At 46.5% G+C, this 115,343-nt stretch carries 111 protein-coding genes, 13 tRNA genes, 7 rRNA genes and 1 other annotated feature (1 of these 132 running past the window's edge); of the genes, 15 read left to right on the forward strand and 116 right to left on the reverse strand.

The features are described 5' to 3' along the window. Positions 1-96: 96 nt before the first annotated feature. From ACDJ58_RS26090 to ACDJ58_RS26105, 4 genes are all read left to right on the forward strand, one after another. Positions 97-801 (forward strand): response regulator transcription factor, encoded by a 705-nt coding sequence (locus ACDJ58_RS26090; RefSeq protein WP_413030589.1) that lies wholly within the window; start codon positions 97-99, stop codon positions 799-801. 21 nt (positions 802-822) lie between these two features. After that, positions 823-2,265, forward strand: a complete 1,443-nt coding sequence (locus ACDJ58_RS26095) for an ATP-binding protein (protein ID WP_413373736.1) — start codon at positions 823-825, stop codon at positions 2,263-2,265. A gap of 121 nt (positions 2,266-2,386) precedes the next feature. Beyond that, entirely contained in the window at positions 2,387-3,145 is a 759-nt protein-coding gene (locus ACDJ58_RS26100) for an ABC transporter ATP-binding protein (protein WP_413030592.1), read from the forward strand. 3 nt (positions 3,146-3,148) lie between these two features. Continuing rightward, positions 3,149-5,551 carry an FtsX-like permease family protein gene (locus ACDJ58_RS26105; RefSeq protein WP_413030594.1) on the forward strand — a complete coding sequence of 801 codons (2,403 nt, stop codon included), beginning with the start codon at positions 3,149-3,151 and terminating at the stop codon, positions 5,549-5,551. A 56-nt stretch (positions 5,552-5,607) separates the two neighbouring features. Here ACDJ58_RS26105 and ACDJ58_RS26110 read toward each other — a convergent pair whose 3' ends face one another. From ACDJ58_RS26110 to ACDJ58_RS26130, 5 genes are all read right to left on the reverse strand, one after another. Further along, positions 5,608-6,810, reverse strand: a complete 1,203-nt coding sequence (locus ACDJ58_RS26110; protein ID WP_413030596.1) for a Ger(x)C family spore germination protein — start codon at positions 6,808-6,810, stop codon at positions 5,608-5,610. After that, complete coding sequence (locus tag ACDJ58_RS26115) at positions 6,807-7,904, reverse strand: spore germination protein (RefSeq protein WP_413373739.1); 1,098 nt, start codon at positions 7,902-7,904, stop codon at positions 6,807-6,809. The genes ACDJ58_RS26110 and ACDJ58_RS26115 overlap by 4 nt, the downstream gene beginning before the upstream one ends. Before the next feature lie 26 nt (positions 7,905-7,930). Then, on the reverse strand, positions 7,931-9,625 hold the full coding sequence (locus tag ACDJ58_RS26120) for a spore germination protein (protein ID WP_413373741.1): 1,695 nt from the start codon (positions 9,623-9,625) through the stop codon (positions 7,931-7,933). Positions 9,626-9,773: 148 nt separating this feature from the next. After that, positions 9,774-10,724 carry a methyl-accepting chemotaxis protein gene (locus tag ACDJ58_RS26125; RefSeq protein WP_413373743.1) on the reverse strand — a complete coding sequence of 317 codons (951 nt, stop codon included), beginning with the start codon at positions 10,722-10,724 and terminating at the stop codon, positions 9,774-9,776. A 300-nt stretch (positions 10,725-11,024) separates the two neighbouring features. Then, positions 11,025-11,858, reverse strand: coding sequence for a MurR/RpiR family transcriptional regulator (locus ACDJ58_RS26130; protein ID WP_413030600.1), 834 nt, complete (start codon positions 11,856-11,858; stop codon positions 11,025-11,027). Between the two features lie 398 nt (positions 11,859-12,256). Here ACDJ58_RS26130 and ACDJ58_RS26135 point away from each other — a divergent pair, with 398 nt between their 5' ends. The 4 genes from ACDJ58_RS26135 to ACDJ58_RS26150 are packed head-to-tail and all read left to right on the forward strand — an operon-like array spanning position 12,257 to position 16,646. Beyond that, entirely contained in the window at positions 12,257-13,144 is an 888-nt protein-coding gene (locus ACDJ58_RS26135; RefSeq protein WP_413030602.1) for a cell division protein FtsQ, read from the forward strand. Next, positions 13,137-15,023, forward strand: coding sequence for an ABC transporter ATP-binding protein (locus ACDJ58_RS26140; protein WP_413373746.1), 1,887 nt, complete (start codon positions 13,137-13,139; stop codon positions 15,021-15,023). The genes ACDJ58_RS26135 and ACDJ58_RS26140 overlap by 8 nt, the downstream gene beginning before the upstream one ends. Beyond that, entirely contained in the window at positions 14,998-15,825 is an 828-nt protein-coding gene (locus tag ACDJ58_RS26145; RefSeq protein ID WP_072735608.1) for an energy-coupling factor transporter transmembrane component T family protein, read from the forward strand. The genes ACDJ58_RS26140 and ACDJ58_RS26145 overlap by 26 nt, the downstream gene beginning before the upstream one ends. A gap of 41 nt (positions 15,826-15,866) precedes the next feature. After that, the gene (locus ACDJ58_RS26150) at positions 15,867-16,646 is read left to right on the forward strand and encodes a PHP domain-containing protein (protein ID WP_413373748.1); all 780 of its coding nucleotides are present in this window, start codon (positions 15,867-15,869) and stop codon (positions 16,644-16,646) included. An 84-nt stretch (positions 16,647-16,730) separates the two neighbouring features. Here the strand turns inward: ACDJ58_RS26150 and ACDJ58_RS26155 are convergent, their stop codons facing one another. After that, positions 16,731-17,174 carry a VOC family protein gene (locus tag ACDJ58_RS26155; protein ID WP_413373750.1) on the reverse strand — a complete coding sequence of 148 codons (444 nt, stop codon included), beginning with the start codon at positions 17,172-17,174 and terminating at the stop codon, positions 16,731-16,733. An 89-nt stretch (positions 17,175-17,263) separates the two neighbouring features. On the opposite strand from ACDJ58_RS26155, the gene ACDJ58_RS26160 reads away from it, so the two are divergent. Further along, positions 17,264-18,250, forward strand: a complete 987-nt coding sequence (locus ACDJ58_RS26160; RefSeq protein ID WP_413373751.1) for a helix-turn-helix transcriptional regulator — start codon at positions 17,264-17,266, stop codon at positions 18,248-18,250. A gap of 66 nt (positions 18,251-18,316) precedes the next feature. Here the strand turns inward: ACDJ58_RS26160 and ACDJ58_RS26165 are convergent, their stop codons facing one another. Next, complete coding sequence (locus tag ACDJ58_RS26165; protein ID WP_413373753.1) at positions 18,317-19,510, reverse strand: CynX/NimT family MFS transporter; 1,194 nt, start codon at positions 19,508-19,510, stop codon at positions 18,317-18,319. Positions 19,511-19,671: 161 nt separating this feature from the next. Between ACDJ58_RS26165 and ACDJ58_RS26170 the strand changes: the two genes are divergently transcribed. Beyond that, positions 19,672-20,553: a LysR family transcriptional regulator gene (locus tag ACDJ58_RS26170; RefSeq protein ID WP_413373755.1), complete on the forward strand. Its 882-nt coding sequence runs from the start codon at positions 19,672-19,674 to the stop codon at positions 20,551-20,553. A 22-nt stretch (positions 20,554-20,575) separates the two neighbouring features. Then, complete coding sequence (locus ACDJ58_RS26175; protein WP_413373757.1) at positions 20,576-21,250, forward strand: VOC family protein; 675 nt, start codon at positions 20,576-20,578, stop codon at positions 21,248-21,250. A 299-nt stretch (positions 21,251-21,549) separates the two neighbouring features. Here ACDJ58_RS26175 and ACDJ58_RS26180 read toward each other — a convergent pair whose 3' ends face one another. The 32 genes from ACDJ58_RS26180 to ACDJ58_RS26335 all read right to left on the reverse strand — a co-directional run bounded on the left by ACDJ58_RS26180 (position 21,550) and on the right by ACDJ58_RS26335 (position 45,659). Next, a complete protein-coding gene (locus ACDJ58_RS26180) occupies positions 21,550-22,725 on the reverse strand; it encodes an MFS transporter (protein WP_413373759.1) in 1,176 nt (391 codons plus the stop codon). A 48-nt stretch (positions 22,726-22,773) separates the two neighbouring features. Further along, complete coding sequence (locus ACDJ58_RS26185; RefSeq protein WP_413373761.1) at positions 22,774-23,415, reverse strand: dienelactone hydrolase family protein; 642 nt, start codon at positions 23,413-23,415, stop codon at positions 22,774-22,776. Positions 23,416-23,432: 17 nt separating this feature from the next. Next, entirely contained in the window at positions 23,433-23,570 is a 138-nt protein-coding gene (locus tag ACDJ58_RS26190; RefSeq protein WP_413373762.1) for a hypothetical protein, read from the reverse strand. A gap of 31 nt (positions 23,571-23,601) precedes the next feature. Next, a complete protein-coding gene (locus ACDJ58_RS26195; protein ID WP_413379841.1) occupies positions 23,602-24,375 on the reverse strand; it encodes an aldo/keto reductase in 774 nt (257 codons plus the stop codon). Beyond that, complete coding sequence (locus ACDJ58_RS26200; protein ID WP_413373764.1) at positions 24,303-24,467, reverse strand: hypothetical protein; 165 nt, start codon at positions 24,465-24,467, stop codon at positions 24,303-24,305. Before ACDJ58_RS26200 ends, ACDJ58_RS26195 begins: the two co-directional genes overlap by 73 nt. Positions 24,468-24,835: 368 nt before the next feature. After that, positions 24,836-25,123 carry an ArsR/SmtB family transcription factor gene (locus ACDJ58_RS26205; protein ID WP_413373765.1) on the reverse strand — a complete coding sequence of 96 codons (288 nt, stop codon included), beginning with the start codon at positions 25,121-25,123 and terminating at the stop codon, positions 24,836-24,838. A 768-nt stretch (positions 25,124-25,891) separates the two neighbouring features. Then, positions 25,892-27,724, reverse strand: coding sequence for a glutamine--fructose-6-phosphate transaminase (isomerizing) (gene glmS, locus ACDJ58_RS26210; RefSeq protein WP_076291158.1), 1,833 nt, complete (start codon positions 27,722-27,724; stop codon positions 25,892-25,894). A gap of 742 nt (positions 27,725-28,466) precedes the next feature. Continuing rightward, positions 28,467-29,807, reverse strand: coding sequence for a phosphoglucosamine mutase (glmM, locus tag ACDJ58_RS26215; protein WP_413373767.1), 1,341 nt, complete (start codon positions 29,805-29,807; stop codon positions 28,467-28,469). A 74-nt stretch (positions 29,808-29,881) separates the two neighbouring features. After that, complete coding sequence (locus ACDJ58_RS26220) at positions 29,882-31,363, reverse strand: YbbR-like domain-containing protein (RefSeq protein WP_413373769.1); 1,482 nt, start codon at positions 31,361-31,363, stop codon at positions 29,882-29,884. Continuing rightward, entirely contained in the window at positions 31,356-32,195 is an 840-nt protein-coding gene (cdaA, locus tag ACDJ58_RS26225; RefSeq protein ID WP_063567044.1) for a diadenylate cyclase CdaA, read from the reverse strand. The genes ACDJ58_RS26220 and cdaA overlap by 8 nt, the downstream gene beginning before the upstream one ends. Positions 32,196-32,620: 425 nt before the next feature. After that, positions 32,621-33,235: a zf-HC2 domain-containing protein gene (locus tag ACDJ58_RS26230; protein WP_062329949.1), complete on the reverse strand. Its 615-nt coding sequence runs from the start codon at positions 33,233-33,235 to the stop codon at positions 32,621-32,623. 135 nt (positions 33,236-33,370) lie between these two features. Further along, on the reverse strand, positions 33,371-33,937 hold the full coding sequence (gene sigW, locus ACDJ58_RS26235; RefSeq protein ID WP_036614044.1) for an RNA polymerase sigma factor SigW: 567 nt from the start codon (positions 33,935-33,937) through the stop codon (positions 33,371-33,373). Positions 33,938-34,192: 255 nt separating this feature from the next. Continuing rightward, positions 34,193-36,985, reverse strand: coding sequence for a phosphoenolpyruvate carboxylase (gene ppc, locus ACDJ58_RS26240; RefSeq protein ID WP_413373771.1), 2,793 nt, complete (start codon positions 36,983-36,985; stop codon positions 34,193-34,195). A 576-nt stretch (positions 36,986-37,561) separates the two neighbouring features. Next, a tRNA-Gly gene (locus ACDJ58_RS26245) sits at positions 37,562-37,632 on the reverse strand. Between the two features lie 9 nt (positions 37,633-37,641). Next, positions 37,642-37,715 (reverse strand) — tRNA-Pro (locus ACDJ58_RS26250). Between the two features lie 16 nt (positions 37,716-37,731). After that, positions 37,732-37,808, reverse strand: a tRNA-Arg gene (locus ACDJ58_RS26255). A gap of 7 nt (positions 37,809-37,815) precedes the next feature. Then, positions 37,816-37,890 (reverse strand) — tRNA-Gly (locus ACDJ58_RS26260). Between the two features lie 8 nt (positions 37,891-37,898). Further along, a tRNA-Leu gene (locus tag ACDJ58_RS26265) sits at positions 37,899-37,980 on the reverse strand. A gap of 6 nt (positions 37,981-37,986) precedes the next feature. Then, positions 37,987-38,062, reverse strand: a tRNA-Lys gene (locus ACDJ58_RS26270). A 16-nt stretch (positions 38,063-38,078) separates the two neighbouring features. Then, positions 38,079-38,153, reverse strand: a tRNA-Gln gene (locus tag ACDJ58_RS26275). A 10-nt stretch (positions 38,154-38,163) separates the two neighbouring features. Beyond that, positions 38,164-38,239 (reverse strand) — tRNA-Val (locus ACDJ58_RS26280). A gap of 123 nt (positions 38,240-38,362) precedes the next feature. Further along, a tRNA-Glu gene (locus ACDJ58_RS26285) sits at positions 38,363-38,434 on the reverse strand. 10 nt (positions 38,435-38,444) lie between these two features. Further along, positions 38,445-38,517 (reverse strand) — tRNA-Thr (locus ACDJ58_RS26290). 3 nt (positions 38,518-38,520) lie between these two features. Continuing rightward, positions 38,521-38,596 (reverse strand) — tRNA-Asn (locus ACDJ58_RS26295). Positions 38,597-38,680: 84 nt separating this feature from the next. Further along, positions 38,681-38,797: ribosomal RNA gene (gene rrf, locus ACDJ58_RS26300) — 5S ribosomal RNA — on the reverse strand. 144 nt (positions 38,798-38,941) lie between these two features. Then, positions 38,942-41,867, reverse strand: a 23S ribosomal RNA gene (locus ACDJ58_RS26305). A 249-nt stretch (positions 41,868-42,116) separates the two neighbouring features. Further along, positions 42,117-42,192: transfer RNA gene (locus ACDJ58_RS26310), tRNA-Ala, on the reverse strand. A 22-nt stretch (positions 42,193-42,214) separates the two neighbouring features. Further along, a tRNA-Ile gene (locus ACDJ58_RS26315) sits at positions 42,215-42,291 on the reverse strand. A gap of 37 nt (positions 42,292-42,328) precedes the next feature. Continuing rightward, positions 42,329-42,445, reverse strand: a 5S ribosomal RNA gene (gene rrf / locus ACDJ58_RS26320). A 102-nt stretch (positions 42,446-42,547) separates the two neighbouring features. Beyond that, positions 42,548-44,099 (reverse strand): 16S ribosomal RNA (locus ACDJ58_RS26325). The 16S, 23S and 5S rRNA genes sit together here with 13 tRNA genes alongside, the layout of an rRNA operon. 501 nt (positions 44,100-44,600) lie before the next feature. Then, positions 44,601-44,831, reverse strand: coding sequence for a hypothetical protein (locus ACDJ58_RS26330; RefSeq protein WP_017692114.1), 231 nt, complete (start codon positions 44,829-44,831; stop codon positions 44,601-44,603). A 210-nt stretch (positions 44,832-45,041) separates the two neighbouring features. Further along, positions 45,042-45,659, reverse strand: coding sequence for a stage II sporulation protein M (locus ACDJ58_RS26335; RefSeq protein WP_413373773.1), 618 nt, complete (start codon positions 45,657-45,659; stop codon positions 45,042-45,044). A gap of 121 nt (positions 45,660-45,780) precedes the next feature. Here ACDJ58_RS26335 and pdaB point away from each other — a divergent pair, with 121 nt between their 5' ends. Then, entirely contained in the window at positions 45,781-46,557 is a 777-nt protein-coding gene (gene pdaB, locus ACDJ58_RS26340) for a polysaccharide deacetylase family sporulation protein PdaB (RefSeq protein ID WP_413373774.1), read from the forward strand. Between the two features lie 137 nt (positions 46,558-46,694). Here pdaB and ACDJ58_RS26345 read toward each other — a convergent pair whose 3' ends face one another. Then, positions 46,695-47,327, reverse strand: coding sequence for a KinB-signaling pathway activation protein (locus tag ACDJ58_RS26345; RefSeq protein WP_413373776.1), 633 nt, complete (start codon positions 47,325-47,327; stop codon positions 46,695-46,697). A gap of 125 nt (positions 47,328-47,452) precedes the next feature. Here ACDJ58_RS26345 and gerD point away from each other — a divergent pair, with 125 nt between their 5' ends. Beyond that, complete coding sequence (gene gerD / locus ACDJ58_RS26350; RefSeq protein ID WP_413373778.1) at positions 47,453-48,214, forward strand: spore germination lipoprotein GerD; 762 nt, start codon at positions 47,453-47,455, stop codon at positions 48,212-48,214. 96 nt (positions 48,215-48,310) lie between these two features. On the opposite strand, the gene ACDJ58_RS26355 is transcribed toward gerD, so the two are convergent. The 63 genes from ACDJ58_RS26355 to ACDJ58_RS26665 all read right to left on the reverse strand — a co-directional run bounded on the left by ACDJ58_RS26355 (position 48,311) and on the right by ACDJ58_RS26665 (position 96,987). Beyond that, a complete protein-coding gene (locus ACDJ58_RS26355) occupies positions 48,311-49,411 on the reverse strand; it encodes a P-loop NTPase (RefSeq protein ID WP_413373779.1) in 1,101 nt (366 codons plus the stop codon). Between the two features lie 79 nt (positions 49,412-49,490). Next, positions 49,491-50,246 carry an N-acetylmuramoyl-L-alanine amidase CwlD gene (gene cwlD / locus ACDJ58_RS26360; RefSeq protein ID WP_091001954.1) on the reverse strand — a complete coding sequence of 252 codons (756 nt, stop codon included), beginning with the start codon at positions 50,244-50,246 and terminating at the stop codon, positions 49,491-49,493. Positions 50,247-50,314: 68 nt separating this feature from the next. Next, a complete protein-coding gene (gene sat / locus ACDJ58_RS26365; RefSeq protein ID WP_413373781.1) occupies positions 50,315-51,484 on the reverse strand; it encodes a sulfate adenylyltransferase in 1,170 nt (389 codons plus the stop codon). Between the two features lie 91 nt (positions 51,485-51,575). Then, entirely contained in the window at positions 51,576-52,268 is a 693-nt protein-coding gene (locus tag ACDJ58_RS26370; protein ID WP_413373783.1) for a phosphoadenylyl-sulfate reductase, read from the reverse strand. A 669-nt stretch (positions 52,269-52,937) separates the two neighbouring features. Further along, complete coding sequence (gene rpsI / locus ACDJ58_RS26375) at positions 52,938-53,330, reverse strand: 30S ribosomal protein S9 (protein WP_024633563.1); 393 nt, start codon at positions 53,328-53,330, stop codon at positions 52,938-52,940. Positions 53,331-53,349: 19 nt separating this feature from the next. After that, positions 53,350-53,787 carry a 50S ribosomal protein L13 gene (gene rplM, locus ACDJ58_RS26380; RefSeq protein WP_024633564.1) on the reverse strand — a complete coding sequence of 146 codons (438 nt, stop codon included), beginning with the start codon at positions 53,785-53,787 and terminating at the stop codon, positions 53,350-53,352. A gap of 205 nt (positions 53,788-53,992) precedes the next feature. Then, entirely contained in the window at positions 53,993-54,766 is a 774-nt protein-coding gene (gene truA / locus ACDJ58_RS26385) for a tRNA pseudouridine(38-40) synthase TruA (RefSeq protein ID WP_413373785.1), read from the reverse strand. 159 nt (positions 54,767-54,925) lie between these two features. Beyond that, the gene (rplQ, locus tag ACDJ58_RS26390; RefSeq protein ID WP_017692102.1) at positions 54,926-55,291 is read right to left on the reverse strand and encodes a 50S ribosomal protein L17; all 366 of its coding nucleotides are present in this window, start codon (positions 55,289-55,291) and stop codon (positions 54,926-54,928) included. 34 nt (positions 55,292-55,325) lie between these two features. After that, positions 55,326-56,270 carry a DNA-directed RNA polymerase subunit alpha gene (locus ACDJ58_RS26395; protein WP_017692101.1) on the reverse strand — a complete coding sequence of 315 codons (945 nt, stop codon included), beginning with the start codon at positions 56,268-56,270 and terminating at the stop codon, positions 55,326-55,328. A 136-nt stretch (positions 56,271-56,406) separates the two neighbouring features. Next, positions 56,407-56,802, reverse strand: coding sequence for a 30S ribosomal protein S11 (rpsK, locus tag ACDJ58_RS26400; protein ID WP_017692100.1), 396 nt, complete (start codon positions 56,800-56,802; stop codon positions 56,407-56,409). Between the two features lie 19 nt (positions 56,803-56,821). Then, the gene (rpsM, locus tag ACDJ58_RS26405; RefSeq protein WP_053779200.1) at positions 56,822-57,190 is read right to left on the reverse strand and encodes a 30S ribosomal protein S13; all 369 of its coding nucleotides are present in this window, start codon (positions 57,188-57,190) and stop codon (positions 56,822-56,824) included. Positions 57,191-57,210: 20 nt separating this feature from the next. Further along, positions 57,211-57,324 (reverse strand): 50S ribosomal protein L36, encoded by a 114-nt coding sequence (gene rpmJ / locus ACDJ58_RS26410; protein ID WP_003333770.1) that lies wholly within the window; start codon positions 57,322-57,324, stop codon positions 57,211-57,213. A 152-nt stretch (positions 57,325-57,476) separates the two neighbouring features. Beyond that, on the reverse strand, positions 57,477-57,692 hold the full coding sequence (gene infA / locus ACDJ58_RS26415; protein WP_017692098.1) for a translation initiation factor IF-1: 216 nt from the start codon (positions 57,690-57,692) through the stop codon (positions 57,477-57,479). 3 nt (positions 57,693-57,695) lie between these two features. Further along, the gene (locus ACDJ58_RS26420; protein WP_413373788.1) at positions 57,696-58,004 is read right to left on the reverse strand and encodes a hypothetical protein; all 309 of its coding nucleotides are present in this window, start codon (positions 58,002-58,004) and stop codon (positions 57,696-57,698) included. A 10-nt stretch (positions 58,005-58,014) separates the two neighbouring features. Beyond that, positions 58,015-58,767, reverse strand: a complete 753-nt coding sequence (map, locus tag ACDJ58_RS26425) for a type I methionyl aminopeptidase (RefSeq protein ID WP_053779202.1) — start codon at positions 58,765-58,767, stop codon at positions 58,015-58,017. 4 nt (positions 58,768-58,771) lie between these two features. Then, positions 58,772-59,416, reverse strand: a complete 645-nt coding sequence (locus ACDJ58_RS26430; protein ID WP_024633570.1) for an adenylate kinase — start codon at positions 59,414-59,416, stop codon at positions 58,772-58,774. Between the two features lie 90 nt (positions 59,417-59,506). Continuing rightward, complete coding sequence (gene secY, locus ACDJ58_RS26435; RefSeq protein WP_285080657.1) at positions 59,507-60,805, reverse strand: preprotein translocase subunit SecY; 1,299 nt, start codon at positions 60,803-60,805, stop codon at positions 59,507-59,509. Further along, positions 60,805-61,245: a 50S ribosomal protein L15 gene (gene rplO / locus ACDJ58_RS26440; RefSeq protein ID WP_413373789.1), complete on the reverse strand. Its 441-nt coding sequence runs from the start codon at positions 61,243-61,245 to the stop codon at positions 60,805-60,807. Before rplO ends, secY begins: the two co-directional genes overlap by 1 nt. A gap of 43 nt (positions 61,246-61,288) precedes the next feature. Next, complete coding sequence (rpmD, locus tag ACDJ58_RS26445) at positions 61,289-61,474, reverse strand: 50S ribosomal protein L30 (RefSeq protein WP_017692092.1); 186 nt, start codon at positions 61,472-61,474, stop codon at positions 61,289-61,291. Positions 61,475-61,486: 12 nt separating this feature from the next. Next, positions 61,487-61,984, reverse strand: coding sequence for a 30S ribosomal protein S5 (rpsE, locus tag ACDJ58_RS26450; protein WP_017692091.1), 498 nt, complete (start codon positions 61,982-61,984; stop codon positions 61,487-61,489). Between the two features lie 27 nt (positions 61,985-62,011). Then, positions 62,012-62,380 (reverse strand): 50S ribosomal protein L18, encoded by a 369-nt coding sequence (rplR, locus tag ACDJ58_RS26455; RefSeq protein WP_379449595.1) that lies wholly within the window; start codon positions 62,378-62,380, stop codon positions 62,012-62,014. Positions 62,381-62,497: 117 nt separating this feature from the next. Next, positions 62,498-63,040 carry a 50S ribosomal protein L6 gene (gene rplF, locus ACDJ58_RS26460; protein WP_024633576.1) on the reverse strand — a complete coding sequence of 181 codons (543 nt, stop codon included), beginning with the start codon at positions 63,038-63,040 and terminating at the stop codon, positions 62,498-62,500. A gap of 30 nt (positions 63,041-63,070) precedes the next feature. Beyond that, entirely contained in the window at positions 63,071-63,469 is a 399-nt protein-coding gene (gene rpsH, locus ACDJ58_RS26465) for a 30S ribosomal protein S8 (RefSeq protein WP_017692088.1), read from the reverse strand. Between the two features lie 32 nt (positions 63,470-63,501). Then, complete coding sequence (locus ACDJ58_RS26470) at positions 63,502-63,687, reverse strand: type Z 30S ribosomal protein S14 (protein WP_013312154.1); 186 nt, start codon at positions 63,685-63,687, stop codon at positions 63,502-63,504. A 73-nt stretch (positions 63,688-63,760) separates the two neighbouring features. Beyond that, positions 63,761-64,303 (reverse strand): 50S ribosomal protein L5, encoded by a 543-nt coding sequence (rplE, locus tag ACDJ58_RS26475; protein ID WP_024633577.1) that lies wholly within the window; start codon positions 64,301-64,303, stop codon positions 63,761-63,763. A gap of 32 nt (positions 64,304-64,335) precedes the next feature. Next, positions 64,336-64,689: a 50S ribosomal protein L24 gene (gene rplX, locus ACDJ58_RS26480; protein ID WP_024633578.1), complete on the reverse strand. Its 354-nt coding sequence runs from the start codon at positions 64,687-64,689 to the stop codon at positions 64,336-64,338. Positions 64,690-64,728: 39 nt separating this feature from the next. Continuing rightward, positions 64,729-65,097 (reverse strand): 50S ribosomal protein L14, encoded by a 369-nt coding sequence (gene rplN / locus ACDJ58_RS26485; protein ID WP_024633579.1) that lies wholly within the window; start codon positions 65,095-65,097, stop codon positions 64,729-64,731. Between the two features lie 35 nt (positions 65,098-65,132). After that, positions 65,133-65,399, reverse strand: a complete 267-nt coding sequence (rpsQ, locus tag ACDJ58_RS26490; protein WP_017692084.1) for a 30S ribosomal protein S17 — start codon at positions 65,397-65,399, stop codon at positions 65,133-65,135. A 48-nt stretch (positions 65,400-65,447) separates the two neighbouring features. Next, the gene (rpmC, locus tag ACDJ58_RS26495) at positions 65,448-65,645 is read right to left on the reverse strand and encodes a 50S ribosomal protein L29 (RefSeq protein WP_017692083.1); all 198 of its coding nucleotides are present in this window, start codon (positions 65,643-65,645) and stop codon (positions 65,448-65,450) included. After that, positions 65,635-66,069, reverse strand: a complete 435-nt coding sequence (rplP, locus tag ACDJ58_RS26500) for a 50S ribosomal protein L16 (protein ID WP_024633581.1) — start codon at positions 66,067-66,069, stop codon at positions 65,635-65,637. Before rplP ends, rpmC begins: the two co-directional genes overlap by 11 nt. 2 nt (positions 66,070-66,071) lie before the next feature. Next, a complete protein-coding gene (gene rpsC / locus ACDJ58_RS26505) occupies positions 66,072-66,737 on the reverse strand; it encodes a 30S ribosomal protein S3 (RefSeq protein WP_024633582.1) in 666 nt (221 codons plus the stop codon). Positions 66,738-66,752: 15 nt separating this feature from the next. Further along, a complete protein-coding gene (rplV, locus tag ACDJ58_RS26510; protein ID WP_024633583.1) occupies positions 66,753-67,085 on the reverse strand; it encodes a 50S ribosomal protein L22 in 333 nt (110 codons plus the stop codon). Positions 67,086-67,120: 35 nt separating this feature from the next. Continuing rightward, on the reverse strand, positions 67,121-67,399 hold the full coding sequence (rpsS, locus tag ACDJ58_RS26515) for a 30S ribosomal protein S19 (protein WP_053779207.1): 279 nt from the start codon (positions 67,397-67,399) through the stop codon (positions 67,121-67,123). 71 nt (positions 67,400-67,470) lie between these two features. Then, a complete protein-coding gene (gene rplB / locus ACDJ58_RS26520) occupies positions 67,471-68,301 on the reverse strand; it encodes a 50S ribosomal protein L2 (protein ID WP_024633585.1) in 831 nt (276 codons plus the stop codon). 30 nt (positions 68,302-68,331) lie between these two features. Then, positions 68,332-68,622, reverse strand: a complete 291-nt coding sequence (gene rplW / locus ACDJ58_RS26525) for a 50S ribosomal protein L23 (protein WP_024633586.1) — start codon at positions 68,620-68,622, stop codon at positions 68,332-68,334. After that, entirely contained in the window at positions 68,622-69,245 is a 624-nt protein-coding gene (gene rplD, locus ACDJ58_RS26530) for a 50S ribosomal protein L4 (RefSeq protein WP_063567425.1), read from the reverse strand. Before rplD ends, rplW begins: the two co-directional genes overlap by 1 nt. Positions 69,246-69,270: 25 nt before the next feature. Continuing rightward, entirely contained in the window at positions 69,271-69,894 is a 624-nt protein-coding gene (gene rplC / locus ACDJ58_RS26535; protein ID WP_024633587.1) for a 50S ribosomal protein L3, read from the reverse strand. Positions 69,895-69,940: 46 nt separating this feature from the next. After that, entirely contained in the window at positions 69,941-70,249 is a 309-nt protein-coding gene (rpsJ, locus tag ACDJ58_RS26540) for a 30S ribosomal protein S10 (protein ID WP_017692074.1), read from the reverse strand. A 436-nt stretch (positions 70,250-70,685) separates the two neighbouring features. Continuing rightward, complete coding sequence (gene tuf, locus ACDJ58_RS26545) at positions 70,686-71,876, reverse strand: elongation factor Tu (RefSeq protein WP_024633588.1); 1,191 nt, start codon at positions 71,874-71,876, stop codon at positions 70,686-70,688. 97 nt (positions 71,877-71,973) lie between these two features. Next, positions 71,974-74,052, reverse strand: a complete 2,079-nt coding sequence (gene fusA / locus ACDJ58_RS26550) for an elongation factor G (protein WP_413373792.1) — start codon at positions 74,050-74,052, stop codon at positions 71,974-71,976. 47 nt (positions 74,053-74,099) lie between these two features. Continuing rightward, positions 74,100-74,570: a 30S ribosomal protein S7 gene (rpsG, locus tag ACDJ58_RS26555; protein ID WP_024633590.1), complete on the reverse strand. Its 471-nt coding sequence runs from the start codon at positions 74,568-74,570 to the stop codon at positions 74,100-74,102. 87 nt (positions 74,571-74,657) lie between these two features. Continuing rightward, positions 74,658-75,080 carry a 30S ribosomal protein S12 gene (rpsL, locus tag ACDJ58_RS26560; protein WP_056697677.1) on the reverse strand — a complete coding sequence of 141 codons (423 nt, stop codon included), beginning with the start codon at positions 75,078-75,080 and terminating at the stop codon, positions 74,658-74,660. A 152-nt stretch (positions 75,081-75,232) separates the two neighbouring features. After that, the gene (locus ACDJ58_RS26565) at positions 75,233-75,481 is read right to left on the reverse strand and encodes a ribosomal L7Ae/L30e/S12e/Gadd45 family protein (RefSeq protein WP_024633591.1); all 249 of its coding nucleotides are present in this window, start codon (positions 75,479-75,481) and stop codon (positions 75,233-75,235) included. Positions 75,482-75,695: 214 nt separating this feature from the next. Then, positions 75,696-79,310, reverse strand: a complete 3,615-nt coding sequence (gene rpoC / locus ACDJ58_RS26570) for a DNA-directed RNA polymerase subunit beta' (RefSeq protein WP_413373795.1) — start codon at positions 79,308-79,310, stop codon at positions 75,696-75,698. A gap of 112 nt (positions 79,311-79,422) precedes the next feature. After that, the gene (gene rpoB / locus ACDJ58_RS26575) at positions 79,423-82,968 is read right to left on the reverse strand and encodes a DNA-directed RNA polymerase subunit beta (RefSeq protein WP_076292163.1); all 3,546 of its coding nucleotides are present in this window, start codon (positions 82,966-82,968) and stop codon (positions 79,423-79,425) included. Between the two features lie 392 nt (positions 82,969-83,360). Beyond that, positions 83,361-83,978, reverse strand: coding sequence for a class I SAM-dependent methyltransferase (locus ACDJ58_RS26580; RefSeq protein WP_413373796.1), 618 nt, complete (start codon positions 83,976-83,978; stop codon positions 83,361-83,363). A 96-nt stretch (positions 83,979-84,074) separates the two neighbouring features. Beyond that, the gene (gene rplL / locus ACDJ58_RS26585) at positions 84,075-84,437 is read right to left on the reverse strand and encodes a 50S ribosomal protein L7/L12 (RefSeq protein ID WP_024633595.1); all 363 of its coding nucleotides are present in this window, start codon (positions 84,435-84,437) and stop codon (positions 84,075-84,077) included. Between the two features lie 72 nt (positions 84,438-84,509). Then, positions 84,510-85,013: a 50S ribosomal protein L10 gene (rplJ, locus tag ACDJ58_RS26590; RefSeq protein ID WP_413373797.1), complete on the reverse strand. Its 504-nt coding sequence runs from the start codon at positions 85,011-85,013 to the stop codon at positions 84,510-84,512. A gap of 23 nt (positions 85,014-85,036) precedes the next feature. Then, positions 85,037-85,185 (reverse strand) — a sequence feature (ribosomal protein L10 leader region). Between the two features lie 67 nt (positions 85,186-85,252). Beyond that, positions 85,253-85,945 (reverse strand): 50S ribosomal protein L1, encoded by a 693-nt coding sequence (gene rplA / locus ACDJ58_RS26595; protein ID WP_063567418.1) that lies wholly within the window; start codon positions 85,943-85,945, stop codon positions 85,253-85,255. A 95-nt stretch (positions 85,946-86,040) separates the two neighbouring features. Next, positions 86,041-86,466: a 50S ribosomal protein L11 gene (rplK, locus tag ACDJ58_RS26600; protein ID WP_024633598.1), complete on the reverse strand. Its 426-nt coding sequence runs from the start codon at positions 86,464-86,466 to the stop codon at positions 86,041-86,043. 68 nt (positions 86,467-86,534) lie between these two features. After that, complete coding sequence (gene nusG, locus ACDJ58_RS26605) at positions 86,535-87,068, reverse strand: transcription termination/antitermination protein NusG (protein ID WP_024633599.1); 534 nt, start codon at positions 87,066-87,068, stop codon at positions 86,535-86,537. A 22-nt stretch (positions 87,069-87,090) separates the two neighbouring features. After that, complete coding sequence (gene secE, locus ACDJ58_RS26610) at positions 87,091-87,282, reverse strand: preprotein translocase subunit SecE (RefSeq protein ID WP_053779219.1); 192 nt, start codon at positions 87,280-87,282, stop codon at positions 87,091-87,093. A 21-nt stretch (positions 87,283-87,303) separates the two neighbouring features. After that, entirely contained in the window at positions 87,304-87,453 is a 150-nt protein-coding gene (rpmG, locus tag ACDJ58_RS26615; RefSeq protein ID WP_072735843.1) for a 50S ribosomal protein L33, read from the reverse strand. Between the two features lie 304 nt (positions 87,454-87,757). Continuing rightward, positions 87,758-88,402 (reverse strand): RNA polymerase sporulation sigma factor SigH, encoded by a 645-nt coding sequence (sigH, locus tag ACDJ58_RS26620; RefSeq protein ID WP_024633601.1) that lies wholly within the window; start codon positions 88,400-88,402, stop codon positions 87,758-87,760. Between the two features lie 171 nt (positions 88,403-88,573). Continuing rightward, on the reverse strand, positions 88,574-89,095 hold the full coding sequence (locus ACDJ58_RS26625) for an NYN domain-containing protein (protein ID WP_063567417.1): 522 nt from the start codon (positions 89,093-89,095) through the stop codon (positions 88,574-88,576). 5 nt (positions 89,096-89,100) lie between these two features. Beyond that, positions 89,101-89,847, reverse strand: coding sequence for a 23S rRNA (guanosine(2251)-2'-O)-methyltransferase RlmB (gene rlmB / locus ACDJ58_RS26630; protein ID WP_062329492.1), 747 nt, complete (start codon positions 89,845-89,847; stop codon positions 89,101-89,103). A gap of 88 nt (positions 89,848-89,935) precedes the next feature. Beyond that, positions 89,936-90,460: a Mini-ribonuclease 3 gene (locus tag ACDJ58_RS26635; protein WP_413373799.1), complete on the reverse strand. Its 525-nt coding sequence runs from the start codon at positions 90,458-90,460 to the stop codon at positions 89,936-89,938. Then, on the reverse strand, positions 90,457-91,857 hold the full coding sequence (cysS, locus tag ACDJ58_RS26640; RefSeq protein ID WP_413373800.1) for a cysteine--tRNA ligase: 1,401 nt from the start codon (positions 91,855-91,857) through the stop codon (positions 90,457-90,459). Before cysS ends, ACDJ58_RS26635 begins: the two co-directional genes overlap by 4 nt. 29 nt (positions 91,858-91,886) lie before the next feature. Then, positions 91,887-92,552: a serine O-acetyltransferase gene (gene cysE, locus ACDJ58_RS26645; protein WP_053779223.1), complete on the reverse strand. Its 666-nt coding sequence runs from the start codon at positions 92,550-92,552 to the stop codon at positions 91,887-91,889. A 593-nt stretch (positions 92,553-93,145) separates the two neighbouring features. Beyond that, positions 93,146-94,609: a glutamate--tRNA ligase gene (gltX, locus tag ACDJ58_RS26650; protein WP_413373802.1), complete on the reverse strand. Its 1,464-nt coding sequence runs from the start codon at positions 94,607-94,609 to the stop codon at positions 93,146-93,148. A 33-nt stretch (positions 94,610-94,642) separates the two neighbouring features. Further along, the gene (gene ispF / locus ACDJ58_RS26655) at positions 94,643-95,119 is read right to left on the reverse strand and encodes a 2-C-methyl-D-erythritol 2,4-cyclodiphosphate synthase (RefSeq protein WP_053779226.1); all 477 of its coding nucleotides are present in this window, start codon (positions 95,117-95,119) and stop codon (positions 94,643-94,645) included. After that, entirely contained in the window at positions 95,116-95,808 is a 693-nt protein-coding gene (gene ispD, locus ACDJ58_RS26660; protein ID WP_413373803.1) for a 2-C-methyl-D-erythritol 4-phosphate cytidylyltransferase, read from the reverse strand. Before ispD ends, ispF begins: the two co-directional genes overlap by 4 nt. Before the next feature lie 93 nt (positions 95,809-95,901). Further along, positions 95,902-96,987: a PIN/TRAM domain-containing protein gene (locus ACDJ58_RS26665; protein ID WP_413373805.1), complete on the reverse strand. Its 1,086-nt coding sequence runs from the start codon at positions 96,985-96,987 to the stop codon at positions 95,902-95,904. Positions 96,988-97,161: 174 nt separating this feature from the next. Here ACDJ58_RS26665 and ACDJ58_RS26670 point away from each other — a divergent pair, with 174 nt between their 5' ends. Then, a complete protein-coding gene (locus tag ACDJ58_RS26670; RefSeq protein WP_024633611.1) occupies positions 97,162-97,557 on the forward strand; it encodes a hypothetical protein in 396 nt (131 codons plus the stop codon). 125 nt (positions 97,558-97,682) lie between these two features. On the opposite strand, the gene pssA is transcribed toward ACDJ58_RS26670, so the two are convergent. The 12 genes from pssA to ACDJ58_RS26730 all read right to left on the reverse strand — a co-directional run bounded on the left by pssA (position 97,683) and on the right by ACDJ58_RS26730 (position 113,887). Then, positions 97,683-98,414 (reverse strand): CDP-diacylglycerol--serine O-phosphatidyltransferase, encoded by a 732-nt coding sequence (pssA, locus tag ACDJ58_RS26675; RefSeq protein ID WP_413373806.1) that lies wholly within the window; start codon positions 98,412-98,414, stop codon positions 97,683-97,685. Positions 98,415-98,457: 43 nt separating this feature from the next. Further along, a complete protein-coding gene (gene disA / locus ACDJ58_RS26680; RefSeq protein ID WP_076292150.1) occupies positions 98,458-99,534 on the reverse strand; it encodes a DNA integrity scanning diadenylate cyclase DisA in 1,077 nt (358 codons plus the stop codon). Between the two features lie 13 nt (positions 99,535-99,547). Next, positions 99,548-100,915, reverse strand: coding sequence for a DNA repair protein RadA (gene radA, locus ACDJ58_RS26685; protein ID WP_413373809.1), 1,368 nt, complete (start codon positions 100,913-100,915; stop codon positions 99,548-99,550). A gap of 287 nt (positions 100,916-101,202) precedes the next feature. Next, positions 101,203-103,665, reverse strand: coding sequence for an ATP-dependent protease ATP-binding subunit ClpC (gene clpC, locus ACDJ58_RS26690; protein ID WP_413373811.1), 2,463 nt, complete (start codon positions 103,663-103,665; stop codon positions 101,203-101,205). A 183-nt stretch (positions 103,666-103,848) separates the two neighbouring features. Continuing rightward, positions 103,849-104,919: a protein arginine kinase gene (locus ACDJ58_RS26695; RefSeq protein ID WP_413373812.1), complete on the reverse strand. Its 1,071-nt coding sequence runs from the start codon at positions 104,917-104,919 to the stop codon at positions 103,849-103,851. 28 nt (positions 104,920-104,947) lie between these two features. Further along, positions 104,948-105,472 carry a UvrB/UvrC motif-containing protein gene (locus tag ACDJ58_RS26700; RefSeq protein ID WP_413373814.1) on the reverse strand — a complete coding sequence of 175 codons (525 nt, stop codon included), beginning with the start codon at positions 105,470-105,472 and terminating at the stop codon, positions 104,948-104,950. Positions 105,473-105,502: 30 nt separating this feature from the next. Further along, positions 105,503-105,964 (reverse strand): CtsR family transcriptional regulator, encoded by a 462-nt coding sequence (locus ACDJ58_RS26705; protein ID WP_063567405.1) that lies wholly within the window; start codon positions 105,962-105,964, stop codon positions 105,503-105,505. A gap of 472 nt (positions 105,965-106,436) precedes the next feature. Continuing rightward, on the reverse strand, positions 106,437-107,612 hold the full coding sequence (eis, locus tag ACDJ58_RS26710) for an enhanced intracellular survival protein Eis (protein WP_413373815.1): 1,176 nt from the start codon (positions 107,610-107,612) through the stop codon (positions 106,437-106,439). 231 nt (positions 107,613-107,843) lie between these two features. Next, a 5S ribosomal RNA gene (gene rrf / locus ACDJ58_RS26715) occupies positions 107,844-107,960 on the reverse strand. A gap of 78 nt (positions 107,961-108,038) precedes the next feature. Then, a 23S ribosomal RNA gene (locus tag ACDJ58_RS26720) occupies positions 108,039-110,964 on the reverse strand. Positions 110,965-111,272: 308 nt separating this feature from the next. Next, positions 111,273-112,824, reverse strand: a 16S ribosomal RNA gene (locus tag ACDJ58_RS26725). 505 nt (positions 112,825-113,329) lie between these two features. Beyond that, positions 113,330-113,887 (reverse strand): hypothetical protein, encoded by a 558-nt coding sequence (locus ACDJ58_RS26730; RefSeq protein WP_413373816.1) that lies wholly within the window; start codon positions 113,885-113,887, stop codon positions 113,330-113,332. A gap of 77 nt (positions 113,888-113,964) precedes the next feature. Between ACDJ58_RS26730 and ACDJ58_RS26735 the strand changes: the two genes are divergently transcribed. Continuing rightward, positions 113,965-114,564, forward strand: a complete 600-nt coding sequence (locus tag ACDJ58_RS26735; protein WP_413373817.1) for a TetR/AcrR family transcriptional regulator — start codon at positions 113,965-113,967, stop codon at positions 114,562-114,564. A 148-nt stretch (positions 114,565-114,712) separates the two neighbouring features. On the opposite strand, the gene ACDJ58_RS26740 is transcribed toward ACDJ58_RS26735, so the two are convergent. Continuing rightward, positions 114,713-115,343 carry the final stretch of a TrkH family potassium uptake protein gene (locus ACDJ58_RS26740; protein ID WP_413373818.1) on the reverse strand. Its footprint extends 707 nt past the window's final position, so 631 of the gene's 1,338 nt are visible here — the last part of the coding sequence; its start codon lies beyond the right edge, outside the window; it ends in the stop codon at positions 114,713-114,715.

Here is a 115,343-nt window from a genome sequence, read left to right on the forward strand (position 1 = left end):
CGAAAACAAACCTGTATAGTTAAAATATAGTATTCTTACAGATTCATACATAGGTCAATCTTATACTATACCACTCTATTATCTGGAGAGATTTCAATGGAAACAAAACGTAAAATCTTAATTATCGAAGACGAACATGATATTTCGCGCATTTTGCGAGACTATTTGACCAAAAATCAGTATGAAGCCGCAGTGGCCAGCAATGGACAAGACGGGTTGAAAATGATGGACATGTTGCAGCCGGATTATATTATTCTGGACATCATGCTTCCGGATATGGACGGGATCGATGTATGCCGGGAAATTCGCCGGAGAAATAACATTCCCATTCTCATATTGAGTGCACGGGGCAGTGATACAGACAAGGTGCTCGGTCTGGGATTCGGGGCGGATGACTATATGACCAAACCCTTCTCGCTGAGCGAATTACTCGCACGAATTAATGCCCACTTTAGACGATATGACAGTATAGCTTTAGCGAGCGAGCGGGACAGAACACATATGCTACGTCTGGCTAACCTGGAAATTGACAAGAAAGCCTATAAAGTCACCCTAGACGGTAAAGAGGTTTCTCTCTCCGCCAAGGAATTCGAGCTGCTGCATTATCTGGCGAGCAACAAAAATCAGGTCTTCTCCAAGTCCCAATTGCTCGATGCGATCTGGGGATATGCTGCATACGGGGATGAAAATACGGTTACCGTGTATATTCGCAGACTGAGAGAAAAAATTGAGACGGACCCCTCCCATCCGTCTGTTCTAAAGACCGTCTGGGGCGTTGGATACAAATTCAATCATGAATAGGCAAAGATTGGAGGAGGCAACATGTCACTGAACACCTGGTCCGCACGATGGCTTAGAACGTCATTCATCCTCCTGTTTATTCTGATCGGATCCAGTCTGGTTCTATTTCTTAATTTGCTTGAAAACCGAAATTTGACTGATTCTAAACTGTCCATCCAGCAAGTTCGTCTCCGGGTTAACCCCGTCCTGCTCAACCTGGAGCAGAACAATCATCTACTGCAGGAACCAAGAGTTCGAGATAACCTTCTTTCCATCGTAAAGGAAAACGGGGTCGAGCTGTCCTATATCGGATTGGATGGGACTATATTGCTGTCCTCTTCTCCCACCTCCGAAGGAAAACAAGTCAATCTGCGATCAGCCCTGCATTATGATCTGAATCATGCCGTACAGGCCACGAACGGAAACGTTTCGCTTAACATCGCTTTCCCTGTTATGGCTGGTCCCGAAGGAAGCCAGATTGGCAATGCCATCTTCACGATCCCTAAGGCAATGGTTATGGTCAAAGAAACTGTGATATTCCCTTTCTTTATTTTGGGCGCGCTCTTGGTCACTTCCATGATTCTTGGCATTTATCTGGTGTTGATGAAGAGAAAATTTAAGACACAGCTGCTCTCCCCCATTCATCAGTTGAAGCAACATGCCGAATTCATTCTCAAAGGAAAATATAGTGAACCGATACAGTGTAACCGCATGGATGAGATGAGCGAACTATACGCCATGTTTGATCTGATGCGTACAGAAATCATGCATTTAAGCGAACTTCGTATCCGGCAGGAAACTGCGCAAAAAGAACTCATTACCAATATTTCTCATGATATCAAAACACCGATTACAACAGTAAAAGCCTACATAGAAGCTATTCTGGAAGGAATATGCTCCGATAAAGAAACTCTGATGGAGTATATGAAAGTCATGCAGACCAATACGGACAAAACAGCCCGTCTTGTCGAGGACCTGCTTGTTCATGCATTGCAGGAGCTGGGGCAGATTTCTGTGGAGCCTTATGAAGTATATAGCAGCCCCGCCTTTGAGCGTATGTTACAACCGATTGGACATGTTGTTCTAACCAGTGGAATGATCTATGAAGCACCCAAAAACATTCCAAATGTATTAATCCAGATGGACCCTATTCGAATTGAACAAGTCATTTCCAATCTAGTCTCAAACGCTCTTAAGCATACTTCTCCGGGAGACGCCATTCGTATAAATGTAGAGCTGGAAGCCGACCAACTCAATGTTACAATCGCTGATTTAGGTCAGGGAATACGTGCACAGGACATGCCCTTTGTTTTTGAACGTTATTTTAAAGGCCAGACTTCCTGGTCAAACAGAAACGCTCACGAAGGGACAGGCCTAGGTTTGTCTATCTGCAAAAGCATTATTGAGGCGCACGGAGGACATATCTCCTTTTCAAGCAAAGAAGGACAGGGTACAATCTTTCAGTTTAATCTCCCGATCTGCTGAGCGAATAAGAGACCCAGTCTGGCCATATGGTGCCTGTAATACTTTATTCATAATTTGATAAGGCTTCATCAATATCCCTCCTTTAGAATGAACCCTATATTACAATCGGGAGTGATCATACGTGGCGAAAAAAACCATCATTCGTGCACAGAATCTGTGCAAGACGTACAATACAGGCAGTGAACAATATCATGCCATTCGCAACGTCGATCTTGATATTTATGAAGGAGACTTCACGGTCATTATGGGTAATTCTGGATCCGGCAAATCAACCTTGTTGTATCTAATGAGCGGGCTTGACCATGTGACGGCTGGCGAAGTCTATTTCCAGAATCAACGTATTGATTCCTATAGTGAACGGGAAATGTCCGACTTCCGTATTCGCAGGATCGGATATATCTATCAGAGCATCAACCTGGTCCCCGACCTTTCTATTAAAGAAAATATCGCTTTGCCGGGGTATATTGCCGGAACTAAGAAAAACGAAGTACAAACAAGAACCGCTCAACTAATGAATGCCATGGATATTGACGGTCAGCGTAATCGACTTCCTTCTCAAACTTCGGGAGGCCAGCAGCAAAGAGCTGCCATTGCACGTGCTCTCATCAATTCTCCTGATATCCTCTTTGCAGATGAACCTACTGGAAGCTTGAATTATGAACATGGAAATGCCGTGTTGGATATCCTGACGGATATCAATCGAAAAGGACAATCCGTTGTCATGGTTACACATGATATCAAGGCAGCCTGTCGGGCAGATCGGCTTATTTTCATCCGAGATGGCAAGGTGGGTGGTATTATGAAGTTTGATAAATATGACGAACATCAGATCCAGGATCGGGAATCGATGGTTTTCGCTTTTGTGTCGGGGAAGGAGTAATCTATGGCTGCCGTGCTGAAACTGAGCCTCTCCTACCTGAGCAGAAGTAAAGTCCAAAACCTGTTCATCGCTCTGCTGATTCTTCTTTCTACACTCCTTGTATCTACGGCGGTCATCATCCTGACCAACACAGGTAATCAATTTAAAGATATGCATGATCAAACCAATGGATCTCACCAAATTCTGACGTTTGAGAAAGGGTTGAATGATCCCAACGATGTACATCAATGGTGGGCTGCTCAGGAAGGAATCGAAGTATCTCCATTACTGACCTATCGCACATTGTCAGGCATCGCCTTTAAGGGTACGGATATTCCCAACGTTTATCTTTACATGCTTAACACCCCTCCACCCCCATGGGGTGTGGATGAACTCATTTTTCTAAACGAAACTTCAAGCGCTCTTCCCGAGCAAGGTACGGTCTGGATTCCCACTTCATTGGCGAATGCCTACAATATCTCGGCAGGAGATACAATAGGTTTCAAGACAGGTTCCGGCACACTTGATCTGAGGGTATCCGGCATTGTGGTCGATGTGCCATATGGAGCCCCCTTCACCAACACAGCACGAGTATGGATGAATCCCACAGATTATCAAACTGATTTCGATTCAATCGCGGGTAAAGACACTTATATGATGGGCATCCATTTCGACGATTACAGCACCAATTCAAGCCATTGGGAACGTTATGCGAGCGAGATGGGCACTCCTTTCCTGGAAACCAAGATGGAATTCGAGAGCATCTCCTCTTTCTATCTGATCATCAACCAGATTATTGGATTCATCATGATATTCCTAGGTATTATTATGCTTGTAATCGCCCTTATTACCATCGGCTTTACGATTTCGGATGCCATTCTGGCCAACTATAAAACGATCGGCATTCTCAAATCCCTGGGCCTCACTTCAAGCAGAACCATAGGTACATATGTTATTCAGTACTCTTTACTATCCGTTGTTGCCATTCTCCCAGGCCTCGCACTGAGTGTGGTAATATCCAAATTTATCATTAATATCTCCGTGTCTTCCCTTCAGGTAGGCAATCGTCATATTGCGATCAACGGAATTAGTGAAGCCATGTTAGTAGGTGTGTCTCAGTTTGTACTAGTGATATTGTTCGTCGTTCTGTATGCCAAGAAAGCACGCAGCATCCAGCCGGTGCAGGCCATCCGCTATGGAATGTCAGAGGCGGATAATACCCGTATAGCAAACCGAATAAATTCGCCATTAGGTAACTGGGTCGGTTTTGCGCGATTGCCTGTAGCCGTGGTCATCGGAATCCGCAATTTGATCAAGAACACCAGAAGTTCTGTTTTGATGCTGCTGCTGACCACAATGGCTTCCTCCGTACTGGTGCTGGGGTATGTTCTATTGACCAGCATCACTGGAATTTATCAGACTGCCGCCCAATGGGGGTATGACACTGCCAATATCGCAGCTGTAGTTGTTAACAAAAATACATTTCCCCAGGCTGAGCTGAAGCAAGCGTTAGGAAAGGATTTGAGGATTAGAAATGTGGGTTGGCAAGGAAACATTACCGGAGTAGTTAGTCCGGAGTCTTCATCAGAAATGCAAGGCCAATCCACCAGCCTATATCTGAGTGTACTCGACGGAAGTTATCAGGAGTTTGGGTTTGAGACGCTAAAAGGAGATAATCCTCGTCAAGCGAATGAAGTTGCCATTGGTGTAAGTGTCGCTAAGACATTAAATAAAGAACTCGGTGACCTCATAGATCTTTACATTGAGGGAGAAAAACGCACATTCATCATCACCGGAATCTATCAGGCGATCGCGAACATGTCCGTATCAGGGCGGATTACCATCGATGCCATGAGAACGGTGAACCCTTCTTACGGTGATTTCGATGCCATTTTCATCAACTTAAAAGATCCAGCGCAAGCAGATACGATTGCAGGGGAATTAAATGAGCAATTCAAAGCTTCCGCTTCAGTCGTAACCCAAAAGACACTGCTCGATTCGGTCTATGCAGAAGCCGCTGACATCCTCATCTATCCCATGAGCTTGATTGGGCTATTGTTTATCCTTGCTACATTCATCATTATTTTCAGTACCTGCCGAATCAGTATCCGTAAAGAGAGCAGAACGTACGGAATCTACAAATCCATTGGCATGACCTCCCGTCGTATTCGATTGTCGGTTGCCATGGGAATAACGATTTTGTCTGCCATTGGAGCGATACTGGGTACCGCAGTAGGTGTGTATGTACTACCTATGCTACTTGAGACGGTCCTTTCTGGATATGGCATCGTACATCTTCCGCTTATTTTAAATTGGGGAGGCATTATTCTGTTCGCTTGCCTAAGCATTGGCGCAGCAGCTCTTGGCTCCTGGTTCTCATCAAGAATTATTCGTGAAGCATCCCCACGTATGTTGGTCATTGAATAACGTAGGCAAAAGAATAACATTCCAAGAGGGGGAATTCGGACTTCCCCCTCATTTTTTTAATCCGTCGATGAACCGGAATCTTTAATATTCAACTTCACATCATATGTCACAGGAATTTGACTAAACGTTTCATCCCAATCTTTTTTCACTTTTTTCCACACCTTCGGATATTTGATCCGTAACTGCTCTCCGAATCCGGCTACTTCCACCCGATAGGTGTTCTGCATTTTGCTCATCACCTGCTGTATTTGTTCTTTGACCGTATCAGCAAACTGTACCTCCAGATCCTGAATGTACTTATCCGTTGAAGGGATCTCTGGAGAACTCCAATCTTCCATGAGTTGGCCCTCTGATTCAATCTTTACATGAAAAGAAATGTTATTGCCTTGGATTATTGGAGTAATCTTACTCTTGGTAGACTTGATTTCATACGTTACCGTATGTCCCTTAGGATGAGCGTACGATTTCACAGCTCCTTCTTGGGCCTCCCCTGTGATCCAGGACAATCCTTCAACCTCAATTTGGTTAAAGGAGCCGATCCACTTTTTCGTTTCTCCTTTATAGATCTCTGCCCCTGAAAATTTATGTTCCCCCTCAGCTGTAAGGACATTCTGCAGCAAAAAGCTTGCTCCTGATTGCATCTTCCCGTCAAGTTTCGCAAGAGATACAGGTGGAAGGATCTTATTGGAACGGTAGGAGTTAGCCACCACTCCCTTTAAATAAAAGGCTGGGATTTCCCCAGGCTCTATGGAGCTAAGAGCTTCTAGGGCTGTTCCATGGCTCACCAGAACAAGGGAACTGGGACGGATATCATTATCTCGCAAAATAAAATCAAGCAGCTGCTCCAGGCTATATTTCTTGGTCAACTCATGGGAAACAACAATGACTTTTAAATGATGACCAATGAGCGGACGGTCTCTTCTTAGAGCAAACTGACGAAAGATCTGAAACAGGGAATCTCCGGTTAAACTTTCATTCAAAAAAGACTGCCCCACGGAAGCACCGGCACTTTTTTGAGTTTCCTGTTTGGGCCCAATCCGTGGAACGATCTGTACTGTAGCTGTAAAATTGTTATTTTTGGGATAATGACCTCCTTGTTCATTAATACTCTTTTCAAATTTTGATTCATCAGCTACGTCCAATCCTAAACCCACATAAACACTTAGATCCTCGATTTCTTTACTGCTCCAACACCCTGAAGTAAACACTAGCAGCAACAACGTAAACAAAATGGTTAATTGCCTTCTGAACCTGCTCAATTGTACTTTCCTCCTTTTTTTCGGATCATACTCAACAGCAGAAGCAAAAGTGGTAAAATACCAAACAAATAAATGGAAACATTTCCGACAGCATCGCCTAGCTTAAACGTGTCGTTCGCATTCTCTGGTAGCATAGCAATGATATAAATAATGGGAAGCAAAATGATCATAAATGGCAGAAGCTTTTTCTTGAACAATTGTGAACATCCGAGAGAAGCAGCGTAATGGGTAATGGTAGAAGTAGAGAAAATCTGCATAATCCAGATAACCAGCAACAAGGATTCGAATCGTTCAAAGACCAAACCTTCAATTTCAAAGCTGCGCATTAAGTCAAGGGTTGGCCACGTTCTTGTTTTCATACCTTCAATGGATAAGCTGCCAATGACCATAACCAAGGTGATCAAGTAGATGCCCATAGGAATAAGGATTCCCCAGACCATTGCCTTCTTTCCCTTTTCCGGATTTCTCATAAAAGCCATAACTACAAACATGATTTCATAACCTGTATACGCAAGAGTCGTAGGCTTAAGTCCTTTAATAACAGGCATAATCCCCTCTCCCAGCACAGGTCTCAAATTATTGATTTCAAACAGATCGCTGCTCAGAAAAATGGCCAGCACAAAAAGAATTAGCGTAATGGGCAAAATGATCTCATACAAGCGAGCCATGGAGTTGACACCGCCTGAGATCAGATAAAATCCGACCCACATAAACACCATGACAATGGCCCACACCGGAGTTCCCTCCAATAAATATAATCCGGTGACATCAGCCATCACCCTGATTTCAAAAGCAGAGATGATAATGAAATAGACGATGATCGTAACTCCCAGAACATAAGCAATCCATTTTCCTGTAATTTCCTCAGTGAATTGGAAAACGGTCTTCCCTGGAAATCGTCGGCACAGAGTCACCAGGATTATACCCATCAACATAACTAACAGACCGGACAATATTATTGAAATCCATACGTCAGGCGTACCGGCAGCCGTCACCGTGGTTCGAGGAAGTGTGAGAATTCCTGCACCTAACATGTAATTAATGATAAAGATTGCGGCTTGAACTGTCGTCAGTTGGTCCTGTTTACGATTCATGGTTCACCTCCTGAATATCCATATGTCTACTTTTTGCGATCAGGGTCTTTCGGATGCATCATACTTGGACGCTGCTTCATCATTCCTAACGGTGCTCGAATAAAGAAATCTTTCCAATCCGACAGGCTGTAAGGCACAGCCGGAGTGACATAAGGTACTCCAAAGCTCTTTAACCGAACCAGATGACTGCAGAGCAACAAGAAAAACATGACTACCCCAAACAATCCATAGATCGCTGCACTGAACATTCCTATAAAGCGTAATATGCGCAGCGTTATCCCGGCACTATATGTAGGGATTGCGAACGAAGAAATGGCAGTAACTGCTACAACAATAACCAGAAACGGACTGACAATTCCGGCCTGTACTGCGGCATCCCCAATAATCAAACCACCTACGATGCCCATCGCCGGTCCAATTGGCTTGGGCAGACGAATGCCTGCTTCCCGCAAAATTTCAATGGAAGTTTCCATAATCAATGCCTCAATAATAGACGGGAAAGGCACACCTTGTCTGGTCTGAATAATGGTTAAAGCCAGCTTGGTCGGAATAAGACCCGGATGGAACGAGATAAAGGAGATATATAAAGCTGGTCCGAGCAGGGCAATCGTGGCCGCCAAGAAACGAAGCATACGCAGAAACGTCCCCGGAATCCAGCGCTCGTAATAATCTTCGGGAGATTGAAGCAGCATGCTGAAGGTCGACGGCACTATTAATGCAAATGGTGTTCCATCCAGTAAAATAGCTACACGTCCCTCTAACAACCCACTGACTACACGGTCGGGTCTCTCTGTATTCTGAACCTGTTGGAAAGGGCTCAGCTCATCATCTTCAATCAGTTGTTCCACATAACCGGATTCCAGCATGATATCCATGTCAAGGTTCTGGACTCGTTTTTCCACCTCGCTGACAAGATCGGCATTGGCAATATCTTCAATATACGCAATAACCAGATCTCTCTTGACCCTAGTGCCCACCTGATGTTTGGTCATAAACAAGGCATTGTTGCCTCCGAATTGCCGTAGTATTCCGGTATTATCGCTTAACCGCTCGGTAAAACCGATTCTTGGCCCGCGAAGCAGTGCCTCCGATACCGGCTCTTCCAGACTGCGGCTTTTTCCCTTGGCTGAGCCAACAAGAAGAGCTCCAGTCATTCCTTCAATAAATAGAGCGTTTTTGCCGGTAAGAACCGCCCGCGCCGCTTGTTGCAACGTCTCCGCTTCCTGAACTTGACTAACAGGCAGCAGCTGACTTCTTACGTAAGCTTTGAGTTCATTTGCATCTCTCGGTTGTTCAAATATTCTCCGCTCTGTGTCGGGAACCCCCTTAATCATAAGGGGCGTGAACATGTGCGTATCGATCAGATCATGATCGACTAGCCCATCAACGTATATCACAGCCGCAGGCGTATTAGTTCCTCTTATCGTAAACTCCCGTATAAATACATCCGCATTCTGACCAAACGTTGCTTTTACACTAATCAGATCCTTAGCATAATCCCCGGTAAGCTGTATATTTGCGTAACTTCCAGTCTCTTCGTTTGAAGAAGAATTGGTCGATGCATCCTGATTTTGTTGATCTTTATTGGAAAAGGTCCCTTTCTTTAAGGATGATCGCAACCACTGGTACCCTTTCATATACAAAATCGGCAACAAAAACAATAAAAAGGCCTGTCCCCAAATAGGCCACTCCGGCAAATAAGAAAGTATTTTCGACCACATCCGGATCACCCCATTATCTAGACTTTCTTGGTAACATTGAGTATTGTTTCCCTGATTGCTCACAATAATTCCCGGTTTTTTCACAACAAAAAAAGCAGATGCCTCTATTGGCACCCGCTTCCCTACAGGGTTATGGAGTTTACCTTGTCTATACGATTTTGGTTACGTGCTGTGCCTTCTCATCCAGTAGATGTGCAGATGACGCGATGGTAGTAAAATCATTCAAAGCTACCTCGATCTGCTGCTGACTTCGCTCCACATATCCTTCAACCTTCTGTGTTCCGCCAGAAATGTTCGTAATCTCTTTCGTTATCCCATTCACACTATCCCGAATCTCATTAATGGAATTTTCGACCATGGCCGATAGTTTGCGTACTTCCTTGGCTACCACATCGAACCCGCGCCCATATTCGCCTGCATGTGCCGCTTCAATCGCAGCGTTCAGGGCCAAAAGCTGGGTCTGCGACGCAATTTCGCGAATCGTTTTAACAACTCCCTGGATAGAACGTGCCTGTTCTCGCAAATGGTTCAGTGTCGCTCGGTTGTGGGCGGAAACTTCAGATATATACGTGATACTGGACATCAGCTCACGGCTTCGCTCAATGCCGATATCAGCATGTTCGTTCAGATCATGTGACATCTTCTTCAGTTCGTTAACTACAGCTGAAATATTATTCTGACGGCTTGTAATGTTGGTAGCTATTTTGGACACACCCAATATATTCTGATTCAACTCATCATAGACGGGCATATATGTCGCCTCAAGCCATACGGGATTTCCCTTTGCATCCTTGCGTTCAACCTTGTCCTGGAAGCTGGTACCGTTAAATATACTGCTCCAAAACGCGTTATAGTCGGGGCTTTTCACGAATTCGTCGAAACAAAATTGCTCATGCTGCATGCCGTACATCTCAGCTACCGTATAGCCCATCGTCTGGGCAAAAACTTCATTCACATACGTAACCCGGCGATCCATATCGAATCGAATGATAGCCAGACTTTTCTCCATGGCCTTAATGACCAGCGCATCGGTGACAACATCTTTTTTTTCCACATCTAATATAGGCAAAGCGATCCCCACTCCCTGACTTCTTCCCATGATTAAACCGTTCTCATTCTGGCAGTTCCTGTTATAGTGCAATTATGTATCCAACTGAATAGAGACGACTCTATTATTGTATACTCCAATTGCAGTCAATTGGATCACTCCCAAATCAATTTCTAACAATTCGGTTTCGACTTTTTATACCCAATAAACTAACTGTCTAAACATTATAATTGATGAGCAAATGCTAACACAAAAAGGGGCGGATTAACCGCCCCTAATTATGGGATAACATTCCATAGTTTTGATGTTATCAGTAGTCATCTCTGTGCATTAAGCTACCTATTTCATCCTTCAGCCTCGCGGCAATTTGTCTGCGTACCGACTGCGCAGATCAGCCAGCCGTTCCAGCTTGGACAGCGCACGGTCCTTCTGCATCAATCCCACCGCCAGCACCAGCTGCTCCATTAACAGGAGCGGAGTAACCATGGAATGAAATTCGCCAAGCTCCCCTCTGCTGACGTAAAAAGATACCTCCGTCGCCAAGCCATATAACAAGTCTTCCCGATCTGTTACAAGTACGGCTTTGCTGCCTGTATCTCTGGCATAATCCAGAATGACTTCTGCTTCAGGCAAGAGTCTTGTAAAACACATCAGCAGCACAACATCCTCCCGTTGCACGTGCATCAGTGATTCCAATAATTCATGACCACCTCCGGCGAGGTGGATGACCGTCAATCCGAATCGGGACAGCCGAAAGGACAATAATTCCGCCAAACCAGCGGAGGGCCCTGGAGCATATACATATGCTCTTCGTGCTTCTGCAAGGATGGCTGCTGCGTGCTCCAGATCTCCCTGCTTCATATGAGACAACGTCTCCTGCAAATGGCTGACAGAGGCCTCCAGTAACTGAACGGGAAGGCTGTCCGTATCCATGCGGGATATGGTTTTATTTAATTTGAGGGCAGGTGTAGTGTCTTCGGATGTACGAAGCCGGATTTTGAACGCTTTGGCATTGTCATATCCAACCGCACGCCAGAAACGGGATACGGTCGCAATACTGACCCCCAGCCTGTCGGCAATCTCCTGTTCCGTCATGAACAGAATCTCTTCCGGATTACGTTCAACAAAATCAGCAATTTTCAGATGGCCTGGTGACAGCTGTTCTTTATGAGTAAACAAATTCATTCCGTATGCACTCCTTTTCTATATAAATTGAACTAAAGAATAATTACACTTGCCACTTCGATGTTGGATTCCATTTTTTCAAAGGGGAAAATCCGGGGATAAAGGCGAGGTGTATGCTTCCGATGTAGCTTTCTTTCAGAAAGCTTTTAGCTCCGCTTCTTCAGGTTATTTCTGTCCTCTACGTTCTCGTGTAAATGTTTAATTCAATTTATATAGCTCTGCACTCAGTATATCAGTTGAGAGAATAAGAAGTGGTTTATGTATGTAATATTTTTTTCATTAATTTTATAATGTGTAATAAAAATTACATTCGATTTACAAATCTCTTCTTTCCCGTTAATACTCTGCCCCTAGACTGTGGCTATGATGATCACCAACTTTCAGGGAGGTATGTATCGATGAAGAAGATGACTGAGCGTTATACGCTGACGTCTTCACAGAAAATGATGGTGTTTGTTCTTTCCATGTCACTGTACGGCTTGTCCAACATGTTCACAGAGCTTATTCCCAAGCTCCAGCTTGGACCGATTGAATTGTCTGTTGAATACTTTGCCTTCATTCCGTTAACCCTTTGCATTTTGTTCCATCCCTTGATTGCTGCCCTTGGTGCGGCTCTTGGCGAAGTGATCTTCGGTGAGCTGATGCTGGGGCAATTCGGCGGACTGGGCGAGCTGGAGAAATTCATTACCTTTTCCTTTGCCATGTATGTCGCAGGACGTATGGTCAGTGATCCTCGCAATCGCAGACAGGTTGGAGTCGCAGCTATGACAGGAGTCATCATTCATCAGTTCCTCAGTTCGCTGGTCGATATCGGTAAAGTGTGGATCGGTGTGGAGCAGCTGGAAGCAGTCCCTGGACTTGCGGAAAGCGTTGTACTGATCGAAGGGGTTGGCTTTCTAAATGACGTACTGTTCTCAGGTATCCTGTTCGCTCTGCTGCCTACGCTGTATCTCGTACCCCTGCTCTACGGCAAAATTGAACCGCTGCTCGGTATCAAACCTCGTAATCCAGGGATGAAATATGAAAGCATCGGCTTCTTCCGTCCGAAACTGGTCCTGATCGGTGTACTGCTGCTTGCGCTCGCCTTTGGTGCGGAATCCCTGTCCGAAATGGACATCAACTTCGCTGTTTGGGAGACGGACTATGCAGATCAATATGGTTCGGCTTCAATATGGATTAGTATCGGGGCTGCTGCATTGGTTGCCGTGGTGACATTACTGATCATGCGTGCTAAACGGAGCAAAAACAAAACGGTACCAGGTACGGAGAACCGCCCTTATGCATAATGAAATGTCTTCATCTACTTCTGTTTCTGCATCGAATGCCGCAATTTCCATTCAAAATGTCATCTTTACGTATCCTGGCTCGGAAGAGCCTGTCCTGAACGGAGCTTCGCTTGAACTCCCACGAGGCAGTTTTACAGCCATTATCGGGGGCAACGGTTGCGGCAAATCCACCTTGTGCAAGTTGTTCAATGGCCTCATCCCTCAATTCTACACAGGAGACTTCTCCGGTGAAGTCCATGTACTTGGCACGCCTGCCGAAGGCCGAAGTGTTGCAGACCTGTCCAGAAAGATCGGTTACGTCTATCAGGATTTCGATAACCAGCTCGTGCGGCCCACCGTCTTGGACGAGGCTTGCTTTGCACCACTCAATTACGGACTGCCCAACTATCGGGAGCTCGGTGAACGCGCACTTGCCATGTGTGGCCTGGATGCCATCCATAACCGATACATCTGGGAATTGAGTGGTGGGCAGAAACATCTGCTCGCTCTGGCCGGAGCTCTGTCGCTCGACCCGGATATCCTGATCGTGGATGAACCTGTCTCACAGCTTGACCCGCAGCATGCAAAACTCATCTATGAGTGCCTTTCGAGATTGAATACGGAATATGCCAAGACGATTATCGTCATCGAACACCATACTGAATTTATCGCCGACTTTTGCGCGGATGTGGTACTGATGGACAAAGGTCGGGTCTTGTGGAATCTTCCTGTTAGGGAAGGTTTGAATCGCATTGCGGATCTGGAGCGGCTTGGCATTCAGCCTCCTGAGGTGACACGTGCGGCTATTCAGGCTGCGGAGATATCGCAGGGACAAAAAACAAATGCTGACCCCTCAGGTTCAGGACAACGCTTCCCGATTACTGTGGAAGAAGCAAAAGTTTATTTTGCCGAGCATTACCCATCCATTCCATCCGGCTCTTTGCAAAATGAACCTTCATCCTATTCGATCTTGGCACACGACGTTCCCAATCTGATGGTGAATTCCGAGCGCCTAACGATTGCCTCCGCTGCTGAACCGTTGATCCCTATTGTACAGTTTCATCAAACCCGGCTCCGTTACAGAGGACTGGGCAAAAAAGAACATGAAGTCATTCGTGGTGTTAATATTTCACTCCATAAAGGAGAACGGATTGCCTTGATTGGCAATAATGGTGCCGGCAAATCCTCCTTGCTGAAACTGATGGCTGGCATTAGTCTGCCCCAGGAAGGCAGTGTCAGTGTTCTGGGTGAAGTTACGCACCGTTCCTCTTTGGAGCAGTTGGCGGGTAAGGTCGCCTATATTTTTCAGAACTCTTCCGAAATGTTTATCGAAGACAGTGTCCGCAAGGAAGTTGCCTATTTCCTGAAGAACCGTCGCATCCCGGAAGCTGACCAGCAAATTGCACATGTACTGGAGCGTTTCCGGCTTACACCGCTGAAAGAGCGGGATGCCCGGCTTCTCAGTGGTGGACAACAGCGGCGTGTCACACTTGCCATCGGTGCAGCCATGAAGCCTTCACTTATGCTGCTGGATGAGCCTACCGCCAATCTGGACCTCGCCACTCGCGAGGAACTGATCGGTGTGCTGGATGAGCTTGATCAGCATGTGCGAACAACCGTCATTGCAACGCATGACATGCAGTTGGTTACCCAATGGGCCAGTCGCGTTATCGTGCTTCACAATGGTCAGGTGGAAGCAGACGGCACACCTGCCGACGTGTTTGCCGATGAATCCCTTCTACGTCGCTCCGGACTTGCGCTTACACAGATCATGGAGCTCTCCCACCGGATGGGACTGCCGACACTTTCACCGACTACCGAGGCTTTTGTTGATAGTCTGTTGAATCAATCAATCACCAAGGAGGATGCCCGTCATGCAGCTTGTCCGCAACTGGTTTGACAAAATATCCATTGAACGCATTCAGCTTGAGCTGATGAATACCGTATATGGCAGCGGGCATGCCAGCCTGTCGCGGATTGATCCCCGTGCAATGCTGATCTGGTATCTCTTTTTTGCCATCGTTCCCTGGTTTGTTCATAACGGAACTGTGCTGCTCGGCATGTTTCTGTTGATGGTGACTACCACCATACTGTCCAGAGCCGCTCCCTTTATCATTATCATTCTCTGCCTGGGGTTGATCGGTCAGGTCGGGTGGATGTTTATCATCTCACTGTTCTTCGGTGGAAATCTGGAATCTGCATTCCCCCTGCTACTGCTTACCCTGAAGCTGTCGATCGTCTCGCTGGCGAGTATCACCGTCTTTTCGGGCATGGACCCGGAACGGATTGGCGATGGGTTGCTTGCGCTAGGCATGCCTGCGACGTTCTCTTTCAGCCTCTCTTATGCTTACCGCATATTACCGGTGCTGTTCGGTGAATTCCGCAACATCATGCTGTCCTACAGACTGCGGGGTCAGGTCCCCTCCCGGCACGGATGGCTCTATTGGCGGCTCGTTGTCTACTATATGAAGCTGTTCATTGTGTCTTTCTTCCCGCTAATGCTGGCTACCGCCAAACGTTCCCGCACAACCGTGGAAGCACTGGAGACACGCGGGTTCTCGTACGGCATGAAGCATCCCGAGTCCAAACGCCTGAAGCTGGCTCATCTGAAAATCACCTCACGTGACCTCGGATTTCTCGCCGGATCGGCAATCTATGTTGCACTGCTGTTCTGGCTCGGCGGGCATTACGAAATACTGTAATTCAACTCATTAACCATTCATGGAATAAAGGAGTGTCTTTTATGCGCATTGATCTTCATACTCACGGCAAATTATCCAAAAACTCTGATTTCTCAGTCGATTACTTCACCGAAATGGTCAGCGAAGCCAAAACCAGCGGGCTTGAAGCCCTCGCGCTTACCGAACATTTTAACACCCGCAACTTCTACGAGGTCTATGAGACGCTTGATCGTCTCTATCCATACAACGGAGAGTACTACGATGCAGATGGGCTGCGCATTTTTCCCGGTATGGAAGTGGATATTCAGGAGACAGGACATATTTTGCTGGTGGGTCAAAAAGAACATATCCTTGCCGTCCGCAGCGGCCTGGAACAATATACAGCCAAAGGTTCATTCATTCCTTTTGCCGAGTTGCTGGATTTGGCCGAAGCCTGGCCTCTGCTCAAAATTGGCGCACACCCTTTCCGCGAGTCCACCCAGTTGTATCAGTTGGACCGTGATTTGTTGGGACGCCTGGACGCCTTTGATCTGAACGCCAAGGATATGTACCAATACGGCATCGAGACGTGCCGCAGCCAGGTTGAACCATTCGCCCAGTCCCACGGTAAACCCGTCACTGCCGGAAGCGATACTCACCAGTGCCTGCAATACGGCAGTGTATTCAATGTGCTGGATCGTCCATGCGCATCGGTTGCCGAACTCAAAGAGCAGATTCTCGCTGGTACGTACAGCATCGAAATCTCCAACGATCTTCCTCTCCGTGTCAAAGCCTCCGTTATGCTTAAGAAAGTGATGAAACGTCTTGCCAAGCTGGACGCCGCCCGTTTAGAGAAAGTTTAGAGAACACTGCAACTTGTAAAGAATTCAAAATGAGCCCAAAGGATATACATCCTCCAGGCTCATGACGGATTCATTTTCACCTAATTAAAAATCATGCACCGTCACGCAAAGCTGAATTACGATTCCGAACGGATCACGTACAATTCCATACCCCGGACTAAACTCGTTTTGCTCATAAGGCACCAACACCGTAACCTGCTCATGCTGTACCAGCGAATTATACAGCTCTGTCATCGTATTCTTATCTTTCGATTGAATGCATAATGACGTGCTGTTTCCCAGCTGCCACGGTCGACCCGTATCCATTTCTTCCTCAGCAATCATCAATTTGTTTACCCCGATCTGGAGTACCGAATGTGTAATATATTCATCCTGCCCTTCAGGATACTCAAACCCCGGATTCATTTGCTTCATCTCTTTATAATTTTTCTTGAATAACACGTTAGCCCCCAGGTACTTCTCATAAAAAGCAATGGCTGCCGCAGCGTCTCCATTCATCGACAGAAACGGGATCACTTCTATATTCATCTGTATTGCCTCCTTCGTCCTATTGGATTACACTGTTTAATATAACGAAAAAAGGTGCCAATCCATGGCACCATTGAGAGGCTTTTTTTATGAAAAAATCAGAACGCATGAACCAGATGCTGCGCTTTATCAATCAAAAACAACACTTCACCCTGCAAGATCTCATGCAGGAGTTTCAGATATCCAAGAGAACCGCATTACGAGACATCGCGTCATTGGAGGAAATCGGCGCACCCATTTATGTCGAGTATGGACGTTATGGCGGGTATCGTTTGCTTCAGCAGATGCAGCTGCCACCCATTTCGTTTAATACGAGTGAGCTCCATGCCCTCTACTTTGCCATGCAGGCATTACGTAGCTTTACCAACCTGCCCTTTCAGATCTCTTTTCGCTCCATTCACGAGAAGTTTCTAAGTGCCCTATCCGAAAACCAGAGACAGGATATTGAACAAATCCAGCATCGGGTCTCTTTCCGACACACCGAGCAAATCCGGGATAGTGAGCATCTGGAGTTTCTATTGATGGCCGCTGTTCAGAATATAGTGATACAGATCACGTATCAACAACATATTCTCAGCAGTAGCAGTAACCCCGATAACAGCTCAAATCCCGACAAACCCAAGCCGAGCATACGTACCATTCAGCCAATCGCCCTCTATGCCATGAAAGGCTACTGGTATTGCCAGGCGTATGATCTCGATAAACAGGCGTACCGTGTGTTCCGATGTGACCGAATCACCTCATCCGAGGCGACAGACATCGAACCTATAACACATATTAATGAACTCAATCTACAGGATGCCCACTCGTTATGGAAACCATCAGAGAACGCCATCCCATTCAAATGTATGATCAATGAAGCAGGGGTTGAACTATTCCAGCAAGAACAGTTTCCATCCATGCAGCTCATCAACGAATCTGGAGAGATGACTCTTGTCGGATCGTATGAAGCCCATGAGCTTGGGTTCATCATTCGCTATCTCGCAAGCTTCGGCAAGTCCATCAAGATCATGGAGCCCGATACCTTAAAGGAATCCTTAAAACAACACTATCTGGATTTACTCGACCATGTTTAACTATCGCCACCAACTAACCACTTGATGTTTACGACCTCATCGCACATCGATATCAATCTTTTTTCGTCAAACTCTGGACTCTGACTTATCATGAACCGCTGGAGAGCTTTTTTTATTGCCTATCGCCAACTGAACTATGATTTGCAGCACGATAATTATAGCCAAACCATAGAACGCTTGAACAAAGCTGCCCGTGATATCACGGAGCCAGCCGATCGCCAGTGGACCAAGCGCGCCCAGAATGTAACCGCCCGATTGAGTCATGGCTGACCAGGCGCTGGCTTCCTGAGCGTTATTCGTCTCATCAATGGGCAGCATCAGAGCGATCGGAAACAGTCCCCCGGCACCAATGCCGAGTGGGATCGCGGCCAGCCATGGACTGACGGACAGGTTCAGCATTAAGACTCCTATTAGCTCCATTAACGCACATCCAACAAGCCAAAATACACGTCTTTGGTAACGGTGAACGAGCATTGGAATGAATAACGTAGACGGCAATGAAATCAACGTAAATAACGTTTGGATGCTGCCGGCAGTCTCTTTCGTGTATCCCTGGCTCTGGATCGCAGGCGCAAGCCATGCAGTCAATGAATAGAAGATCGCTGCCATCAGTCCGAAGAACAATGTCAGCACCCATGCTCGTATATTTTTCACTGGAAGAGCTTCAACGTTCACAGCAGAAATCTGCCCCGATTGTCGATCCTTTCGTGCTGACAAGGCTAATTTCATCCAGATCGGCAAAGCAATGACGGCAAGCAATGCCCACAGCGATAACGACCCCTTCCAGGAACCCCCCAGGAGATTTTGAAGGGGAACCGATAATCCAACACTAATGCTGGCCCCCACGACCATTGCTGTAGAGTAGAGCCCCACCATGGCAGCAACTCGCGTAGGGAAGTACTGCTTGATAAAGCTAGACAACAGTGGACCGGCCAATGCTATCCCTACACCGGATAGAAATGAAGTAAACATCATCAGAGGTGTTGCACCCACGAACAACCGCAATACCGTACCTAGTCCAATGAGGATTAAAGCCAAAACGATCGCGCCTTCATTCCCCCACCTCCTGCTTAGCTTTAAGGAAAATGGAGCGAATATACCCATACATAATACGGGAAGCGTGGTTAACAGACTTGCGGTAATTCCGCTAATACCCAGATCACTTTGTATGGTACTCATTAAGGGAGAAATGGATGTAATGGGTGGTCGCAAATTCAATGAAGCCAGAATAAGCGCCAGAAGAATATAAAACAGTTTCACTATGGATCACCTCATGTATGGTTATATAGTTGCATTCACTAATGATCCAGGCTGTAGATCTTTTTGTGGTGCAAGACTAGTATAGAAGTATTATAATGATTGAACAATACAATAGTTTCTATTAAAATGATTACAAAAATCAATGATTCGAGGAGATACATATGGAAATCCGTCAAATGGAGAACTTTATCGTCGTTTGTGAGGAACTCCATTTCACACGTGCAGCAGATAAAATTGGCATTTCTCAACCTACCTTGAGCCAACAGATTCGAGCGCTGGAGGATGAGTTGGGCGTTCCCTTGTTCGACCGGGTAGGCAAAAAGATTGTGATGACCCAGGCGGGAACTTTGTTCCTTGAGCATTGTGTACAAATGGTTCGCCATTTACAGAATACCCAGGATGCGTTAGCTGAATTCCGCAATGATCAGCGAGGCAAGCTGGTGATCGGTGTCCTACCGTCCGATTTGGACTACCGTCTTACTCCATTGCTCGTTAACTTTCATGCCCGTTATCCCAAGGTGAAATTAAAGGTTGTTTCTTCGATTTATGTATTGAATCAAGTGCTGGATAACGAAGTAGACATCGGCATCGAGCTCACTTCCATTTCTGATGATCGTCTTGTCCGCATTCCTTTGTGCAGCGAAGAATACGTACTCGTCGTTTCTGAGAACCACGCTTGGGCTGAACGAAATGAGATTGGAATTAAGGAACTGCGCGATATTCAGACGGTGATGTTTCCGGAAGGATTCACAGGCAGAGAACTGGTTGATGGCTATTGCCGCAAATATGGCTTTACCTTGAATACGATCATGGAGACAAGCTCGGCAACCTCTATTATTAGTCTGGTCAAAGCTAACATTGGCGGAACAGTGCTGCCATATCCACTGATCAAGGCAATGAATGAACCAACACTACGCATCATCCGAATCACGGACGATGCCCCTTACCGTCACTTTGAGATCATTCATCGGTCCGACCGTTACCTGACCCAATCTGCCAAAGCATTTATTGAGAAAACTATTGATTATTTTAATCAAGGATAAGTTCAGTGGGAGAGTGACTTGAATGCAAATAAAAGAGGTTAACTTGTTCACAGATCAAATGGAGGCCATGAAGCAGTTTTACGGTACGTTATTGGAGTTGGAGCTACTGGAGGAAAGTACATCGTCCATATCGTTCCACACAGGAAATTCGATCCTTTCATTTCAGCAAGCTTCTGGTCAGGAAAAGCCCTTCTATCATGTCGCATTTACGATTCCGACAAACCAACTCGCTGAAGCCAAGAAGTGGGTTCAAGATCGAAACATCTCTTTGCTTTCCAAGGACGATAAAGATGAGTTCTATTTTCCCTACTGGGATGCAACAGCTTTCTATTTCTATGACCCGAGTGGTAATTTGATGGAGTTCATCGCTCACCATTCGTTGGATAATGCAGCCGAAGAAACCTTTGATTCTAGGCAGCTGCTATGCATTAGCGAGATCGGCCTGCCTGTCGATGATGTACCCGATACCATAAGCAAAATGAATGGACAGTATCACCTTCAACCCTTTGCCGGAGACGGAAAACAATTTGCCCCGATCGGTGACGCAGGAGGCATGTTTATTGTAATCGACAAAGAGATGCCCTGGTTCCCAGACGGGCGTATGCCTGGTGTATTTGCCACTGAGGTAAAGGTTGCAACTGGACAGACTGGGAGCATTTCGTTGCAGAATGGTTTGTACTCTATTGATTCCAATTAAATTGGAGAGTCGTGTGCTGTGATTCCCCCTACATTCAACTGAAAAGTTTTGCTTACTTATCACAGAGGACAATGCCTTTATATTTAGATGTTCTGGACACAAATTTAATTATTCGTGCATAGCAAAAAGGGTCCTAATGACTGTTAGTCATCAGGACCCTTTATTTAAATATTATGATTTAACAACGTTGTCAGGTGTAAAAAATCTCGAAACAGTCTGGAACCACCAGAAGATACTATTAAAGAAAATTAGGAACTATTTCGCAAAACTTATATCATCCTTGTTCCCTCATACCTCCTTCACCGTTTAGATTTAAACCCGTATTTTTTCGCATTCCATGCGACGAACATAGCCAAAATTAACAAAACAAATCCTACCCACGGGAATGAAGACACCCCTGCCGTATTCAGTAATATTCCACCTGCGGCACCACCGCAAGCAATAGCAAAATTCCATGTCGTTGAACTTAACGACAATGCGATATCTACGGCCTGATCATCCACGGCTTCAGCAATTGCAGTCTGTAACAATGATGCTGCACCACCGAATACAAATCCCCACAGAATGATAGCAACATAAATGCCTACCGGTAAGTTGCTACTGATACCAAATAAAAGGGTAACTAAAATAAAAGCTATTAAACTCCCAAGTACTAATGGACGCAAGTAACGATCGATTAACCTACCTATTAAAAAGGTACTCACGATCGAAGCAATACCATATATGAGCAATATGAATTCGATTTGATTGAAGCCAAAGGAAGCTAGCAATGGAGAAATATAGGTATAGAGTATATTGTGAGCCGTCATCCAAGCCAAAACGACAAACAATACGGAACGTACTCCAGGTGTTCTGAAAACACTCCAAACCGAAACTGAACTTTTATCAGACTGCCCTGGAAAATCAGGCAATTTCCATAAAATCCATCCTATTAGAACAGCAGCGACCAAGGACACAACTCCAAATAAACTGCGCCAACCAATAAAAGAACTAAGAAATGTTCCGAGAGGTAAACCAAAGGTCAATGCAATGGGGATACCCATCATAGCGATAGACACCGCACGGCCTTTTAGTTTCTCTGATACCATACGTCTGGCATATCCTGTAAGCATTCCCCATACAACGCCAGCAGCTACACCTGCAAATAAGCGAGCAACCAGAGTTAATATAAAGACAGATGATATGGCCGTGATCGTGTTAAAAACCAAGAACGTGCAAACGGTCAGTAATAGAAGTGACCGACGTCCCCAATTTCGAGTTGCTATGATGATGGGGACAGCCCCCACGACCGAACCGATCGCATAAAAAGTGGTCAATTGACCAGCCATACTTTGTGAAACACCGAGCCCTTGGCTTAGTTGAGGCAACAACCCGGCTGGCAGTATCTCCGATAGCAACGCTAGAAAACCTGTCATTGCCAAAGCCAGCAGTCCCGCTAATGGAAGACGATTGGCGGCATTTGCATTTGTGTTCATTGTTTCCTCCTGAATACTGTTTTTTAAACGAATGTCCGCTTAAACCGCTTATTGCTGCTCTAGACGAATCGAATCGGATGCACCCAGCTTTTCGGCGAACCAGGATAATGTGCGATGCCATGCATCCTGAGCTGCTAAAGGATGATAGCTCTGTCGTTCATTACAGAAGAAACCGTGATCGGCTTCCGGATAATAGTAAATGGCATGTTCGACGTTAGCTATTTCCAACGCTTTATCTACTTGCTCAACGACTTCCTTGGGAATCCCTCGATCCATTCCACCAAAGAAGCCGAGGACAGGCACCTTGATCTGGTTCGTTCTGTTCACGGGCGCAACCGGAAATGGAGGAGTTTGAGCCGTCAGTCCTCCACCGTAATAGACGACGGACGTTGTGATCCTGTCGGAGAAATGGCTAGCAGTTAGATAGGAGAGCATGCCTCCCATACAGTAACCGATGACACCGACTCTTGTTTCGTCTGCGCCTTTTAAATCGAGAATATAGTCGAGGACAGCCTGGAGGTCACCCATCGTTCTCTCCTCTGTCAGCGGCTCTCGGGCCTGGGCTGTTGCCGGATATTCCTTATAGCCGAAGGTTTGCCACACTCCCGTACGATAATATAAATCGGGTGACACGACGACATAGCCTTGTGCGGCGAACCGACGGCAAACATCCTGAATGTGGCTGTTCAAGCCAAATGCCTCTTGAATTAAAAGAATGCAGGGTGATTAGAATTTGAAACTCCTTTCGGTCTGACGATGAACAAAGGAATCTCTGCAGGAGATCCGTCAGTGGTATCCCGCTTGGCGATGACTTTTTCTGTTTCTACTTCAGTAGGTAATATCATGAACAACACACTCCTTTTTTCAGTAAACCCTTTATTTCAATTGCGAAAGGGTATTGAAATCTTTCTCGCTGAGCGTAATACCTGCTGCCGCGATATTCTCCTCCAAATGCGATAGGGTCGAAGTTCCCGGAATCGGCAGCATAACCGGTGAACGTTTTAACAGCCAGGCAAGCGCGAGTTGAGCGGGCTTCATGTTGAGTCGTATGGCCATTTCATCAAGCGGGCTTCCTTCACGCGCAAGAGTGCCCGTCGCCAGGGGGAACCAGGGAATGAAGGCGATGCCGTTCGCTTCCGCGTATTCAAGCACCGGCTCCGAATCACGTTTCACCAGGTTATACAAATTTTGCACGGAAGCGATTGGTGTGATTTTCTCCGATGCTTTCAACTGGTCCACCGTGACTTCACTGAGGCCGATATGCCGTATTTTCCCTTCTTCCTTCAGAAGCACAAGCTCTCCAAGCTGTTCTTCGAGCGGTACTTTTGGATCGATTCGATGCAGCTGCATGAGGTCGATACGCTCGAGACCAAGATGACGTAGGCTTAGTTCGACCTGTTGACGTATGTATTCGGGACGCCCAACCGGGAGCCATTCGTCCGGGCCCGGACGCGTGAGGCCAGCCTTTGTGGCGATCGCGAGATCTTCCTTGTATGGATGAAGAGCCTGTTTGATCAATTGTTCGGAGACGGAGGGGCCATAGGAATCGGCGGTATCGATGAATGTGACGCCTAGCTCTACCGCTCGCCGCAGAACACGTAGGGCCCCTCCGGATCGGCGGGATCTCCCCAGACTCCGGGGCCTGTCAATTGCATGGACCCGTAGCCTAACCGATTGACTTGAAGATCCTTTCCTATTTTTATGTTGCCGGAAGCGACTGCCGTAATTTGTTGCTCTGACATTTCAATTCCTCCTTTTTTTTAAGATCTTCTCCATCTTGGATAGTACGGTTTCTTGCAAGATCCGGAAAACCCTATCAACACTGACCATCCGCGACTCCTGCTATTAACCTCCGAAAATCATCCATACTCCGTTGATGTGCCAGAGCAGCTCAAATTTGCTCCAACGATCTCATAACACTTAGACACTTGTCAAAGTATCTCATTGAGATTTATTTTTGTCAAGTTGTTCTATTAATTTCAATTTGATTAACAATGTATAGCTGCACTCTAATATTGCAGACTTCCTCAAACGAACGCAAAAACCCCCTCATGGAACATGAGGGGGTTTAGATAAATATACAGTTTTGAATTCCATCGGCGCGTTTCATTCAATTCGCATCGATTTCCGAGAGTCTATCCAGATAGGTACGGAGAGTATCGGATTGCAGAACGAGATTCTTAAACTTGCCCTCGCGTATGACATGAATTAATCCTGCCGTCTCCAACTCTTTAATATGGTGAGACATGGTCGGTGCGCTTACGTTATGGTTATTTTGAAGTATACTGCAGGCAAGAGGGTCTTTGGAAGCGCCGATTTCTTTAAGCATCTGATAGCGTCTCGGCTCGGCTAGAGCGCGGGAAATTAAGGTGAACTGATGATCTGATAATTCAGTCATGAAAATGTCGCTCCTTTCTTGTGAATTCGTCTGGTGAAAGGTTACCACAATTATAGCACATTTCAAACTTCCCAAAACAATCGATAGCGGTTCTCTACGCTTGAGGGCGAAACGAGGCAATCAGTGAAGCACGATTCGATTAGCACAAAATTAGAAAGGTGGTTTAGTTTGGTAGTCGGAACATATCATCTATAGAAATGCTATGACCTGTTGATATGATCATTCATAATTATGTATTGTACATAAAACAATAGCTGCTTACGCAGGAAAGTCTACGTGCAGCTTCAACCTCTTCATTTTTGCATAATGTAAAATTCCCATTAACAATAATCACTATCTCTATACCTTATCTTCGTGACTTAAGAAAGAATATCGGTTTCGCCGGTAGCATTCTCACTAGTCTTAAAAAGAGCATAATTTTAGCAAGTCAGACACCTAAAAGATAAAGAAAATCTGCAATCATTTTGGGTCTCATATTCGAACTTGTAATTTCCGAATACGTCTTATTCCTCCCCTACAGTTAAAATTGTTACCCCCATTTTTTAAATTAAGAAAGTCCTGCTGACTTAGAGTCAACAGGACAAATAATCTTATCAGAAAGTGTTTAGTTTACTGGATACCAGCCTTTTTGATTGATTTATCAACCATAATGTTAACGTACAACAGCACAGTAAATAAACAATTATTACATGAACATTAGTAAGAATAAAAAAGTCCCGATGGTATCATCGGGACTTTTTTTCATTTCAGTGATTGAAGATTAAGACCTTACTCTACCGTTACGCTTTTCGCCAGGTTACGTGGTTTATCCACATCGTGACCCAGTGCTAGGGAAGCGTAGTATGCAAGCAATTGCAATGCTACAACGGACAGAGCCGGGCTGAGCAGTGGCAACGTCTTAGGAATCGCAAACGCTTGGTCAACGGATTTCAGCAATGGTGCTACGTGCTCTTCATACGTAATTGCCAGTACGTCTGCGCCACGTGCTTTCACTTCTTTGATGTTGCTCACGGTTTTCTCTAGAACGTTCTCCTGCGTTGCCAGAGCAATGACAGGGATACCGTCCTCGATCAATGCAAGCGTACCATGTTTCAACTCACCCGCAGCATACGCTTCGGAGTGAATATAAGAGATCTCTTTCAGTTTCAACGATCCTTCTTGTGCTACTGCATAATCCAGACCGCGGCCGATGAAGAAGAGATGTTCATGTTTGGAGATTTGTTCTGCATATCCTTTAATAGCTTCCGCTTGCTCCAGCATGGATTCAACTTGCTCAGGCAATGCTTGCATTGCTGCCAGCGTGTGAGCAATCTCTTCTGCTGTTTGTGTGCCACGAACTTGTGCAAGGTACAGACCCAGCAGGTTGAACGCGATCAATTGCGAAGTGTACGCTTTAGTGGAAGCTACAGCAATTTCCGGTCCTGCCAGTGTTGCAATCACATCGTCCGCATCACGTGCAATGGAGCTACCTACAACGTTAGTGATGGCGAGTACATGTGCACCATTTGACTGTGCTTCGCGCAGTGCAGCAAGTGTATCAGCCGTTTCACCGGATTGGCTCACCACGATCACAAGTGTATCTTTGCTTACGATCGGGGAACGATAGCGGTATTCGGAAGCAACATCTGTTTCTACCGGAATACGTACCAGTTGCTCAATTACAGTACGTCCAACCAGACCTGCATGGTACGCTGTACCACAAGCGATGATTTGAACGTTACGAATATTTTTAATTTGCTCTTCTGTCATTTTCAACTCAGGAAGTTGAACCTTTTTGCTTTCATTATCGATGCGACCCAGCATTGTATCACGATATGCTTTTGGTTGCTCATGAATTTCTTTCAGCATGAAGTGCTCGAATCCGCCTTTTTCTGCGGTTACAGCATCCCAATCGACACGAATCATTTCCCGAGAAATAAAGTTACCTTCAATCGTCATCAATTCGACAGCATCATGTGTCAATACAGCCATTTCACCATCATTCAGAATGTACACGTTACGTGTATGTTCCAGAATTGCCGGGATGTCGGAACCAATGAAGTTCTCGCCTTCACCAATACCAATAATCAATGGGCTTGCTTGACGCACAGCTACGAGTTTCTCAGGCTCATGCTCTGTCAATACACCCAGTGCGAATGCGCCACGCAACAACGTGATCACTTTTTGCACTGTTTTAACGATATCACCATTGTATTCACGTGCGATCAGGTGAGAAATAACCTCAGTATCTGTCTCGGAAGTGAACGTGTGACCTTGAGCCATCAATTCGTCCTTCAGATCCAGATAGTTCTCAATAATACCGTTATGCACAACTGAGAACTTCTGGCTTCCATCCGTGTGTGGATGAGAGTTCTCATCCGATGGTTTACCATGAGTTGCCCAACGTGTGTGTCCGATTCCGGCATTACCTACCAGTGGTGCACCATCCAGCTTAGCTTCAAGATTCGCAAGACGACCAAGAGCTTTCGTGATTTGCAGACCTTCTGGTGTGAATACCGCGATACCTGCAGAATCATAACCACGATACTCGAGTTTCTTCAATCCTTCGACCAATACCGATTGAGTGTTCTTATTACCAATATATCCAACAATACCGCACATAGTTTAGTTCCTCCGATTGTATATGAATACTGTGTCACGAAGAGAAACAAGCTGGCACGGCATATCGGAAAAATGAAAATGATTGCCTAACGTATCATGAATACTTTCAATTATTCAATTATCAATGATCAGAGCAGCCTCTTGCCGCCCCGCAGTCATAAGCTGTTATTAGATGCAATCATGAATGTACATCATTTTCCCGTCCGCGCACTGTTCACGCTCTTCGCGCACATTCATTTGAATTTTAGTTGACTCTTGCACCTACCGGCGCGTTGTGTGGACAGTCACCCATCCATTTTCCGCAATCCGGTTTACGGCTCTGGTGCATCACCGGGAGGTCCCCGCCGAACAATCCGAACACCTCCACCTCGTCAGCTTGATTGCCGTCGATCTTGCTCAGTAGCATCTTCATTGTTTCAAGATTCGTACCGATCAAAATCCTTCCCGCGCAACTTCAAGCTCTGGCGCTTGTGTAACTAGTACCTTACGATCCTCACTTTCTGTGTCTGAATGACGACTCCACTCATTATATGCACGTCAGGTTCATTTTGCAATGGAGCAAAGTACCTGTGACAATTTCGGCATATTTACCCACAATCCCGACCAGATAAACAGACCCATGGTCTCACTAGGCCGGGACGTAGGAATATGGGTTTGTATGGCATAACCCCTGTTAGATTAAACCTTATGAGACAGTGATTCCCTTGAAACAACCGTGTTTGGAAGGCCTATCGATCAGGTCCTATACCAGTTCTTTTTGCACAACATCTGCAATTTGAGATACGAATTGTTCAAGTTCATCCTTATCTGGTCCTTCCGCCATAACGCGGATCAGGGATTCGGTCCCGGACGCACGAACAAGTACACGTCCATTATCGCCCAGATGCTGCTCCACTGTAGCAATGGCTTGCTCAATCGCGGAATTGCCCTCGTATTTGCTCTTATCTTCAACACGCACGTTCACCAATACTTGTGGGTACTGGGTCATCAGCGCCTTAAGTTCACTCAGTTTTTTACCAGAAGCCTTCAGCGTGTCCACGAGCTGAATGGCTGTTAGCATGCCATCGCCTGTTGTATTGTAATCCAGGAAAATAACATGACCGGATTGCTCTCCACCCAGGTTGTAACCCCCACGGCGCATTTCTTCCATCACATAACGGTCACCCACGGCAGTCTTTGCTGTTTTCAGTGCCAGTTTCTCCGTTGCTTTGTAGAATCCGATGTTACTCATTACGGTAGATACCACGGTACTGTCTTTCAGCTTGCCTGCACGATTCATCGCATCACCACAGATGCACAGAATAAAGTCACCATCGACCTCAGCGCCTGTCTCATCAATAGCAATCAGTCGATCCGCATCCCCGTCAAAAGCAAGGCCCAGATCCGCATTATGTTTCAGCACCTCTTGTTTCAAATGCTCCGGGTGGGTTGATCCGCATTGCTCATTGATATTCAGGCCGTTAGGCTCAGCGCCAATGGCAATGACTTCTGCACCAAGTTCTCTGAACAATTTGGGTGCCAACTCATAAGCTGCTCCGTTAGCACAGTCCAGAACAATTTTGAGTCCTGAGAACGATTCATTTACCGTTGTTTTCAGGTAGTCCAAATAACGATAACGGGACTCTTCATCCACAATTACGGTTCCCAAACCACCACCCACAGGGCGCGGCAATTGATCCGTTTCTGCATCCATCAGTTCTTCGATCTGGTTCTCTGTCTCATCCGACAGTTTGAAGCCATCTCCCCCAAAAAATTTGATTCCGTTATCCTCAACCGGATTGTGGGAAGCCGAGATCATTACCCCTGCATCAGCTTTCAGCAGACGAGCAATATACGCCACTCCAGGAGTGGATACAACGCCCAGACGAATTACATCGGCGCCAATGGACAACAAACCTGCAACCAGTGCGGATTCCAGCATAAGCCCCGAGATTCGGGTATCCATACCGATAACCACTTTTGGTCTTTCCACACCACCTGCAAGCACATAACCACCACAACGTCCGATGCTGTAAGCCAGCTCCGCCGTTAACTCTTTATTGGCAACACCTCTTACGCCGTCTGTACCAAAATATTTCCCCATGATCTAACTCCTTCTATTCGCATCATATAAGAGCATAAACGTTATTTTTAAAATTCTGAACTGAACATTTTCTATTACGGATTGGAGCCACTATTACTGCTACCGCTGTTATTGGAGTTACCTCGACTGGTATTCCCCTGCTGGCTCTGCTCCTGATTGTCCGTATTCGATTCTGTTTCTTCTTCTCCAGGAGCAGTTTCGGTATCCCCATTCTCGACTTCGGCTGGCGAAGGATCAGGCCCCACCGTTCCTTCATCACTCGGCTCCTCGCCGGGAGCAACCGTCGTATCATCTGCCTTTTCGCTAATTTTGACGGTAGCGCTCAGATCAACTGATGACTCATCCAGTTTGGCAAAACGAGGCAAGTCAGCCTCAAGCTTTATTTCATGCGTACCTACCGCAAGTCCAGCAAGATCCGCAGTCAGCTTGATATCATCGCTACTTAGACCTTCAAGCATCGTTGAAGAACCTCTAAGCGTAATATTCAAGCCACCACTTTTGGGAGTAACCAGTGTCCCTTCCAGCCCGTTCCCCGCGCCAGTAAGCGTAATGGGTACGTTCGGAAAGACTTTGGTCGTCTCCTGAAGCTCATCATAAGGCGATACCGTCACCTTAAGCTGAATCGAACTAGGCTCGATTTTCTCAAAACCTGGAGGCGGCGTCAAGTCCACGTTAACTGTCGACGTTCCTGCCTCATCGAACTGAGTAAGATCAAGGGTTACTTGGTCGTAGGACTGTATACCCGCAAGCGCATCCTCTGTTCCGTAAACCGAGACTTCTTTCACGCTTGGCTCAACCGTGGAGAGCACCATTCCCTCCGGCAGCTGTCCCGAATATTTGATTCTTAAGGGCACAGTTGTATAGGGCTGACTGACCGGAATACGGACTTCAACGGTTTCTGGTGTAACAATCGCATTTTCAATGACCTTGCCTTCCGCATCATATGCCTGAAGCTTCACTTTTTTCTGCGTAACGTCGCCCTTCGCATCCTTCACGCTCACACTGCCCTGAACCTTCGCTACGGCGTCAAGCTGCCCTTCCGGCAGAGTTACCTTAACTGGACCTGAAGGTTCAACAACGGGCGTTCCAGCGTTATATCCGGCGGATGGTTCTCCTTCGGGTACAATATTCACATCGAAGGATTTGGTGCCCAATTTCTCCACGTTGACCGTAACCATGGAAGGCTCCATGCTGACTACCTCAACCCCGGAAGGCAGATCGGGTACTAGCGGTAACGTATTGGACCCATCCTTCACCTGACTAAGATCCACTAGCACTTTATAATCATCATTCGTAAAAATCGAAGTTAACATCGAACGCTGCCCTTTGATCTCCAGACGGACCTCGTCCGTACTTAATGAAGTAAGTACATAGGAGTTGCTGTCGAGTCCATAAGGCTGAACAGGCACAGTGCGCTCCACAACCTTATTGGTCGTCCCAGTCGAGATCGTTGGTGTAGTTGGTACTTCGTCCAGATGTATCATAAACCAGAGCAACAAACTCACCGCTAGGGCAAGAATCTTGGCAAAATTGTTGTTATTGAACCATTTATCCATTTTTACGTCCCCCCTTCCGTTTCCAGAAGGTAGTCCAACCATTCTTTTTAGTCAAATTTGATGTTGGACGGAGTTCTTCGTATAGTTTGGCAATCAGCGATTCTTCCTTAATATCACGAACAACCTGTCCATTCATCGCAAGCGACACTTGTCCTGTCTCCTCCGAAACAACCAAACAGATCGCATCCGCAACCTCGGTAATCCCGATAGCTGCACGGTGACGCGTTCCTAGCTCTTTGCTGATAAACGGATTCTCGGACAAAGGCAAATAACAGGCTGCCGCCGAAATCTGTTTGCCCTGTATGATGACGGCTCCATCATGGAGCGGTGTATTCGGAATAAAGATGTTAATCATCAGCTCTGAGCTGACCAGTGATTGCATCTGGATCCCGGACTCCGTGTAATCGTTCAGACCCGTTTCCCGTTCGAATACAACCAGTGCACCAATTTTTCGCCGTGACAAATAATTCACAGACTTAATAATCTCACCAATTAATACCGTTAATTCTTCATCACTTGCTGCTGCCGAACGCCCAAACAGCTTGCCACGACCCAATTGCTCCAGACCACGGCGCAGTTCCGGTTGAAAGATAATAAAGACCGCAACGACACCAAACGTAAACATCTGGTTCATCAGCCATTTGAGCGTATAGAGGTTTAGCCACGTACTTAATGCCCAGATCACCACAAGGAACAGAATACCTTTAAGCAACTGAACAGCACGGGTACCCCGCACAAGCAAAATCAATTTGTACATAATATAAGTAACGATCAATATATCGATAACGTCCTTAATGGACTCTTTCCACGTTAAGTCAGCAAAATAGTTCATAAGCCAGCCCCCGCTATCCCCATTGATGAGTAAACCCTGCTCTCATATTAACCCATTAGGATTTAATTAATCCTTTTCTCGCATTTGCATAATCCATTCAGGCTCGCCCTCAAGTACAAAAGTTGGCCAGGAAGGAGCACTCTGATCCAACCAACGTATAGACGAATAGAATCATTTCGATCTATATTTTGCTGATTGAAAAACGCTCTTTGGATTTATGCAAAAAGCTTATCTATATGTAGTAGTATGTTCTCTTTAGTATCTAGGTTATAACGTTAACGTTCAGGTTGCAAGTTACGGGAGTCACAAACTGCGCAGAAACAACACAAATCCCATAAATTACAAAGTCATTAGATAAAAAAAGAGTACCCCAGCAATCTGGAGGTACCCTGCTTGGTATATACCATTGAAGAATTTACCCTGTTTTAGCGATAAGCCACTTCATTTACCATATTGGTTATTTTGTACCAGAACCAGTCCAGCGCCTGATCAATACTTTTCACCTGACCGGAAATATGTGCCGTTGAAGCCTGATACAACTGTCCGTCGATGACCGTCAGATTGCCATTTACATCACCGTATACCTGAGCAGTTCCATTCTCTATCGTAAGATCGCCAGCAATGGACTTGCCCTCCGGAACAATAACCGTGTTTCCTTCAATCACGATCTGGTCCAGATTATTTCCCTTAACGACCATTTCGTTATTCTGATTCCAGAAATTCCAGGCGCTAAAGAGCATCACGACCAAAAAGAAGGCTGCCGCCGTCAGCGCGGGATGTCCTTTGACCCATTTGAGCCATACTTGCTGTCTCTTGGGCTGGGGCAGAGCATTCATAATTCGATTGGTCAGCTCATCCGAGGCAGACGGTGAATAGTGTTTCATGGCAAAGAGTAGCATTTCCGTCTGTTCCAACTCTTTAAAGCGCATGCGACAATCCGGACAGGTCACAAGGTGACTTTTCAGTTCAACCTTCTGGGCCGGGGACAACGACTCATCCAAACATTCATGCATTAAAGAGACGGCCGAGTTGCAATCCATATGAGAGCCAATCCTTTCTTAGATCACTTAGTCCTTGCATTGCCAAAAAGCACGCATAAGACTTGCATACATTACATACGTATCCGTTTCGGATATGTTTCAAATAATTTCGCCCAAAATACAGACGTTTTACATTCACAACTTATACTCCAGCTTTTTCCGCAAAAAATCACGACCCCGATGAACACGAGTCTTAATCGTTGTTACGGGCATACCTGTCACATCACTGATTTCCTGTAGCGACAAGTCCTGTAAATATCTCAAAATCATGACTGATTTATACTTGGCCGGCAAACTGTCAATCGCTTCACGTATAAGTGTCTGTGTCTCAGACAACAGTGCTTCGCTTTCTGGTGTACGATCATCACTTGGAAGCATCGCATAACCATCAGACCCTTCCTGATCATTCAGCTCCGCATCCAATGAATAAGAAGGTTTTTTCCGCCGTAAGCGGTCAATACACAGATTGGTTGCAATCCGGTATATCCAGGTTGAGAACTTCTGGTTCGGATCATACTTCTCCATATTGCGAAACACACGCAAAAACGTCTCCTGTACAACGTCTTCGGCTTCATGACGATTGTTCAGCATCCGGTATGCCAGATGAAACAGCTTGTCCTTGTATAACTCAACGATTTCTGCAAAGGCCCGCTGGTCACCCTTCAGTACCAGCTTAATAAGCCTGTTCTCCAAATTGTCCACCCTTATTCCCCCAGACATGCTGATGGGTCTTCCGCCTTCTGATACCCGTCCACACTTGTAATTCACCAATCAAATCGTAAATCAACTTTGGTCAAAAATCAAGACTGTGCCGGAAAATATCCGCCAAAAACAGTAAAAACGGGAACTCCAGAAGGAGTCCCGTTTCATCTCTCACTCAAGTAGAGGAAAGAATTAAGCTTTTACTATCTACATGGCTGGAAAATTCACTTCATTTATGGTTAAGCAGCTTAACGATCAGCCCGTATTCCGAAGTCCTGCAGCAATGCCGTTAATCGTAAGCAATACTTCACGCAGTAACTCTGTGTCATCCTCGCCGCGCTCACGCATATCTCTGAGCTCACTCAGGAGTTGGACCTGCATGTAGGACAAAGGATCGACATAAGGATTACGAAGTCGAATCGACTCTTGAATCACTGGTACATCATCCAAAATTTCAGCTTCTCCGGTAATTTTCAGAATCAGCTCTTTGGTGAGTTTGAATTCCGATTCAATCTGACCATAGATGCGATCACGTGCTTCCTCATTGGAAGTCATGGCCGAGTATTCCTTCGCAATAACCAAATCTGCTTTGGCAACAGCCATCTGCACCGTATCAATTAGTGTACGGAAGAATGGGAAGTTTTCATACATTTCTTTCAGGACAACCAGATTTTCTTCTTTATCCTGATAGTAACTTTGCAGTCCCGTTCCTGCCGCATACCATGCGGGAAGCAGATAACGACTTTGGGTCCAGGCAAATACCCAAGGGATCGCTCTCAGATCCTCGAACTTGTCGCTGTTTTTCCGTTTGGATGGACGTGAACCAATATTCAGTTCCCCTACCTCAGGCAGCGGTGTCGATTCCTTGAAGAAAGTAAAGAAGTCTGGATCACGGAAAATGAGATCCTGGTATTTCGTCAGGGATACTTCGGAAATATCTTTGATGATGCTATCCCACTGACGCTCTGCTGCCGACTCTTGCGGCTCCAGACCGTTTAGTGCAGCTGTAATCAAAGCCGATGTAGCCTGCTCAAGACTGCGGTATGCAATTCCCTGAAGGGAATAACGGGAAGAGATGACCTCACCCTGCTCTGTAATCTTGATTCCCCCACCAATGGTGTGTGGTGGTTGAGCAAGAATACTGCGGTTGAGAGGCATGCCTCCACGTCCGAGCGCCCCACCTCTACCATGGAAGAACTTCAGCTTGACGCCGTGTTTATTACCAACAGCGGTGATGGCATTCATCGCCACTCGCAGCTCCCAGTTGGCTGTAACAACCCCGCCATCCTTGTTGCTGTCCGAGTATCCCAACATGATTTCATGCAGTTCATTCCGCCCGCTCACACTTGCGCGATATACCGGAAGGTTGAACAGCTTCTCCATAATTTCCGAAGCGGCATGAAGATCATCAATCGTTTCAAACAAAGGAACCGCTTGAAGCGTAGATACCACTTCACCGTTATGTTCTTTGCGGAACAAACCTACTTCTTTAGCAAATACCATGACCTCAAGCAGATCACTTGCCCCTTGGGTCATACTAATCAGGTAGCTTGTGATACAACCGGCCCCAAACTCGCTCTGAGCACGCTTGATCGTACGGAATACGTCCAGACACTCTTTGGTCCCCTCTGTGTATTGGTGATAAGGGGAGGTCAGCGGACGAGGATCATCCAGCAAACGAGCCAGCAAATCGATTTTGCCATCTTCCGTCAGACGGGCATAATCTTCTACGATGTTCATCTTGGCCAAAATCTCCGACATCGCATTTTCATGCTCTTTGCTGTGCTGACGTACATCCAATGCAGCTGTATGGAAACCGAACAGCTCCACTTGACGAATCATTTTGCGAATCGTTGTATCTGCTACATAGTCTGCAAAATGATGACGCAGGCTGCGATCGATAATCATCAGATCATCCATCAGTCCTTGAGCGCTGTCATAGCGATCTGGATGCCCTACTTTGTTCTCATCCAAGACATTGTTCAGCTTGGCTATCATATATGCCAATTTAATGCGATATGGCTCTTTTTCGTTCCGCCACATATCCACTTTTTTCAACGTTACACAACTACGATCTTGCTCAATCGACTGCACCAGCTCATCCGATACGTGGATGATGTTCGTGCTGAAGCTGAGATGTCCCATAAGTTCAATCATAATCCGTTGATACTCACGCAAAGCGAGCTTACGCTGCATCAACAGTGTCTGCCATGTTACATCTGAAGTTACCGAAGGATTTCCATCCCGGTCTCCACCGATCCAGGAACCGAACCGCAAATACGTCGGCACATGCCAGTCATGGTCAGGATAAAATTTATTCAGGCAGCGTTCAAGCTCCTGGTATACATCCGGAAGTACATGGAACAACGTTTCATGAAAGTAATACATTCCGTTCCGTACTTCATCGAGCACAGTCGGTTTACGGTCACGAAGCTCATCAGTCTGCCATAGTGTAATGACTTCGTTCAGCAGCTTCTCCCGCAACTGTTCACGTTCACGCAACGTCAGCGTAGGATTATCAAGCAGCATGACATCTTCGGATATCCGTTTGTGAATGTCCAGTATAACCCGACGCATGGCTTCGGTTGGATGAGCTGTCATCACCAATTCCAGCGATAATTCGTCTAGAATATCCTCTACTTCCGTGTGAGACAGTCCGCGTTCCTTCAGATCTTGTACTGCTTTTTCAATCGATCCTGGCTGCACAGCGTCCCCTGCAGAACGTTCATAATCCCGTTTACGCCGGATCCGATGGTTTTGTTCAGCAATGTTAACTAATTGAAAATAAATCGCAAAAGCTCGAATCACCTGATGACGATTTTCCGAGTCTAATTCCTGGATCATCGTTTTGAACTCTGCATAAAGTTCTGGCAAGAACTCTGCACGCAACGATTTGCTCGTTTCCCGAATCTTCTCAACGATATCTAGAAGCTCCGTGCCTCCTTGATGGACAAGAACTTCTCCGAGTATATTGCCCAGGAACCGCACGTCTCGCCGAAGCAGGTTGTTGGATTGGCTTTTGCTGGCGGTTACCATAGTTTCAGTCATGCTTATCCTCCCATCTGATCGTTCCATTCGTACACGTAAATTTGACACCTTCATAACATCATACAATAAAATGGTACGAAAATCTTTATTTTTCTACTAGTAAAAATGGGGATTTACCCTGATTTACAGCACAAAAACACGCTTTATTATTCATTTTCTTGTTCTGCTTCGATCAATGGTCAGATGCTGTCGCATGATACCTTTTTCACGTACTTTTCATTACTCGAATAACTCATACCTATTCTTAATTTTTCATAAATATACAGTTAGACTGGGAATGTTCATTGCACCTGAATGAATTCGTATCTGCTCTATTTCCATTGTTACAAACCAGACGAAACATAAAGAAACATGACCGGCAAAGCAAGCTTTTGTATACTTTATCACAGTGATGCAATAAATTAAAGAGTGTATTTATAATTTTTTGCTTCTTTTAGCAGAAATGAATGAAGAGAGTTGAGGTATTCTTTCACTTATCAAACGAATAGAGGGGAGATTGGTATTTTAATGAAGTGTTTTTCCTACAAATAAAAAGAAAAGTCTCTGTAAATACAGAGACTTTTCAATGAATCATGAAGCGGGTGATGGGAATCGAACCCACGCTATTAGCTTGGAAGGCTAAAGTTCTACCATTGAACTACACCCGCATATAAAAATCGGGATGACACGATTTGAACATGCGACCCCCTGGTCCCAAACCAGGTGCTCTACCAAGCTGAGCTACATCCCGATACTTATGAAAATAATGGCGCGCCCTGAGAGATTCGAACTCCCGGCCTTTTGATTCGTAGTCAAACGCTCTATCCAGCTGAGCTAAGGGCGCAAAATATTGGAGCGGACGATGGGAATCGAACCCACGACCCTCGCCTTGGCAAGGCGATGCTCTACCGCTGAGCCACGTCCGCAAAACCTATGCGCGTGGAGGGACTTGAACCCCCACGTCGTGAAACGCTAGATCCTAAGTCTAGTGCGTCTGCCAATTCCGCCACACGCGCATGTAATGGTGAGTCATGAAGGGCTCGAACCTTCGACACCCTGATTAAAAGTCAGGTGCTCTACCAACTGAGCTAATGACTCAAACTAAAATTTAAAATGGCTGGGGATATAGGATTTGAACCTATGCATGACGGAGTCAAAGTCCGTTGCCTTACCGCTTGGCTAATCCCCATTAAGTTAAGTGGTGGAGGCTGAGGGGATCGAACCCCCGACCCTCTGCTTGTAAGGCAGATGCTCTCCCAGCTGAGCTAAGCCTCCATCCTATGACCCGTAGGGGATACTCTCACTTCGTTCGAGACTGCGAAGCCATTGCTAACGAAGTTTATCCTCCGACGAACCTTTGGGATTCTCATCCCTTTATTAAGCTAATAAATATAGCTATGACCCGTAGGGGATTCGAACCCCTGTTACCTCCGTGAAAGGGAGGTGTCTTAACCCCTTGACCAACGGGCCCCATTTCCAAAGCTCTCAACCGGGATCGAACCGGTGACCTCATCCTTACCATGGATGCACTCTACCTACTGAGCTATGAGAGCAAATGGCTCCCCGAACAGGGCTCGAACCTGTGACAACTCGATTAACAGTCGAGTGCTCTACCAACTGAGCTATCAGGGAATAATATGCATCTGCAGTGCAAATGCAATTCATCGTACAACGTCAACATACAAAATCTGTTTTCTATGTAAGATGAAAGAGTTCGCTTGGCGGCGTCCTACTCTCCCAGGACCCTGCGGTCCAAGTACCATCGGCGCTAGAGGGCTTAACGGTCGTGTTCGGGATGGGTACGTGTGGAACCCCTCCGCCATCGCCACCAAACGCGATTTGTCGAAGCATAGCTTCTTAAAATCAGATATGGAACTGAAAATCATACACACATTCCGTGATGTACCGATTTTCATTTCAGAGATTATTCTCTGAAAACTAGATCCGAAACGAAATTTGCGATTTACAACTTGCATATTGGATAAGCCCTCGACCGATTAGTACTGGTCAGCTCCATGCATTGCTGCACTTCCACCCCCAGCCTATCTACCTCGTCATCTTCAAGGGGTCTTACATACTGGGAAATCTCATCTTGAGGGGGGCTTCACGCTTAGATGCTTTCAGCGCTTATCCCTTCCGTACATAGCTACCCAGCGGTGCTCCTGGCGGAACAACTGGTACACCAGCGGTACGTCCATCCCGGTCCTCTCGTACTAAGGACAGCTCCTCTCAAATTTCCTACGCCCACGACAGATAGGGACCGAACTGTCTCACGACGTTCTGAACCCAGCTCGCGTACCGCTTTAATGGGCGAACAGCCCAACCCTTGGGACCTACTTCAGCCCCAGGATGCGATGAGCCGACATCGAGGTGCCAAACCTCCCCGTCGATGTGGACTCTTGGGGGAGATAAGCCTGTTATCCCCAGGGTAGCTTTTATCCGTTGAGCGATGGCCCTTCCATGCGGTACCACCGGATCACTAAGCCCGACTTTCGTCCCTGCTCGACTTGTAGGTCTCGCAGTCAAGCTCCCTTATGCCTTTGCACTCTTCGAATGATTTCCAACCATTCTGAGGGAACCTTTGGGCGCCTCCGTTACTCTTTAGGAGGCGACCGCCCCAGTCAAACTGCCCACCTGACACTGTCCCCGCACCGGATTACGGTACCAGGTTAGAACCTAGATACGATCAGGGTGGTATCCCAACGGTGCCTCCACGCAAGCTGGCGCTCACGTTTCAAAGGCTCCCACCTATCCTGTACAGATCGTACCCAAATTCAATATCAAGCTGCAGTAAAGCTCCATGGGGTCTTTCCGTCTTGTCGCGGGTAACCTGCATCTTCACAGGTATTAAAATTTCACCGGATCTCTCGTTGAGACAGCGCCCAAGTCGTTACGCCATTCGTGCGGGTCAGAATTTACCTGACAAGGAATTTCGCTACCTTAGGACCGTTATAGTTACGGCCGCCGTTTACTGGGGCTTCGGTTCACAGCTTCGGATTGCTCCTAACCGCTCCCCTTAACCTTCCAGCACCGGGCAGGCGTCAGCCCGTATACTTCGCCTTACGGCTTCGCACAGACCTGTGTTTTTGCTAAACAGTCGCTTGGGCCTTTTCACTGCGGCCCCCTCGTGCTATTCACACTACCGGGGCACCCCTTCTCCCGAAGTTACGGGGTCATTTTGCCGAGTTCCTTAACGAGAGTTCTTCCGCGCGCCTTAGAATTCTCTTCTCGCCTACCTGTGTCGGTTTGCGGTACGGGCACCATCACCTGGCTAGAGGCTTTTCTTGGCAGTGTGAGATCATGACCTTCGCTACTATAATTTTCGCTCCCCATCACAGCCCAGCCTTACGATGTGCGGATTTGCCTACACATCAGCCTCACTGCTTAGACGGACATCCATCAGTCCGCGTCACTACCCTGCTGCGTCCCCCCATTGCTCATAACGGCTTACGGTGGTACAGGAATTTCGACCTGTTGTCCTTCGACTACGCCTTTCGGCCTCGCCTTAGGTCCCGACTTACCCTGAGCGGACGAGCCTTCCTCAGGAACCCTTAGGCTTTCGGCGGATCAGATTCTCACTGATCTTTTCGTTACTCATACCGGCATTCTCACTTGTATAATGTCCAGCGCTCCTTACGGTACACCTTCAACCCTTATACAACGCTCCCCTACCCCTGATGCAAAGCATCAAGCCATAGCTTCGGTGGTGTGTTTAGCCCCGTTACATTTTCGGCGCAGAGTCACTCGACCAGTGAGCTATTACGCACTCTTTCAATGGTGGCTGCTTCTAAGCCAACATCCTGGTTGTCTGTGCAACTCCACATCCTTTCCCACTTAACACACACTTGGGGACCTTAGCTGATGGTCTGGGCTGTTTCCCTTTTGACAATGGATCTTAGCACTCACTGTCTGACTCCCGGAAGTAAGTCTATGGCATTCGGAGTTTGACTGAGCTTGGTAACCCTTGCGGGCCCCGCACCCAATCAGTGCTCTACCTCCACGACTCTGTTTTCCGAGGCTAGCCCTAAAGCTATTTCGGGGAGAACCAGCTATCTCCGAGTTCGATTGGAATTTCTCCGCTACCCCCACCTCATCCCCGCATTTTTCAACATGCGTGGGTTCGGGCCTCCAGTGCGTGTTACCGCACCTTCACCCTGGACAGGGGTAGATCACCCGGTTTCGGGTCTACGTCCACGTACTAAGTCGCCCTATTCAGACTCGCTTTCGCTGCGGCTCCGGCTCTTCACCTTAACCTTGCACGGGAACGTAACTCGCCGGTTCATTCTACAAAAGGCACGCCATCACCCCTAAAACGGGCTCTGACTTTTTGTAAGCACACGGTTTCAGGTTCTATTTCACTCCCCTTCCGGGGTGCTTTTCACCTTTCCCTCACGGTACTGCTTCACTATCGGTCGCTAGGAAGTATTTAGCCTTGGCAGATGGTCCTGCCGGATTCATACGGGGTTTCACGTGCCCCGCACTACTCGGGATACATCTCGGAGGGAACAGACTTTCAAGTACAGGGCTTTTACCTTCTTTGGCGGGCCTTTCCAGACCTCTTCGCTTAACCGGTTCCTTTGTAACTCCATGTGAGATGTCCCACAACCCCAAAGAGCAAGCTCTCTGGTTTGGGCTTCTCCGCGTTCGCTCGCCGCTACTGACGGAATCACTATTGTTTTCTCTTCCTCAAGGTACTTAGATGTTTCAGTTCCCTTGGTATGCCTCTGCATAACCTATGTATTCAGTTATGAGTAACTGGAAATTACCCCAGCTGGGTTTCCCCATTCGGACACCCCCGGATCAAAGCTTGCTTACAGCTCCCCGAGGCAGTTTCGTTGTTCGCCACGTCCTTCATCGGCTCCTAGCGCCTAGGCATCCTCCGTGTGCTCTTAGTAGCTTAACCATATTTGCTCCGGTTTCGACTGCTCGCTTCCCTTGTTTTGCTTGCGCAAAGCCAAAAGTCGCTCTCACTCTATACCATCGCAATGCAGTTTTCACTATTTATTGAAACTTGTTTAACACAAGTTCAGCTAGGATGATTGTTGTTTCGGTTACTTGAACCGAACAAGCATTCATCCCTAAAAGGAATGTTCTAAATCGCAATTTTCGTTTCGATATCTAGTTTTCAAAGAACAAGCTTGTAAAATCTTGTTGGTGGAGCCAAGCGGGATCGAACCGCTGACCTCCTGCTTGCAAGGCAGGCGCTCTCCCAGCTGAGCTATGGCCCCATATTAGATTATAAGGTATACATGGTGGGCCCTGGTGGACTCGAACCACCGGCCTCACCCTTATCAGAGGTGCGCTCTAACCAACTGAGCTAAGGGCCCACATTATATATTATATTGAAACCCGTAATGGGTTTACGCTTGGCGGCGTTCTACTCTCCCAGGACCCTGCGGTCCAAGTACCATCGACGCTGAAGGGCTTAACGGTCGTGTTCGGGATGGGAACGTGTGGAACCCCTTCGCTATCGCCACCAAACGTTTGAGAGTTTGAGCTCTCAAAACTGAGCAACGAGTGAGTAGTTTTGCAGATCTAGTCTGCGTATTTGAATGTTTCCACGCGGGAAACGATTCTCCATAGAAAGGAGGTGATCCAGCCGCACCTTCCGATACGGCTACCTTGTTACGACTTCACCCCAATCATCTATCCCACCTTCGGCGGCTGGCTCCTTGCGGTTACCCCACCGACTTCGGGTGTTATAAACTCTCGTGGTGTGACGGGCGGTGTGTACAAGACCCGGGAACGTATTCACCGCGGCATGCTGATCCGCGATTACTAGCAATTCCGACTTCATGCAGGCGAGTTGCAGCCTGCAATCCGAACTGAGACCGGCTTTTTAGGATTCGTTCCACCTCGCGGCTTCACAGCCCGTTGTACCGGCCATTGTAGTACGTGTGTAGCCCAGGTCATAAGGGGCATGATGATTTGACGTCATCCCCACCTTCCTCCGGTTTGTCACCGGCAGTCACCTTAGAGTGCCCACCCGAAGTGCTGGCAACTAAGATCAAGGGTTGCGCTCGTTGCGGGACTTAACCCAACATCTCACGACACGAGCTGACGACAACCATGCACCACCTGTCTTGAATGTTCCGAAGAAAAGGTACATCTCTGCACCGGTCATTCAGATGTCAAGACCTGGTAAGGTTCTTCGCGTTGCTTCGAATTAAACCACATACTCCACTGCTTGTGCGGGTCCCCGTCAATTCCTTTGAGTTTCAGTCTTGCGACCGTACTCCCCAGGCGGAGTGCTTAATGTGTTAACTTCGGCACCAAGGGTATCGAAACCCCTAACACCTAGCACTCATCGTTTACGGCGTGGACTACCAGGGTATCTAATCCTGTTTGCTCCCCACGCTTTCGCGCCTCAGCGTCAGTTACAGCCCAGAGAGTCGCCTTCGCCACTGGTGTTCCTCCACATATCTACGCATTTCACCGCTACACGTGGAATTCCACTCTCCTCTTCTGCACTCAAGTCACCCAGTTTCCAGTGCGATCCGGGGTTGAGCCCCGGGATTAAACACCAGACTTAAATGACCGCCTGCGCGCGCTTTACGCCCAATAATTCCGGACAACGCTTGCCCCCTACGTATTACCGCGGCTGCTGGCACGTAGTTAGCCGGGGCTTTCTTCTCAGGTACCGTCACCTTGAGAGCAGTTACTCTCCCAAGCGTTCTTCCCTGGCAACAGAGCTTTACGATCCGAAAACCTTCATCACTCACGCGGCATTGCTCCGTCAGGCTTTCGCCCATTGCGGAAGATTCCCTACTGCTGCCTCCCGTAGGAGTCTGGGCCGTGTCTCAGTCCCAGTGTGGCCGATCACCCTCTCAGGTCGGCTACGCATCGTCGCCTTGGTGAGCCGTTACCCCACCAACTAGCTAATGCGCCGCAGGCCCATCCCCAAGTGACAGATTACTCCGTCTTTCCAGTTCTCTTCAGGAGAAGAAAACAACTATTCGGTATTAGCTACCGTTTCCGGTAGTTGTCCCAAACTTGAGGGCAGGTTACCTACGTGTTACTCACCCGTCCGCCGCTAACCATCAGAGAAGCAAGCTTCTCTTCAAGTCCGCTCGACTTGCATGTATTAGGCATGCCGCCAGCGTTCGTCCTGAGCCAGGATCAAACTCTCCAATAAAGTATTGAAAAGAGCGATAAGCTCATTTTGAAACTGACGAGATTAAAAATCTCTTTTATTTGCTTTGAAATCATACAGTCCGAAGACTTGTACCGATTTCTCAGCGTCGATCTTGCAAGCAAGATCGTTACTCACTCGTTGTTCAGTTTTCAAAGATCAAACATTCAATTTGTTCCAGTTTTTCATGTCACCGTATTTTCAGCGGCGACTTTTATAATATATCATGTTTAAGTTTACTTTGCAAGCACTTTTTTTCGATTTATTTTCAATCGCTTTATTCCAGCGCTTGTTTCGGTTAACTTTTCCTTAAAAAAGGAACGAAAATTAATTTATCATATTGAACAAAAAAGGTCAACCCTTTTTCGACAAATTGTTTCATATCCCTTTTCAAAGCTGTCTATTCTACCTATTCCTGATTCATGGTGTCTGAGGTACAGCGCTGGCTTTACGGGCCGCACCTCTCTTATATTGGTAATCTTCAGTATCCCACCGACCACATCATTATGGCTTGGATTTTTTTAATTTACCGCCTCTAGCATATTTGGATAGCTCTTTGGGTGGCGCAAAGCGTGCATACATACGGAATACAGTCTTGTAGCGACTCGCTATGGCGTATTTAATTTCTTGATCGAGACGGTTGTCACTTAAGTCGAACAACATTTCATCGAGCTCTTTGCGCAATACATAATCCAGTTCCTTGCATTCCTTCTCGTTAAACAGCATACCCAGCATTAGAGTTCTCCTTTTTCTGCATATGGATAATGGCGTGCCCAGTGTATGTCATATTCGAGCCCCTTTAATTCAGGCTATATATCGGACAGCGCCGGTTATAGTAGCAAACCTTAGGATCATCTTTGTTTGTCCTTTTGTGGTTGCTACTGAAACCCGTTTTATTGTTATGGTCAACTTTCTGAAAATTTATGAATGTCATCCCATACAAATTTATCCACGCACCAAGCTGTAGGTAAGTGTACTTTCGATAATGGCTGCAACAAAAAGCAAAATAACAATCCAAAAGGATGCAGTTACCGTTGTGCGCATAAACGCACCCCACTGGCTACCAATTGTGTTTCGTTTCTCCCCGCCAAATTGACCAAGACTTTTGAGAGCTAATCCACCAAACCTTAGACCGAATGCACAAGCGATAATAATTACCGGAATTTCAATAATGCCATGTGGAAGAAGTCCTTTTACAACAATATCAAAGAAGCTGGCCCCATAGTTCATTGTGGTGTGTACCAGAAAACCGATAACCATGCCATTGATCAACAGGAAAACGACAGGCAGAATGCCAAAGAAGATACCGGCATAGATCACGAGTACACTTTTGATGGCGTTATTGAAAAAGATAAAGAGGAAGAAGTTCCATTGCACATTGTTCCCCTGCTCCAGCCGCTCACTAACCTCCCTTAGTCCCCCGATTTGATTCAACAATATATCCTCAAGTGTTCCTGTACTCACCCATCCCGTGCCTATTCCAACAACAAACAATACGATCGACCAGATTAATGCACCACGAATGGAACCTAAAGCTCTAAGAAATGTACTGAATTTTAACATAATATCCTCCTGTGGAACCAAGATGTTGGACAAACAAACGTCTGATACGAATAACTGCGAGGTACGAGCATACATTGGAGAGTAAACAAGCATTTCTTATGGGAGAGGGGCGCTTATTGAAATGAACTCGTTCTATGTATTTAGCGGCAAAAAGATCAAACGTTTCCTGATTGTGCTGGTTGCTGCCGTCTTTGCTATCGGGATTATTTATCTGGAGAGCGGCAATATTTCTGTATTCTCGGAGGATGCACCATCCGCCGTATACAGCGTTCCAACCGAGAAGAAGGTTATTGCACTCACCTTTGACATTAGCTGGGGAGATAAAAGGACAGAGCCTATTCTGAAGGTCCTCCAAGAAAATAAAGTTCAGAAGGCCACTTTCTTCTTGTCCTCCCCCTGGAGTAAGACACACCCCGAGATTGTAACAGCCATCAAAGACGCAGGATACGAAATCGGCAGCCATGGTCACAAGCATGATAATTACAGCAGCCTGACTGAAGAGGAAATCCGGAAGGAAATTTCGACAGCTCATAGCATTTTAACCGATCTAACGGGAAAAGAACCGAAATTGCTACGTCTGCCTAATGGCGACTTTGACAAACGTGTTCTCCAGGTTGCCAGCAGTCTAAATTATCAAGTTGTTCAATGGGACACTGATTCTCAGGATTGGAAGAACCCTGGTGTACAGACCATTGTTGATCGTGTAGTCAGCAAGGCACATCCGGGTGACATCGTGCTGCTGCACGCCAGTGATTCCTCGAAACAAACGCATGAAGCATTACCCGCCATAATCGACAAGTTAAAAAATCAAGGGTATGAGTTCGTGACGGTTTCTGAGCTGCTTAACCATTCAAGTGTCAAAGGTACGGAAGTTCGCGACCAAGCCAGTGTACAGTAAACGTTAATAAATCAGTATTGCTGGCCAAACTGTATTGTAACTTGGGAGCATTCCCTTGTAAAAAGGCGCTGAAGCGCCATAAATGAAAAGAGCTAACCAGGTTAGCTCTTTTTGGCGTTTTTTTTGTAAGATAATCGCTACGCATGACTTTCTTGTACCTGCTCTGTCTTTCCACTCACCCGTTGCTCCATGGACCCATCTACCAGCCTGTGCAATATCAGCATTTGGTATGCATTACAGATTAACAGTGGAACCACAATAAAGATGGTAGCCGCATTCACATCAATTCGCAACACACCGATCGTCTCCACCACGGTAACAGCCACCATAAAAAAGAGTGTAGGCACTAGCGCCGAAATATGTGTCTGTTTCACCTTTACGTAAGCGGTAACAATTCCAGCTGCCAAAATAATGATTCCAAGCACAATATCGGATAGCCGTTCTCGTTCCCCACCAACAAACAAACGTAAAAACATGACATCAAGCAACGCCAAAACGGTTAGAACAATCTGTACAATTTGCCAACTGCGTTTCGAAAATACACCTTTGCCCATATAGTTCAATATCAAGTATGCGAAAAAACCCATTTGCGAATACACGCTAATCATAATACCGGAACCAAACAAGATCAGGAGATAAATTAAAAAATCGGTCATTCCATTCGTTTTTTCTCCATTAACCAACATCATAATTAGACCCGTTACTAATGATCCTGCAGCCCCAATAAGCAAAGCTGACCAAAATAGGAAAAACCATTTACGTAAATTCAAATGTTTTCCACCCCCGAGAGTTTATTTTACCAACCTTCACAGCAAAAAACCATCATCATTCAACATATTTAGCGGTTTACCATCACATACTACATCCAGTATCTAATCAAGGAGGGGTTGTGCACATGAAACGGCCTTTGTGGCAGTTATGCTGTGTCGTACTTGGACTATCCGTCATGCTCGCCGGCTGTGGCTCAGATCAGAATTATTCACCTCCTCAGGGCGGTTATAAAGAGATGAAAACGATGGTCGTGGATATTCTCAAAAGTGACGAAGGCAAAAAGGCGGTCGAGGAAGCTCTCACCGGACAAAGTTCTTCTGGTGGTGGTGAAGGTGGTGCTTCTGGCCAAAGTGGAGCTTCAGGCGGTGGATCTGGCACGGTGGGTATGAAAATGTTAATGCCTATGCAATCTTCAGAACAAATACGTATAGCTGTAAAAGATACCATTACGGCTCCTGAATACCAGAAGGAATTCGAGAAAATTATGACGGATCCACAGTTTGCAGGTGAATTCGCCAAAGTGATCAACTCCCAAAGCAAACAACTGCATATGCAGTTAATCAAAGATCCTACGTATCAAAAGTCCATTGGAGATGTCATGAAGTCTCCGGAAGTATCCAAGATGTTCATGGATATGACCAAAACACCAGAATATCGTAAACAAACGATGACCGTTATGCAGGAAGTCATGCAAAATCCTTTGTTCCGGATGGAAGTGCTGACTTTGCTTAAGAAGGTAGTCCAGGATGAGTTGCAACCTAAAACAGAACAAGGTGGCAAACAGGACGGACAAAGCAAAGACGACAATGGAAATGGCGGAAGCGGCAGCAATGACGGTAGTAGTGATGGCAACAGTAGCGGCGATGGCAGTAATGGAGGATCGTAAGTCGATAATACTTTAAAGTTAAAAGTTATCACATGTTGAAAAAAAGCCCGCATCCATGGATGTGGGCCTTTTTTATATTTTACGTCATTAGAAAAATTAAAACTTGGCATCAACAGACTGGGCAACCTCGTCGTAGATCGCACCGATGCTTGAATCTGCTTTATACACGGATGGGGAAAAATCCGGCTCCGAAATATGATTATCCGGCGCTCCCAGTGGAATCTGCGCAAGCAGCTCTGTATGAAGACTCTCGGCAAGAGTACCCCCACCGCCCCGGCCAAATACATAATCTTTCTCTCCGCATTTGCTGCATTCATAATAAGCCATGTTCTCAACCACACCAAGCAGCTCATGTTCCGTCTGAATGGCCATGGCACCTGCACGTGCAGCTACAAAAGCAGCGGTTGCATGCGGTGTTGTAACGATGATTTCTTTGCTGTGAGGCAGCATCTGATGTACGTCTAGTGCGACGTCCCCCGTACCCGGAGGCAGATCAAGCAGCATATAATCCAACTCTCCCCAGTTTACATCGGTAAAGAATTGGCGCAACATCCGCCCCAACATAGGTCCACGCCAGATCACCGGGTTATTCTCCCGAATAAAGAATCCCATCGACATGACTTTTACCCCGAAACGCTCAACAGGTTGGATAATTCCGTCCTCAACGACTGGATATTCCTCAATGCCCATCATATCAGGTACACTGAAGCCATATATATCTGCATCAATCAAGCCAACCTTCTTGCCTTGACGTGCCAGAGCCGCAGCCAAGTTAACGGTTACCGTCGATTTGCCGACGCCTCCTTTACCGCTAGCAACAGCAATAAAACGTACGCCGGATTCAGGACTTAACAACTCATGCCCGTCCAGCCCTGCTGCATGGCCTTTGACAAGCACTTCGTCCTCGTCGTCCTCATGATCCGCTTGTCCCATGTTCAGGCTCTCACGCTCATGCTCTGACGCTGCACGCAGACGAATATGTACATCATTCACTCCGTGTTGGGACAACAGGTTGCGCGCGGCATCGCTTAGAGCAGTTGTATCCTCTGTGCGGTTCTCCAGCGTCACCATAGTAAGAGCAACATGATTTTCTTTAACCATGACATCACGGACCCACTGCAGTTCAGTCAAACTTACGCCCAATTGCGGTTCCTGCAATGGCTGCAATAGTTCAAGTATCTGTTCTTTTGATAACATCAGACAGCACCTCAGCTTTATCTATTGGCATGTAATTAGGTATGCTGATCCAATTATATCATTACCTTTCTCGTTGTGACTAACTTTTAGGACGTTCTCCTGACGAATAACGGAGAATTCCATTATAGATGGATGCAGCCACTTTGCGCTGATAGGTTTCATCAGCAAGCAGACGCGCCTCTTCCGGGTGAGAAAGGAAACCCACCTCCACAAGTGCCGAGGGAATTTTTAACGCCTGGAGCAAATAAACGGTATTTACCGTTTTCGCGATTCGATCTGTATTTTCCAGATTACGAATCATTTCTTGCTGAAGCAGGTTGGCTAATCCTTCATTATCGGGATGATTGGGTGTATAAAAAACTTGAGCGCCACTCCAGCGGTTCGAAGGAACACTGTTCATATGAATGCTAATAAAGAGATCTGCCTGCTTATCCTCGATTCTTCTTACCCTTTGTTTCAGATCTTCCGTCTTGCGTTTGGAGTACCCTTTGGTATCTGAAGCAGCCAGATCGGTGTCTATTTCTCGAGTCATCACAACCAGGGCCCCTGCTTGCTGCAGATAATCTCGTACATACAGCGCAATGGATAAATTGATATCTTTCTCAATGACTCCCTGCTTACTCACTGCTCCCCCATCTGGTCCACCATGTCCTGCATCAATGGCAATGACTTTACCCGCTAATGGCAGACCCCAGTAACCAGACATTTTGGAGGAGGGCAACTCATACGTCACTACTGCCACAAACATGGCAAGCAAACAGAGGCTTAACATGACCCTCTTCATGGTGCGTAACCTAATCCAGATCACAAAGTGCTTACCCATATTTTTACGCATAAAAAAACCACCTCGTCCCTATAAATGACTCTAATCATCTATATGGGACAAGATGGACAAATATACCGTTAGGAGCGGACTTGCTCGGCCATTCCTTCAATCAGCACCTCAGCTACCTCAGGCCGCGTAAATTCAGGTGGAGGGCATTGGCCATCTCTTAGCAAGCCACGTACTTTCGTGCCAGACAGTGCCATATGGTGTTCTTTATCATGCGGGCAGGTTTTGCTTGATGCCATGTTTCCACATTTGGTGCAGAAAAAACTATGTTCGAAGAACAAAGGCGTGATACCGAGTTCTTCCGGTGTGAAGTTAGTAAAAATCTCCTGCGCTTCATACGTTCCATAGTAATCACCCACACCTGCATGGTCGCGGCCTACAATAAAGTGAGTACAACCATAATTTTTACGTACCATCGCGTGGAAAATGGCCTCTCTTGGGCCCGCATACCGCATAGCCGCCGGGAATACGCCTAGGAACGCACGATCAGCCGGATAATAGTTCTCCAGCAAAACCAAATAACTCTTCATTCGTACATCGGCAGGCACGTCATCAGACTTCGTTTCGCCTACAAGCGGGTTTAAGAACAAGGCGTCCACAATCTCCATTGCGCTCTTCTGAATGTACTCATGGGCACGATGGACCGGATTACGCGTCTGAAATCCGACAACCGTCTTCCAGCCTTTATCCTGGAACGTTTTCCGTGTCTCAGCAGGATCATAATAGAACTGTTCGAACTTGGCCGGTTTGGGACGATTCAGCACTTGAATTGGACCTCCTACATACGTTGCAGGTCGTTCCAGCAGTTTCTTCACACCCGGGTGCTCTGGATCATCCGTCTTGAAGACACGACGTGCTTCTTCACCCTGATCTACGTTGTACAAGCTCTTCACTTCCAGCAATCCATAGGTTACCCCGTCATTATCGCCAATAAGTGCCACAGTCTCACCGATCTGGAGTGATGCAGCCTGCTCCTCATCTACAGCTAAGGTAATGGGTATACTCCAGACTGTTCCGTCAGCAAGACGCATACGAGATATAACTGAAAGATAGTCTTCTTCATTCATGAAACCTTGAAGCGGTGAGAATGCACCCACACCAATGAGATCCAAATCCGAAATTGTCCAGCTGTTAATACGTATAGAGGAAAGTTTCTCACTCTCTCGTAATAATTGTTCCCGTTCTTCTCCTTGTACGACACGCTGAATCAGCGTACCTCCATGAGGCAGAATCGAAGTCATCTTGTCAGCTCCCTGTTTCACCATTTTTTATATCATCAAGAATGAATTCAGTGCATGTGCATTAAAAAAACCATCACTTACTCTAACTAAATTATTTATGAAGACCACATTCCGTTTTCTCATTCCCAGACCAGCGTCCCGCACGTGGATCTTCTCCTGGCATAACCTGACGTGTGCAATACTCACAACCGATACTCGGGTAATTCTGATCATGAAGTGGGTTGTACACAACATTATTAGAACGAATATAATCCCATACATCCTCTGAAGTCCAGTGCGCGATCGGGTTAAACTTCATGAGTCCAAACTTGGCATCATATTCGACCTTCTTCGTATTTGCACGCGTCGGTGCTTGATCTCTCCGAATACCGGTAATCCATGCATCGTATTGGGATAGAATACGTGTCAGCGGCTCAACCTTCCGAATATTACAACAAGTATTAGGATCCGACTTCCACAATTGTTCTCCATGTTGAGCCGCCTGCTCCTCCGGAGTAATTTTCGGAGCCACACGTACAAAATCAAGATTGTATTTCTCCTTCATTTTGTCACGAGTTTCGTATGTTTCCTTAAAATGAAAATCGGTATCGAGATAAAATATATCCGTGGATGGGCTGATTTTCTGAAGCATATCTACAAGTACAACATCCTCCGCACCGAAGCTGCATGCAAAAGTGATATTTGGAAACGTCTCAATAGCGTAACGAATAATATCCTCTGGACTTGCGTTTTCCAACTCTTCAGCTTTCGTCCGTGCAAGTTCTTCTTTCTCCAACAAGTTCATGTCTGCATTTCCCCCATTCTGCATTTCACAATCACTAAAGCCGACTAATCTAATATGAATTATGTATAGTATAAATCTTTCAATGGGGATGTCAATGCCTGCCATATGGTAAAATACATCAGTTTTACCCCTTTATTTGTTGTTCATTTTGAAAATAATTTGGTGTTAATTACGCATTTAATCGATTTAAGGATAAAATCAACCATGTGTAGCATCATCGATTTTTATTTTATTCTCGACTCGTTGTCATTGAAATCCTTTGCCACTGCTGGGTTTATGGTGCCAATTTGATAAAACGAAGTATAGAATAACTCTATAGAATCGAAGGAATATAGAAAAATGAGAAGGATTTAATAATGAGATAAATGCGGGAATCCTATTCTTCAATTGTAAGGGACCTTTATCAAAACCATAAGAAAAACTGATGAAAATTGAGAATGAAAAATGAATGATTACAACCATTATGATGTTCTAACCTGCAAATTTGATCTTTGTGCTATAGGAGGGTTGCGTTTACTGGAGTATTAGCTGGAGGAAGAAACTTTAACCGATACAGAGGAACCCGAAGCTACTTTGGTGCATCTTCTAAAGTAAAGAACATTTAATACACCTATTGGTCTGTAAAATACAAAAAAGCCTTTGGCCGAGGCCAAAGGCTTGTAATGCATATTAACGTTTGGAGAACTGAGGTGCGCGACGTGCGGCTTTGAGACCGTATTTTTTACGCTCTTTCATCCGTGGGTCACGAGTCAGGAATCCTGCTTTTTTCAGGGAAGCACGGTATTCCGGATCTGCTTTCAACAGAGCGCGGGAGATACCGTGACGGATAGCGCCGGCTTGACCGGAGATTCCGCCACCATGAGCGATAACAAGAACATCATAGTTGCTGAGTGTTTCTGTCAGGTTCAGTGGTTGTTTTACGATCAGTTTGAGTGTTTCCAAACCGAAGTATTCATTAATATCACGTTTATTGATGACAATGCGTCCTTCACCCGGTACAAGGCGAACACGAGCTACCGAATGTTTACGACGACCTGTCCCATAGTATTGTACTTGTGCCATGAAACTGTCCTCCTTTTAATTAACCGCGAAGTTCATAAACTTCTGGTTTTTGTGCTGCATGTGGATGCTCAGTGCCTCTGTACGCTTTAAGTCTCAACTTCATTTTCTCGCCCATGCGAGTTTTAGGAAGCATACCGCGAACAGCCAATTCCAACATACGTTCCGGTTTGTTTTTAACCATCTCTTCAGCAGTAGTTACTTTCAAACCACCTGGGTGCATCGAGTGACGGTAGTATTTTTTACCTTGCATTTTTTTACCAGTCAATACAATTTTCTCTGCATTGATGATAACAACGAAATCGCCAGTGTCCACATGTGGAGTGAATTGTGGCTTATGTTTGCCGCGGATCAAAGCAGCTGCTTCGCTCGCCAAACGTCCGAGCGTTTTGCCTTCGGCATCAATGATGTGCCATTGGCGCTCAACTTCGTTAGGCTTCGCCATGTACGTGGTACGCATGAAAAGTTCCTCCTTAAAATGTTCAACATCATTATATTCATTTATCTTCATTCATTAAGTGATAACTTTAGGTGTTGATGGATAGTTCTTTCGTTGTGACCCTCTTAATTGGGGCTGTGGGAAAGCCATTAAGAAAACACAACTTTTATATTACATGATAGGAGCTTAAATCGCAAGTGTTAATTAAGCATTTCACTTCGCAAATTTAATCTTTTTTGTATTCAAGGTCCCAGAGCATTAAACCGCAGCTAACCGCAGTAGGTCCTGCAGAAGAACGATTACAAGCAGCAATCATATTCGGTACGTCAGAGGCTTTCCGTTTGCCCTCTCCGACCTCCAGCAGTGTACCTACAATAATACGAACCATATGCTGCAAAAAGCCGTTACCACTCACATAGATGTGAATGACACCCTGATCGCGCGGATGGTCCCTACACATTGAACGGTCCACTTCTATCCATGCTTCGTATACCGAACGTACATGATTTTCTTTCTGAGACTTGCGTGAAGCAAAGGAGGTGAAATCATACGTACCAATAAAATGACGCAACCCCTCCTGCATTGCCGCAATGTCCAGCTTGGCATGGTGATGATATTGCAGCCTCCGGTTAAATACATCCGGGAATTGATTCGCATTGACGGTATACCGATACGTTTTCCTTTTCGCAGCATAGCGAGAATGAAAATCGTTTGGTACTTCAACCGCATCAATAACGATAATATCGGATGGTAATCTGGAGTTGAGCGCCATACACCATCGTTCAATCGGGATCTGGGATTCCGTAGGGAAATTGAAGATCTGTCTGCGCGCGTGAACGCCTGCATCCGTTCTGCCTGAACCCGTAATTTTAACCTTCTCACCGGTTAAAGCACGAATGGCATCTTCAAGATGATCCTGAATGGTATTCCCTCCTGGCTGAACCTGAAAGCCGTAATAGGCAGTGCCATCATAAGTTAACGTCATACACAAGTTGCGCATCAATACCACACCTTTGTTCCATACTATACATGTGCCTATCCCGAACAGCAAAAGAAGCCCCTTTCGGAGCTTCTATTACAGCACGAATTCCGAAATGAAGAGAAAAAAAGGGTTAATCCAGAATCAGTGATTCTGTCCCCTTTCCTCATCTCATCTGTTTTACGCGCGGTCAACCAGTTCCAAGTAAACCATAGGCGCAGCGTCACCACGACGAGGTCCCAGTTTCAGAATACGAGTGTATCCACCTGGACGCTCAGCGTAACGACCGGACAATTCGCTAAACAGTTTTTGGATTGCATCTTGCTCACCATCGATTGTTTCGCGGCGAACATAAGCTGCCACTTGGCGACGGGCATGAAGATCTCCCTTTTTCGCTTTAGTGATCAGTTTTTCAGCAATAGAGCGAACCTCTTTTGCTTTCGCTTCAGTTGTCTGAATGCGTTCGTATAAGAACAGGTCGGTTACCAGGTCACGGAACAAAGCTTTACGTGCGCTGGAATTACGGCCCAACTTTTGGTATGCCATTGTTTTCCCTCCTTCACTTCAAGCACTCGGCTGTCTATTCTTCTGTACGGAGTCCCAAACCAAGTTCCTCAAGCTTCTCTTGAACTTCTTCCAAAGACTTGCGTCCGAGGTTACGGACTTTCATCATGTCTTCTTCCGTTTTCGTAGTCAGCTCTTGTACGGTATTAATACCGGCACGTTTGAGGCAGTTGTAGGAACGAACAGAGAGATCCAGCTCTTCGATCGTCATTTCGAGTACTTTTTCTTTTTTGTCTTCTTCTTTTTCGACCATAATCTCTGCATCTTTCGCTTCGTCTGTAAGACCCACGAAGAGCATCAGATGCTCGGTCAAAATTTTAGCGCCAAGGCTTACAGCCTCTTCAGGACGAATACTTCCGTCAGTCCAAACTTCCAACGTGAGCTTGTCATAGTTGGTTACTTGGCCGACACGCGTATTTTCCACAGCGTAGTTAACGCGACTGATCGGGGTGAAGATGGAATCGACTGGGATGACGCCGATCGGCTGGTCATCGCGTTTATTCCGATCTGCCTGGACGTAGCCGCGACCGCGATTGGCAAAAATACGCATGTGAAGTCTCGAACCTGGTCCGAGCGTAGCAATGTGCAAATCCGGGTTAAGGATTTCCACATCGGAGTCAGCACGGATATCTCCAGCCGTAATTGCTCCTTCGCCTTCAGCATCAATCTCGAGCACTTTCTCCTCATCAGAGTGAATTTTAAGCGACAAAGCTTTCAGGTTAAGAATGACCTCCGTAACATCTTCCATTACGCCAGGAACTGTAGCAAATTCATGCAGAACGCCATCGATTTGAACCGAAGACACTGCCGCACCCGGCAGTGACGAGAGCAAGATTCGGCGAAGCGAGTTTCCAAGCGTCGTACCGTATCCGCGCTCCAGCGGTTCTACTACGAATTTCCCATAGGTGCCATCATCGTTGACGTCTACCGTCTCAATTTTCGGCTTTTCGATTTCAATCACTGCAATACCCCTCCTTCAAAACGTCGGTCCTCTATGAAACATTTACCTTCTCTTGCGAAAACATGTAGTAGTATGCCTAAACAACCATTATTAGCAGATTGTGCCGGAAATATACCACACGCAGGGGCAAATCTCATTAGACACGACGACGTTTTGGAGGACGGCATCCGTTATGCGGGACTGGAGTTACGTCTTTGATCAGGTTAACTTCAAGACCAGCAGCTTGCAAAGAGCGGATCGCTGCTTCACGGCCTGCGCCTGGTCCTTTAACCATAACCTCAACGGCTTTCATCCCATGTTCCATTGCAGCTTTGGCAGCAGTCTCAGCAGCCATTTGTGCAGCAAACGGAGTCGATTTACGGGAACCTCTGAATCCGAGGCCGCCGGAGCTTGCCCACGAAATTGCGTTTCCGTGAGGGTCCGTAATGGTAACGATAGTGTTATTGAACGTGGAGCGGATATGTGCCACGCCAGATTCAATATTTTTACGGTCACGACGTTTAGTACGTACGACTTTTTTCGGTTTAGCCATTTTCTCTTATCCCCCCTTATTATTTCTTCTTGTTCGCTACAGTACGACGAGGACCTTTACGAGTACGAGCATTCGTTTTCGTACGTTGCCCACGAACAGGCAGACCACGACGATGACGAACTCCACGGTAACAACCGATCTCCGTCAAACGTTTAATATTCAAAGAGATTTCACGACGCAGGTCACCTTCTACTTTGACCTCTTTGTCGATACTTTCACGCAATTTGCTGACTTCATCTTCCGTCAAATCACGGACACGAGTGTCCCGATTGATGCCTGTTGTGCTCAGAATTTTCTGGGAAGTCGTTTTACCGATTCCGAAAATATAAGTCAAGGCGATCTCAACGCGCTTATCACGTGGCAAATCCACACCAGCTATACGTGCCATTTTACGCTACACCCCCTTCTTTAACCTTGTTTTTGTTTGTGTTTCGGATTTTCACAGATAACCATAACATTCCCTTTGCGGCGAATGACTTTGCACTTTTCGCAAATCGGCTTGACCGAAGGTCTTACCTTCATGTGAATTACCTCCTCAAAGTTTTGCTAAGCAAAACCCTCTTCGTAAGCATTGACCTTGTTCTACTATTGTAAAACCGGCTTCGAAGCTTTCGCAAGTTTTGCCGGGCAAAACCCGCTTCATAAGCTTCACAGTTCATTGCAACTGTCTACTACTATTTACGGTAAGTTATACGACCTTTTGTCAAATCATAAGGTGATAACTGAACAACCACTTTGTCTCCAGTCAGGATACGGATAAAGTGCATCCGCAACTTGCCGGAAACGTGAGCGAGAATTTGATGACCGTTCTCAAGCTCAACCTTGAACGTTGCATTCGGTAGCGGTTCGAGAACCGTACCTTCCACTTCAATGACATCTTCCTTGGCCATTAGTCAGTCTCCTTTCTCTTCAGCTTGAATGTTGGTGGATTCCAGAAACGAATGAACCGCATAGCGGAGCTTTCCGTTTGTCACCCGACCACTCTCGTTTAAACTGTTTACAACCTCGCCGCTAATCATCGGCTGGAGTTCAAGATGAAGAATGTTCTTCTTCTTGGGTTGATCAAACTTACGTTTGTCCCCATCCGCAATATATACGAACTTACTGTCCGCTATAGCAACAATTACTGCGGCTTGGTCCGCATTGCGGCCTTTACGGATCTTCACAAGTTGACCGAGCTGCGGATTAGACTGATTGTTCATGCCTTATCACCTACGCATTCAGTTTTGTGAAAATTTCCATGCCTTCATGTGTAACTGCTACGGTGTGTTCAAAGTGGGCGCATAACGATCCATCAACAGTGACGACAGTCCAGTTATCTTCCAACGTTTTCACATACCGTCTACCTGCGTTAACCATCGGCTCTATGGCCAGCACCATGCCCGCTTTAAGCCGTGGTCCCCGATCAGGAAGACCATAGTTCGGAATCTGTGGTTCTTCGTGCAGATCCGCTCCTATACCGTGACCGACATATTCACGTACTACCGAGAACCCTTCATCTTCAATATATTTCTGAATCGCATGAGATATTGTAAACAAGCGAACGTCCGGTTTTACCAGCGCCAGACCTGCGTATAACGAAGCCTCGGTAACGTCCAGAAGACGACGGGCTTCTTCGGAAATACGGCCGACTGGATAAGTCCAGGCGGAATCTCCGTGATAACCCTGGTACTGCGCGCCAATGTCAAACGTAACGATATCGCCCTCGTTCAACTTTCGTTTGCCGGGAAATCCATGCACCAACTCTTCATTCACTGAAGCGCACACACTGGCAGGGAAACCGTTATAACCTTTGAAAGACGGCACAGCTCCTTGACTGCGGATGTATTGATCGGCCATATGGTCAAGTTCTCCAGTCGTAATACCGGGAGCGATATGCTCTGCCAAGAGACGATGCGTTTCCGCAACAATTCTCCCTGCTTCCCTCATCAAGCCCAGTTCCGTTTCGGACTTACCAATGATCATTCAATTAACCTCGCAGCAGGGACACGATTTCATGAGAAACTTGATCGATATCCTGCTCTCCGTCCATTTGACGAAGAAGGCCTTTGTTCTCATAAAATGTGAGGAGTGGTGCTGTTTTGTTGATATATTCGTCGAGACGTGTGCCTACGCTCTCTTCATTATCATCAGAGCGCTGGTACAAGTCACCGCCGCATTTATCACAAATACCTTCCTGCTTGGGTGGATTGAACACGACATGATATGTGGCGCCACAGTTCTTACAAATGCGACGACCCGTCAAACGGGCGAGCAATTTGTTGCGGTCCACTTTCAGGTTGATTACATGATCGAGACCTGAGTTCAGTCGATCCAGAATGCCATCGAGCGCTTCTGCTTGAGACAGGGTTCTTGGAAATCCATCCAAGAGGAATCCTTCTCTGCAATCAGGCTGCTGCAAACGTTCTTCAACAATGCCGATGGTTACATCATCTGGTACGAGCAATCCTTGATCCATATATTCCTTGGCTTTCAGGCCAATGGGAGTTCCCTGCTTAATCGCGAGACGAAATGCATCGCCTGTTGAAATGTGGGGAATACCGAACTCTTTCACAATGACGTCTGCTTGCGTTCCTTTTCCTGCCCCCGGAGGGCCCATGAATAGGATGTTCACGTTATGTCACTCCCTCCAAGACTACCCTACATCAACAAACAGCACAATAGGTGCCGGCAAGTAAATCTTAGCTTGACCGGTACCTATTGCCTATTTATTGATAAAACCTTTGTAGTGGCGTTTGATCAATTGGCTTTCGATTTGCTTCATCGTATCCAGCGCAACACCGATAACGATCAGGAGAGAAGTTCCTCCAATTTGCGCTGATTGAGGCAAACCAGAAAGTGCCCCCAAGATTACAGGCAGAACGGAAATTACTGCCAAGAAGATGGCACCTGCCGTTGTCAAACGAGTCATGACACGGGTCAGATATTTCTCGGTTGCTTTACCCGGACGAATGCCTGGGATGTAACCGCCGTTCTTTTTCATGTTGTCAGCCATCTGCTGTGGATTCATCTGTACAAAAGTATAGAAGAATGTGAACCCGAAAATCATCACTACATAGAGTAACATACCCAGAGGTTTGTGAGTAGTGAGATTGGCTCCGATCCACTGTGCCCATGTACGATCAGCCCAGAAGTTTGCGATGATCGATGGGAACATCAACAGAGATGAAGCAAAGATGACAGGGATAACACCTGCTGCATTAATCTTCAGCGGGATATGTGTGTTCTGTCCACCGTACATTTTGTTACCTACGACACGTTTAGCGTACTGTACAGGAATTTTCCGAATCGCCTGCTGGATGTAAATGACACCTATGATAATCAGCACAATAACAATTGCGACGATTACCCCTTTAAGAATGTTCATGAACAGTTGATCAGCTTGGATGAAGTCGGATTCGATCGTTTGTTTGATAATATTAGGTACCGTTGATAGGATACCCGCAAAGATCAAAATCGAAATCCCGTTTCCTATGCCCTTCTCGGTGATCTGCTCACCAAGCCACATTAGGAATGAAGTACCGGCCGTAAGTACAATTGCGATCAAGATATAATCTGCAAATGTTGCGTTAGGCACCATTTCTGTATTGTACAAGCGGTTGAATCCGATCGACGTACCAAACGCTTGAATCAATGCCAGACCTACCGTTAAATAACGGGTCAGTTGTGCAGATTTCTTCTTACCTTGTTCACCCTGCTTTGCCCACTCCGCTAATTTAGGAATAACGTCCATGGAAAGCAGCTGCACTATGATAGACGCAGTGATGTAAGGCACGATCCCGAGCGCAAATATCGAGAACTGAAAGAGCGCTCCACCCGAGAACGTATTGAGAAGTCCAAAAACTTCTTTACCCGCAGAATTTGTCGCTTCGAAAACCTCTTTATTAACCCCAGGTACTGGAACGAAGGATCCGATGCGGTAAATGATCAGTACAAAAAGGGTAAATAATACCCTTTTGCGCAGATCTTCAACCCGCCAGATATTCTTTAGGGTCTTGAACATTAAATCACCTCGGTTTTACCGCCGGCAGCTTCAATTTTCTCCACCGCAGATTGAGAAAACTTGTTAGCTTTAACAGTTAACTTCACAGTGACTTCACCGTTACCCAGAATTTTGATTCCGGATTTAGCGTTTTTAACTACGCCAGTCGTCATCAAGAATTCTGGAGTTACTTCAGTACCCGCAGCAAAACTGTTCAGGTCTTCAGTATTCACAACCGCATATTCTTTGCGAGTTGGGTTTACGAAACCGCGTTTTGGCAAGCGACGATACAATGGATTTTGTCCACCTTCGAAGCCCGGACGAACACCACCGCCGGAACGAGCGTTTTGTCCTTTGTGACCGCGACCTGATGTTTTACCAGTACCACTACTTGGACCGCGACCAAGACGTTTACGTTCTTTGCGGGATCCAGGAGATGGTGAAAGCTCATGTAACTTCATCGTTCGTTGCACCTCCTTAAAGATTTGTGGGATTAACCCTTTTTTAAGCTTCTACTTCTTTAACAGCTACCAAGTGGCTTACTTTGTTAATCATACCACGAATGGCAGGATTGTCGTTTTGAACCACTTTGCTGTTGATTTTGCGCAAGCCCAATGTTTTCACAGTTGTTCTTTGCGTCTCCGGACGTCCGATCAAGCTGCGGACGAGGGTAATTTCTAATTTAGCCATGAGATTCCCTCCTTAACCCAGAAGCTCTTCGACGGATTTGCCGCGCAGTTTAGCCACGTCTTCAGCACGTTTCAAACGGGACAAACCTTCCAAAGTCGCATTGACCATGTTCATGGAATTCGAAGAACCCAGAGATTTTGTCAAAATGTCACCTACACCAGCAAGTTCGAGAACCGCACGTACAGGACCACCAGCGATAACACCAGTACCTTCAGATGCTGGTTTCAACAGAACGCGTCCTGCGCCGAACTTACCTGTTACCAAGTGAGGAATCGATGTTCCTACGAGTGGAACGTGTACAAGGTTTTTCTTAGCGTCTTCAATACCTTTGCGAATTGCATCAGGTACTTCGCCCGCTTTACCGATACCAGCTCCAACCCAGCCGTTGCCGTCGCCGACTACAACCAGTGCACTAAAGCTGAAACGGCGTCCGCCTTTTACTACTTTAGCTACGCGATTAATATTTACAACTCTTTCAGTCAGTTCCAAAGTATTCGGATCTACACGCAAGTCGTTAACCTCCTTTTGAAAAATATCTTAAAACTCAAGTCCTGCTTCACGAGCCGCTGTAGCCAATGCTGCGATACGACCATGGTACAGATAACCGCTACGGTCAAATACGATGTTTGAAACGCCTTTGTCTTTCGCACGCTTAGCAACGAGTTCGCCGACTTTACGAGCAGATTCAACAGATGCGCCATTTTGGATGTCGCCGCTCAATTCTTTGTCTACAGTAGACGCGGAAGCGATCGTAACACCAGCTACATCATCGATGATTTGAGCATACATATGTTTACCAGAACGGAATACGTTCAAACGAGGACGTGCTGCCGTTCCTTGGATTTTCTTACGAACACGCAGGTGTCTTTTCAGACGTGCCTTGTTTTTATCTGTTTTCGTAATCATCTCAGGGATTCACTCCTTTCAGGTTACCTCGCTGGCTTCAAACCGGAAGCCACGGGGTATATTAGAAACACAAGAAGCAAGCAAGCCGAAAACCGCGCAAAGGCGGCAAGAAAAATCTTATTTCTTCTTACCGGCTTTACCTTCCTTACGGATGATACGCTCGCCTTCATATTTAATACCTTTACCTTTGTACGGCTCAGGTTCACGAACGGAACGGATTTTAGCAGCGTAAGCACCTACACGCTCTTTATCGATTCCGCGAACGATGATTTTCGTATTCGAAGGAACTTCGAATTCGATTCCCGCTTCCGGTGTAATTTCAACCGGGTGAGAGTAGCCAACGTTCAGAACGATTTTATCTCCGGATTTGCTTGCACGATATCCGACCCCAACCAGCTCCAGAGATTTTGCGAATCCTTCAGTAACACCACTCACCATGTTGTTTACAACGCTACGCGTTGTGCCGTGCAAAGAACGGTGAGTTTTGTTATCGGAAGGACGCACAACTGTAATTTCGTTGTTTTCAACTGTTACCTTCATATCTTTATGAAGTTCACGAGTCAAAGATCCTTTTGGTCCTTTTACCGTAATAACGGTGTTGTCCAGTGTGATGTCCACACCACTTGGTACTGTAATTGGTTTGCGACCAATACGAGACATATGTTGCACCTCCTATCTTGTGACGTTATATTACCATACGTAGCAGACGACTTCTCCGCCGGATTTTGATTGACGAGCTTCTTTGTCCGTCATGATACCTTTGGATGTCGAGATGATAGCGATACCCAGACCACCAAGTACACGAGGTACTTCGTTGCTTTTCGTGTAAACACGAAGACCAGGTTTACTGATTCTTTTCAGACCAGTAATAACACGCTCGTTATTTTGACCGTATTTCAGAAAAACACGGATAATCCCTTGTTTGTTATCATCGATAACTTCAGCGTCACGGATGAAACCTTCACGCTTCAGGATATCGGCGATTTGTTTTTTCATTGTCGAAGCAGGCATTTCTACCGTTTCGTGACGAACTGTGTTCGCGTTACGAATACGAGTAAGCATATCTGCAATTGGATCAGACATAGTCATTGTGAGTTAACCTCCTTCCCGTTCAGGACTTTTTACCAGCTTGCTTTTTTCACGCCAGGGATCTGGCCTTTATAAGCTAATTCACGGAAGCAAATTCTGCAAATTTTGAACTTTTGCAGGACCGAATGTGGACGTCCGCAACGCTCACAGCGTGTATAAGCACGTACTTTAAACTTTGGTGTACGTTGTTGTTTAACTTTCATCGAAGTTTTTGCCACTTAGCCTGACACCTCCTAAATAATTTCGGAGAAAAGGGAGTCTTTCCAGACACCCGGAAACGTTATAGCAACATTATTTTACGAAAGGCATTCCGAGTTGCGTGAGCAATTCACGGGATTCTTCGTCTGTTTTCGCCGTTGTTACGATGACAATATCCATACCGCGGACTTTGTCTACTTTATCATACTCGATCTCTGGGAAGATCAATTGTTCTTTCAGACCCAGTGTGTAGTTACCACGTCCGTCGAAAGCTTTACTCGATACACCGCGGAAGTCGCGGACACGAGGAAGCGTAACGTTGAGCAGTTTATCGAGGAAGAAGTACATGCGCTCGCCGCGCAATGTTACTTTCACACCGATAGGCATGTTCTCACGCAGTTTGAAACCTGCGATAGATTTTTTAGCACGAGTGATTACAGGTTTTTGACCTGCGATCAATTGCAAATCGTTTACTGCGGAATCCAACACTTTGGAGTTTTGGACAGCGTCGCCCACACCCATGTTGATAACGATTTTCTCGATTTTCGGCACTTGCATTACCGTTGTATAGTTAAACTTCTGCATCAAAGCAGGAGCAATTTCGTTCAGGTAACGTTCTTTCATTCTTGCTGCCATGAATCATAGACCTCCTTTCTCATTCGGTTCAATTAGTCGATAATTTCTCCGGAACGTTTAGCAACGCGCACTTTCTTTCCGTTATCCAACACTTTGTAACCTACACGGGTTACTTTTCCGCTCTTTGGATCGATGTGCATTACGTTGGAAACGTGAATCGGAGCTTCCTTCTCGATAATGCCGCCTTGCGGATTTTGCTGGTTAGGCTTCTGGTGTTTTTTAATCATGTTAACACCTTCCACAAGGACGCGGTTCTCACGAGGATAAGCAGCGATGACACGGCCTTTTTTACCTTTGTCTTTACCGCTGATCACCATAACTGTATCTTCTTTTTTAACATGAAGTTTATTGTTATGGGATTCCAGAACTTTTTTCACTCTTGGCATTTCGTACACCTCCTGTTTCTAACATCACGAGATTAAGCTTTAGATAACTTCTGGGGCCAAGGAAACGATTTTCATGAAGTCTTTCTCGCGAAGTTCACGAGCAACAGGTCCGAAAATACGTGTTCCACGCGGGCTTCTGTCGTCTTTTACAACAACCGCTGCATTTTCATCAAAACCGATGTAGGAACCGTCTTTACGACGTACAGAACGCTTCGTACGAACGACAACCGCTCTAACTACATCACCTTTTTTGACAACGCCGCCTGGTGTTGCTTGTTTTACAGAACAAACGATCAGATCACCGATTTGAGCTGTACGACGTCCCGTACCGCCGAGTACGCGGATACACATCAGTTCCTTCGCACCGGAGTTGTCAGCCACAGTCAAACGTGTAAATGGTTGAATCATTTAGTATTCCTCCTTTCAGCTATGCTGCTGATGCATTAGATGATAACCGCTTTTTCTACGATTTCAGTAAGTCTCCAGCGTTTATCTTTCGAAAGCGGACGAGTCTCCATGATTTTCACCGTGTCACCGATTTTCGCAGTGTTTTCTTCGTCATGCGCTTTGAATTTTTTAGTAACCTTAATGCGTTTATGGTACAAGTTGTGTTTTTTGTAAGTTTCTACAGCAACAACAATCGTTTTGTCCATTTTATCGCTGACCACTTTACCGGTTTGCACTTTACGTGCGTTACGTTCTTCGCTCATTGTTGGCCTCCTTCCTGATTACGGACGGATTATACATCCGATCCCTAATTAACCGATTCCCAATTCTCTTTCACGGATAATGGTTTTAGCACGAGCTATTTCTTTCCGCACATCACGGATTCGAGTCGGGTTATCCAGCTGACCGGTAGCGAGTTGAAAGCGGAGGTTAAAGAGTTCTTCTTTAAATCCGGCAATCTTTTGCTCGATTTCAGCAGAGGTTAGGTTGCGAAATTCACTAGCTTTCATTTGCTTCACCACCCAATTCTTCACGTTTCACAAACTTCGTTTTGATTGGCAGTTTATGAGCGGCAAGACGCATTGCTTCACGAGCAACATCCTCCGGTACACCAGCAAGTTCAAACATGATCTTACCTGGTTTCACAACTGCAACCCATTTTTCTACGTTACCTTTACCGCTACCCATCCGAACCTCGAGAGGCTTTTGAGTGATTGGTTTGTCTGGGAAGATCTTGATCCAAACTTTACCACCACGTTTGATGTAACGAGTCATCGCAATACGAGCCGCTTCGATTTGACGGTTCGTAATCCAAGCCGGTTCCGTAGCTTGCAGACCATATTCACCAAAGTTCAGCGTAGTTCCGCCTTTAGCTTGGCCCTTCATATGTCCACGTTGTTGCTTACGGTGTTTTACACGTTTTGGTACCAACATGATTAGTTGCCTCCTTCCTTAGCAGCTTGTTTCTTAGCCGTAGGAAGAACCTCTCCACGATAGATCCATACTTTCACGCCGATACGGCCGTAAGTAGTATGAGCCTCTGCTGTACCGTAGTCGATGTCGGCACGAAGCGTGTGCAGTGGAACAGTTCCTTCGCTGTAGCCTTCCGAACGAGCAATCTCAGCACCGCCAAGACGTCCGCCCACTTGAGTTTTAATACCTTTTGCACCAGAGCGCATTGTTCTTTGAATAGCTTGTTTCAGAGCACGACGGAAAGAAACACGACGTTCCAATTGTTGTGCGATGCTTTCAGCTACCAGGATTGCGTCCAGGTCTTGGTTCTTAATTTCAGAAATGTTGATGTGTACTTTTTTACCGCCTGCGATTTTCGTAATTTGATTACGCAGATTTTCAACTTCCGAACCACCCTTACCGATAACCATACCTGGTTTCGCAGTGTGAATCGTTACGTTTACGCGGTTAGCCGCTCTCTCGATTTCAACACGAGACATAGCGGAGTCTTTCAATTTATTTTTCAGGAATTCACGAATTTTCACGTCTTCCATCAAAAGATCGCCGAAGTCTTTACCTGCATACCACTTAGATTCCCAGTCACGGATAATTCCGACACGGAGTCCGACTGGATTTACCTTTTGGCCCACACATTTCCCCTCCTTCTACTTTTCAGATACCACCAAAGTGATGTGGCTAGTACGTTTGTTAATACGACTTGCACGTCCCATTGCACGAGGGCGGAAACGTTTCATTGTCGGTCCTTGGTTCACGTAAGCTTGCGAGATAACCAAGTTATTAACATCCAAAGAATAGTTATGTTCCGCATTCGCAATAGCGGAATTAAGCAACTTCTCAACGATAGGAGAAGCAGATTTCGGAGTGTGACGGAGAATGGCAACCGCCTCACCTACTTGCTTGCCGCGAATCAAGTCAACAACGAGTTGAACTTTACGAGGAGCAATCCGGATAAACTTAGCATGTGCTTTTGCTTCCATTGTGTAACCTCCTCTCAAACATTAAAGATATTCATTTATCTTCTTGTTTTCTTATCATCATCAGTATGGCCTTTGTACGTACGGGTTGGAGCGAACTCACCCAATTTGTGTCCGACCATGTCCTCAGTTACGTATACTGGTACGTGTTTACGACCGTCATATACGCCAAATGTGTGTCCGATGAATTGCGGGAAAATTGTAGAACGACGGGACCAGGTTTTAATAACAAGCTTTTTACCGGATGCTTCCATGTCTTCTACCTTTTTCAGCATGTAGCCATCAATGAATGGCCCTTTTTTCAAACTGCGACCCATGTGGAGATCCTCCCTTCAAACGTAGCTATTATGCATCCGCAGATGCCTCACGAAGTTATGCACAATGTGTATTACTTCGTGCGGCGGCGAATGATGTATTTATCAGAAGCTTTATTTTTCTTGCGCGTTTTGTAACCAAGAGTAGGTTTACCCCATGGTGACATTGGCGATTTACGTCCGATTGGAGCACGACCTTCACCACCACCGTGTGGGTGATCGTTAGGGTTCATTACTACACCACGAACTTCAGGACGTTTACCCAACCAACGGCTACGACCGGCTTTACCGATTTTGATGAGCTCGTGGTCTTGGTTACCAACAGATCCAATTGTTGCGCGGCAAACTTTCAAAATACGACGAACTTCTCCGGAAGAGAGACGAACAGAAACGTATTTTTCTTCTTTACCAAGCAATTGAGCTTCTGTACCAGCAGCACGAACCAATTGTCCGCCTTTACCTGGTTTCAACTCAATGTTGTGGATAACAGTACCTACTGGAATATTTTCGAGTGGCAATGCGTTTCCGATTTTGATGTCTGATTCAGGTCCGGAGAATACTTGATCTCCAACTTTCAAACCTTTAGGAGCGATGATATAACGTTTTTCACCATCAGCATAGTGAATCAGAGCGATGTTAGATGTACGGTTCGGGTCATACTCAATCGTAGCAACGCGGCCCGGTATTCCATCTTTAGTACGTTTGAAGTCGATGATACGGTATTTACGTTTGTGTCCACCACCATGGTGACGAACTGTAATTTTACCTTGGTTGTTGCGGCCTGCTTGTTTGCTCAATGGGGCCAACAACGATTTCTCCGGCTGATCTGTGGTGATTTCCTCAAATGTAGAAACGGACATGTTCCGTCTTGCCGGGGATGTTGGTTTATACTTTTTGATTGGCACTGGGTTTCCCTCCTTACTTCAAAAATTCAATTATACAGTTTCAAAGAACTCAAGCGTTTTGCTGTCTTGTGTCAGCGTTACAAACGCTTTTTTCCATTCGCTAGTATATCCGGAATAACGTCCGTACCGTTTTGGCTTAGCTGGAACACGAAGCGTGTTCACGTTTTTCACTTTTACGTTGAAAATAGCTTCCACGGCTTTCTTGATCTCGGTTTTGTTTGCACGGATATCGACTTCAAATACATATTTCAAGTCATTCATCATGTCAGCAGTACGTTCCGTAATAATCGGACGTTTTACAATATCACGAGGATCCTTCATTACGCGAGCACCTCCTCTACCTTCTGAACTGCTTCTTTCGTAATGATCAGTTTGTCGTGCGAAAGCACGTCAAGAACATTAATGCCGTCAGCAGCTACGAATTTCACGCCTGGAATATTCCGCGCGGAAAGAGCCACATTATCATCATAGCTAGGAGCTACGATCAAAGCTTTGCGTCCAACTTTCAAGTTATTCAAGATGGCTGCAAATTCTTTCGTTTTAGGTGAGCTCAGCGTGAGAGCGTCCAGAACGATAATGTCATTGTCGATCACTTTGGATGAAAGAGCTGATTTGATCGCCAAACGGCGAACTTTCTTAGGCAGTTTATACGCATAGCTCCGTGGTGTTGGACCAAATACGATACCGCCGCCTTTCCATTGTGGTGAACGAATTGAACCTTGACGAGCGCGACCTGTACCTTTTTGTTTCCAAGGCTTACGTCCACCGCCACGTACTTCAGAACGTCCTTTTACTTTGTGGGTACCTTGACGAAGGGAAGCGCGTTGCATAAGAACTGCATCGTACAGAACGTGTTGGTTCGGCTCAATTCCGAAAACCGCATCGTTCAATTCAACTTCGCCTACTTGGCTACCATCTACATTGTAAACTGATACTTTTGGCATTTTGTGTTCCTCCTTTCTTCAGTGGTTATTTTTTCACTGTTTCTTTAACTTTAATGAGACTGTTTTTCGGTCCAGGAATGGAACCTTTCACGAGCAACACATTACGTTCAGCGTCTACTTTAACTACTTCAAGACGTTGGATTGTAACAGTATCATGTCCCATGTGTCCTGGCAGGCGTTTGCCTTTAGGAACGCGGTTAGCTTGGATCGAACCCATTGAACCAGGGCCACGGTGGTAACGCGAACCGTGTGACATAGGTCCAGTGCTTTGTCCCCAACGTTTGATAACGCCGGCAAAACCTTTACCTTTAGAAATACCCGTTACGTCAACGAATTCGCCTTCAGCGAAAATGTCAGCTTTCAGTTCTTGGCCAACTTCATATTCTGCGATGTTGATACCGCGAACTTCACGAACGTAGCGCTTAGGGGCAGTGTTCGCTTTTTTAGCGTGACCTGCTTCTGGCTTGTTAGCATTTTTCTCTTTCTTATCGGAATAACCGATTTGAATTGCTTCGTAGCCATCATTCTCAATGTCTTTCTTTTGCAAAACAACACAAGGGCCTGCTTCGATAACCGTTACTGGTACAACGTTACCCTCAGGTGTAAATACTTGAGTCATTCCGAGTTTTTTTCCTAAGATTGCTTTCATGTTGACACCTCTTTTCCTTTATACATGGTCTTTGTTGTAGCTTGTATTACAATTTAATTTCGATATCTACACCGGACGGCAGATCCAAGCGCATCAAGGCATCCACAGTTTGTGGAGTCGGGTTAACGATGTCGATCAAACGCTTATGTGTGCGTTGTTCGAATTGTTCCCGAGAATCCTTGTACTTGTGCACCGCACGAAGAATAGTAATGATTTGTTTTTCAGTAGGAAGCGGAATCGGACCGGATACACCTGCACCCGAACGTTTTGCTGTTTCAACAATTTTCTCCGCGGATTGATCAAGAATTCTGTGGTCGTAAGCTTTCAAACGAATACGAATTTTTTGCTTTGCCATTTTAGTCCCTCCTTCTATCGCCCAATTTTTTATCGGACATACTCCGTGAAAATTTTCTAGCCACTGTCCCATGGCAAAGGGGCCGGGTGTGCCAGTAACCTCTCACATCATCGCAACGTCACAGAACAACATTCATTATTATATAGAAAAGATGGGCGTATTGCAAGCATATTTAAGAAAAACATTTAAACTTATCTTTTCTGATGAAATGACTTCGTTTAGTGCAGTGTTTATCTTCAATATTCATGCTGCCTTACCAATCCATCTACATTCGTAAATGATGTTCATTTCGTATGACGCAGGTTCCGAAACTATTACATAATAAAAGAGTTCTTTATCCGATGTCGGATAAAGAACTCTTCCGAAGCTTCGTTACAATACAATGTTACTCGTTCCAGTACACTGTTGCATATGCTTTATTCAGCGTTAAGCCGAATTATTTTTGGATCGATGCTACGGAACCTGCACCTACTGTACGTCCGCCTTCACGAATGGAGAACTTAGTTCCTTCTTCAATCGCGATTGGGGAGATCAAGGAAACAGTAACCGTGATGTTATCACCAGGCATTACCATTTCAGTACCTTCAGGCAAGTTGATGATGCCTGTTACGTCAGTTGTACGGAAGTAGAACTGTGGACGGTATCCAGTGAAGAAAGGCTTGTGACGGCCACCCTCTTCTTTAGTCAAAACGTAGATTTGTGCAGTAAATTCTGTGTGTGGCTTAACAGAACCTGGTTTTGCCAAAACTTGTCCACGCTCGATTTGAGTACGATCAACACCACGCAGCAATGCGCCGATGTTGTCACCCGCTTGAGCGGAATCCAGCAATTTACGGAACATTTCAACGCCCGTAACTACGGATTTTTTAGTTTCTTCAGTAATACCAACGATTTCGATCTCTTCGCCGACTTTAACAGTACCACGCTCTACACGACCTGTAGCAACAGTACCACGACCAGTGATGGAGAATACGTCCTCGACAGGCATCAAGAAAGGTTTGTCAGTTTGACGCTCAGGCAATGGGATGTACGTATCGATCTCTTTGAACATCTCAACGATTTTTTGAGCCCACTCACCATCAGGGTTTTGCAGAGCTTCACGAGCGGATCCACGAGTGATTGGAGTATCATCACCTGGGAACTCATATTCATTAAGAAGGTCGCGAACTTCCATCTCAACCAATTCCAACAACTCTTCGTCTTCAACCATGTCACATTTGTTCAAGAAAACAACAATGTAAGGTACGCCTACTTGACGGGAGAGCAAGATGTGCTCACGAGTTTGTGGCATTGGGCCGTCAGCTGCGGATACTACCAAGATAGCTCCGTCCATTTGTGCCGCGCCAGTGATCATGTTTTTAACATAGTCGGCGTGACCTGGGCAGTCTACGTGAGCGTAGTGACGAGTATCAGTTTCATACTCAACGTGTGATGTTGAGATTGTGATACCGCGCTCGCGCTCTTCTGGAGCTTTATCGATTTGATCGAATGCAATTGCTGCGCCACCGTAAGTTTTAGACAATACAGTAGTGATTGCAGCAGTCAGAGTTGTTTTACCATGGTCAACGTGACCGATAGTACCAATGTTAACGTGGGGTTTATTACGTTCGTATTTAGCCTTTGCCATTTGAACGTGGCCTCCTTAAAATTATAATTTTATGTTTTCACTAAATGAAGTGCAAAGAATACATGACTCTTATGCACTTTCATTCAATGAGAGAAAACTACTCGGTTCCTTTTGTTTTGGCAACAATCTCTTCAGCGATGCTCTTAGGAACTTCTTCATAGTGAGAAAGCTCCATGGAGAATACGCCGCGTCCTTGAGTACCGGAACGAAGAGTTGTAGAGTATCCGAACATTTCAGACAAAGGTACTTTAGCACGGATGATTTGGGCTCCACTACGGGAATCCATACCTTCGATGCGGCCACGACGGGAGTTAAGCATACCCATAACGTCACCCATATACTCTTCTGGAACGGTTACTTCTACTTTCATGATTGGCTCAAGCAGAACCGGCTTACATTTGTCTTTCGCAGCTTTCAGCGCCATCGATCCGGCAATTTTAAATGCCATCTCGTTGGAATCGACATCATGGTAAGATCCGTCTACGATTGTAGCCTTAACGTCAACAAGCGGGAAGCCTGCGATAACGCCGTTTTTCATTTGCTCTTCGATACCTGCTAGAGCTGGTTGAATGTATTCTCTTGGAACAGAACCACCGACAACCTTACTTTCGAACTGGCTGCCTGTACCCGCCTCGAGAGGTTCAAACTCAACCCATACGTGACCGTATTGACCACGACCACCGGATTGACGAACGAATTTACCTTCAACACGCGCTGGTGCACGGAAAGTTTCACGGTAAGCTACTTGTGGTTTACCCACAGTAGTTTCAACCTTGAACTCACGACGCATACGGTCAATGATGATATCAAGGTGAAGCTCACCCATACCTGCCAAGATCGTTTGGCCTGTTTCTTCATCAGTATGAGCACGAAGAGTAGGATCCTCTTCAGTCAACTTACCGAGAGCAACACCCATCTTATCTTGGTCAGCTTTGGTTTTAGGTTCAACGGCGATTTCGATAACCGGATCAGGGAAGTTCATTGACTCCAGGATAACCGGATTTTTCTCATCACACAGTGTATCACCTGTACCCGTATCTTTCAAACCTACAGCAGCTGCAATGTCACCGGAGTAAACTTCAGTGATCTCTTGACGGCTGTTCGCATGCATTTGAAGGATACGACCGATACGCTCACGTTTGTTTTTAGTTGCGTTCAATACGTAAGATCCGGATTGAAGAACACCGGAGTAAACGCGGAAGAATGTCAACTTACCAACGTAAGGGTCAGTCATGATTTTGAAGGCCAATGCGGAGAAAGGCTCTTCATCGGATGACTTACGAATTGCTTCAGTTCCATCTTCAAGATGACCAGTGATAGATGCAACGTCTGTTGGAGCCGGCAAGTAGTCGATAACAGCATCCAACATCAGTTGAACACCTTTGTTACGATACGAGGACCCACAGATAACCGGGAAGATCTTAACATCAACAACACCTTTACGGAGGGCCGCTTTGATCTCATCAATAGTGATCTCTTCGCCTTCCAGGTATTTCATTGTCAAATCTTCGTCGAGTTCTGCAACACGCTCAACCAATTCGTTACGGAGTTCTGCAACTTGCTCAACAAATTCCGCAGGAATTTCGGTTTCTTCGATATCTTGTCCCAGGTCATCTTTGTACATATGAGCCTTTTGTGCAACGATATCAATGATACCTTTGAAATCATTTTCAGCGCCGATAGGAAGTTGAATCGCAACTGCGTTCGCTTGAAGGCGATCACGCATGTCAGATACAACGTTCAGGAAGTCAGCACCGATGATATCCATTTTGTTTACGTAAGCGATACGAGGTACGCCGTACTTATCAGCCTGTCTCCATACGGTTTCGGACTGAGGCTCAACGCCTTCTTTCGCACTGAATACACCAACTGCTCCGTCCAATACACGAAGGGAACGTTCAACTTCAACAGTGAAGTCAACGTGTCCCGGGGTATCAATGATGTTAACGCGGTGGCCTTTCCAAGCAGCGGTAGTCGCAGCGGAAGTAATTGTAATTCCGCGCTCCTGTTCCTGTTCCATCCAGTCCATTGTCGCAGCGCCTTCGTGTACTTCACCGATTTTGTGCGTACGTCCTGTGTAGAACAAGATCCGCTCAGTTGTCGTGGTTTTACCCGCATCAATATGAGCCATGATCCCGATATTACGTGTATTTTTCAAGGAGAACTCTCTTGCCATGAAATGGGTCTCCCTTCAAAATTGAAGTTATTATTGTGAACCGAATCCTACCAACGGTAGTGAGCAAACGCTTTGTTCGCTTCAGCCATTTTATGCGTATCTTCACGTTTTTTAACGGAAGCGCCTGTGTTGTTGGAAGCGTCGATGATCTCAGCCGCCAAACGCTCTTCCATTGTTTTCTCACCGCGGTTGCGGGAGTAGTTCACGAGCCAACGTAATCCCAAAGCAGTACGTCTCTCTGGTTTTACCTCGATTGGTACTTGGTAGTTGGCACCGCCGACACGGCGAGCTTTAACTTCCAGGACTGGCATGATATTTTTGATTGCTGCTTCAAATACTTCCATAGGGTCATTACCCGTACGTTCTTGAATCAACTTAAACGCATTATACAGAATGCTTTGAGCAACACCGCGTTTTCCGTCGAGCATGATGCGATTGATCAAACGAGTAACCAGCTTGCTGCTGTATACCGGATCTGGCAACACGTCTCTTTTCGTAACTGGACCTTTGCGTGGCATGGATATCCCCCTTTCTTTCTTCATGAGCACATCCTACACCTCCTGGGATTAACCCAGAAGATATTCAGGACTGCTACTTATAATATTTTAGGCTTTTTTAGCTTTTGGACGTTTAGCACCGTATTTCGAACGAGCTTGCATACGGTTGTTCACGCCTGCAGTATCAAGAGCTCCGCGAACGATGTGATAACGAACCCCTGCAAGGTCTTTAACTTTACCTCCACGGATCAACACAACACTGTGCTCTTGAAGGTTATGTCCGATACCCGGGATATAAGCAGTTACCTCGAGACGGTTCGTCAAACGAACACGGGCATACTTACGAAGTGCAGAGTTTGGTTTACGTGGAGTCATTGTACCTACACGAGTGCAGACACCACGTTTTTGTGGGGCACTGATGTTAGTTGATTCACGTTTCAAAGCATTGAACCCTTTTTGCAAAGCTGGTGATTTGGACTTATCAACTTTAGCTTGACGTCCTTTACGTACCAGTTGATTAATAGTTGGCATGTGATTGCCACCCCCTTCCTCAATTTTTCATGTTTCTTTATAAACCTCTTACGCTAAGTCCACAGACCCAGGCGGTTCATAAAAAGACAAATGAAAAGTTTTTGCCTTGGAGAATCCCTAAAAGTTCTCGGACAAAAACGTTCCTTACCGTATCATTTTACGACAGCAGCCATTGCTGCTCCTACTCCAATCCCGCAAGCTTTGCCGAGATTTTTCATTGTGTCCACTTTCGTGCACTTCACATTGTGTTGTTCACACAAAGCAATGATTTTGGAAGTAAGCTGCGGATCACAATCTTCAGCCACATAAACTTCAGAAGCCATACCTGTCTGAACCATCCGCGTGGTCTGTTTGGTACCTATTTTGACATGAGCATCTTGCAGACCTTTTTCATTAGACATTGTTCATTCCTCCGAATAGGACCAAATACAATCAGCTACTCACGCACCTTTGATATATTAGCATCTAACGCAAGCAATGTCAATGCTAATCCTAAAATATTTCATTTAAAGTTTTGCCTCGCCGGGAACGCCCTTCTGTATGAAACAGCCGTCGCCTCCCGGCGTACAAAACTTTAGTTCACCCTTATAATAAGGATGAATCTAGTGAAATATCTTAATCAACCGAAACTGGCTCAAGTTCTTCTACCGAAGATTGGCCATCTTCCGGCTCAGCAAATTTGATGCTGCGGTAACGGTGCATACCTGTACCTGCAGGAATCAGTTTACCGATGATTACATTCTCTTTCAGACCGAGTAACTGATCCACTTTACCTTTAATCGCTGCATCTGTCAGTACACGTGTAGTCTCTTGGAACGAAGCCGCCGAGAGGAAGGAGTCTGTTTCCAAGGATGCTTTCGTAATACCGAGCAGAATTGGTTTTGCAACCGCTGGCTCTTTATCACTCAGAATCGCTGTTTTGTTAGCTCTTTCGTACTCATGCATATCAACGAACGATCCTGGCAACAGCGTTGTATCTCCTGCATCGACGATGCGGATTTTACGCAGCATTTGACGGATCATAACTTCAACGTGTTTATCATTTATTTCTACGCCTTGGTTACGATATACGCGTTGTACTTCCTGCAAAATGTAGTTTTGTACGCCACGTATGCCTTTAATGCGCAGCATTTCTTTTGGATCGATGGAACCGTCTGTCAACTCGTCACCCGCTTCAATTTCCATGCCTTCGCTTACACGCACACGGGAACCGTAGGTAACGGCGTATACTTTGGATTCCGCTTCACCTTGAATTTCGATTTCACGACGATCTTTCGTCTCGCGAATCTCTTTAACCACACCATCAATCTCACTAATTGTTGCTTGACCCTTAGGATTACGAGCTTCAAACAACTCTTGGATACGTGGCAAACCTTGCGTAATATCGTCTCCGGCTACACCACCGGTGTGGAAAGTACGCATTGTCAGCTGTGTTCCTGGTTCACCAATGGACTGTGCTGCAATAATCCCAACTGCTTCACCGATCTCCACGTGTTTACCTGTCGCAAGGTTTCGACCGTAACACTTCTTGCAGACACCATGACTTGCACGGCAGCTGAGTACAGAGCGGATTTGCAATTTGGTTATGCCTGCTTCGATGATAGCCTCTGCTTTGTCGGAGTCAATCAATTCATTGCGACCTACAATAATTTCTTTCGTTTCCGGATGACGTAATGTCTCGAAGCAGTATCTGCCTTCAATACGGTCGTAGAGATCTTCAATAACCTCTTTACCATCCTGGATACGACTTACTGTAAAGCCTTTATCTGTACCACAATCATCATCACGCACGATTACGTCTTGCGCTACGTCTACGAGACGACGAGTCAAGTAACCTGAATCCGCTGTACGCAGAGCCGTATCCGCCAAACCTTTACGCGCACCGTGAGTCGAGATGAAGTACTCGAGTACCGTCAGACCTTCACGGAAGTTTGATTTGATTGGGAGTTCAATGATTCGACCGGACGGGTTGGCCATCAGACCACGCATACCGCCCAATTGGGTGATTTGCGATTTGTTACCCCGTGCTTTGGAATCCACCATCATCATAATGGAGTTATAACGATCCATGGACTTCATCAGAATTTCAGTGATGTCATCTTTGGATTTTGACCAGATATCAATGATACGGTCATAGCGCTCTTCATTCGTGATCAGACCACGACGGTACTGATTCGTAACGATCTGTGCTTTTTCCTCAGACTGTCTAAGAATTTCAAATTTCTCAGGTGGAACGATAACATCCGACACCGCTACCGTGATACCGGCACGAGTGGAGTATGTGAATCCGAGTTGTTTGATTTTATCCAAAATAACGGCTGTTTCCGTTGTGTGATAAATTTCAAAACAACGTGCGATGATAGAACCGAGATATTCTTTGCCGACGCCACCAGCCAGAGGAGCGTTCATGATTGCTTCTCTAAGGTCAGCACCCTTCTCATAAACAAATGAATGCTCCGCAGTACCTTGGTACAGGTTCGCACGAGTTGCATCATTGATGTAAGGGAAGCTTGCCGGGAAGATTTCGTTAAAGATGATTTTGCCGATCGTAGTCAGCAACATTGCATCTTGCTGTTCATCAGTAAAGATTGTTTTGCCAAGTGCTTTAACCGGAATCGCTACACGTGCATGCAAACCAGCAGTACCACGTTGATACGCGGATACAGCTTCGTTAACCGTACGCAAGATCATACCTGTTCCCTTTTCTTCCTTGTTGTCCATAGTCAGGTAGTAAGAACCAAGCACCATATCCTGGGAAGGGGTAACAACCGGTTTACCGTCTTTCGGGTTCAAAATGTTGCCTGATGCAAGCATCAGGATACGTGCTTCCGCTTGAGCTTCAGCGGACAATGGAACGTGCACGGCCATTTGGTCACCGTCAAAGTCGGCATTGTATGCCGTACATACGAGCGGGTGAAGACGGATCGCTTTACCTTCAACGAGAATCGGTTCAAACGCTTGAATACCGAGTCTGTGAAGCGTAGGGGCACGGTTCAGCAGAACCGGGTGCTCCTTAATTACTTCTTCAAGAACATCCCATACTTCAGGACTTACACGCTCAACTTTACGTTTAGCGCTCTTGATGTTGTGGGCAAGCCCTTTATTTACAAGCTCTTTCATAACAAAAGGCTTGAACAGTTCAAGTGCCATATCTTTAGGCAGACCACACTGATACATTTTCAGGTAAGGTCCAACTACGATAACGGAACGACCGGAATAGTCAACCCGTTTACCGAGCAAGTTCTGACGAAAACGTCCTTGTTTACCTTTCAGCATGTGGCTGAGGGATTTCAAAGGACGGTTACCAGGACCCGTTACAGGGCGTCCACGACGGCCGTTGTCGATCAATGCGTCAACAGCTTCCTGCAGCATCCGTTTTTCATTTTGCACGATAATGTCTGGCGCGCCCAAGTCAAGCAAACGTTTCAGACGATTGTTCCGGTTGATTACACGGCGATACAGGTCATTCAGGTCAGACGTTGCAAAACGTCCACCATCCAGCTGTACCATTGGACGAAGTTCCGGTGGGATAACAGGAAGTACATCCATGATCATCCACTCAGGTTTATTACCCGAGTTGCGGAACGCTTCGATAACTTCCAGACGTTTGATTGCACGGTTACGACGTTGTCCTTGTGCAGTGCGGAGCTCTTCCTTCAGGAATTCAAGCTCTTTATCCACATCAATGTCTTGAAGCAGTTTTTTAACCGCTTCTGCACCCATGCCAGCGTGGAATCCATATCCGTATTTCTCACGGTAGCTGCGGTATTCTTTCTCGGACAACAGCTGTTTTTTCTCCAGTGGAGTTTCTCCTGGATCAGTTACTACATATGATGCAAAATAAATAATCTCCTCGAGAGATCTTGGAGACATATCCAGAGCGAGACCCATGCGGCTCGGAATACCTTTGAAGTACCAGATATGCGATACCGGAGCAGCGAGCTCAATATGGCCCATCCGTTCGCGGCGTACTTTCGCACGTGTGACTTCAACGCCACAACGATCACAGACAACGCCTTTATAACGCACGCGTTTGTATTTACCGCAATGACATTCCCAGTCTTTTGTAGGGCCAAAAATCTTTTCGCAGAACAGCCCTTCTTTTTCCGGTTTCAACGTACGATAGTTGATCGTTTCCGGTTTTTTCACTTCTCCGCGGGACCAAGAACGAATTTTTTCTGGGGAAGCAAGCCCGATCTTCATGTATTCGAAATTGTTGACGTCCAACAAGGAGCAACCCTCCTTAACCAAGTCCTGTATTCTAGGTTACGCCCCCTCCGGCCGAAGCCGGAGCAAGACGCGAGCCTGATGAAAAACGCCGGTCATCATGCGCCCGAAGCGGTTACTCCGCTCCGACCTCTGTACCCTCGAGGTTGAGGCTGAGCTTATCGCTCGCAGCGTCATCTTCATCGTCCATTTCTTTCATTTCAATCTCTTGCTCATCTTCGCTCAAAATCTTAACGTCCATACCCAAGCTTTGCAGCTCTTTGATCAATACTTTGAATGATTCAGGAACACCTGGTTCAGGAACATTCTCGCCTTTGACGATGGACTCATACGTTTTCACCCGACCTACAACGTCATCGGACTTAACAGTCAAGATTTCTTGCAGTGTATAGGCCGCACCATAAGCCTCAAGCGCCCATACTTCCATCTCCCCGAAACGTTGTCCACCGAACTGGGCTTTACCACCCAGAGGCTGTTGCGTAACGAGTGAGTAAGGACCTGTGGAACGAGCATGGATTTTATCGTCAACCATGTGCGCCAGCTTAATCATATGCATGACGCCCACAGTAACTTCACGTTCGAACTCTTCTCCCGTACGACCGTCGTAGAGAACGGTTTTACCATTCCGCTGCATACCTGCTTCTTCCATCGTATCGAAGACGTCATACTCCTTCGCTCCGTCGAATACAGGAGTAGCTACGTGAATACCGAGCTGCATGGCTGCCATACCCAAGTGAACTTCAAGCACTTGACCGATGTTCATCCGGGAAGGTACGCCCAGCGGGTTAAGAACGATTTGAACTGGTGTTCCATCCGGCAGGAAAGGCATATCTTCTTCCGGTAGGATACGGGCCACGACCCCTTTGTTACCGTGACGTCCGGCCATTTTATCACCCTCGGAAATTTTCCGTTTTTGAGCGATATAGACACGAACGAGTTGGTTAACACCTGGAGGCAGTTCATCACCGTTTTCACGGGTAAAGACTTTTACATCAACTACGATACCGTCAGTACCGTGAGGTACACGCAGGGAAGTATCACGTACTTCACGCGCTTTCTCACCGAAGATCGCATGCAGGAGACGTTCTTCTGCAGTCAGTTCCGTTACACCTTTTGGTGTTACTTTACCAACCAGAATGTCACCGGCACTGATTTCAGCACCGATACGGATAATACCACGCTCATCCAGATTACGCAGCGCTTCTTCCCCTACGTTCGGGATATCACGTGTGATCTCTTCAGGTCCGAGCTTAGTATCACGTGCTTCAGACTCATATTCCTCGATATGAATGGATGTATACACATCTTCTTTAACGAGTTTTTCGCTGAGCAAGATCGCATCCTCGTAGTTGTAACCTTCCCAAGTCATGAAGGCAACCACTACGTTACGTCCCAGTGCCAATTCACCCATTTCCGTTGAAGGACCGTCTGCAAGGATGTCGCCAGCTTTGACAACAGCACCTCTTTTGACAATCGGACGTTGGTTAATGCATGTTCCTTGGTTCGAACGCATAAATTTGTGTAATTTATATTTAACGATATCGCCTTTGACTTCTTGACCATCAACTTCTTCAACACGACGCAACCAAATCTCATTCGCAGAAGAACGTTCAATAATCCCGTCATATTTGGAGACAATACATACACCGGAATCTTTCGCGGCTTTATGTTCCATACCTGTTCCGACCAGCGGAGCTTTAGGAATCAAGAGTGGAACGGCTTGCCGCTGCATGTTCGATCCCATGAGCGCACGGTTGGAGTCATCGTTCTCAAGGAACGGAATGAGCGCTGTAGCGACAGATACAACTTGCTTAGGAGATACGTCCATGTAGTCAACACGTTCACTCGGCATCGTAAGGATGTTATCCGACTGCTTGTTGTAACGTACAATGATCGCTTCTTCAGCAAAAGTACTGTCTTCATTCAGCTTCGCATTCGCTTGAGCAATTACATAGTTGTCCTCTTCGTCTGCTGTCAGGTAATCGATCTGCTCAGTTACGACACCAGTCTTCGGATCTACCCAGCGATAAGGAGCTTCAATGAATCCATATTCGTTCACACGGGCAAATGTCGACAAGGAGTTGATCAAACCAATGTTTGGTCCCTCTGGTGTCTCGATTGGACACATCCGGCCATAGTGGGATGGATGCACGTCACGGACTTCCATGCCGGCACGCTCACGTGTCAAACCACCCGGTCCGAGTGCGGACAGACGGCGTTTATGTGTCAACTCACCCAGTGGGTTCGTTTGATCCATAAACTGTGACAATTGGGAGCTACCGAAGAACTCTTTAATGGATGCAATAACAGGACGTATGTTAATCAAAGCCTGAGGCGTGATTACGTTAGCATCCTGAATTGACATTCTCTCACGAACCACACGTTCCATACGGGATAAACCGATACGGAATTGGTTTTGCAAGAGTTCACCAACCGAGCGGAGACGACGGTTACCCAGGTGATCGATATCATCTGTGCTTCCGATGCCATGCAGAAGGTTAATGAAGTAACTGATGGAGGAAATGATATCAGCCGGTGTAACGTTCTTCACTGATTTATCAATGTTAGCATTGGCAATCAGTTTAACGACCTTACCATCCTCAATCGGTGAAAATACATCAATCGTTTGCATCGGGATATCATTGGCATCCAAAACGCCGTTAGCGACGTGATATGTGCGGAAACCAACGCTCTTCTCCAGTTGCGGCATGATTTCATCCAACAGACGACGGTCTATCATTTGACCTGCTTCAGCGATAATTTCACCGGTTTCGGTGTCCACAAGAGACTCAGCCAAACGTTGGTTGAACAAACGGTTCTTGATATGAAGCTTTTTGTTGATTTTGTAACGACCCACATTAGCCAGGTCATAACGTTTTGGATCAAAGAAACGGGCTACGAGCAAGCTTTTCGCATTATCCAGCGTTGGTGGCTCGCCCGGACGAAGGCGCTCATAAATCTCAATCAGCGCTTTCTCCGTGGAATCCGTATTGTCTTTGTCCAGCGTATTGCGAATATATTCGTCATTACCGAGCAGATCCAGAATCTCAGCGTCTGTGCCAAAACCAAGTGCACGCAGGAGAACCGTCACCGGTATTTTACGTGTGCGGTCGATCCGGACGTAAACAACATCCTTCGCGTCCATCTCCAGTTCGAGCCAAGCGCCGCGGTTAGGAATAACTGTAGCGGTATACGTTTTTTTGGCGTTTTTATCTACTTTGGTACTGAAGTAAACGCTAGGAGAGCGAACCAACTGGCTGACAATAACCCGTTCCGCACCATTAATAATAAATGTGCCGGTGTCGGTCATCAGCGGGAAATCTCCCATGAATACTTCCTGCTCTTTGACTTCGCCGGTTTCCTTATTAATGAGCCGGACTTTGACCCGAAGCGGTGCTGCATAAGTAACGTCACGCTCTTTCGCGTCGTCTACTGTATACTTCGGTTCACCGAGACTGTAATCGATAAATTCCAAAATCAAGTTACCTGTAAAATCCTGGATCGGCGAGATATCCTGGAACATTTCGCGCAACCCTTCCTCCAAAAACCAATCGTAAGATTTTTGTTGGATCTCAATCAGGTTCGGAACTTCGAGTATCTCGTTAATTCGTGCATAACTGCGCCGAGTGCGTCGACCATATTGAACAAGATGTCCTGCCAACTTAAACTCACCCCTCAATGTCTACTCACTTTAAAAATTTCGTTGCGAACCTCTGTTTGTAACCTTATAATGGTACACATACAGAGCAAAGCAATGCATCCACAAATAAAGAAAAGCCCTTACTCGAATGTCGTTCGAAAAAAGAGCAACTTTGATCGGCGGATGTCTTTCCAAATCATACTTATCCCCAGTTTGCCCAAAATGTACATATTATACGCCAAACGTAGGCATAATAAGCCCGTTCGGCGTAAAAAAGGTTGACATTTTTAGTTAGCTAAAGCCAAATAGGGCATCTTAATACTGACATTTTACAATAATACCACGACCTGAATTTCAAGTCAATAGTCCTATTGCAAAAAAAATGCTACCCTGCTTACTTTACAAATCAGGATTTAGCCAAAAGGCGCCTCTTCCAATTTTACCGCTTTGAAAATTCGGTAGCCTTTATCCTTCGTTACTTCCTCCACTCGTCCAAAGAGAGATTCCAGCTTCGCTTTTGCCGAAGGTGCTCCCTGCTTTTTCTGAATGACAACCCATAACGCTCCGTCCATCTTCAAATGACGATATGCCTGTTCAAAGATCGTATGCACGGTTTCCTTACCCGCACGGATCGGAGGATTGGTCAGAATCACGTCAAAGTCTTCCTTTTTAACCTCCGCCAGGAGATTGCTTTGCATAACCGTTACATTCGTTATGCTGTTCGCTTTTGCATTTTCCCTGGAAAGCTCAACCGCTCTCTCATTGATATCGATCATGGTGACATGTCCATCCGGTACAAGTTTAGCTGCTGTAAGACCAATAGGTCCATACCCGCAGCCCACATCCAGTACATGAGCTCCAGCAGGCAACTCTATAGTATCAATCAACACTCTGCTGCCGTAATCGATTCCGTTTTTGGAAAATACCCCTGCATCTGTAACGAGTCGTAATTTCCATCCGCGTAGCTCCGCTTCTGTAGCCCGTCTGTCATGTGCCACCTGCGGTTTGTCCGAATAATAATGATTGGACATGTCCTCACTCACTTTCCCTTTACAATTACAGCAACAAACCCCTTGATATAAGTCAAGGGGTTTGTTGTTTTGTTCATCTAGCTAATGAAAGCTAAATTATTTAACTTCGATTGAAGCGCCTGCTTCTTCAAGCTTAGCTTTAACCGTTTCTGCTTCTTCTTTGCTAACTTTTTCTTTCAATGCTTTTGGAGCATTGTCAACTACTTCTTTCGCTTCTTTCAGGCCAAGACCTGTGATTTCGCGAACTGCTTTGATAACGTTGATTTTGGAAGCACCAGCGCTAGTCAAGATTACGTCGAACTCGGATTGCTCAGCTTCAGCTGCAGCAGCTCCGCCACCTGCAACAGCTACTGGAGCTGCAGCAGTTACGCCGAATTCTTCTTCGATTGCTTTAACGAGATCATTCAATTCCAGTACAGTCATGCCTTTGATTGCTTCCAAGATTTGCTCTTTACTCATGATTGAACCTCCATATATAATATTATTTTTTTGTAATTCACCACTGCCTAAGCAGCATTCAGATCAAGTTGCTTACGCGCCTTGTTCTTCTTTTTCAGCAACAGCTTTAACCGCAAGCGCGAAGTTGCGCACTGGCGCTTGAAGCACGCTGAGGAGCATGGAGAGGAGACCTTCGCGAGATGGCAATTCTGCCAATGCTTTGACTTCTTCTACTCCAATTACGCGACCTTCTACGACTGCACCTTTCAATTCCAGTGCATCGTTCTTTTTCGCGAAGTCGTTCAGAATTTTGGCTGGAGCCACTACGTCGTCTACGCTGAATGCAATTGCACTAGGACCTGTCAGTACTTCGTTAAGTTCTGTCAGTTCTGCTGCATCTGCTGCGCGGCGAAGCAACGAGTTTTTCAGCACTTGGAATTCGATTCCGGCTTCACGAAGCTGCTTACGCAGCTCAGTTACTTGGGCAACGTTCAAACCGCGATAGTCAACAACAACACTAGTAACGCTCTCGCGCAATTTTGCTGTTACTGCATCAACGGACTCTTGTTTTGCTTGAATCACTTTTGCGTTTGCCAAACTGTACACCTCCTGATCAAATTTATCCCATTAAGAAAAGCCTCCGTAGAATCACGAAGGCTTGATATATACTCATAACCGATTTTCATCGTTCTAAGTTCTATAATCACACCTCGGCAGGAAATTAAGCCAAAATGGCACCTACTGTCTACGGTAAGCATATTCAAATGTCAACGGTCAGTCACTCGGACTCACAACTTTTATAGAATATCAGAACAGGACAAGCCTGTCAAGAGATATTATCTAAAAGATGCTGCGTTCACGCGTGCGCCAGGGCCCATCGTAGAAGAAAGACTTACATTCTTCAGATAAACACCTTTTGCTGCCGCCGGTTTAGCACGAGTCAAAGCATCCATGAGAGCTTTAAGGTTCTCATTCAATTGCTCTGTCGAGAAAGAAGCTTTACCGATCGGTGCATGAATTTGACCTGCACGATCCAGACGATATTCGATTTTACCGGCTTTAATTTCTTGAACAGCCTTAGATACATCGAAAGTTACCGTTCCGGCTTTAGGGTTAGGCATCAGACCTTTACCGCCGAGCAGTCGGCCCAATTTACCTACTTCACTCATCATGTCTGGTGTCGCTACGCAGACGTCGAATTCGAACCAGCCTTGTTGGATTTTGTTGATCATGTCTGCATCACCAACATAGTCCGCGCCAGCCGCTTCCGCTTCTTTCGCTTTGTCACCTTTTGCAAATACCAATACGCGTTGTGTTTTACCTGTGCCGTGTGGCAAGACAACAACACCACGTACTGCCTGGTCTTGTTTACGTGGGTCAACGCCCAAGCGTACTGCTGCTTCGATAGTTTCATCGAACTTTGCAGTGGCTGCCTTTTTCACAAGCTCTACAGCTTCTGAAGGCTCGTAAGTTGCTTCGCTGTCAATCAGCTTAGCAGCTTCCAGGTATTTTTTACCGTGTTTAGCCATGTTATATTCCTCCTTTGTGGTGTTAGCGGATATACCTCCCACATCAACCGGCCGCGAATCGGCCGGCTTTACGAAGCCATGTTTCAGATGAAAAATTAGTCTTCGATGGTGATACCCATGCTGCGGGCAGTACCTTCGACCATACGCATTGCAGACTCAACGTCAGCAGCATTCAGGTCAGGCATTTTTTGTTCCGCGATTTGACGTACCGCATCACGTTTAACGGTAGCAACTTTTTTCTTGTTCGGTTCGCCGGATCCTTTTTCCACTTTAGCTGCCACTTTCAACAGAACTGCTGCTGGTGGAGTTTTAGTGATGAAAGTAAAGGAACGGTCTTCGAATACTGTGATTTCAACAGGAATAATCAATCCCGCTTGATCGGCTGTACGAGCGTTGAACTCTTTACAGAATGCCATGATGTTGACACCTGCTTGACCCAAAGCTGGACCTACCGGAGGCGCTGGATTCGCTTTACCTGCTGGAATTTGCAGTTTTACCATTTTGATTACCTTTTTTGCCATGATTGACACCTCCTTGCAAAATAGTGGTTAACGGGCCTCTCAGCCCTCCCACAAGAAACTTGAAGAGACTATATCTTCTCCACTTGCGTGTATTCCAACTCAAGCGGTGTTTCCCGTCCAAACATGTTCACGTGCACTTTCAACTTGCTTTTGTCTACCAAGATTTCTTCCACGGAGCCCACAAAATTCGCAAAAGGACCAACTTTAATACGTACGGATTCCTTAATATCGAATTCAATTTTAGGCTTCGGCTCAACCATGCCCATGTGCTTCAGAATTTGTTCCACTTCTTCAGGCAGCAAGGCTGTTGGTTTGGACCCGGAACCTGTCGAACCGACAAATCCCGTAACACCTGGTGTGTTGCGAACAACATACCAAGAGTCATCCGTCTGGACCATTTCCACCAAGACATATCCGGGGTAAACTTTACGCATAACGGTTTTTTTCTTACCGTCTTTGTTTACCACTTCTTCTTCCATAGGAACAAGAACGCGGAAAATCTTGTCTTCCATGCCCATGGACTCTACGCGTTTTTCCAAATTGGCTTTGACCTTATTCTCATACCCTGAGTAGGTATGAACGACGTACCATCTTTTTTCCATATCAAGCCACCTGGGACCCTTCTTAAATAATCGCTTCGATCACAGCGGAGATGCCGATATCAATGACCCAAAAAAATAGCGTCATAACCACAACAGTACCAAGAACGATCAATGTGTAGTTGGTCAGCTCTTTACGATTAGGCCAGCGAACTTTTTTAAGTTCAGCCCAGCTTTCAGAGAAAAAGGAAATCAGAGATTTGAAACTACGTTTCACGCCGACTACACCTCCAAAAAACTATCTGGTTTCGCGATGAGAAGTCTGCTCGTTACAAAACTTGCAAAATTTCTTCATCTCCATGCGGTCGGGGTGATTACGCTTGTTTTTTGTCGTAGTGTAATTTCTTTGTTTGCAGTTTGTACAAGCCAAAGTAATAATTACCCGCATGATGTACACCTCCCGAAGACTTCCACATTCAAGCGGAGTCTCTAAATTAATCCTAAAAAAAAGCCGCGAATTTAGGCCTACCTAAAACACTTTATCATAAGGGTATAACCATGTCAATGAAAGAATAGCCTTTCATCAATGGGTAAAAAGTTCCTATCAAACACATTCAGTTTCTCATCTCTGTTTTTCTCTTCTCCTGCATGGACCAAGCGATTACTAGTATAATCATTCTTTAACTTTATAAACTTGAGGCAGCAAAAAAAGACTCAAACCCCGAGCCTTTTCCGTCAACGACAACATGTGTTCAATTATCTCGAACTTCCAGGTACTTTTCAAGTTTACGCTTCACGCGCTGAAGTGCATTATCAATGGACTTTACATGCCTGTCCAAATCCACTGCAATCTCTTGATAAGATCTCCCGTCCAGATACAACATCAATACTTTACGTTCCAGATCACTCAGAATCTCAGACATCTTATCTTCCAGGCCCACAAACTCTTCCTGATTGATGATAAGTTCTTCCGGATCGCTGACCTGTGTTCCACAAATCACATCGAGTAACGTACGATCGGACTCTTCGTCATAAATAGGTTTGTCCAGTGATACATAAGAATTAAGCGGAATATGCTTCTGACGTGTTGCTGTCTTGATTGCCGTAATAATCTGTCGTGTAATACACAACTCGGCGAAGGCTTTGAAAGAAGCGAGCTTGTCCCCTTTGAAATCCCTTATGGATTTATAGAGTCCAATCATTCCTTCTTGAATGATATCTTCCCGGTCAGCCCCAATCAGAAAATAAGATCTTGCCTTGGCGCGTACAAAGTTACGATATTTGTTAATCAAAAACTCCAGCGCTTCGCTTTCACCTTCACGGACCGCTTCGACAATGTCTTCGTCACTTTGGTAATCATACTTGGATAACATGATATCTTTGAGGTCGACACTCACAGACAATCCCTCCGGCTGCAACGCAAGGTACCCCGTTACTCTACTCTATGAAATATAGGATCAGTATATATGATGGTACCTCACACCGTCAACCACGCTCTGCCTAAAAAAGAACATCAATAACATAATTGTCAAGAGTTTCAAAATTCTAATTTTTGTAAAACCGTGCTGTTATTCCCGGCGCCACCGCTCAAACTGCTTCAAAACATCCGGACTTAACTTCCCGCCAAGTGTATTTCGCGTTGCTTTAGCTTGATCTTCTTCCAAACGTTTCTGTAACTCTTTTTCGTTCTGCTCTACTTCGATCAGCAATTCCCTTGCGGATACACGCAGAGCTCCTTGTCCAAAAATGACATGCTGCTCTACCATATCGCTTGTAGCCACATAGATTTGGCGTCTTCGCGTGCTTAGTTCCCGAACGAGTCTCTCAATGCATTCGTCTGCCGTCTCTTTTTCCTTTGTAAAAAAGATCTGCACTTTGCTCTGTGTAAAGGATTTACCGAGTCCAGGCACGAGGTAGGCGTCAAAAACAACAATGACTCTCAAGCCGGAGAATGCCTGATAGTCGGCTAGTCGAGAGAGAAGCCTGTTGCGGGCCTCCTCCAATCCACTCTCCGCCAATCTGGATAGCTCCGGCCAGTCACCAATCATGTTGTACCCGTCTACAAGAAGCACATCACGGGAATCAGCCATATCTTCTAGTCCTGCGCTTGGCGCGAGCGGAGCACTTCATACATGACAACACCCGCTGCCACGGAAGCATTCAGGGAATTAATCTGACCTTGCATCGGCAATTTGATCAACACATCGCATTTCTCGCGAATGAGTCGTCCCATTCCCTTGTTTTCGTTTCCGATCACGAGGGCTACCGGGCCTGTAAAGACGCCGTTACCAAACACGCTCTCCTGAGCAGCAACATCCGTACCTACAACCCATACGCCCTCTTCCTTGAGACGGTCAATAGTTTGACCCAGATTGCTTACACGAGCCACTGGCACGTACTCAACAGCACCTGCTGAAGTTTTGGATACAGTCACTGTAACTGCAGCTGAGCGCCGTTTGGGCACAATGACACCATGCGCTCCCGTGCAGTCGGCCGTCCGCAAAATTGATCCAAGATTATGTGGATCTTCGATCTCATCCAGCAAAATCAAAAATGGATGTTCATTTTTAGCAGCCGCTGCAGCAAGAATGTCTTCAACCTCCACATAAGCGTAAGGAGCCGCTTGCGCCACCACACCCTGGTGTTGAATGCCCGGCACCGTTTGATCCAGTTTACGCTTGTCTACGTGCTGAATGACAATACCTAGTTTTTTTGCTTCCGCAATAATAGGCTGCGTCAAATGTTTTTGAGCTGTATCTGCAATCCATATTTTATTAATGGTCCGGCCTGAACGCAGCGCCTCCGTTACGGAGTGCTTACCGGCGATCCATTCTTCTTCCATCTTTGTTCGATCCTCTCTATAACGCCCTGTGATTTACTGCAGCACCCTAATCGGCGCACCTACAGAAGCGGCTTTGTTGTAATTTATATTATTTTGTCGGTGATTGCGAATTTTGTTCCGCATGCTCGATACCCCGGCGAATCAGTTCAATCATGCGATCATGCCGACCACTGCTATACAGGTAACCGATCAGACACTCCAGAGCAGTGGCATGTCTATACTCCAAAACGTCTGCGTTTTTGGGAATACTGCCAGACTTGGCATTACGACCTTGTCTGACAATGTCACGTTCTTCCTCGGTCAGCTCAGCCTCAATACCTGTGAGAATACGACTTTGTGCCTTCGCCGATACCAAACCGGTCGCACTACGGTGCAGATGGTTGGGACGCATGTTGGCTTTGGATAACAGATACTGCCGTACGGCTACCTCATATACCGCATCACCAATATAGGCGAGAGCGATGGGAGGAATCAACCGTGCAGGCCGGGAGGGGGGATAAGGAAACCATCCTCCCTGGTCAACGCTCAGAGACTGTTCATCTGTCTGCTGTTCCTCCCGTTGCTCGGCATGCTCGACGGATTCAGACAACTTTTTCAGTTGTTCCTCGCTCATTTGCGCCGCCATCTCATTCCTTGAGCCGTATCCTCAAGCAAGATACCCTGCGCAGACAGTTCATCCCGAATTTCATCAGCCCGCGCCCAGTTTTTGGTTTTGCGTGCTTCGTTACGTTCTACAATTAGACGTTCGATTTCTTCGTCCAAAAGCTCTGGTTCAGCCTCGGTATAGATGCGAAGTACCGCATTCAACTCACTGAACAATTCCAGCAGAGCGCGAATGTCCGCAGCGTTTACCACATCTTGCTGCAACAGTTGGTTAGCTTCCCCAGCCCACTCAAACATTGCCGTAATCGCATCAGGCGTATTGAAGTCGTCCTGCATTTTCTCATGATACTGCTGACGAATCTGCTCCAGTCTCGCTGCAAACTCAGCTGACACAGCCTGATCCACGCTCACAGCCTGCAAGCGATGATTAAGGTTACCTACGGCATTTGCGATCCGGTCCACACTATTCTGTGCCTGTTCCATCGTATCTTCCGTGAAGTTCAACGGATTGCGATAGTGAGTAGACAACATGAAATAACGAATGGCTTCGCGTTTATATTGATTGCGAAGGTCTTTGACAAGCACGCCGTTTCCGAGTGATTTCGACATTTTTTCGTTATCAATACGGATGAACCCGTTATGCATCCAGTAGTTTGCCAGTGGTTTGCCAGTCAACACCTCGGATTGAGCGCATTCGCACTCATGGTGCGGGAACTGCAAATCCTGTCCTCCGCCGTGAATATCCAACGTATCCCCCAGGTATTCCCGTGCCATGGCAGAGCACTCGATATGCCAGCCCGGACGACCATCGCCCCATGGACTGGACCAGAAAATCTCACCCGGCTTCGCAGCTTTCCAGAGGACGAAGTCTTCCGGATGCTCTTTGCGCTCATCTACACCAATACGAATTCCGAACTGTAATTCCTGAAGGTTTTGCTTAGACAGTTTGCCGTACTCCGCGAATTTGCCTGTGCGATAATATACGTCACCGCCATTTTCATAGGCGAAGTCCTTTTCAACCAGCTCACGGATAAAATCAATAATAAGCGGCATGTTTTCGGTCACTCTTGGATTACTGCTTGCCTTCGGAATACCCAGCCCTTCGAGGTCCTCGTAATAAGCCGCAATAAACTTCTCGGCGACATGAGGAACATCTGTACCAAGCTGCTCGGCTTTGCGAATGAGCTTGTCATCAACATCCGTGAAATTCACGACATAGTTCACCTCATGCCCGGTCTGTTCCAAGTATCCGCGAACCGTGTCGAAAAAGATAACTGGACGTGCATTCCCGATATGAATGTAATCGTATACCGTTGGCCCGCACACATACATTTTCACTTTCCCCGGCTCTTGGGGAACAAAATTCTCTTTGGTACGACTCATCGTATTGTAAATTTGAAGCGTCATAGTCACTTTCCTTTCATCCGTTTCCATCATTATTCTATTGTACCACGGGAAAACTCACTTTCACGGGTACTCTGCAAAGTACGCACTTCTTCACGCAATCGTTCGATTTCTTGCTGCATGCTGCGCAGGGAATCGATGACCGGATCGGGAAGCTGCTGGTTCAGACGGTCCACCCGACGGCCATCCTGCTTCACGATTCTGCCTGGTATGCCTACAACCGTGCTATTTGAAGGGACTTCCTTCAGCACAACCGAGTTCGCACCAATATTACATTGGTCTCCTACGCTGAAAGAACCCAGTACCTTCGCCCCTGATGAGATAACCACATTATTGCCAATTGTCGGATGTCTCTTCCCTTTTTCTTTACCCGTTCCGCCAAGTGTGACCCCCTGATAGATGACAACATCGTCGCCAATTTCACACGTTTCCCCAATCACGACGCCCATGCCATGGTCAATAAACAACCGATTGCCAATCGTAGCACCGGGATGGATTTCGATACCTGTCATAAAACGGCTGACCTGTGAAATGAACCGGGCGAAAGAAAACCATCTCCGCTTGTATAAAAAATGTGCCACCCGGTGCGCCCATATCGCATGCAGCCCCGAGTAGGTAAATACAACCTCAAACCATCCCCGGGCCGCCGGATCGTTTTCAAACACCGCCTGGATATCTGATCTGATCTTCTTGAACATGCTCGTTCCCCTCTTGTTCAGGTCTTCGTCCTCCGGCTTTCCGGATGGCGCGGCCCTCATGGTAGTGTACTTCTGACTCGACCTAAATAGAAAACGCCCCTGCAGCTATTTAAGCTGCAGAGGCGTTTATCGCGGTCCCACTCTGCTCGGTTCATGCCTTAACATACAAGAACTAGGCTACCTGTTATAGCTGCCTCATATCCTTGCACAAGAATGAACCCTCAACAGTTCCGTAACGGGAACCAACCGTCACAACCTATCCTGACGTTTTCCTCTCTCCTACATAACGAGGGGCGGGGCCGGATTCGGCTATGCAGCTCACGGGTGCATTTCGACTGACGGACAGCGGATGGCTCACAGCCACCTCAGCAAAGAATCTTGTTCTTTACTGCGGGACCATCCTCTCTGAATCTGTCCGGTTCAGCCTACTTCTCCCGGTCTTTGCTGTTTTTATGATGAATGATAAAATCATACCATTTAACCTTTGTGTTGCTATTATAGCGAAAAGGTTATGGACTGACAACAATCTTCCTTCATATCGGTGGGAACGAAGTTCCATCCTTAAGTCAAAGTAGACTAAACAAGGGCGTTACTTACGCGCCTTTTACTTGAGCATGCAATCGATCAATGACCGTATCGCGGCCAAGCAGTACAATTGTTTGGTTCAGATCGCGGCCATGAGTCTGTCCTGTCAGAGCTACACGGATCGGCATAAACAGCTGTTTACCTTTAAATCCAGTCTCTTTCTGAACTTCTTTGATCAGCGCAGCCATCTTGCTTGGTGTAAATTCGTCGCTAGCCTGTACTTTATCAGCAAATGCCTTCAGAACAGTTGGTACCTGCTCCTCAGCCAGTACAGTAGCCCCTTCACTTTCCAGCTCCAGGTGGGAACGGAAGAACACTTCCGACAATTCCACGATATCGGAGGCAGAATTCATTTGCTCCTGGTAGAGATGAACAAGCGTATATGCCCATTCTTTTTGTTCAGGTGAGAGCTCAGTGGCAATACGTCCTGCTTTTTGCAGATGTGGAATCGCCATTTCAGCAATGCGATCTGGATCCGCATTTTTAATATAGTGATTGTTCAAGTGAGCCAGCTTGTGGGTATCAAATACCGCCGGGCTCTTGGACAGACGCTTCGTATCAAAAATGGAGATCAACTGCTCCTGCGAGAAGATCTCTTCTTCCCCCTCAGGTGACCAGCCAAGCAGGGAGATGAAGTTAAACATCGCCTCAGGCAGATAGCCAAGCTGATCATATTGTTCAATAAACTGAATAACGGATTCGTCACGTTTACTCAGCTTTTTGTGGTTTTCATTCACGATCAACGTCATATGACCGAATTGCGGCGGCTCCCAGCCAAGCGCTTCATAAATCATCAGTTGACGCGGTGTGTTAGAGATGTGATCTTCCCCACGCAGGACGTGGGAAATTTTCATCAGGTGATCATCCACAGCAACTGCATAGTTGTACGTAGGAATGCCGTCTTTTTTCACAATAACGAAGTCACCGGATTCCTTGCTGTTGAATGAGATCGTCCCTTTTACCATGTCATCAAACGTATATATGCGTTCTTCCGGTACACGGAAACGAATACTCGCCACACGGCCTTCTGCTTCAAATGCACTCTGTTGCTCCGGTGTCAGATCACGGTGTTTACCCGAATAACGAGGAGTTTCTCCACGTGCTGTCTGTTCTTCACGTTCTTGCTCCAGCTCTTCTTCCGTGCAATAACAGCGGTAAGCCAGACCTTTATCCAGTAGCTCCTGCGTATATTTGCGATAGATGTCCAGACGTTCCGTCTGACGGTATGGTCCGTACTCGCCACCGACATCAATACTTTCGTCCCACTCGATTCCGAGCCATTTCAGGTATTTCAGCTGACTTTCCTCACCACCGGCAATGTTGCGTTTCACGTCCGTATCCTCAATACGAATAATGAATTTGCCGTTATTATGTTTGGCATACAAATAGTTAAACAGCGCCGTACGGGCGTTCCCGATATGCAGGTGTCCCGTTGGACTCGGCGCATAGCGCACGCGAACTTCGGTGCTCATAATATCCCCTCCGTCTCTAATTGGTTGATGATATCACACGCGAACAAGGCAAACAACCGATTGGGCAGCTATACCCTCTCCCCGTCCGGGGAATCCGAGTTGTTCTGTTGTTGTCGCTTTGACATTCACCTGAGTTACATCCGCTTCAAGTGCCTTGGCAATAACCTCGGCCATCTGCGGAACGTAAGGTGCCATCTTCGGTTTCTGTGCAATAATGGTTGAATCGATGTTCCCCAGACGGTATCCACGATCCTTCACCAATTGCCACACATGCTCCAGCAGTTTCAGGCTATCAGCATCCTTGAACTCCGGATCCGTATCCGGAAAGTGTTTGCCAATATCCCCAAGTGCAAGCGCACCAAGAATGGCATCACTGATGGCATGCAGCAGCACGTCTGCGTCCGAGTGACCCAGCAGTCCTTTTTCATAAGGGATCGTGACCCCGCCAATAATGCATGGGCGTCCCTCTACCAGTTGATGTACATCAAATCCCTGTCCTACACGTATCATCGCTTCTTCTCTCCCTTGAGCAAAAACGCGGCGTATTCCAAATCTTCCGGCGTCGTTAATTTGATGTTCGTATAACTGCCTTCCACAACCTTGACTGACATTCCCTGGCGTTCAGCCAGCATTGCGTCATCCGTTCCTAGAAATCCGTCCCGTTCCGCCGATTCGTATGCAAGCAGCAGGGAAGAAAGACGAAAAGCCTGCGGGGTTTGAATGCTCCACAGACTGCTGCGGTCCGGCGTCGCCGTAACGATTCCCTCCGCATTTACTTGTTTGATCGTATCCTTCACTGGAACGGCCAGTACAGCTGCTCCACCCGACATGGCGGCCTTCATACACCCCATAATCTGCTCACGGTTTATAAAAGGACGTACCCCGTCGTGAACGAGGACCCAGTCTGTCCCTAGTGCCTTAAGGCCTTCGTGGACCGAATGCTGTCTCTCTTTCCCTCCGGGGATGACACGGACACGTGATTCCAGTCGGTATTCTTTTACCCAATCCTGGCAGCGTTCAACATCGGCAGCTCCCGTGACCAGCACCATTTCGCTGACCTCGTCCAAAGCCGCAAACACTTCAAGCGTATGTATGAAAACGGGCTTGTCCTGCAGCAGCAGAAACTGCTTACTCTCGGTTGTTCCCATCCGGGTCCCCCGACCTGCCGCCACAATGACAACACCCCACCCTTTATCCATGCCGCAATCCCTGCCTTGTCTGTCAGTTTATCGTTCGGAGATATAATACAGTTATATTATAACCTCTAACGATACACTACCCATCATACCGCTTTATTGGGCTTTTTCCAACAGTTTCGGCTTGGCAAAAATCATTCGTCCCGCTGACGTCTGCAGCACACTGGTCACCAGTACTTCCATCATCATGCCGATATACTCGCGTCCACCTTCCACAACGATCATCGTGCCATCATCCAGGTAGGCTACACCTTGACCGTGCTCCTTGCCATCCTTGATAATCTGCACCATGATCTCCTCACCTGGCAATACCACCGGCTTAACGGCATTGGCGAGATCATTGATGTTTAGCACGGATACTCCTTGCAGTTCACAGACCTTGTTCAGGTTGAAGTCATTGGTGACAACTTTGCCCTGAAGTACCTTGGCGAGCTTGACAAGCTTGCTGTCCACTTCGGAAATTTCCTCAAAATCCCCTTCGTATATAAGCACTTTGACGTCCAGTTCCTTCTGAATTTTATTCAGAATATCAAGCCCGCGCCGTCCTCTGTTCCGCTTGAGCAAGTCCGATGAATCGGCAATGTGCTGCAATTCCTCCAGAACGAATTCCGGGATTACAATCGTGCCCTCGATAAATCCGGTTTTGCATATATCTGCGATGCGACCATCGATAATTACACTGGTATCCAAAATTTTGTGCTCTTCCAACCGTCTGTCCTCGTCCACCTCGGGTTGACCCCAGCGTCCTGACATCCAGAAGGCCGCCAGATCGTCTTTCTTCGCCATGGCAAGCATATAGCCTGCATAAGCACTAATGACCGTCAGCGCCACCTGCAGCACTTCTCCGGCCGTCCCCAGCCAGGCAACACAAGGATATAACAGCAAGGCCACCAGCAGTCCTGCAACTGTACCCGCCGCTCCTGCAGCCAATTCATTCATCGGTACTTTGGCCAAAGAATCAATACTATTATGCAGCCTGGTTGCCATCAATGTTCCACCGATGTTACACACGGACATAAACAATACAGCGCCTAGTAGGGTTGATACCCCAGCTCCCAGTAATCCTGCTGACTGAATCCATTCAGCCATCCAAGGGACGGATTTTCCTGCCAGATGATATGCCGTGTAGCCGAACCATGCACCGCACAATCCTGTAAAAGTTAAAATGCCTTTTTTCCACATAAGTCCCTGCACCTCCTTCAATATATCTTCATCTTTATATCCAGTATGATCCAATTCCCAGATTGCTAATCCCGCTTTTGAAGAACTTTTTGGAAATGTTGCAATCGTCAGTTGAAAGAAGGTAAATTATTGGCATATAATGAATTCAATTCATATCCCGAGGTGAGTAGCAAAATGAGTACGCTAAGTTTACAGGCTTTTCAGGATCAAGTTTCCGAGCTGTTGCTGCGTCATCGCAGCCTGATTGATGTACTGTCCAAAACAGGACAAGCCGGCGCCTCTGTCAACCGTGCCGTGTCTAAGGCCATTACCGAATGCGGCTGCATTGAGCTGCACGCCACCAAGCAGAAATATGCCCCGGAGAGCGATATTGCTCAATCTAAAGGGCTGCTGGAAACGCATGTGGAAGGTGAATTGTGCGAGAATTGTAAAGAGGTAATCAGCTCTGAATTGGGGCGGAACCTGTTTTATATGTCGGCTCTCTGCAATCTGCTGGACATCAACATGGAAGAGGTCGTAAATCACGAGTCACAGAAATGTTCGACGTTAGGGATGTTCAATTTGTCGTAAACAATACGTATTTCGTTGCGAATGGTTATAAGTTACCGTATAGATTTGAAAAACAAAAATAAGCACGCATTCTCCTGTTCAGGAGCGTACGTGCTTTCTTTGTATTTTCCAGAATGATGGAATGCCTAGCGATCGGAAGGACGGGAAGACTTCTCTTCCTTACGCTTTTTGGCCCGGTTACGTGAGGCTGCCGTCCGCATATTATGCTTCATCCCATATAGAGCGTATAACACAAGTGGAATAAAGATCAATTTGGACAATTGTTCTGGAAACATGACCGCCACCACTACCGCGAAGACGATAACCCAGGGTGCAATCCAGATCGCTTTACGTGGCAGACCAACCTTTTTGAAATTGGGGTATTTCAGCGAACTTACCATCAGATACGATAACAGCAAAGTCGCAATCATCATACTCACAGGACCGATATCCTTGTTAAACAGGGACAGTGTTGCCAGGACCCCTCCGGCCGCTGGAATCGGCAAACCTGTGAAGTACCCTGGGATACCGGGGCGAACGTTAAACCGGGCAAGCCGAATGGCACCACAAATTGGAAAGCTTGCGGTTGCGATCCAGGCGAGAACCGGAGTGGCGTCCTGAAACGAGACCATGAATATAATCAGAGCTGGAGCTGCACCGAATGAAACCATGTCCGACAAAGAATCCAGCTCTTTACCAAACTCACTCTGGGCATTAAGTGCACGTGCCACACGGCCATCCAGACCATCCAACAACATCGCAATAATGACCAAAATCGCAGCCAAACTATAATTCCCTTCAATTGCAAGCAGGATTGCCATCATTCCAAGAAACAGATTACCCAAGGTAAAGAGATTCGGAATGAATCTGGTTAACATCGTTGTTTCACCTCATTATTTTCAAGCCGTTATAGGCGAACCCTTACATTTGTCTGTCAATAAACATCTGCTCCTGCAAACGCTTGAGACCTTCCTTAATGGTTCGGGCGCGTACCTCTCCAATCCCGTCCACTTCGTCCAGCTCTTCAATTGTAGCCATGATGACATGAGGCAATTGTTCGAATTGATCCACCAGGTTATGGATAATGACATTCGGCAGGCGGGGTATCTTATTTAATACCCGGTATCCGCGAGGTGCAACCGAATCTTCGGACGTAGCCGCTGACGATGGGTATCCCAGCAGACGTACAATATGATGTGCATCCAGCAATTCATCGTCCGACAATCTTTTCAGACCAACGATAATTTCACGGATTTTGTCATCACTGTCATCACGGGCATAGTCCTTATACAGCAACCAGGCTTCCTCTTCCGTTGTACCGACGAGTTCCTCCATCTGCATAGAGATCAGACGTCCCTCGTTGCCGAGTTCATGAATGTAACGTTTGATTTCCGTTTTGATGCGCATAACCATTTCCGTACGCTGAATGACATTGACGACCTCAGGAATCGTCACCAGTTCCTCGAACTCGGAGGCGCTCAGATTCGTAAGGGACTGTGTCAACACAGCTTTGTATTTCTCCAAGGTTTGAATCGCTTGATTCGCCTTGGTCAAAATAACCCCGATTTCCTTCAGGGAATACCGTAGTGTTCCTTGATATAAGGTGATAATATTCCGGCGCTGCGATATAGAAACGACTAATTTACCTGTTTGTTTCGCGACTCGCTCGGCCGTCCGGTGACGGATTCCCGTCTCAGATGAAGAGATGGATGAGTCAGGAATGAGCTGAGTGTTGGCATATAGAATACGCTTTAAATCCTCGCTAAGGATAATGGCACCGTCCATCTTGGCGAGTTCATACAGATAGTTCGGGGAGAAATCACAGTTAATCGAGAATCCTCCATCCACCACTTCCATCACTTCAGGGCTGTATCCTACAACCAGCAGTGCACCCGTCTTGGCGCGCAGCACGTTCTCCAGACCTTCGCGGAAAGGTGTACCTGGTGCGATCAGCCTTAACAATTCGTTCATATTATCCAGTTGGCTCGAATCTTTCATCTTGTTATGCCCCCTAATCTAAAGCAACCGCTAGTGCATCTGCCACGGTATTCACACCGATCAGTTGTATCCCGCGAGGATGTTTCCAGCCCTTTAAGCTTTTTTCTGGTAAAATGACACGCTTAAAGCCCAATTTTCGGGCTTCTTTCACACGTTGTTCAGCCCGTGAAACGGCCCGAACCTCACCCGTCAAACCGATTTCCCCAAAGATGACGTCATCCGGCTTGGTCGGTACGTCCCTCAAACTGGATGCGATACTTACAGCAACCGCTAAATCTACTGCCGGCTCATCTAATCTCACACCACCAGCTACGTTCAGATAAGCATCCTGTGTTTGCAAGAACATGCCCATCCGTTTCTCCAGTACCGCAATAATCAGGTTTAATCGATGGAGATCTACCCCTGTTGCCATACGCCGGGGAGAAGGGAAATGTGTGGTTGAAATCAATGCCTGCAATTCCACAAGCAAAGGACGTGTGCCCTCCATGCTGGCAACTACGGTAGAACCAGCCACACCCAGTGGACGTTCTGACAAAAAGAGCTCAGAAGGGTTGCCTACTTCACGAAGTCCATCTTCGCCCATTTCAAAAATGCCGATCTCATTGGTCGAACCAAAACGGTTCTTTACCGCACGTAAAAGGCGATACGTATGATGCCGCTCTCCTTCAAAATAAAGAACACAGTCCACCATATGTTCCAACATACGTGGACCGGCAATGGCGCCTTCTTTCGTAACATGCCCCACAAGTACAGTTGCAATGCCTCGCCCTTTGGCGATCCGCATAAACCGTGATGTACATTCCCTTACCTGAGCAACACTGCCGGGTGCACTGGTGACTTCTGGCAGATATACGGTCTGAATGGAGTCAATGACTAGAAAATGCGGCTGGATCTGCTCCACCGCTTCCTCGACCCGCTCCATATTGGTCTCACATAGTACATATAACTCAGGAGACAGCGCACCCAGACGGTCAGCCCGCAATTTTGTTTGCTTAACTGATTCCTCACCTGAGACATATAACACGCGTAAACCTGAATGAGTCAGTGCATGAGATGTTTGCAACATCAATGTTGATTTTCCAATTCCGGGGTCTCCGCCCACCAGAACGAGAGATCCTGGAACAATTCCGCCGCCCAAAACCCGGTTCAGCTCTTCGATTCCAGTCTGTACACGCGGTTCCTGACCGCTATCTATATCTATGATGGGAAGTGGCTTATCTTTACTCTCAAAAAGAGGGGAATTTCTCCCTTGTGTTTTGACCACCGTTTCGGTTTCTTCCACCATTGAATTCCAAGACTGACAACCCGGACATTTGCCGTACCATTTGGGGGCTTCATAGCCGCATTCCGTACACTGAAACTTGGTTTTAACTTTGGCCACTTCAGCACTCCTAGGATTTATTTTATAACAGCATTTTGCATTTTTCGACGAATTTTGCCCTAAACTCCCTGACGTGCAGGGTTAATAAAAGTTTACCATTGTTTGAGATTTTTCGTAAAGGATTATCGCAAACTTTACACATGTTCGTGCCAGTTCAAAGTTTGTTTTTTTGATAAACAACAGCTATAGGTCTCTGACTGGCGCAAAAACACAAAAAATCCTTCCCGACAAAAGCCAGGAAGGATTTTTTATTTTATACATCAGACTCAGTAGCACTTAAGTGTCTCTTATTTGGTTTCGATTTCCTCAGTGGAAGGAACAACAACGTCTTTTTTCGTTACAGACAATGCTCCGTTCTCTTCATCGATGAGCAACGAATCACCTTTAGTCACGTTACCCGTGAGCAACTCTTCAGACAATTTGTCTTCAATATGCTTCTGGATCGCCCGACGAAGCGGACGAGCACCATAGGCTGGATCGAAGCCTGCTTTGGCTAGGAAAGCCTTGGCATTGTCTGTGAGCTCGAAGTCGACCTCGTATTCATTCAGACGTTTACGAAGCTCTTCACTCATCAGTGTAACAATCTCAGCAATATGTTTTTCTTCAAGAGAATGGAACACGATAATCTCATCAATCCGGTTAAGGAACTCGGGACGGAAGCTTTTTTTCAGCTCATCCATGACTTTACCCTTCATGTTATCATAGTCCGCCCCTGCATCTACAACTGCAGTGAAGCCTAGAGTGGAGTTACGTTTGATCGCTTCTGCACCCACATTGGATGTCAAAATGATCAACGTATTCCGGAAGTCTACGACGCGACCTTTGGAGTCGGTCAGACGGCCATCCTCAAGCACTTGCAGCAAGATGTTGAATACTTCCGGATGTGCTTTCTCGATTTCATCGAGCAGGACGACAGAGTAAGGTTTGCGACGAACTTTCTCAGTCAGCTGTCCACCTTCTTCATATCCCACATATCCCGGAGGCGCTCCGACGAGTCTTGAAGTGGAATGCTTCTCGCCATACTCGGACATATCAATCCGGATGACTGCATTTTCATCCCCGAACATGGCTTCTGCAAGAGCACGAGCCAGCTCGGTTTTACCTACCCCTGTAGGACCAAGGAAGATAAATGAACCCATTGGACGTTTCGGATCTTTCAATCCAGCACGAGCACGACGAACTGCACGACTGACGGACTTCACAGCCTCATCCTGACCGATGACACGTTCATGCAGAATTGATTCCAAATTCATCAAGCGTTGTGTCTCTTCTTCTTTCAGCTGATTCACCGGAATACCGGTCCAGCTGGCTACTACTTGTGCGATATCCTCAGGAGTTACCTCAGAATCGGTGCGACCTTGTTTTTCTTTCCATTGGTTCTTCGTTACATCCAGCTCTTCACGGATTTTTTGTTCCGTGTCACGTAGAGCTGCTGCCTTTTCGAACTCCTGGCTTTGAACGGCTGCGTCTTTTTCCTTCCGGATATCCTCGAGACGACTCTCCAGTTGTTTGAGGTTAGGTGGGATCGTGTAAGAGTTCAGTCTTACTTTGGAACCCGCCTCATCAATCAGGTCAATTGCTTTGTCCGGCAGGAAACGGTCTGTAATGTACCGATCAGACAGTTTAACCGCCTGCACAATCGCTTCATCCGTAATTTTCACCCGGTGATGCGCTTCATAACGGTCACGTAAGCCATGCAAAATTTGAACTGCTTCTTCTGGAGAAGGCTGATCCACCGTAATCGGTTGGAAACGACGCTCTAGCGCAGCATCCTTCTCGATATATTTGCGATATTCATCCAGTGTTGTTGCACCGATGCACTGCAATTCTCCACGGGCCAAAGCCGGTTTCAAAATGTTAGAAGCATCAATTGCACCTTCAGCTCCGCCTGCACCAATCAAGGTGTGCAATTCGTCGATGAACAGGACAATGTTACCCGCTTGACGAATTTCATCCATGATTTTTTTCAGACGATCTTCGAATTCACCGCGATATTTTGTACCTGCAACAACAGAACCCATATCCAATGTCATGACACGTTTGTCACGCAAAGTCTCCGGAATTTCGTTGGCAATGATTTTCTGTGCAAGTCCTTCAGCGATCGCTGTTTTACCTACACCTGGCTCACCGATCAATACCGGATTGTTCTTGGTACGACGGCTCAGTACCTGAATAACACGTTCAATTTCTTTACTACGTCCAATCACTGGGTCTAGGTTGTTCTCCTTGGCATACGCCGTGAGATCACGTGCCAGACTGTCCAGTGTTGGTGTGCTGACATTCGCAGGCGTACCGTTATGACTGGATACGGCTTCACTGCTGCCAAGCAGTTGCAGCACTTGTTGACGTGCCTTGTTCAAGCTAATCCCCAGGTTGTTCAGCACACGTGCCGCAACCCCTTCGCCTTCACGAATCAATCCAAGCAGGATATGCTCTGTGCCTACATAGGTATGGCCCAATTTGCGAGCTTCATCCATAGACAATTCAATCACTTTTTTCGCACGAGGCGTATATGCAATGTTCGTAGGTTGCTCTTGGCCACGGCCAATCAGCGTTTCTACTTCATCTTGAATTTTTTCCAATCCGAGTCCCAGGCCGATCAGCGCTTTGGCTGCGATGCCTTCGCCTTCACGAATGAGGCCGAGCAAAATGTGCTCTGTACCGATGTTATTATGACCAAGACGGACAGCTTCTTCCTGCGCCAATGCGAGCACCTTTTGGGCCCGTTCCGTAAATCTTCCAAACATCATATCTCCTGCACCTCCATGGTTTTGGATAAAACGGGGGCTGTTGAAGAGATCCCACCGTATTCTTCATATCATTTTTGTCTGCAGCCGTGCTGCGAATAAAATCATTCAGCATTTATAGAAAATGCTCTTTTATATAAAAGCCGCAGTTGCGGCATGAAACCTTTGTTATAACTCTTGAACAACCTAAGATTGAGTGGCTGCACTGATCGTATCACGGATCAACTGAGCCCGATAAATGTCACGCTCATCTGTCCGCATGTCTTCCCCAAATGTTTTCTGCAAGAAGCCCGGTTGCGTCATCACATTCAACTCGTTCATCACGGTTATGGACAAGCCGTCCAACAAGCCGAGATCAACACCAAGTCGAACATCAGACAGACGCTGTGCAGCTTCCTTCGAATCCACAATGGCTGCATGGGACAAAATGCCGTAAGAACGCATGACCCTGTCGGTAATCCGCAATCTAGAGTCGGTAATTAATCGTTCTCTGGCGGTACGCTCATGCCCAATCATCTGTAACACAACACTATGCAGGTTATCGATGACTTCTTGTTCCGTCTGCCCCAGTGTGATCTGGTTCGAGATCTGGAACAGGTTACCCATCGCCTCACTGCCTTCACCGTAAATTCCCCGCACAGTCAGTCCGACTTGGGAGACTGCGGTTAGAATGCGGCCGATCTGCTGTGTCATCACCAGAGCGGGCAAATGCATCATGACAGATGCTCTTACACCTGTACCTACATTCGTAGGACAGCTGGTTAAATATCCTCTGCGGTCATCAAAAGCATAATCCACATGCGCTTCAAAAGCATCATCTATGGCGGAAGCTTTCTCCCAGGCTTCTTTCACCTGGAACCCCGGATAGAGGCACTGGATACGAAGATGATCCTCTTCATTAATCATAATACTGACAGATTCATCCTCACTGAGAATAACAGCACCATTTCTGGATTCGTTCGCAAGACTGGGACTGATCAAGTGTTTCTCCACCAGCACCCGTTTGTCAAGGTCATCGATATCAATCAGATCCAAGGTATGAAAATCTCCAAAGGCATGAACGTCATCGTATTGAAGTACTTCGCTCAGCTTATTCAGCACTTCTTCCGATTGCTCATTGGAAGCCAGCATCGGAAACGGATAATGCTGCAGGTTGCGTGCGATCCGGACCCGGCTGCTAATGACAATTTCGGAATCAGCCGCATCACTGCGCATCCAGTCGCTGAGCGCCTTCTCTGTAAAACGCAGATTAGGCATTACGCATCCCTCCTACTCATCACAAACTTTACTCCTGAGCTATTCCTTTTTCAAGTTCCCTGATCTGATCACGAATTTGAGCCGCTTCTTCGAACTCCTCTTGCGTAATGCTCTCCTGAAGATCACGTTTCAGATCAGCAATCTGTCTTTTGACCTTGATGCGACCACCAGCTCGTGCAGGTACTTTACCCACGTGGGAAGTGCTGCCATGAACCCGTTTGAATAGCGGGTCCAAACGACTGTCAAAATATTTATAACATGAACTACAGCCAAATCGGCCAATTTTACTAAACTGTGAATAGGTCATCCCACACTCTTCACAACGAAGGGACTGCGCAGGTGTTGCTCCCGCACTGCCATTCTTGCCTGAGGGTTCAAAATCAAGCAACCCGGACAATAAGTTATGAATAGAAAATCCGTTGGATGTTCCGGGAATCATTTCCCCTTTTTCACGAGCACATGACTCACAAATATGGAATTCCGTCTTCTCTCCGTTCACGATCTTCGTGAAATGGAGTGTTGCTGGACGGTTGTTGCATTCTTGGCACAGCACAATGATGTACCCCCTTGATCCCGATAGTTTTCATTTACCGAGCAAAGATATTAACATCGCCTTTAACATTCTGGCACGAATTTGATCCCGGTAAGGAAGTTTGACCAATATAATCTCTCTCGATACAGCTGCCCGCATCAACCCGGCTTCCCTTTTGCTTAAGAAACGTGCTTCTTCCAGTTGGTAGATCAGACCTTCGGCAGCTGTCTGCCCGATCTCATCTCCAATACTATGGTGCAAATGGTTATGCAGAGCCGAGTGAGCCGGCAATTCAATCCGCTGTATGCGAACATAACCGCCGCCGCCACGTTTACTCTCTACAAGGTAACCTTTTTCGAGTGTAAATCGGGTGCTGATGACATAATTGATCTGGGAAGGCACACATGAAAATTGATCAGCCAGATCATTACGTTGAATTTCGACCAATCCTTCGGGACTTTCATGCAAAATACTCTTCAGATATTGTTCGATAATATCAGAGATATTACGCATCCACTCATCCTCCACTGTCTGAAACGTTAAGTCAATAAGGACCCACACGCCCCTACAGAGTACACCTTCTCAACCCATTTAACCAATCAAGGAAACAGCGAAACTGATCTTCAACGGTCTTTAGCAGGAGAGCGAAGGACGCTCGAAGGTCCTTTAATATTGCTTTTATCCGCTGATGTGTCCTACCTTATAATGGCTCCCACCACCGGATTGCAGAAAGAAAGCTACGTAAGTATTTAACCTTTAGTTGACTTTGACTTTCTTTGACTTTATATACATTATAGCATATTTTGTGGTTTTGCCAAGAGGGAGCACTATTCATTTTTTACGATTTTACACGAAATATTCGGCTGACACAAAAAAACCTCTCCAAAATAGCCGGAGAAGTCCATTTGTCTCAAATTAGCAACGTAATGCTATACATCTTAAGTCTATGAAATTGATCCTAAAAATTCTCGTTACTCTATGAGGATCAGAAAAAATCAAGCAAATACGTTTCCCGTTTAGGAATCGCTTGTTCCAGAGCCTTAATCGCTTCTACCGGTCCTTCAATTCTACCTATTTGTGCCATCTCTGTGGGCCTACGATACCCCATCAGCATTGCGGTGAGCGCCTGAATGTCTACCTTAACAGTCTGATCTTTAGCTGCCGGCTCAGATGTTTTCCATATCGAAGCTGTACCATTCATCGCCAAATTCAACTGCCATACCCCTTCATTCCATGGTGCATGGGCATCCTCTACCTGGAGATTAATCTGTACTGGTGAGTCTGGGCTCGCAAAAGGATACTGTGAAATAAATTGTTCTACACTCACAATACGTGCCATAAAGAAAGGTACAATTTCCTGCTGAATCCGCGGATTATCTAATTGAAAAGCAAGCATATCATTGGCTGGTGCCTGTAAAGTGACTTCTTCAATCATGGAATCATGGTTGGCAATAAAGGTCCACAAACCTTGTCTTGCCTCTTCATTCAGATAAATGATCTCTTTAATGGTAAACTTTCTTTCCTTAACCTCATATAAAATATAGCCTTGTGCTTTACCAGCTCCATCATAATATACGGCTTTCTGGCTGGCTCCATTAGTGAGAACTGAATTCTCCCATCTCGCATCATCCCGGATCAAGGTTCCGTTATAGCTCTCAGCATACGCACTGTATACTTCCTTTAATATGCTGAGTCCCGGATCGCCACGCCGAATTGTTCCAGGGGTTGTCTTTTTCGCAGGCAGATGAGCTGTAGGCACTTTATACCGTTTAAACTCAACATACGTCTCCCATCCATACTTCCGATAAAAAGCAAAAGAGAACGGATGCAAAAACGATATACTTTGTTTATTACGGTTCATTTCCTCCAACGCATGCTTCAACAGCCCAGCTACCCAGCCTTTGCGTCTATATTCTGGCCATGTGGCAACTCCCGCAATACCGCCCATCTCGAACGATCTCCCATGAATATAGGTTTGAAAAGGAATAATGTGAAGTTTGGCACCCAATTGTCCCTCCTCAAATACACCCCATATATCCTGTGAATCAAATTGACTTCGTCGCTTCTCCGTTTGTTCTTCACTCATTACCACTTGAAAAGCATACTCGGAGAGTGCCATAGCTGGCTCAAAATCATCTACGGTTAATTTCTGAATTTCCATGTCGTCCTGCACCCCGTTCTCTAAGTTATGATATCTTTCAAATCATGGCCTGATACGTGATGTATGTATCCATTTATGAGTGTGTCAGAGGAACGGGACAAAGTCAAACAAGAGATGCGTGGGCATCTCTCGGAAATACTTTTTACGTGTAATATAATTGTTCCACCTGTGATATATAGTAAAAAAGCGCAAATAAAAACCACCACCAAATAACATCGGCAGTGGTTCTTCGCTTGGCGGCGTCCTACTCTCCCAGGACCCTGCGGTCCAAGTACCATCGGCGCTAGAGGGCTTAACGGTCGTGTTCGGGATGGGTACGTGTGGAACCCCTCCGCCATCGCCACCAAACGCATAGCTTAGCTTACTTCAGAGATCATTCTCTGAAAACTAGATCCGAAACGAAATTTGCGATTTACAACTTGCATATTGGATAAGCCCTCGACCGATTAGTACTGGTCAGCTCCATGCATTGCTGCACTTCCACCCCCAGCCTATCTACCTCGTCGTCTTCAAGGGGTCTTACATACTGGGAAATCTCATCTTGAGGGGGGCTTCACGCTTAGATGCTTTCAGCGCTTATCCCTTCCGTACATAGCTACCCAGCGGTGCTCCTGGCGGAACAACTGGTACACCAGCGGTACGTCCATCCCGGTCCTCTCGTACTAAGGACAGCTCCTCTCAAATTTCCTACGCCCACGACAGATAGGGACCGAACTGTCTCACGACGTTCTGAACCCAGCTCGCGTACCGCTTTAATGGGCGAACAGCCCAACCCTTGGGACCTACTTCAGCCCCAGGATGCGATGAGCCGACATCGAGGTGCCAAACCTCCCCGTCGATGTGGACTCTTGGGGGAGATAAGCCTGTTATCCCCAGGGTAGCTTTTATCCGTTGAGCGATGGCCCTTCCATGCGGTACCACCGGATCACTAAGCCCGACTTTCGTCCCTGCTCGACTTGTAGGTCTCGCAGTCAAGCTCCCTTATGCCTTTGCACTCTTCGAATGATTTCCAACCATTCTGAGGGAACCTTTGGGCGCCTCCGTTACTCTTTAGGAGGCGACCGCCCCAGTCAAACTGCCCACCTGACACTGTCCCCGCACCGGATTACGGTACCAGGTTAGAACCTAGATACGATCAGGGTGGTATCCCAACGGTGCCTCCACGCAAGCTGGCGCTCACGTTTCAAAGGCTCCCACCTATCCTGTACAGATCGTACCCAAATTCAATATCAAGCTGCAGTAAAGCTCCATGGGGTCTTTCCGTCTTGTCGCGGGTAACCTGCATCTTCACAGGTATTAAAATTTCACCGGATCTCTCGTTGAGACAGCGCCCAAGTCGTTACGCCATTCGTGCGGGTCAGAATTTACCTGACAAGGAATTTCGCTACCTTAGGACCGTTATAGTTACGGCCGCCGTTTACTGGGGCTTCGGTTCACAGCTTCGGATTGCTCCTAACCGCTCCCCTTAACCTTCCAGCACCGGGCAGGCGTCAGCCCGTATACTTCGCCTTACGGCTTCGCACAGACCTGTGTTTTTGCTAAACAGTCGCTTGGGCCTTTTCACTGCGGCCCCCTCGTGCTATTCACACTACCGGGGCACCCCTTCTCCCGAAGTTACGGGGTCATTTTGCCGAGTTCCTTAACGAGAGTTCTTCCGCGCGCCTTAGAATTCTCTTCTCGCCTACCTGTGTCGGTTTGCGGTACGGGCACCATCACCTGGCTAGAGGCTTTTCTTGGCAGTGTGAGATCATGACCTTCGCTACTATAATTTTCGCTCCCCATCACAGCCCAGCCTTACGATGTGCGGATTTGCCTACACATCAGCCTCACTGCTTAGACGGACATCCATCAGTCCGCGTCACTACCCTGCTGCGTCCCCCCATTGCTCATAACGGCTTACGGTGGTACAGGAATTTCGACCTGTTGTCCTTCGACTACGCCTTTCGGCCTCGCCTTAGGTCCCGACTTACCCTGAGCGGACGAGCCTTCCTCAGGAACCCTTAGGCTTTCGGCGGATCAGATTCTCACTGATCTTTTCGTTACTCATACCGGCATTCTCACTTGTATAATGTCCAGCGCTCCTTACGGTACACCTTCAACCCTTATACAACGCTCCCCTACCCCTGATGCAAAGCATCAAGCCATAGCTTCGGTGGTGTGTTTAGCCCCGTTACATTTTCGGCGCAGAGTCACTCGACCAGTGAGCTATTACGCACTCTTTCAATGGTGGCTGCTTCTAAGCCAACATCCTGGTTGTCTGTGCAACTCCACATCCTTTCCCACTTAACACACACTTGGGGACCTTAGCTGATGGTCTGGGCTGTTTCCCTTTTGACAATGGATCTTAGCACTCACTGTCTGACTCCCGGAAGTAAGTCTATGGCATTCGGAGTTTGACTGAGCTTGGTAACCCTTGCGGGCCCCGCACCCAATCAGTGCTCTACCTCCACGACTCTGTTTTCCGAGGCTAGCCCTAAAGCTATTTCGGGGAGAACCAGCTATCTCCGAGTTCGATTGGAATTTCTCCGCTACCCCCACCTCATCCCCGCATTTTTCAACATGCGTGGGTTCGGGCCTCCAGTGCGTGTTACCGCACCTTCACCCTGGACAGGGGTAGATCACCCGGTTTCGGGTCTACGTCCACGTACTAAGTCGCCCTATTCAGACTCGCTTTCGCTGCGGCTCCGGCTCTTCACCTTAACCTTGCACGGGAACGTAACTCGCCGGTTCATTCTACAAAAGGCACGCCATCACCCCTAAAACGGGCTCTGACTTTTTGTAAGCACACGGTTTCAGGTTCTATTTCACTCCCCTTCCGGGGTGCTTTTCACCTTTCCCTCACGGTACTGCTTCACTATCGGTCGCTAGGAAGTATTTAGCCTTGGCAGATGGTCCTGCCGGATTCATACGGGGTTTCACGTGCCCCGCACTACTCGGGATCCGTCTCGGAGGGAACAGACTTTCAATTACAGGGCTTTTACCTTCTTTGGCGGGCCTTTCCAGACCTCTTCGCTTAACCGGTTCCTTTGTAACTCCATGTGAGACGTCCCACAACCCCAAAGAGCAAGCTCTCTGGTTTGGGCTTCTCCGCGTTCGCTCGCCGCTACTGACGGAATCACTATTGTTTTCTCTTCCTCAAGGTACTTAGATGTTTCAGTTCCCTTGGTATGCCTCTGCATAACCTATGTATTCAGTTATGAGTAACTGGAAATTACCCCAGCTGGGTTTCCCCATTCGGACACCCCCGGATCAAAGCTTGCTTACAGCTCCCCGAGGCAGTTTCGTTGTTCGCCACGTCCTTCATCGGCTCCTAGCGCCTAGGCATCCTCCGTGTGCTCTTAGTAGCTTAACCATATTTGCTCCGGTTTCGACTGCTCGCTTCCCTTGTTTTGCTTGCGCAAAGCCAAAAGTCACTCCCATTCGATACCATCGCAATGCAGTTTTCACTATTTATTGAAACTTGTTTAACACAAGTTCAGCTTAAAAAGGAATGTTCTAAATCGCAAAATTTCGTTTCGATATCTAGTTTTCAAAGAACAAGCTCCATGCAAAAGCAAGCTGTTTGAGAGTTTGAGCTCTCAAAACTGAGCAACGAGTGAGTAAGTTTTGCAGCTAAGCTGCGTATTTGAATGTTTCCACTCGGGAAACGATTCTCCATAGAAAGGAGGTGATCCAGCCGCACCTTCCGATACGGCTACCTTGTTACGACTTCACCCCAATCATCTATCCCACCTTCGGCGGCTGGCTCCTTGCGGTTACCCCACCGACTTCGGGTGTTATAAACTCTCGTGGTGTGACGGGCGGTGTGTACAAGACCCGGGAACGTATTCACCGCGGCATGCTGATCCGCGATTACTAGCAATTCCGACTTCATGCAGGCGAGTTGCAGCCTGCAATCCGAACTGAGACCGGCTTTTTAGGATTCGTTCCACCTCGCGGCTTCACAGCCCGTTGTACCGGCCATTGTAGTACGTGTGTAGCCCAGGTCATAAGGGGCATGATGATTTGACGTCATCCCCACCTTCCTCCGGTTTGTCACCGGCAGTCACCTTAGAGTGCCCATCCGAAATGCTGGCAACTAAGATCAAGGGTTGCGCTCGTTGCGGGACTTAACCCAACATCTCACGACACGAGCTGACGACAACCATGCACCACCTGTCTCCTCTGTCCCGAAGGAAAGATACATCTCTGTACCGATCAGAGGGATGTCAAGACCTGGTAAGGTTCTTCGCGTTGCTTCGAATTAAACCACATACTCCACTGCTTGTGCGGGTCCCCGTCAATTCCTTTGAGTTTCAGTCTTGCGACCGTACTCCCCAGGCGGAGTGCTTAATGTGTTAACTTCGGCACCAAGGGTATCGAAACCCCTAACACCTAGCACTCATCGTTTACGGCGTGGACTACCAGGGTATCTAATCCTGTTTGCTCCCCACGCTTTCGCGCCTCAGCGTCAGTTACAGCCCAGAGAGTCGCCTTCGCCACTGGTGTTCCTCCACATATCTACGCATTTCACCGCTACACGTGGAATTCCACTCTCCTCTTCTGCACTCAAGTCACCCAGTTTCCAGTGCGATCCGGGGTTGAGCCCCGGGATTAAACACCAGACTTAAATGACCGCCTGCGCGCGCTTTACGCCCAATAATTCCGGACAACGCTTGCCCCCTACGTATTACCGCGGCTGCTGGCACGTAGTTAGCCGGGGCTTTCTTCTCAGGTACCGTCACCTTGAGAGCAGTTACTCTCCCAAGCGTTCTTCCCTGGCAACAGAGCTTTACGATCCGAAAACCTTCATCACTCACGCGGCATTGCTCCGTCAGGCTTTCGCCCATTGCGGAAGATTCCCTACTGCTGCCTCCCGTAGGAGTCTGGGCCGTGTCTCAGTCCCAGTGTGGCCGATCACCCTCTCAGGTCGGCTACGCATCGTCGCCTTGGTGAGCCGTTACCCCACCAACTAGCTAATGCGCCGCAGGCCCATCCCCAAGTGACAGATTACTCCGTCTTTCCAGTTCTCTTCAGGAGAAGAAAACAACTATTCGGTATTAGCTACCGTTTCCGGTAGTTGTCCCAAACTTGAGGGCAGGTTGCCTACGTGTTACTCACCCGTCCGCCGCTAACCATCAGAGAAGCAAGCTTCTCATCAAGTCCGCTCGACTTGCATGTATTAGGCATGCCGCCAGCGTTCGTCCTGAGCCAGGATCAAACTCTCCAATAAAGTATTGAAAAGAGCGATAAGCTCATTTTGAAACTGACGAGATTAAAAATCTCATTTATGCTCCAGCCGATTCAAGCCAAGGCTTGTCTCAAACTTTCGCGTTCATTCTGCAAGCAGAATGTTTACTCACTCGTTGTTCAGTTTTCAAAGATCAAACTTGTTTCACTGCCGGGTGTTGTTCACCTCAGCAACTTTTATATCTTATCACATCCGAACCAACTTTGCAAGCTCTTTTTTTAAGTTTCTTTCGAAGCTTATTTGTTTCGCTTGCCGCACCGTGTTTCTCGTGTTTTCTTGGCCGGACTTAGAATATACCATGTACAGATTCGGAACGCAAGCTTTATTTTTAATAAATATAATATCTACTCTCATATAGCTATTCACCTAAAGCTGGGGCGTATCTAAGATCATATCAATCCATCAATAACAATCTCTTACCAGAACATGCGAATCATCCTTTCTCTACGGATAATCCGCACGTTCTCCCGCCTTATCCAATTATATGTTACTTCACTTTCTTCACCGGCATCTTTCGCGGCCATAGACTATAACTGAAGCTGATTATAAAATCGATCCCGAGTATGATTCCCCAAACTCTTATGAGATTAAAAAATGCCGCAGTACGCTCCGCATCCCCAATCCACCAAATCATTGCGAGCAGGAACAAGCTACCTATACCCCAAGCCAATAGATGTCTAAGCCATCCCACTCTCTCACGACTAGCATGCTCACTGCCATACACCTTGCTGCTCCGAGGACTATCTCCACCCTTGAACCAGTACAGGAAATAACGATCAGCCCAAGCGATCATCTGATGACCATAGGCAATACTCACACCTATATATATAGCTGCAATGCCATGAACCACACTTGCTGTAGCACCCTGTTGAAGATCCATCACCGTCGCAACCATAAGAAGAACATCCACAATGGGTGTCGCCATTAACAGCGCGATCCCTGTCCGTTTCATCCCAAACAGATAACGCACACTCAGACCTGCAGCGACAAATACCCAGAAGGCAATCTCACATCCAATAATAAAATAGGCAATCAAATGATCCACTCCTTTTATAATACAAATGTATTAAATACAATTTAACACGTTTGTATTATAATAATCAACAATGATATAATCCTTTTATGCCTAAAATAGTTGATCACGAGAAACAACGTCTGCTCGTAGCCGAAGCGGCTTGGCGTGTCATCCGAAGAGATGGCATGGAACAGGCCTCCGTTCGAAATATTGCGTTAGAAGCGGGAATATCGACCGGGTCTATGCGCCACTACTTTTCAACCCAATCGGAACTACTCCTATACGCAATGAATCTGGTGTCCGAACGGGTATCGAATCGAATCACACAGATGTCCTTTGATGCTTCCCCTTTGGAGAATATGAAGCTTCTATTGTTAGAACTCCTGCCAAGTACGGATGAAAAAATGGCCGAAATGGAGGTGTGGTACGCTTTTACGGCCAAGTCCAAGACTGACCCTGTTCTCAAAGAGCATGCCGACAAAGTCTATGATGAACTAAGACACGCGATGGCTACGGTTATCACCTACCTCGTGAAGCTCAATCTCTCCCGAACAGACCTCGATAAGGAGCTGGAAATTGAACGGCTGTACGCACTGGTCGACGGTTTGGGAATTCATGCGATTCTTCGTCCTGACCAGATGAACACCAAGATTATGGAGAACATCCTTACCACGCATCTTGCAACGTTATGCCGGGATGCAGAATAACATTCGTTTACAAAATTAAATACAGCTCTGATCCTTCGCACAACAGGAACCGAGTAATTGCTTCCTTAAAACAAAAAACCGCCAGGCATTAGTTGTGACTAACCTATTCCATAATAGGGTTGTCCTAGATGCGTGACGGTTTTTCTTTTTATCCAATAATAATCCGGCCCTCCGGATGGCGATACAGCTTCTTCTCTTTACGTGGACGAAGCGCATATGCAATGGTAAGTGGTCCAATACGTCCGATAAACATCGTGAAGGCGATAATCAGTTTTCCCCATACCGTTAATTCATGAGTTACTCCCACCGACAGACCTACTGTCCCAATTGCCGATGCCGCTTCAAACATGAGTGAAAGGAACGGTGCATCCTCTGTCGTAAGTAGTAGCATTACTACAACCATGAATATGATCAAGGAAACCATAATAATCGTCAATGCTCTCATCAGCAACTCCTTTGGAACACGCTGACGGAAAAATACAATATCTTTATTGCCACGAATCATGGCATACACCGCTCCAATCATGATCAGGAACGTTGTCGTCTTGATTCCACCCCCGGTTGATCCCGGAGATGCCCCAATAAACATCAACAGAATGAAGAAGAACTGGGTAGCCTGTCTCATCTGGGTGATATCAATGGTGCTTGTGCCCGATGAACGTGTAGAGACAGATTGGAAGAACGAGGCGTAGATCTTTTCACTCCAACTTAGAGACGCCAGTGTGTGTCCATTGGTGAACTCAAATACAAATAGTACAATTGCACCGATACCAATCAGC

Origin of the sequence: Paenibacillus taichungensis (genome assembly GCF_047302525.1) — a bacterium.
GTDB classification, from domain to species: Bacteria; Bacillota; Bacilli; order Paenibacillales; family Paenibacillaceae; genus Paenibacillus; species Paenibacillus taichungensis_B.

Excerpts from the sequence above, each read along its gene's own strand:
- ACDJ58_RS26090 (WP_413030589.1), top strand. The coding sequence starts at position 97 with ATGGAAACAAAACGTAAAATCTTAATTATCGAAGACGAACATGATATT.
- ACDJ58_RS26095 (WP_413373736.1), top strand. The coding sequence starts at position 823 with ATGTCACTGAACACCTGGTCCGCACGATGGCTTAGAACGTCATTCATC.
- ACDJ58_RS26105 (WP_413030594.1), top strand. The coding sequence starts at position 3,149 with ATGGCTGCCGTGCTGAAACTGAGCCTCTCCTACCTGAGCAGAAGTAAA.
- ACDJ58_RS26115 (WP_413373739.1), bottom strand. The coding sequence starts at position 7,904 with ATGAATCGTAAACAGGACCAACTGACGACAGTTCAAGCCGCAATCTTT.
- ACDJ58_RS26120 (WP_413373741.1), bottom strand. The coding sequence starts at position 9,625 with ATGTGGTCGAAAATACTTTCTTATTTGCCGGAGTGGCCTATTTGGGGA.
- ACDJ58_RS26125 (WP_413373743.1), bottom strand. The coding sequence starts at position 10,724 with ATGGGAAGAAGTCAGGGAGTGGGGATCGCTTTGCCTATATTAGATGTG.
- ACDJ58_RS26130 (WP_413030600.1), bottom strand. The coding sequence starts at position 11,858 with ATGAATTTGTTTACTCATAAAGAACAGCTGTCACCAGGCCATCTGAAA.
- ACDJ58_RS26135 (WP_413030602.1), top strand. The coding sequence starts at position 12,257 with ATGAAGAAGATGACTGAGCGTTATACGCTGACGTCTTCACAGAAAATG.
- ACDJ58_RS26140 (WP_413373746.1), top strand. The coding sequence starts at position 13,137 with ATGCATAATGAAATGTCTTCATCTACTTCTGTTTCTGCATCGAATGCC.
- ACDJ58_RS26145 (WP_072735608.1), top strand. The coding sequence starts at position 14,998 with ATGCAGCTTGTCCGCAACTGGTTTGACAAAATATCCATTGAACGCATT.
- ACDJ58_RS26150 (WP_413373748.1), top strand. The coding sequence starts at position 15,867 with ATGCGCATTGATCTTCATACTCACGGCAAATTATCCAAAAACTCTGAT.
- ACDJ58_RS26155 (WP_413373750.1), bottom strand. The coding sequence starts at position 17,174 with ATGAATATAGAAGTGATCCCGTTTCTGTCGATGAATGGAGACGCTGCG.
- ACDJ58_RS26160 (WP_413373751.1), top strand. The coding sequence starts at position 17,264 with ATGAAAAAATCAGAACGCATGAACCAGATGCTGCGCTTTATCAATCAA.
- ACDJ58_RS26170 (WP_413373755.1), top strand. The coding sequence starts at position 19,672 with ATGGAAATCCGTCAAATGGAGAACTTTATCGTCGTTTGTGAGGAACTC.
- ACDJ58_RS26175 (WP_413373757.1), top strand. The coding sequence starts at position 20,576 with ATGCAAATAAAAGAGGTTAACTTGTTCACAGATCAAATGGAGGCCATG.
- ACDJ58_RS26180 (WP_413373759.1), bottom strand. The coding sequence starts at position 22,725 with ATGAACACAAATGCAAATGCCGCCAATCGTCTTCCATTAGCGGGACTG.
- ACDJ58_RS26190 (WP_413373762.1), bottom strand. The coding sequence starts at position 23,570 with ATGATATTACCTACTGAAGTAGAAACAGAAAAAGTCATCGCCAAGCGG.
- ACDJ58_RS26200 (WP_413373764.1), bottom strand. The coding sequence starts at position 24,467 with ATGTCAGAGCAACAAATTACGGCAGTCGCTTCCGGCAACATAAAAATA.
- ACDJ58_RS26205 (WP_413373765.1), bottom strand. The coding sequence starts at position 25,123 with ATGACTGAATTATCAGATCATCAGTTCACCTTAATTTCCCGCGCTCTA.
- glmS (WP_076291158.1), bottom strand. The coding sequence starts at position 27,724 with ATGTGCGGTATTGTTGGATATATTGGTAATAAGAACACTCAATCGGTA.
- glmM (WP_413373767.1), bottom strand. The coding sequence starts at position 29,807 with ATGGGGAAATATTTTGGTACAGACGGCGTAAGAGGTGTTGCCAATAAA.
- ACDJ58_RS26220 (WP_413373769.1), bottom strand. The coding sequence starts at position 31,363 with ATGGATAAATGGTTCAATAACAACAATTTTGCCAAGATTCTTGCCCTA.
- cdaA (WP_063567044.1), bottom strand. The coding sequence starts at position 32,195 with ATGAACTATTTTGCTGACTTAACGTGGAAAGAGTCCATTAAGGACGTT.
- ACDJ58_RS26230 (WP_062329949.1), bottom strand. The coding sequence starts at position 33,235 with ATGGATTGCAACTCGGCCGTCTCTTTAATGCATGAATGTTTGGATGAG.
- ppc (WP_413373771.1), bottom strand. The coding sequence starts at position 36,985 with ATGACTGAAACTATGGTAACCGCCAGCAAAAGCCAATCCAACAACCTG.
- ACDJ58_RS26330 (WP_017692114.1), bottom strand. The coding sequence starts at position 44,831 with ATGCTGGGTATGCTGTTTAACGAGAAGGAATGCAAGGAACTGGATTAT.
- ACDJ58_RS26335 (WP_413373773.1), bottom strand. The coding sequence starts at position 45,659 with ATGTTAAAATTCAGTACATTTCTTAGAGCTTTAGGTTCCATTCGTGGT.
- pdaB (WP_413373774.1), top strand. The coding sequence starts at position 45,781 with ATGAACTCGTTCTATGTATTTAGCGGCAAAAAGATCAAACGTTTCCTG.
- gerD (WP_413373778.1), top strand. The coding sequence starts at position 47,453 with ATGAAACGGCCTTTGTGGCAGTTATGCTGTGTCGTACTTGGACTATCC.
- ACDJ58_RS26355 (WP_413373779.1), bottom strand. The coding sequence starts at position 49,411 with ATGTTATCAAAAGAACAGATACTTGAACTATTGCAGCCATTGCAGGAA.
- cwlD (WP_091001954.1), bottom strand. The coding sequence starts at position 50,246 with ATGCGTAAAAATATGGGTAAGCACTTTGTGATCTGGATTAGGTTACGC.
- sat (WP_413373781.1), bottom strand. The coding sequence starts at position 51,484 with ATGACTTCGATTCTGCCTCATGGAGGTACGCTGATTCAGCGTGTCGTA.
- ACDJ58_RS26370 (WP_413373783.1), bottom strand. The coding sequence starts at position 52,268 with ATGAACTTGTTGGAGAAAGAAGAACTTGCACGGACGAAAGCTGAAGAG.
- rpsI (WP_024633563.1), bottom strand. The coding sequence starts at position 53,330 with ATGGCACAAGTACAATACTATGGGACAGGTCGTCGTAAACATTCGGTA.
- rplM (WP_024633564.1), bottom strand. The coding sequence starts at position 53,787 with ATGCGTACCACGTACATGGCGAAGCCTAACGAAGTTGAGCGCCAATGG.
- truA (WP_413373785.1), bottom strand. The coding sequence starts at position 54,766 with ATGCGCAACTTGTGTATGACGTTAACTTATGATGGCACTGCCTATTAC.
- rplQ (WP_017692102.1), bottom strand. The coding sequence starts at position 55,291 with ATGGCATACCAAAAGTTGGGCCGTAATTCCAGCGCACGTAAAGCTTTG.
- rpsK (WP_017692100.1), bottom strand. The coding sequence starts at position 56,802 with ATGGCTAAACCGAAAAAAGTCGTACGTACTAAACGTCGTGACCGTAAA.
- rpsM (WP_053779200.1), bottom strand. The coding sequence starts at position 57,190 with ATGGCACGTATAGCTGGTGTGGATTTGCCACGTGATAAGCGCGTTGAG.
- rpmJ (WP_003333770.1), bottom strand. The coding sequence starts at position 57,324 with ATGAAGGTAAGACCTTCGGTCAAGCCGATTTGCGAAAAGTGCAAAGTC.
- infA (WP_017692098.1), bottom strand. The coding sequence starts at position 57,692 with ATGGCCAAGGAAGATGTCATTGAAGTGGAAGGTACGGTTCTCGAACCG.
- ACDJ58_RS26420 (WP_413373788.1), bottom strand. The coding sequence starts at position 58,004 with ATGAACAATCAGTCTAATCCGCAGCTCGGTCAACTTGTGAAGATCCGT.
- map (WP_053779202.1), bottom strand. The coding sequence starts at position 58,767 with ATGATCATTGGTAAGTCCGAAACGGAACTGGGCTTGATGAGGGAAGCA.
- secY (WP_285080657.1), bottom strand. The coding sequence starts at position 60,805 with ATGTTCAAGACCCTAAAGAATATCTGGCGGGTTGAAGATCTGCGCAAA.
- rplO (WP_413373789.1), bottom strand. The coding sequence starts at position 61,245 with ATGAAGTTACATGAGCTTTCACCATCTCCTGGATCCCGCAAAGAACGT.
- rpmD (WP_017692092.1), bottom strand. The coding sequence starts at position 61,474 with ATGGCTAAATTAGAAATTACCCTCGTCCGCAGCTTGATCGGACGTCCG.
- rplR (WP_379449595.1), bottom strand. The coding sequence starts at position 62,380 with ATGATTACGAAAACAGATAAAAACAAGGCACGTCTGAAAAGACACCTG.
- rplF (WP_024633576.1), bottom strand. The coding sequence starts at position 63,040 with ATGTCTCGTATTGGTCGCAAACCAATTACAGTACCAAGTGGTGTGGAC.
- rpsH (WP_017692088.1), bottom strand. The coding sequence starts at position 63,469 with ATGACTATGTCTGATCCAATTGCAGATATGCTTACTCGTATTCGTAAC.
- rplE (WP_024633577.1), bottom strand. The coding sequence starts at position 64,303 with ATGGCAGCAAGAATGAAAGAACGTTACCTGAACGAAATTGCTCCTGCT.
- rplX (WP_024633578.1), bottom strand. The coding sequence starts at position 64,689 with ATGCCAAGAGTGAAAAAAGTTCTGGAATCCCATAACAATAAACTTCAT.
- rplN (WP_024633579.1), bottom strand. The coding sequence starts at position 65,097 with ATGATTCAACCATTTACACGTTTGACTGTGGCTGACAACTCCGGTGCG.
- rpsQ (WP_017692084.1), bottom strand. The coding sequence starts at position 65,399 with ATGAGCGAAGAACGTAACGCACGTAAAGTGCAAACCGGTAAAGTGGTC.
- rpmC (WP_017692083.1), bottom strand. The coding sequence starts at position 65,645 with ATGAAAGCTAGTGAATTTCGCAACCTAACCTCTGCTGAAATCGAGCAA.
- rplP (WP_024633581.1), bottom strand. The coding sequence starts at position 66,069 with ATGTTGGTACCAAAACGTGTAAAACACCGTAAGCAACAACGTGGACAT.
- rplV (WP_024633583.1), bottom strand. The coding sequence starts at position 67,085 with ATGGAAGCAAAAGCACATGCTAAGTTTATCCGGATTGCTCCTCGTAAA.
- rpsS (WP_053779207.1), bottom strand. The coding sequence starts at position 67,399 with ATGGGTCGCAGTTTGAAAAAAGGGCCATTCATTGATGGCTACATGCTG.
- rplW (WP_024633586.1), bottom strand. The coding sequence starts at position 68,622 with ATGAAGGATCCTCGTGATATTGTAAAACGTCCGATTATTACGGAACGT.
- rplD (WP_063567425.1), bottom strand. The coding sequence starts at position 69,245 with ATGCCAAAAGTATCAGTTTACAATGTAGATGGTAGCCAAGTAGGCGAA.
- rplC (WP_024633587.1), bottom strand. The coding sequence starts at position 69,894 with ATGAAAGCAATCTTAGGAAAAAAACTCGGAATGACTCAAGTATTTACA.
- rpsJ (WP_017692074.1), bottom strand. The coding sequence starts at position 70,249 with ATGGCAAAGCAAAAAATTCGTATTCGTTTGAAAGCTTACGACCACAGA.
- tuf (WP_024633588.1), bottom strand. The coding sequence starts at position 71,876 with ATGGCAAAGGCTAAATACGAACGTAATAAACCCCACGTTAACATTGGT.
- fusA (WP_413373792.1), bottom strand. The coding sequence starts at position 74,052 with ATGGCAAGAGAGTTCTCCTTGAAAAATACACGTAATATCGGGATCATG.
- rpsG (WP_024633590.1), bottom strand. The coding sequence starts at position 74,570 with ATGCCACGCAAAGGTCCAGTTACGAAAAGAGACGTGTTGCCAGATCCG.
- rpsL (WP_056697677.1), bottom strand. The coding sequence starts at position 75,080 with ATGCCAACTATTAATCAACTGGTACGTAAAGGACGTCAAGCTAAAGTT.
- ACDJ58_RS26565 (WP_024633591.1), bottom strand. The coding sequence starts at position 75,481 with ATGTCTAATGAAAAAGGTCTGCAAGATGCTCATGTCAAAATAGGTACC.
- ACDJ58_RS26580 (WP_413373796.1), bottom strand. The coding sequence starts at position 83,978 with ATGTCCAATCATTATTATTCGGACAAACCGCAGGTGGCACATGACAGA.
- rplL (WP_024633595.1), bottom strand. The coding sequence starts at position 84,437 with ATGAGTAAAGAGCAAATCTTGGAAGCAATCAAAGGCATGACTGTACTG.
- rplA (WP_063567418.1), bottom strand. The coding sequence starts at position 85,945 with ATGGCTAAACACGGTAAAAAATACCTGGAAGCTGCTAAGCTGATTGAC.
- rplK (WP_024633598.1), bottom strand. The coding sequence starts at position 86,466 with ATGGCAAAAAAGGTAATCAAAATGGTAAAACTGCAAATTCCAGCAGGT.
- nusG (WP_024633599.1), bottom strand. The coding sequence starts at position 87,068 with ATGGAAAAAAGATGGTACGTCGTTCATACCTACTCAGGGTATGAGAAT.
- rpmG (WP_072735843.1), bottom strand. The coding sequence starts at position 87,453 with ATGCGGGTAATTATTACTTTGGCTTGTACAAACTGCAAACAAAGAAAT.
- ACDJ58_RS26625 (WP_063567417.1), bottom strand. The coding sequence starts at position 89,095 with ATGGCTGATTCCCGTGATGTGCTTCTTGTAGACGGGTACAACATGATT.
- rlmB (WP_062329492.1), bottom strand. The coding sequence starts at position 89,847 with ATGGAAGAAGAATGGATCGCCGGTAAGCACTCCGTAACGGAGGCGCTG.
- ACDJ58_RS26635 (WP_413373799.1), bottom strand. The coding sequence starts at position 90,460 with ATGAGCGAGGAACAACTGAAAAAGTTGTCTGAATCCGTCGAGCATGCC.
- cysS (WP_413373800.1), bottom strand. The coding sequence starts at position 91,857 with ATGACGCTTCAAATTTACAATACGATGAGTCGTACCAAAGAGAATTTT.
- cysE (WP_053779223.1), bottom strand. The coding sequence starts at position 92,552 with ATGTTCAAGAAGATCAGATCAGATATCCAGGCGGTGTTTGAAAACGAT.
- gltX (WP_413373802.1), bottom strand. The coding sequence starts at position 94,609 with ATGAGCACCGAAGTTCGCGTGCGCTATGCGCCGAGTCCAACGGGACAC.
- ispF (WP_053779226.1), bottom strand. The coding sequence starts at position 95,119 with ATGATACGTGTAGGACAGGGATTTGATGTACATCAACTGGTAGAGGGA.
- ispD (WP_413373803.1), bottom strand. The coding sequence starts at position 95,808 with ATGGATAAAGGGTGGGGTGTTGTCATTGTGGCGGCAGGTCGGGGGACC.
- ACDJ58_RS26665 (WP_413373805.1), bottom strand. The coding sequence starts at position 96,987 with ATGTGGAAAAAAGGCATTTTAACTTTTACAGGATTGTGCGGTGCATGG.
- ACDJ58_RS26670 (WP_024633611.1), top strand. The coding sequence starts at position 97,162 with ATGAGTACGCTAAGTTTACAGGCTTTTCAGGATCAAGTTTCCGAGCTG.
- pssA (WP_413373806.1), bottom strand. The coding sequence starts at position 98,414 with ATGTTAACCAGATTCATTCCGAATCTCTTTACCTTGGGTAATCTGTTT.
- disA (WP_076292150.1), bottom strand. The coding sequence starts at position 99,534 with ATGAAAGATTCGAGCCAACTGGATAATATGAACGAATTGTTAAGGCTG.
- clpC (WP_413373811.1), bottom strand. The coding sequence starts at position 103,665 with ATGATGTTTGGAAGATTTACGGAACGGGCCCAAAAGGTGCTCGCATTG.
- ACDJ58_RS26695 (WP_413373812.1), bottom strand. The coding sequence starts at position 104,919 with ATGCCTAATCTGCGTTTTACAGAGAAGGCGCTCAGCGACTGGATGCGC.
- ACDJ58_RS26705 (WP_063567405.1), bottom strand. The coding sequence starts at position 105,964 with ATGCGTAATATCTCTGATATTATCGAACAATATCTGAAGAGTATTTTG.
- eis (WP_413373815.1), bottom strand. The coding sequence starts at position 107,612 with ATGGAAATTCAGAAATTAACCGTAGATGATTTTGAGCCAGCTATGGCA.
- ACDJ58_RS26735 (WP_413373817.1), top strand. The coding sequence starts at position 113,965 with ATGCCTAAAATAGTTGATCACGAGAAACAACGTCTGCTCGTAGCCGAA.